Here is a 115,343-nt window from a genome sequence, read left to right as displayed (position 1 = left end):
TCGAGATAGTGCAAAAATATAAAATGCAAGAAAAATAAAAAGTCTTGCATTTTTTTCTTGACAAATGTATGCGCTTGCAGTAAAATATAGCCAACTAAAACGTTTTAGAAAAGGTTTCGAAATGAAGAAATTATTATTTCTACAGCGCATTTTAGCTAGTATGATTGATTTGATGATTGTCTATCTACCATTTGAATTTTTAACTTTGATTTTATTTCAAGGTAAAAATATAAATGGTATTTGGCTCATACATATCCTGTTTGTTCTGTACAACACTTTAGCGTGTGTGTATTTCAACGGTCAGACCTTGGGGAAATATTTTGCGGGGTTAAAAGTTACTCCAGTATCAAATTCAGTAGCTGAAATGGGACAAAGAGAGGTGGCAAAATTGCTCTACTTTGTTCCCCATGGTGGAATAGTCTTTATGCTTATTTCAGTTCTATACTATGTTCGAAAAGGTAAGTTTTTACATGATATGATTGGTAAAAGCGAGGTGGTTGTGATTGGAAAACATTAAAACTCTTCCCTTACTTATTTCTTTTGTAGCAATTATTACGATTGTTTACTTCCTTGCTTGGTATTGCAGAGATGAGTATAGCATCAAGAAACCATTCTTACTCTATTGTGTATTTGGAGGAGCATGGTGTGTTGTAAGTTTGTTTTTCCGAGTTCAGTTTTTCTTGGCTTTGGGATTGTTTTTCTTTGGTTTTATTGTCATGATTTTTAGAAATCAACATTATTTTGATAAGGAGTAAAAAAGTAAATGTCAACGTTAATGCACTACAGTCCAGATAATCTCTGGCAAATCGAGCAACGAGGTTTTAATGAAAATTTCCTTGGTAAGACCGAGAGTATCATGGTACTCGGAAACGGTTATCTCGCAACTAGAAGTAGCGAAGAAGAGTCTTATGTAGGGGAGGTTCGCGACACATTTGTAGCAGGGACATTCAATGCCTTTGATGAAAATGAAGTGACTGAGTTACCAAATGTTCCAGATATGTTGGGAATGAATTTTCAACTGAATGGGCAGAAACTTTCCCTTATTCAAGGAAAAGTCAGCGACTACGTTAAAACTTTGAATTTGCAAACAGGAGAGTTGAAACGTGAATTTATTTGGGAAAAAGAAGATGTAAAAGTGAAATTCACCTTCCGTCGCTTCGTCTCAAAAGCACGTCGGCATTTCTTTGCTAGCCAGGTGACTCTTGACAATCTCACAGATCAGAACTTGGTAGTAAAAGTGCGTTCAGGAATCAATGGACAACTTTCAAACGAAGGAAGTCAACATTTCACAGACGGCGAAAAAGGCTTGATGGATGGGCGTTATATCCAAATGATGCCAGTCACAACACAAAGTAAGATTCAATTTGTGCAAACGACTGAGCATAAATTTGAGGGAGTTTCCTTAACGGAGTCTCGTCCAGAAACGACTCGTCGCGGATTTCTAATGAACTACGCCTTTACTCTAGCTGGAAATGAAAAAACGACTTTTGAAAAGCGTTCGTCTATCTATACTTCTATTGATAATGACTTAGAAAATCATGAAGTAGGAGTTATGCGGAAAGTTGCAGTTGCAGAGTTGATTGGATTGGAAAATCTGACTTTCGACCAACTTTTAGCAGAATCTACCCAAGAATGGAAAGGCGTTTGGGAGAAGCATCCAATTACTATTCAAAGTACAGATTTTAGAGATCAATTGGCAATCCGATTTGCCCAATACCATTTGCATGTGATGACACCAGCCCACGATGAACGGATGAACATCGGTGCTAAGGGGATGTCAGGTGAGGGCTATAAGGGACATACTTTCTGGGATACAGAAATTTTTATGCTGCCTTACTTTAGTTTTACACATCCAGAAATTGCCAAATCTTTGGTAACTTACCGTTATCTCGGATTGGATGGAGCCCATAAAAAGGCGGCCAGCAATGGCTATGTTGGTGCTCAGTATCCATGGGAAGCCGCTTGGCCAACAGACGGGGAAGTAACACCAGTTTGGGGTGCGGCGGATATCGTGACAGGGCAAGCAACAAAAATCTGGTCTGGATTTATTGAACAGCATATCACATCGGACGTTGCCTTCGGTGTCAAGCAATACTTGGATGTTACAGGAAATCAAGCTTTTGCCGATGAAAAAGGTTACGAGCTACTGGTAGATACAGCTAAATTCTGGGCTAGTCGCTTGGAGTACAATGCGGAGAAAGATTACTACGAAATCCGCGATGTCATCGGTCCAGATGAGTACAAGGAGCATGTTAATAATAACAGTTACACCAACTATACTGCACATTGGAACATGGTCTATGCCACAAACTTAATTGAAGAATTAGAGACAAATCGTCCAGAAATCTATGCTCGTTTGGCTGATAAATTTGACTTGCCAGACTTGGTAGCCACATTAAAAGAAAAAGCTGCCAAAATTTTCTTACCTCAGCCTACAGAAGAGGGGATTATTCCTCAGGATGATAGTTACTTGAGTAAGAAAATTTTGGATTTATCTAAGTACAAAGAAGCAGACGGTGTTGACTCGCTCTTCCATGATTACAATTTAGAGCAAGTTAATCAGATGCAAATTACTAAGCAGGCAGACGTTCTCTTGTTACTGCTCTTGTTTGAAGGTCTTTTTGAAAAGGAACTCAAAGAGAAAAACTTTGATTATTATGAGCCCAAAACAACTCACGATAGTTCACTCAGTTTGTCTACTCATGCTATCTTATCCGCTGATTTAGGAAAATTGGATAAGTCCTATAACTTCTTCAAACAAGCTAGTAACATTGATATGGGTGAGTACATGAAGTCTTCTGATCCAGGTATTCATGCAGCCAGTCTGGGAGGTATTTGGCAAATGGTCGTTTTTGGATATGGCGGTGTCCGTATTGTCAATGGTCAGTTGCGCATTGAACCTCATTTACCAAAAGAATGGACTAGCTTGACATTTGGATTTGATTACCAAGGTCAAGAGATTACTGTTGAAGTAGATCAAGAAAAAGCAAAATTGACTAAATCTCAAGGCTCAGCGGTAGAATTCCTATTTAGAGGTCAAGTCTACCAACTTACAAATTCGTTCACAATTAATTTATAAAATCTAGGAGGATTTTTTATGAAAACTTGGAAAAAGGTAATGGCTGCGGGTGCAGTCGTATTGACTGCTTCAACTTTAGTTGCATGTGCAGGTGGATCTTCAAAATCATCTGATTCAAAAACCTTGACAATTGGTTATTGGAAAGGTAGCGATACAGAAAATGCTGCGCTTAACAAATTGATCAAACAATTTGAAAAAGACAATGGAGTGAAAATTGAGTCAAAAGTCTATACTGACATCACAACTCAGTTGCCAACTGACTTAGCAAGCGGAACTGCTCCCGATGTATTTTATATTGACTCAAGCTTCTATCCATACTTACAAAAAGAAGGTGTCTTGAACGACTTGTCTAAAGTTATCGATAAGGACGATTTCTATTCAACCATTGCATCTGCGTTTGAGACAGACGGAAAAATTTATGCAGCCCCTAAAGATGTGTCAACATTGGCGCTTTATGTAAATAAATCTATCTTTGAAAAAGCAGGTTTGAATGTAGCGGATGTACCAAAATCATATGAAGATTTCATTAAATGGGCACCGGCAGCACAAGCTAAAATCGATGCCGCATATGGTGCAGGTAACGTCTACCTCATGAACTTCAATGCGGACTTAGCTCGTAACTGGCAATTCATTGTAGCAGACGGACAAAATCCAATCAAAGAAGATGGTACAGTCAATGTTTCAAATGAAAAAATTGCTAAGAATTTAAAAATAGCCTTGGATCTATTCAATACAGGTGCCGTTGTAACACCACAACAAATTGGTGCGGGTGATGAAGGGGCAGGATTTGGTACAGGTAAATTCGCCCTAGTTCTCTCAGGAAACTGGAATTATAAAGTATTCCAAGAACAATACAAAGATCTAGACTTTGAAATCGTTCCCAATATGAGTTTCCTTGGTGAGCAAAAAACAATGGAATTTACAGTTGGTTGGGGTGAATACAAAGATACAGACTCTAAAAAATTGGCAGACAAATGGATCCAATTTGTATCTGGTAAAGAAGGAATGTCAACTTGGACAGAAGGAGTTGGGACTTTAGCAACTCGTCCAGATGTTGCAGAAGGGTCTAAATTCTTGGCAGACAATCCACGTCTCAAAGTTCACCAAGATGCGATTGAATACGCAATTGCGTGGCAAGATGGTACTAATTTGACAACCTTAGTAAGTTCATATGGTAACTTTATCTCAGATGCCTTCAAGAAGGGTGCGACAGAAGCTGATTTAACAAAAGCATTGAAACAAATTGATGAAGATGCTAACAGTAAAATTAGTAAGTAAGTCAGTTTTAAAGAAGAGGGTGGGAAACTCCCCCTTTCTTTTTAGATAAAGCAATTTTGGAGAAATATGATGGCAACAGCGAAACCAAAGTCCAATAAAAGACACGTAGAGGAAATGATCCAAGGGTATGGATTTCTAGCTCCAGCTTTATTGGTCATCTTTGTCTTTTTCATTCTATCCATTCTTTTTGCGATTTATTTGACATTTCATAATGTTAATTTGATTGCCCACACTTATGAATGGAATAATTTTAAAAACTATCACAATATCCTAGGTGATAAGCAACTGATTCGCGCACTGCAAAACACAGTTTTTTTTGCTTTGATTGTAGTTCCTGCACAGACAGTGATAGCACTGATTATGGCATATGTATTAGCAAATCGTGATGTGAAAGGGAAGAAGCTATTTCGTTTGATTTACTTCCTGCCTACACTGACAAGTTCTGCGGCCTTGACCTTAATTTTCATGTTTATCTTTAATCAAAATGGTCCGATTAACCAAATGTTGCTCAATATGCACTTGATTCATACGCCAATAAACTTTATCAATGATACCAATTGGACATTGAAGGTTATTATGGTCATGAACATTTGGTCAACAGTACCTTACTTTATGACCATTTACCTAGCTTCTTTGGTGGATTTACCCTATTCACTCTATGAAGCAGCAGAGATTGACGGGGCGAATACATTTGAGAAATTACGCTATATCACCGTTCCCTATCTTCGTCCAATTACAACTTATGTACTGTTGGCAGGGATTATTGGGACTTTTCAGATGTTTGACCAATCCTATATCTTTTCAGGAGGTACTGGAGGGCCAGCAAACTCTACCTTGACAGTTTCGCTTTTGATTTACCAATATGCATTTGGGCAAAATAATCAAATGGGCTATGCAGCAGTTCTTGCCTTGCTTCTTGCTGTGATTATCTTTATCGTGACACGAATTGCTGAAAAATTAAATGGAGGTAACGGTCTTGAAAACAACTAATAAATCGAGAGTGCTCAAAGCACTTCTATATATTATCTTGATTGGCTATGCCTTTATTACCTTTTATCCATTTATGTGGGCAGTTTCTGCTTCTTTCAACCCCCTTTCTGAGATTACAAGTGGAAGTCTATCGATCATTTCAAAAAATTTCACTACAGAGCAGTATCAATATCTCTTTAGTCCTGAATCGGGTTCAATGTTTGTGCAGTGGTTTATCAACTCTGTCATTATCTCAACCATTGGTACAGCCATCAATCTGTTTTTAAATACCATGGCGGGCTACAGTCTTGCTCGTCTACACTATCCAGGTCGTTCTAAAATTTATTATGGTATTTTAGCCATGATGATGGTACCAACGCAGGTTCTCTTGATTCCAAACTATTTGATTATCACAAATCTTGGACTTTTAGATAGCTATTGGGCTTTGATATTACCTGTTGCAGTTAATATTGGGAATATCTTCATGATGCGGCAATTCTTCCTCAGTTTTCCAAACGATGTTGAAGAGGCAGCTCGCATTGACGGTCTAAGTCGGACAGGGACATTTTTCCGTATTGTCATGCCACTCGCAAAACCTTCTATCGCGACTCAGGCAGTTTTTGTCTTTATGGCTTTTTGGAATAATTTCATGTCTCCAATGCTTTATTTGAAATCACAAAATAAATTTACATTAACAGTCGGCTTACAAATGTTGCAGAAAGCTGACCAAGGTGGACAGATGTGGAATCGGGTAATGGCAGCCTCAGTCTTAACCATTATTCCCATTGTTATTCTCTACATTATCTTTAACCGTTACTTCCTTCAAGGAGTGCGGATGGATGGTGAAAAATAGGAGTACATATGCACGATTTTATTCTTACTTTAGAAGATTTGTCGACAAAGGCTATAGGAAATGTAGAGGCCTTATTTGCTCAGGCGAATGGTTTTATGGGGGTGCGGGCTAGTTGGCCTGTTCGGACGCCAGAGGCTACGCCGGGGTCATTTGTCAACGGTTTTTATGAGTCACATGAGATTATCTATGGGGAAAATGCCTATGGCTACGCCAAAGAGCATGAGACCATGGTCAAGCTCTTTGATTTTCGGTCTTTGGAATTGGCAGTGTATGGACAAGTTTTTGATAGATTGATTTCTGAAGAGCGCGCGCTCCATATGGATCAGGGGATTTTGCATGAATCGTTTGTCTACGCGACGGCAGTTGGGCACGAGCTTCAGATTGATCTGGAAAGTTTTACCAGCCATGCTAAGCGGGATACCTATGCGCAAAAATGGACAATCAAGGCACTGAATTTCTCTGGCAATCTGTCGGTGAAAACAGCGGCGCATCATTTGGTGGCCGAGTCGGATGATGAATTTGATCCCCGTATTCGAGAGGCTAGTGCGGACTTGATTTTTGAGGGTAATCGTCTTACAACTCGGCACAGTGGATTGAGTCTCTACTCGGAGTTTTCATCTGTTGACCAGCAGTTTGACTTGGCGGAGGGAGAGTCCATTTCCTTTGAAAACTTTTATCGGCTTTCCCGTGAAAATCACTTTGAACCGGTGGATTATGAAGACTTAAAAAAACAGCAAGCGGTTATTTTTGAAGAGTTTTGGAAGGTGTCCGATATCCTGATTGAAGGCGATGTGCAGTTACAAAAAGGGATTCGACTCAATCTTTATCATCTTTTTAACTCTGCCGGTCGAGATGGTGTGACAAATTTTGGTGCAAAAGGTCTGACTGGTGTGGGCTATGAAGGGCATTATTTCTGGGATACGGAAATGTATTTACTTCCCTTTTTCATCTTTACCCAGCCCGATATTGCCAAGAATCTCTTGACTTATCGTTTGCAGAAATTGCCGCTAGCGAAAGAGCGTGCGGCTGAGTTGGATTTCAAGGGGGCACTCTTTCCTTGGCGAGGCATTTCCGGTCGGGAAACATCAGCTTATTATCCAGCTGGAACCGCTCAATTTCATATCAATGGCGATATCGCCTACGCTTTTTCCCTCTATGAAAAGGTGACGGGAGACCATGATTTTATTGAAAAATCAAAAGAAGTCATCTATGAAACAGCTAGATTTTGGCAGAGTTTCGGCTTTTTCTCAGAACGAGGGTTTGAGATTCACGAAGTGACGGGGCCAGATGAATACACAGCGCTGGTCAACAATAACTACTACACCAACAAAATGGCCCAGCACAATCTTGCCTACGCAGCTGAACTTGCCAAGCGGTTCGGAGAACATGTGCAGGAGGCGGCTGACTGGCAAGAGGCGGCTGATAAGATCTATCTTGGATACGACCAAGAATGTCTGTTGACCAAGCAGGATGATAGTGCCCTAGACAAGCAAGTCTGGGATTTTGCAGGCACACCGAAAGAAAATTATCCGCTCTTGCTTCATTACCATCCGATTAAGATTTACAAGCATCAGGTCTTGAAGCAGGCAGATACACTATTGGCGCATATGCTTTACCCAGTTGATTTGGCGCAACAAGCGCGTGATTTTGACTATTATGAGCCCTTGACCACGCATGATAGTAGCCTATCAAAGGCTATTCACGGCATTATTGCTAGTCGTTTGGGACGGGATGAAGCGGCCTATCAATTCTTTGCGGACTCGGCCATTATGGATATGGTTGATGGACAGGGAAATGCCAGTCATGGTATTCATGCCGCTAATATGGGTGGTAGTTGGTTGGGCTTGATTTATGGATTTGCAGGGCTTGAGTTTGAAAATGGTAAGCCTGTTTTCCACAACCATTTGCCAGCCTCTATTCAGAAAATGAGCTTCAAGATAAAAGTGAAGGGACAGGTGGAGACTTATACCTTTACTCAGGAGGAAAGAAATGTTTAAAGCAGTTTTATTTGACTTGGACGGTGTCATCACAGATACTGCCGAGTACCATTATTTGGCCTGGAAGGCTCTTACAGAAGAGTTGGGAATTCAAGGTCTGGACAGAGCTTTTAACGAGCAGTTAAAAGGCGTTTCGCGAGATGATTCGCTTCGCAAGATTTTAGCATTGGGAAATGTCGTCGTGTCTGATGAAGAATTTGCTCGGCTAGCTAATCGTAAAAATGACAACTATGTGGACATGATTCAGAAGGTTACACCGGCGGATGTCTATCCAGGGATTTTACCATTATTAGGAGACTTGAAAGCAGCGGGGATCAAAATTGCTCTAGCTTCTGCTTCGAAAAATGGTTCCTTTCTCTTGCAACAAATGGGCTTGACAGAATACTTCGATGCTATCGCAGATCCAGCCAAGGTTGCGGCTTCTAAGCCAGCGCCCGATATTTTCCTTGTGGCTGCTGAGCAAGTGGGCGTTCCCATCACAGAAGCGATTGGGATTGAGGACGCATTTGCAGGAATCACCGCTATCAAGGCTGCAGGTGCTCTACCAATCGGTGTTGGGCGAGCAGAAGATTTGGGAGAAGACATTGCGCTCGTGCCCGATACCAGCCAGCTCAGTCTAGCTTATCTCAAAGAGGTCTGGTCTTCAAAATAAAATCAGCCTCAAGACCGATGAGAAAAATCTGGATAGAAGGTATACTATTATCAATCCTAAATATTTTTCATAATCTCCTTGAAAGCACCGTTGTGAAACGGTGTTTTCTTTGTTTTTAAGGAGTTGAATCCCATCATTTTATACAAAAAAATGGTATAATTGTATAAATTGTATCACAGTAGAAGGAGTCAAGTTTGCAACATACAGACTATCTATCAGTCAGCAGTTTGACAAAATATTTAAAACTAAAATTTGACCGAGACCCCTATCTGGAAAAGGTCTATCTGACAGGGCAGGTATCCAATTTCAGAAAGCGTCCGAATCACCAATATTTTTCGCTCAAGGATGACAAGGCCGTTATCCAAGCGACGATTTGGGCGGGTATTTATAAAAATTTAGGCTTTGATCTAGAAGAGGGCATGAAGGTCAATGTCATTGGGCGTGTCCAACTTTATGAACCAAGCGGGTCCTACTCGATGATCATTGAAAAGATTGAACCAGACGGGATTGGTGCCTTAGCGCTTCAATTTGAACAGCTCAAGAATGCTTTGCAAAAAGAAGGTCTATTTAATCCCGAATTCAAACAAGCTCTGCCACGATTTGTCAAAAAAATCGGGGTGATTACTAGTCCCAGTGGAGCTGTTATCCAGGACATCATTACGACGGTTAGCCGTCGTTTTCCCGGTGTGGAAATCCTACTTTTCCCCACCAAGGTGCAAGGGGAGGGAGCTGCTCAGGAAGTGGTGGTCAATATCCAAAAAGCCAATGCGCGAGATGACCTAGATGTCTTGATTATTGGTCGCGGTGGTGGTTCCATTGAGGACTTGTGGGCCTTCAATGAAGAAATTGTGGTGAGAGCTATTTTCGAATCACGCCTACCGGTCATTTCAAGTGTGGGGCATGAAACGGATACGACCTTGGCTGATTTTGTGGCGGATAGACGAGCTGCAACGCCGACGGCTGCTGCAGAATTAGCCACGCCTGTGACCAAGCTAGATGTGCTCAATCATCTCAGTCAACAAGAAAATCGTGCCAGCCAAGCTATGACCCATCGCATTCAATATTTGCGCAGTCAGCTGACGCGTGTGGGGCAGTCCGTCATTTTCCGTCAGCCAGAAAGACTTTATGATGGCTACCTGCAAAAGTTGGACCAATTGACAACCAAATTAAGCACGCAGATACAAGGGATTTTCCGTGAAAAAATGCAGGAAACCCAGCTCTTGGCACAAGGCTTGAAGGGGCTAGACATGCAGCAAAAGCTCAGTCGGTACCAAGAAAGAGTGAGCCAGATGGAACGCCTGCTCAAGAGCAATATGGCCAACATCTATGACAATAAAATGGCGCGTGCGGACAAGTTGATGGAAGCCTTGACCATGCTGGATACCACACGAATTGTGGCGCGAGGCTATGCCATTTTGGAGCAAGATGGTCGTGTGCTGGATAGCGTAGAGAAGATTGAAACAGATAAGACACTGACCTTACGCATGCGGGATGGTCGAGTAGATACAGAGGTAAAATATGTCGAAAAAAATGAAAACATTTGAAGAAAATTTAGCGGAATTAGAAGCCATTGTCACTAAGTTAGAGCAAGGTGATGTGGCCTTGGAAGAGGCCCTGGCTGCTTTCCAAGAGGGAATGATTTTGTCAAAAGATCTGCAAAAAACGTTAACCGAGGCAGAAAAGACCCTGGTCAAGGTCATGCAAGCTGATGGCAGCGAAGTGGAATTGGAGTCCTAATGGCTGAATTGAAGAAAATTGATGCAGTCATTGACCGCTATTACCGACAGACTTATGATGTCGTGTCAGAAGATTTAGTGGAAGCTATTTTGTATTCTGTTCATGGTCGTGGCAAGCGAATTCGTCCTATGATTTTGCTGGAATTGCTGGAAGGTTTTGGAATTGCTTTGATGGATGGACATTATCAGGTTGCAGCTGCGGTGGAGATGATTCACACAGGGTCGCTCATTCATGATGATTTGCCAGCTATGGACAATGATGATTACCGTCGTGGTCGACTGACCAACCATAGGCAGTTTGACGAAGCGACGGCTATCTTGGCAGGTGACTCCCTCTTTTTAGACGCTTTTGACATGGTGGTGAAGGCTGGTTTTGATGTGGAGAAGAGCCTTGCCTTGGTAGAATCTTTATCGCTATCTTCAGGAACTTTTGGGATGGTAGGCGGTCAGATGCTGGATATGAAAGGCGAAGAGAAGCAGTTGACGATTGAAGAGTTGGCGGCTATTCATGCCAATAAAACTGGTCGTTTGCTAGCTTTCCCTTTTCGGGCAGCTGGGATTTTGTCGGAGCAGTCGCAAGAAGTGATTAGCCATCTCTACAATGCTGGCTTGCTGGTAGGATTGGCCTTTCAGGTGCGGGATGATATTTTGGATGTGACCGCAAGCTTTGAAGAAATCGGGAAGACTCCTCAGAAGGATTTGGTGGCGGAAAAATCAACCTATCCAAGTCTTCTTGGCTTAGAGAAATCTTACGAAATTCTCAATGATTCCTTGGACCAAGCGCTAGCCATTTTCCAAAAAATAAAAGAAAATCAAGACTTTAATGCAGGTCAAATTACAAGATTGATAGAAAGGTTACGACTCAATGCCTAAGGAAAGAGTAGATGTCTTGGCTTACAAGCAAGGGCTTTTTGATACACGAGAACAGGCCAAACGTGGCGTCATGGCGGGTCTGGTGGTCTCTGTGCTCAATGGAGAACGCTATGATAAGCCTGGTGAGAAGATTGATGAGGCGACCGAACTAAAACTCAAGGGAGAAAAACTCAAATACGTCAGTCGTGGGGGTCTCAAATTAGAAAAAGCCCTGACTGTGTTTGGCATTTCGGTAGAGGGCAAGACGACCATTGACATCGGGGCTTCGACAGGAGGTTTCACAGATGTTATGCTGCAAAATGGGGCCAAGCTCGTTTACGCAGTGGACGTAGGGACCAATCAGCTGGTCTGGAAATTACGCCAAGATGAGCGCGTTCGATCGATGGAACAGTACAATTTCCGCTATGCAGAGCGGAAAGATTTTACAGAAGGCTTGCCATCATTTGCATCAATTGATGTCAGCTTTATTTCTCTCAATCTGATTTTGCTGGCTTTACATGGAATTTTAGCCGAAGGTGGCGAAGTTGTAGCCTTGATTAAGCCGCAATTTGAAGCAGGTCGCGAGCAGATTGGGAAAAATGGCATTGTCAAAGACAAGGCTGTCCACCAAGCAGTTTTGAAAAATGTGACATCATTTGCTGTCGATTTCGGATTTACAGTAAAAGGGCTGGATTTTTCACCTATCCAAGGTGGCCATGGCAACATTGAATTTTTAGCTCATTTGGAGAAATCAGATTCAGCCCAAAATAAGGTGCTGGAGCAGATTTCAGACATTACAAATAAGGCACACGAGGAATTTTAAAAGAATGAAGAAAAGTGATCGTTTACAGTTGATTAAGGAATTAGTCTTGCGCTATCCGATTGATACGCAAGATGAGATTGTCGAGCGCTTAAAAGAGGCTGGAGTTGTGGCCACACAGGCGACCGTCTCGCGTGATATCAAGGAATTGGGCATTATCAAAGTCCCTTCTGAAAGCGGCTATATTTATGGATTTTCAAAGACAAATGCAGCCAAATTACAAATCAGCAATATTCGCCAGTTATCGACTATGAATAACATGGTCAATCTACGCTTGGTACCAGGAAGTGCGACCGTTTTGAAGCGTCAGATTTTGGAGTTTTTTGCAGATGAAATTTTCAGTATTATTGCGGATGACGACTCGATTCTCCTGATTGTTAAGGATGAGGCTGTCATTCCACAAATGGAACAGACAATGAAGGTTTGGTAGGCTATGCTGTTAGAAATTTCGATTAAAAATTTCGCCATTATCGAAGAGGTCAATCTGGCATTTGATAAAGGAATGACTGTTTTGACTGGGGAAACTGGTGCAGGGAAGTCCATCATTATTGATGCCATGAATCTGCTCTTGGGTGCACGCGCGACGACAGATGTGATTCGCCATGGCAAACCCAAAGCGGAGATGGAGGGGCTATTTACTGTTGAGGCAGGCCCCTTAACGGCTTTTTTAGCAGACCAAGGTATCGAAGTAGGAGATGACCTGATTATTCGCCGCGAGGTTTTGGCAAATGGTCGTTCAGTCAGTCGGATCAACGGTCAGCTGGTCAATCTTTCTGTTCTTCGTGAAGTTGGTCAGTATTTGGTGGATATTCACGGGCAACATGACCAGGAAGAACTCATGAAGGCTCAGCACCATATTCAGCTCTTAGATAGCTTTGGTGAAGCAGAATTTTGGTCTTTGAAAGCCGATTATCAGGCGACATTCGACAATTATCGTCGTTTGCGCAAGCAAGTGCTTGAAAAGCAGAAAAATGAGCAAGAGCACAAGGCGCGTATTGAAATGCTGGAATATCAGATGGCTGAAATCGAAGCCGCCAGCCTACAGCCGGGCGAAGATGTCAAATTGGAGCAAGAACGGGAAAAATTGCTGAACCATAAGCAGATTGCCGATACCTTGACCAACGCCTTTAGCATGCTGGACAATGAAGATTTTTCAAGCCTATCCAATCTACGTTCTGCCATGAATGATCTGCAAAGTCTAGAAGAATTCGACGTAGAATATAAGGAAATGTCCACTAGCTTAACGGAAGCCTACTACGTGGTAGAAGAAGTTACCAAGAGCTTGGGAGATGTGTTAGACAATCTAGATTTTGATGGGAATCGCCTGCTTCAGCTGGAAAGTCGCTTGGACATGCTCAACACCATTACGCAGAAATATGGCGGAACGGTTGACGATGTCCTAGGCTACCTGACGAAGATTACAGATGAGTACAACTTGTTGACGGGGAATGACTTGTCGGACGGAGACTTGGAAAGTCAACTCAAGCAGATGGAGAAGCACTTGGTGGATTTATCTGCACAGTTGAGTCAGGCACGACACGATTTGGCCCAGCAATTAGAAGCAGAGATTCGTCAGGAATTGCAAGACCTCTACATGGAAAAAGCCCAGTTCAAGGTGCAATTTAACAAAGGGAAATTTAACCGTGAAGGAAATGAAGTGGTCGAGTTTTACATTTCAGCCAATCCAGGTGAGGATTTTAAACCGCTTGTTAAGGTGGCTTCTGGCGGGGAATTGTCTCGTCTCATGTTGGCCATCAAGTCAGCATTTGCTCGTCGCGAAGACAAGACGTCTATCGTCTTTGATGAGGTGGATACAGGTGTTTCAGGTCGAGTTGCTCAAGCCATTGCCCAAAAGATTTACAAGATTGGTCAGCACGGTCAGGTACTTGCCATCTCTCACCTTCCACAAGTCATCGCCATTGCCGATTACCAATTTTTCATCGAAAAAGTGTCAGATGAAGCTTCTACAGTATCGCGGGTTCGCTTGCTCTCAACGGAAGAGCGCGTCGAAGAAATCGCCAAAATGTTGGCCGGTAGCGATGTAAGCGATGCTGCACGCGTGCAAGCAAGGGAATTACTGAAAAAGTAGTCTAGATTACTTGGAGAGGGAAGATGAAGAGTCAGGAAGAAATTTTACGGAAAACGGAAGCCTTTGTAGAGGAACAACTAGCTGGTGAAGCCAGCGGTCATGACTGGTGGCACATTGTTCGGGTGCGCAATATGGCTCAACGATTGGCTGTGGAAGAAGGCGCAGATACCTTTATTTGTCAGCTGACAGCCCTCTTTCATGATGTAGCAGACCAAAAGATTGCTTGTACAGAGGAAGCGGGTCTTCAGACAGTCAGAGAATGGTTGGAGTTGCAAGAACTTTCGGAAAATGATTGTAGGGATTTTGGACAGTATTCAAAAACTGTCTTTTAAAGGCGGCACGCAACTCGATGCGACCTTGTCTCTGGAAGGCCAGGTGGTGCAGGATGCGGACCGGTTAGATGCCCTGGGTGCGATTGGAATTGCCCGGACCATGGCTTATTCGGGGAATAAAGGTAGATTGATTCACGACCCAACTCTTTCCCCGCGTCAATCCATGACTTTGGAAGAGTACCGCTCTGGCAAGGACACAGCCATTCTGCATTTTTACGAGAAGTTACTTCTCCTTAAAAATTATATGAACACAGAGACGGGAAAACGCATTGCAGCCGAACGTCACGCTTTCATGGAAAATTATTTACAGCAATTTTATAGAGAGTGGGATGGCCTGGATGGGCTTTCATAAAGTGCATGTGTCAGTACCTATTTTTCTAAAATTTTGGTATAATGGTAGTCAAGAAATTCAAAGAATGTGAAGTAGAAGAGAAATGGCAAGTATTAAAATTGTAACGGATTCCAGCAACACAATGGAACCAGAGTTGGTAAAAGAGCTAGGTATTACAGTTGTCCCTCTTTCAGTGATGGTAGATGGCGTGGTCTACTCGGATGCCGACTTGGCAGAAGGTCAGTTCCTGAATTTGATGAAAGGAAGCAAAAATCTTCCTAAAACCAGTCAACCACCGGTTGGTTTGTTTGCAGAAGTATTTGAACATTTGGCTAGCGACGGCAGTCAGATTATCGTCATTACCCTATCACATGCCTTATCAGGTACGGTGGAAGCTGCTCGTCAAGGGGCAACCTTGTCTGGTGCAGATGTGACTGTTATCGACTCGGGCTTTACAGACCAAGCTACTAAGTTCCAAGTAACGACTGCTGCTCGTATGGCAAAAGCTGGCGCAAGCAAGGAAGAGATTCTTGCTGCTATCCAAGAAGTCCACGACAAGACTCGTCTTTACATCGGTGTATCTACTTTAGAAAATCTCGTAAAAGGTGGTCGCATTGGCCGTGTTACTGGTCTCCTTAGCTCTCTTTTAAATATCCGTGTCATCATGGAAATGAAAGACCACGCTCTGAATCCGATTGTCAAAGGTCGTGGTGCTAAGACTTTCAAGAAATGGTTAGATGAATTCATTGCTGGGCTAGGTGATAAAAAAATTGCCGAATTAGGAATTTCCTATGCGGGGACGTCTGAATTTGCTGAAGAAATGAAAGCTCGTTTACAGAGCTATGTTCCAGGAAATATTCCTGTCCTAGAGACAAGTTCCATCATCCAAACTCACACGGGCGAAGATGCATGGGCAATTCTTGTGCGCTATGAATAATCGAAAAATATTGCAAGGACTGGTCTTCTTTTTTACCGGTCTTTTAGGTTTTCTTTTTCTCTTTCATCTATTGATTCCAGCGGCTCCATCTTTGTTGACCAATAAAGACTATCAAAAGACGCAGGCGACACCGCTACACTATGTGGCTTTAGGGGATTCGCTGACTCAAGGAGTAGGAGATTCGACCAATCAGGGCGGCTTCGTTCCACTCTTATCCCAGTCCCTCATCAATGAATACGGCTATGCTGTAGAGGCTGAAAATTATGGCATTTCAGGCAATACTAGCAAGCAAATATTGGCCCGAATGCAGGAAAATTCGGAGTTGGTAGCTAGTTTGAAAAAGGCAGATTTGCTGACACTGACAGTAGGGGGCAATGATCTTCGGCAGGTCATCTTGGACAATCTTCAAAATTTGACCGTTTCAACCTTTAAAAAACCAGCTCGAACGTACAGCAAGCGCCTGGAAAACATTATTGAAACTGCCAGGAAGCAGAATCCAGACCTCCCAATCTATGTTTTAGGCATCTACAATCCCTACTATCTCAACTTCCCTGGGATGACAGAGATGCAGACCATTGTGGATAATTGGAATACGACGACAGAAGAAACAGTGAAGGCCTATGAGAATGTTTATTTCATTCCCATCAATAATCTACTTTACCAAGGCTTGAATGGTCAGTCGAGTTTTGCCAATGATGACCAGACAACTTCTGCTGGTTCGACCAGCTCGACAAAAACCAACAACCTTCTGTACGAGGGGGATCATTTTCATCCAAACAATACAGGATATGAAATCATGAAAGAAGCAGTAATGGAGAAAATTCGTGAGACAAAAGACAAGTGGAAACATTAACGGCTGGAAGTGGGCATTTTTACTTCTCTTATCGGCTCTGTTGGCTGGGGCAATGGTACTTGCTTTTCGGATGACTACTCGTCGTGAAAATACGAGTCAGATTGTGACAACGAGCAATAAGGACCCTAAAATCGGGACCTTTACCACGACGCGAGACCAGTTGAATGACACCATTGCAGCCTATCTGAAAGACTATCAAACCAAGGATTTCACCTATAAAGTTTATGCGACCAATCAGTTGGTCCTATTTGAAGGACAATACGAGCTCTTTGGAACAGAAATTCCTCTTTACATTTATTTTCAACCAAGTAAGCTTAATGATGGAAGTGTGCTACTAACCGTGACTGAAATTTCAGCGGGCAGTTTATCGTTTCCAAAAGATGAGGTCCTGACCTATCTACAAAAAAATTATAAATTGCCAGCATTTATTGGTATCGACCCGGCTACAGCGACTGTGAAAGTGAATCCAGCAGACATCAAAAATAGCTTAGGAATTTATGTAAAAGCCAATACAATTGACCTTTATAATGACCAAATTTTATTTGATTTGTATCGTAAGAAATAGTGAAAAAAGGTTTGAAAAACCGGCTAAAAACTTGACGATAAGCGTTTTTTTAGGTAAGATAATAGGGTGAGTAAAAACTCAGAAAATTATTGGAGGACTTAGCAAAATGGCTAATAAACAAGACTTGATCGCAAAAGTTGCAGAAGCAACTTCATTGACTAAAAAAGATTCAGCAGCAGCAGTTGATGCAGTATTTGCAGCAGTAACTGACTACCTTTCAGCTGGTGAAAAAGTACAATTGATCGGTTTCGGTAACTTTGAAGTTCGCGAACGTGCAGAACGTAAAGGTCGCAACCCACAAACTAAAGAAGAAATCACTATTGCAGCTTCAAAAGTTCCAGCATTCAAAGCTGGTAAAGCATTGAAAGACGCTGTTAAATAATGACACGTTAAAAAGCCTATTGTATCAACGTTTTAGCGTTGTGCAATAGGCTTTTTTCTATGTTTTTGAGTGTTTACTGGTATAGTTTTGAAATTGTCAGTAATACTTATTATGATTTTATTTGAAGTGAGAGAATATCTTTGAAATCTTACTTTTTACTTTAAAGAAAATGATTTGCCATGTTCTTCTATAAAAAAGAGCAAGTATTCTATTTTGAAAAGTTCTTATCACGTTTTGTCGCCAATAATATTTAAGATCTCTATGTCTATTGTGACGCATTTCCACAATACCATAAGAGTCAGGTGTAGGATTGAATGGTATTGTGAGGAATCGTTTTGGAGTCTCTAATTCTAAAAAGCGGTCTTGCATATATGTATATGGTTTATAAAAGGCGAATGTTCCTTTAAATACAGAATATGATGGAACTATAATTGGTAGAGTTGAGGTATATCTGTCGAATTTCGTATATTTGCCTCCCACCTTCATTTCAATTTGGATTACATCATCGAGAAGCTCACCTTGGTCACTACTATATTCTTGCGATTCTTTCTCCGTAATTGTCAAACCTGTAATTATCGATGGGGTTTGAGAATCGTTAATAATAATTATTTCTACAAACATTACTTGCCTGTTTTGCCCATTTGAGTGAGTTTTCTCGCTGAAATAAACTTTTCCAGTTGCAATACCGAGACGATATAGTTGTCGATAGTGGTTTATTATAAAAAGAATAACCGATAAGGATATAGATATTATAGATAGAATTAACGCAAGCACACATTTCTCCAAACATTTATTTTTAATTATATCACATAGAACAGGTAAGTCATACAGAAATGAGACTATATTTAAGATAGACTGCAACGCAAAAATCCAACCGATTGGCTGGATTTCTAAGGAGATTTTCCTCGAGTCTCACGACTGGAGAGGAAATATTTAGGATACGAGATTAGTATAGAATGTTTGCAGTAGAATGGCATCCGTCTCAGGGCTGATTTTACAAAGTGGGTATTTTATGATAGGATAGAAACACTATTAAGGAGGATGGTCATGATTCGAAGAGCAGAACAGGCGGATATTCCAGTCTTGAACCGGTTGTTGCAACAAATTTTACAGGTCCATCATGTAGCGCGACCAGATATTTTTAAGGCTGAAGGGCAGAAGTTTACGACTAGTCAGCTGGAAGAGTTGCTGAAAAATGAGGACAAGCCAGTATTTGTCTATGAGAAAAATGGTGAAATTTTAGGGCATCTTTTTTGTGAAATTGGCCAGGCGGATGGGCACGTTTTAGAGCATGTTAAAACACTGTTTATCGATGATTTGTGTGTGGATCAGGCGGCGCGTGGTCAAGCAATTGGGCAGCAGTTGATGGATTTCGCCCGTGCCTATGCAAAAGAAATTGGCTGTCATAATCTGACCTTGGATGTCTGGAATGACAATGCTGGTGCGACTCGTTTCTATGAGCGTTTGGGGATGACACCTCAGAAAACACGTATGGAAATGATTTTAGAAGATTAAAAAACCTTGGACGAAGTTCCGAGGTTCTTATTTTTTTGTAATTTTAACAGTCAATTGTGCGGTGGTGGGTTAAAAAGGTCCGGGAGATATTTTTAATCTGGAAATGACACTTGCAAGGCAAGTGTCAACAACATCAATTTCTACGAAATCACGATTGAGTCCCACTCTCTTTTAGTCTATTATCTTGTTCGTAATTGTTTGAGAAGATTTTGTGCTGTTTCTAGGTTCATGTGTTTTTCTTGACTCAGTAATTGGGCTAGGAACTCAATTTCCTCCTCGTTGGCACCTGCTAGAAGAGCCAGAGATTTCGCATGGAGTTTCATATGTCCTTGCTGGATTCCAGATGTCACTAGGGCTCGGAGAGCTGCAAAATTTTGGCATAGTCCAGTTGCAACAATAAGGGAAGCCAGCTGACGGGCATCAGGGTGACCCAAGAGTTCGAAAGCAATTTGGACTTTAGGATTGAGGCCAATTGAACCACCTACAGTTGCAATGGGCATGGGAAGTGTCAGACTTCCGACCAATTCATCTTCTTCAATAGTCCAAGTGGAAAGACCACGATACTGACCATCATGGCTGGCGTAGGCATGTGCACCAGCTTCTACAGCCCGCCAATCATTGCCAGTAGCAAGTACTAGTGCATCTATTCCATTGAAAATTCCTTTGTTGTGCGTTGCAGCACGGTAGGTGTCCACTTGGGCCAGTTGACTTGCAAGAGATAGTTTTTCAGCTGTACCTTTGGCGGTTTCAGGGTTCGTGTGGAGGCTACTAATCTTGATACGGCAACTAGCTGTTACAAGAGAATCCGTAGCGTAATTAGAAAGGATAGCCATGAGACTTTTTCCAGCGGTTACTTCTTCCAGATACACCTTGATTCCCTCCAGCATGGTGTTGAGAATATTGGCACCCATGGCTTCTTGGACATCCACGTGTAGGTAAAGGATAAGAAAGTCTTCTTTTATCGCTAGGGAAATGGCTCTAGCCCCGCCCCCGCGTTTGACGATAGAAGGATGAGCTTGATTAGCCAAGGCGAGAATGGTTTGTTCTTGCTCCTTCAAAAGAGCGCTAGCTTTTTCCATATCTTCAATCGCGTACAGTGCCACCTGACCAATCATGAGGCGTTGGTGGACTTGTGTCTGAAAGCCGCCAGATTTTGCGATGATTTTGGCTCCGAAAGAACAAGCAGCGACAACGGAGGGTTCCTCGGTCACCATAGGCAGGCTGTATTCTTGACCGTTTAGGACAAATTCAGGCACAACAGAAAAGGGGAGAGCAAATGTCCCTAGATGATTTTCGGCCATCTTCCCTGCAATGTTTTCTGGTAGATTGAGGTCTTCATCTAATGTTTGTTTTTGCTGGGCTGACAAGCCTTTTTTTTCTGCTAAAATGGCAATCCGCTCAGCGCGTGTTTTTTTGTAAAATCCTGAAAAGTCTGACATAGAGTTCCTTTCAAACTAAAAAACTCCAGCATCGCAGCTGGAGGCAGTGATTTATCCTTTGCGATAAATGCGTTTGTGGTCTTCGATTTTGTGAAGTGCAAATGGTGCAGTATCCGTAAGTTCAGCAGCATTTCCTTGGTCATCCACTTGGAGTTCTTCGAAGAAGATAGACTCGTATTGATCAACGGTCAGACGCGTCCGTGCTTCTAATTTTTCTAGACGTTGACTATCTAACTGATCGCGGAAGCCTTCAACCAAGCGGCCGCTGAAAATTTCACAAACCGCTCCCGAACCATAGCTATAAAAGAGTACTTGGTCGTCTGCTTGGATAGCTTGACTATTTTCTAGGAGAGAGAGCAAGGATAAGAAGATAGAGCCTGTGTAGATGTTTCCGACGATTTGGTTGTAGACGATTGCTTCGTGGAAGCGTTCTGTGAGACGCTCCAAATCTGAACCTTGAGCGATAGCTTGGAGGCCTTTAAGACCTTGTTTTGAGAACGGGATGTGGAGGCACATGGCTGCAAAATCAGCGAGGCTCTTGCCTGTTTTTTCTTGGTAACGTGCAAAAGTGGTTGTCAAGCAGTCAGTGTATTGCTCTGTTGAATATTTACCGTCCACACGAGGGTATTTGTCGTAGTTTGGACGCCAGAAGTCCATAATGTCGCGTGTTTGGCAGATATTGTCATTGTTGAGGACCATGATGCGAGGGTCAGCAGAGACTAGCATGGCAATGGCGCCAGCACCTTGCGTGGACTCGCCACCAGAGGCAATCCCGTATTTGGCGATGTCGCTAGCAATCACCAAGACTTTTGAAGTTGGAAATTGTGCAACATGACTCTTAGCCAAACTCAGACCAGCAGTCGCTCCGTAGCAGGCTTCTTTGATTTCAATCGAACGGACAAAGGGTTGAATTCCCAATAGACCGTGGATGGAAACCGCTGCAGCCTTACTTTGGTCGACGCTGGACTCAGTACCTACGATGACCATATCGATAGCTTGTTTGTCTTGGTCGGTCAAAATAGCTTGCGCTGCTTGAGCACCAAGGGTGACAATGTCTTGACTGACTGGAGCAACAGCCATCTGGCTTTGCAAGAGTCCAATTTTGAATTTATTTGGGTCAATATTGCGGGCAGCTGCCAAGTCTGCTAAGTCTAAGACGTAGCTAGGAGCAACAAAACCAATTTTATCAATACCAATGTTCATGTTTTATCCTTTTGCATTTGAAATAATGAGGGAAATTCCTTGCCCACCACCGATACAGAGGGAGCAGAGCCCCATTTTTTCTTGGCGTTTTTCTAATTCGTGAATGAGACTAACCAAAATCCGCGCACCACTGGCACCGATTGGATGACCGAGCGCAATCGCACCGCCATTTACATTGACTTTTTCTGGTGCAATATCGAGTTGGTCTGCCACGGGAATAGCCTGAGCAGCAAATGCTTCATTGAGCTCGAAAAGATCAATGTCTGAGACAGAAAGTCCAGCCTTGTCCAGTGCTTTTTGACTTGCAGGAATAGGACCCAATCCCATGAGGTCTGGGGATACACCTGCCGTAGCATAGCTTTCGATATAAGCCAAAGGCTCGATAGCTAGTTCTTGAGCCTTTTCCTGAGACATGAGGACCAGCACTGCACAGCCATCGTTGATACCAGAGGCGTTTCCTGCTGTGACCGTACCGTCTTTCTTGAAGGCGGGTCGGAGTTGGCTTAGCTGCTCGAGAGAGGTCGCGCGTGGGTATTCATCTGTGTCAAACAGTACTTCCTTGCGGCCTAGTTTGACAGTTAGGGGGGCAATTTCATTTGTAAATCGTCCAGCTGCAATGGCCTGCGCAGCCTTTTCTTGACTGGCTAGGGCAAAGGCATCTTGTTCCTGGCGTGAAATGCCGTGCAGGCTAGCAACATTTTCAGCTGTGATGCCCATATGTTGACCTGAAAAGGCATCTGTCAAGCCGTCCAGAAGCAGGCTGTCTTCTAATGATAGATGACCAAGTTTGCTACCAAATCGTGCTTGTTTGTTGAGATAGGGAGCTTGGCTCATGATTTCAATCCCACCTGCGACGACGACATCTGCGTCACCGAGCAAGATAGATTGGGCGGCCAAGACAACTGCTTGTAGTCCAGAGCCACAAACTTTATTGACAGTATAGGAAGGAACCTCTTCTGGAATGTCTGCTGTAATGGCAATTTGTCGGGCAATATTTTGTCCGTGACCAGCAGCCAAGACATTTCCGAAGATAACCTCGTCAACAGCAGTGGTTGGAATTTGTTTCTGATTGAGCGCAAAACGGGTCACATCTGCACCGAGTTTTGCAATGTTCACATCTGTGAGACTGCCACCAAATTTGCCGATAGCAGAGCGGTAAGCAGAGACAATAGCGACTTTATTCATGGTATCTCCTGTCTTTGGACACATCATGTGTCTTAATCAGCTTTTCCATTATACCATGTTTGGCTAAAAAAGTTTGGAAAGATTATCCGTCTTGAGGCTGATTTTGGCAAGGAAAAAATATGAAAACGCAACCATCTTGCTATAAGTCTAGCTATTTTTGCTAATTTTGTGTAAAATAGAAAAGTAAAAGAGGATAACCTCAAAATAAAAAGGAGAATCCAATAGAATGGTAAAATTGGTTTTTGCTCGCCACGGTGAGTCAGAATGGAACAAAGCTAACCTTTTCACAGGTTGGGCTGACGTTGATTTGTCAGAAAAAGGTACACAACAAGCAATCGACGCTGGTAAATTGATCAAAGAAGCTGGTATCGAGTTTGACCTTGCTTACACTTCAGTCTTGAAACGTGCTATCAAAACGACTAACCTTGCTCTTGAAGCAGCTGACCAACTTTGGGTACCAGTTGAAAAATCATGGCGCTTGAACGAACGTCACTACGGTGGTTTGACAGGTAAAAACAAAGCAGAAGCAGCTGAGCAATTCGGTGATGAGCAAGTTCACATCTGGCGTCGTTCATACGACACATTGCCACCAAATATGGCACGTGATGATGAGCACTCAGCACACACAGACCGTCGTTACGCTCACCTTGATGATTCAGTTATTCCAGATGCTGAAAACTTGAAAGTGACTTTGGAACGCGCTCTTCCATTCTGGGAAGACAAAATCGCTCCAGCACTTAAAGATGGTAAAAATGTTTTCGTTGGTGCACACGGTAACTCAATCCGTGCCCTTGTAAAACACATCAAACAATTGTCAGACGACGAAATCATGGATGTTGAAATTCCTAACTTCCCACCACTTGTATTTGAATTGGATGAAAAATTGAACATCGTTTCAGAATACTACCTTGGTAAATAATCAGAAGAGAGCAAATTAGCTCTCTTTTTTATGCATTTATGCGAAAAATGCTACAATGAATCATATTAACTCGTAGTTAGGAGAACAGATGATTCAGTCAATGTGGTTAAATTTTGCAACCAAATCAGTTGTAGATACGGGGAAGTTTTTTAAAGAACTTGGTTTTGAAGTGCCTTATCCTCAGGGAGAAAGTGGTTCAATCGTGGATATTCGTCTAGGGAAAAATGGGCAGATTGTCTATTTCGACGAAAACGTTTTTGCCCAAATAGCACCATTTTCAGTGTCGAAGGATGAAGTCTTGGTCAGTATGGATGCAGAGAGCTCGGAGGAAGTAGAGGATTTTCTTGCCAAAGTAGCTGCAGCTGGTGGGCGTATCAGTGCTCCAGCAGGGGACCGAGGAGGAATCTTTGGTGGCGCTTTTGAAGATTTAGACGGCCACTATTTTACGATTATCGTGATGCCAGGCTAACAAATACTATGTCGGCGATGCAATAAAAATCAGAAGAGGTGTGCCTATGCTTTCTCAGCAATTGGTGGCCACAAAGATCGGTCAGATCTATACAGAATTTCGTAAGGGGAAAAACTGTATCGTATTTTTAAGTGGTGTTGGAGATTTTTCTACCAGCGATAATTTTCAACAAGTTTTGAAAAAGATGCCAGAAGATTGGGGTTATTTGACAGTGGATTATCCTTGTTCTGGGAAAAGCCCGGTGCAAGATCAGTCAGAATTTGGTGTAGGAGACTACATTGAGGCTGTCCGTTCACTTCTTCAGCAATTTCAAATAGAAGATTTTATCATGTGTGCGCATAGTATTTCAGGAGTGATTGTACTGAATTTAGCCAACAAAGCTGGTAATCCCTACAAAGGCGCTGTTTTACTAGAACCAACAACGAGTGCAATCCTCTTTGGAGGCTTAGCGGAGCATCTCTATCCTGAGTTTGTAGCTCTTGAACAAGAAATTTCAGAAAAATACGGTAGCACGTTCAACTATTTGAAGGAGATGAGTCAGTCTTATTTTAATGAACACGATTATCAACTTTTGTGGCAACATGCGAGTGATAGTGCTTGTCGAAACGAAGTAGCGAGGTTATCAGGAATTCAAGAGTTACCACAAATTTCTCCTAGAGATTTTGAAAGTCAAATTTCAGAGAAACAGCCAGTTGTCATCTTTGCACAGGCTTTTCGACAGGATGAATACAACCGTTCAGAATATAAAAATCATCATCCATTGAGCCAAGTCATGCTAGGTGGTTCTACTCATTATCTGCAGTGGTCAGAGTCTGAAAAAATCGTAGAAGCATTGGGTGATTTGTTGGATAGGGCGTTGTGATTTTAAAAATTCGGTGCCATTCCCCTTCTCCATCTCAAAGCTATAGACGGTGGTCTACGGCTTTTTCTTTTTGAAAATTCAGTTGTTATCTAATCGGTAAAGATTTTTTAGAAAAGTGTTGACACTTAGATGCTTAACTGGTAAAATATAATCCGATTTTTATTAACCAGTTAATTTTTAGTCAGGAGAGTTTATGAAGAAAAAACAATTATTGTATAGCGGTTTGATACTGGCGGCACTTGCCTCTGGTTCAGCGCTAGCCTATCAATTGGGGGTGAGTAATGGCAAAAGCAGTACCAAACCATCTGTTCAATATGTGAAGAATTCATCAAAAGATGCGGACAAGAGTGAAACAATGGCATCGGATGCATCGAAAAAAGATGCAAAAGAAGAGGGAATTGCTGCAGAACAAATCGTTGTCAAAATAACCGATGAAGGCTATGTAACTTCTCACGGGGATCATTTCCACTATTACTCTGGGAAAGTTCCTTATGATGCCATTATCAGCGAAGAACTGCTCATGAAAGATCCGAACTATGTTTTGGACCAAAGCCATGTTGTTAGTTCCATTAAAAATGGTTACGTGATCAAGGTTGATGGCAAGTACTATGTCTACTTGGAGCCTAACAAACCACATGACCAAGTAAGAAGTAAGGAGCAGATTGCGCAACAACGCAAAGGAAATTATGGTCACCAAGCGGGCGCAAATCAAACAAATACAGAACGAGTAAAAAATGGCGGTAGCTACAAGACGGATGATGGCTATGTCTTTCATCCGAGCGATGTGATGGATGATTTGGGAGATGCTTATATCGTTCGTCACGGTGACCATATGCATTACGTGCCGAAGTCAGATTTGTCTGAGAGCGAAAGAGTGGCTACGAAGCAGTTTTGGACTCAACATAAACCTGCTCTTACAGCGGTTGCACCTGCAAGACATTCGCAAGGAAGCAGCGCAACGGTTACGCCTGTGGACAAGGTGCAGGCGGTACCATCTGCACCAGCCGTTCCTAATGCTGACGAGAGCCTGGCTGCGAAACGTGCCTATATGGCGAAGATGTACAATTTGCCTCTTTCAGTAATTCAAATTGCGGGAGACTATTTCACTTATCCACACGGCAATCATCGCCATGCGATGTTGATTTCAAAAGTAGTTGTGGGACAATTTCCGACAGCAGAAAGTGTCGCAGCGGATTTGAATCATGGTCATGAACCAATGGTTAAGCCAGCAGAGCCTGCTACACCAGTTCAGCCGAGTCAACCATCCACACCAACTCCAGCACCAAGTCAGTCAAAAGAAGAACCGACAGAGACAAAACCAGTTTTAGACAAGGAATTGAAAGCTAAAATCGACTATATCTCTCAACTGTATGGCGTTGATCCGGCAACAGTTCAAGTACAAGGTGATAGCTTGATTTGGCCACATGAAAATCATTCACATAGCATTAAGATTGCAGATGTGGTCATTCCTAAAATGAGTGATGACCCAGAAGCGGACTTTGAAGCTGAGTTGAATACCCTTGCGAAGAGCATGCATGTTGATTCATCTAGCATCATCATTGCGGATGGTACGATGACGATTTCCCACGTGGATCACACTCATACTTACAATATCAAGAGCCCAGGCTGGCGTGATTACATTAAGAACAAGGTACCAATTCCAAGCGGTGCTTATATCCCTGGAACCTTGGACCGAAAAGTAGTAAATGATAAGGTCACTTCTTTGATTCAATTGGCAGAAGAAGTGTATAAAGACAAGCCAAAACAAGTCCGTCGGATCAAATCAGCCTTGAATAGCTTCCAACAAGATTTGGTTTGGGCGACAAACTCAACAGCTGGTTACTTGAAGATTCTCTCAGACTTTGAGAATAAATACATCCAAGCAAGTACTGCACCAACTCCGTCAGAACAACCAATCGCAACACCTTCAGACAAGGAAGTAACCTGGAAAGAATTGGACTTCTTGTCTAATAAGATTTCGGCAGCGTTGACAAAAGATCATCCTGAATTTACGCAAGCAAACTTTAAACTGCGTGATTTGAATGTGACGATTTCATTCCGCCAAGGAGATAAGGCGGCCTTGAAAGCCAAACTCTTGCAGTTTGCGGCTGATTACCACTTGCCGATTGATGCCGAAGCACCAAAACCAGGTACAGCAACTACTCCATCAGACAAGCCTGCAACCTGGCCAGAAGTAGATGCTCTATCTAAGGCTGTTTCAGCGGTTCTGACCAAAGAACATCCACAATTTAGCGATGCAAAACGCAAGTTGCACTCCCTCTCTACAACCATTGCTTACCGTCAAGGGAAGCCGGCAGCTTTGGAAGAACAGTTGAACCAATTTATGGCAACATACAATCTCAAAGTGGCCTCAGCTTCTGCAGACAGCAAACCAGCAGAAAATGCTGAAACAACAAAACCAAATGGCAGACAGCTTGCGAACTTGAAACAATACTTAACGGCTAACCAATTCGATAAACGATTGACAGCTGAAGTGCGTAAAGCCGTCCAAGTAGTTCTTTGGAACGGGGCAAGTAGTGTACAAGAACTTGAAAACCTCAAGCAACAAGTAAAAGATTGCTTCCGCCAATACGAAGAAAAACAAAGTCAGTTATCAGCTCGCATTGCAGATTCATTGGCGAAGTCACAAGACTTGCTCTCAGTGGTAGGAGATGCTGAACGTAAGGCAGCTTTCCAAGCAACTTTGGATGATTTTAAGGCACAATTGCAAGCATCAGATACAGATAAGACAGCTCTTTATGCAAAAGCAAAAGAATTGCAAGCACAATTAGAGCAAGAAAAAGCAATTGCAGAGGCACCAGTTGTTCCAGCAGAGGCAAGCCAATCAGCCCCTTCAGTAAATGAAGACAGTGCTGCGCTTGCTCATCAAGCCGAAGTGAAAAAACAGATTCAGGAAATTGTTGACTTTATCAACCAAAACAAAGATAAGATAGAAACAAAACCTGCTAGTCTGAAACAAGATTTGTTGAATCAATTTGTAGCTTTCCAAGCTCAGTTAGCAAATGGTTCAGCGAATGTGGATGAATTGTTAGGGCAATTCCAAGCGCTAAAAGCACAAATTGAACCACATATCAAGGCCAATACAGGTTATCGTTTTAATCCTAGTGACTGGTCAGGTATGTATTAAGCTAGATTGATAGCTTCTGTTAAACTATTTCTTTACAAAAAATGCAGTCTCCAATTAGGAGGCTGCGCTTTTGTGTCAATTATCCATTAGCTAATCAGTAATGAGAGAAGCCAGATAAGCAAAAAGTGAGCTGGTTAAAAGCTGTAGTTAAACCATTTGGACTGTTTTCCGCGTTGACCATTGTAAAAGAGGAGGGCGAGAAAGGCGAAAATAGAAGACAACTCTTTCAAAAAGATCAGGTAGCCCAATGTTTGACGGAGAAGAGCTGGGAATTTTCCTTTGTGACCAAAGTAGAAAATCAACCCTAACCCGATACCATAAAAGCCGAAGTTTACAGAGAAGACCTCTGACAAGGCGATACCGCTCACAGAAAGCAGAAGGACAATCGGGATAGACCGGTAGCGAAATTTATCAATGGCCCAATCAATGCCCATGAGGATGACAAAGAACAGGACAAATGTTGTGAAAATATTTTGATGTGCCCACTCCACTTGTCCATAAGTGGCAAGGTCAAAAGGCAACTTGGAAATTAGTGCGGATAGGATCAAAAAGCCCAGCATCTTCAGCCGATTGCGCGTATGGAAGAAACTCTCTACTATCAAAAAAACAAAAAATGGGAAAGGCGATAGTTCCTAGAAAAGTACACACATCGCTGATAAAGGCAAGTAGGGGATGATAGGAGCGATTGAGCAGTAGCAAGAGAAAGCCCTTGTTAAAGTGGTCGAGGAACATCGATACGTAGGCAATGTATTTTAAATGAGCAGCGTTAAGACTGATTTTTTGCATTGTCTGTTTTCCTTTTATCAATAAAATTTTTTAATATGTTATCAAACTGTTTAAATGCTTGTCAATCAATTGGCTTAGAGAGCTCTCGTATCATACAGTTTTTACAGTTAGATTGCCCCTTTGGTGCCTGATGTCGGCGGAATTTATGGTATAATAGGGACAACAAACGCAGTAAAGGAGATACAAATGGCAAGTATTAAAATGCTTCACGCTTGTTTGCGTGTAGAAAATTTAGAGGCATCAATGAAGTTTTATGCGGACTGTTTTGGCTTTGTCGAAACACGCCGCAAGGAATATCCTGAGCACAAGTTTAGTTTGGTTTACATGGCTTTGCCGGGCGATGAATTTGAGATTGAATTGACCTACAACTACGACCACGGTCCCTATGTAGTAGGAGATGGATTCTCACACTTGGCCCTTTCTTCAGATGATTTAGAAGGAGATAATGAAAAGCACAAGGCTTTGGGCTACAAGACGACCGACCTTTCTGGCTTGCCAGGTAACCCAGGTCACTACTATTTTGTAACAGACCCAGATGGTTATCGTGTAGAAGTTATTCGCGCAGATTAATAGACAAACGGCAAGAGAATCCCCTTGCCGTTTCTTACAAAATTGTTATGTTCCCCTAGTTGACAGGGGTAAGGGATTCAATTACTATGGAAGGAAAGATTAGAAACGGGTGAAATGATGAAAAAATGGTGGTGGTTGTTGCTTATAAATATCGTGCTAGTTATTGCTGTAGGGTTGGGCTCTGTCTCTGCTTATAAATCTTATATTGAGCGTACATTGGCTCATACGATTGAGCAAAAAAAGGAACAGCTGGCGCCAACTACTGCCTATGACCTGCAAGAAGGCAATAGCGGTAGCAGCAAAGTCATCGCTTATTTTCCAAAAGGAAAAGATGGCAAGCGCATCAGCACTCTGGAGAGTAAGATGTATGCTTCCATTGACAAGCGAGTTGGACGCAAAGCTGCTAAAAAGCGCGTGAGTCAACTCTATCTCTTGTGGACTAAAGAAGAACAAACTAATGTTCCAAAAGTTAGAAAAGAACGATTGCACTCCGTTTCTTATCGGATTAAGGGCAACAAGCTTGAGCAAGAAAAGCAGGAAGAAGAAGGAGCCGTCTTATTGACAGAGGACAATCAGCCCTTCAACTTTACGAATTTATTTAAAGATGCTAGTCATGTCGGCGATGCCTATGCCAAGCAGTTGGAAGATGAATTGACAAAGGCTGGAAAGTCTGATGAAGAGAAAAAAGCCGCTCTTGCAACTTTGAAGCAGATTGACTTGGCTAGTGTTGAATTCAAATATGAAAATAGCCAACTGACGCTTCTTTTACCAACTTCATTAGCAGGTATTAGCCAGCTCAGCTTGCCAGTTTCGCGCTTTTATGACGTTATCAATGTAGACTATCTGGTTGATGCTGATAAGAAAGCTTACGAGGCTTACAAAGCGGAGCAAGAGGCTAAAAAGAACCAAAATCGGATTGCTTTGACTTTCGATGATGGTCCGAATGCGACAACTACTCCGCAAGTACTGGACTTGCTGAAAAAGTATAATGTAAAGGCTACTTTCTTTGTATTAGGAAAAAATGTAGCGGGCAATGAAGCCATTCTGCAACGGATGCATGCAGAAGGTCACGAAATTGCTAACCACAGCTGGAGTCATCCACAGTTGACAGCCCTCTCTGCGGACCAAATCAAGCAAGAAATTGACCAGACACAGGCCGCTATAAAGGCAGTTATTGGCAAGGCGCCCACAGCCTACCGTCCGCCTTATGGTGCGGTCAATCAAGCAGTTCAAGCGGTGACACATTTGCCAGCTATCTACTGGACGGTGGATACTCTGGACTGGAAGAGCAAAAATCCAGCTGCTATTTTAGGGGAAGTAAAAGCTCATACTCAGCCAGGAAGCATCATTTTAATGCATGATATCCACCCAACAACTGTAGCTTCATTGGACAATGTCTTGGCCTATCTGACAAGTTGTGGCTACAGCTTTACGACTGTTGACGACCTTATCGGTCCAAATGTAAATCCACAATATGTTTACTATAGCCAGTCATCTTCTGGTCCTGCACGATAAAAAAAGAGCCCTTGGCTCTTTTTATTTTGTGATAGAAAGAATATAATCCTTGAGCCCTGGGGCCTTTTCAAGATTAAATTTACGGGAGAATAAGTGTCCCAACTCCCGTCCTTTTTCCAACTGTGCAATGTCCTTTTCGCTGTCTGTCCACTCGTAAGGACGACCGTCCCACCAGTTGATATAACGAAGATTGCCTTGAAACTCGTCTGGTACTTCCTCTACAGGATCGTAGTGGTAAATCTTGTCGAGCAGGTTAGCACGTTTTAGCACCATGGCAAAGAAGTATTCGTCTGAGCAGAAGGTGAAGCGGAAATGTTTGCGGATAAAGGCTTCATTTTCAAGTACGGTCAGAAGAACCTCGTGATTGAAGGATTTCCATTCAGAAAATCCTTCGAAGCCCATTTCAGCGCGTTTTCCATGTAGGCGGTCCACTTTGAGCGCAGTCTGGAGCTTGTTTTCAGCGATTTGATAAACGCGCAAGACCTTGCGGGCAATTGGAGACAGATTGCGTGGATTAATCCGACGCGAGAGATGGTAATGCTCGACTAATTTATGAAGTTTTAACTCCTCGGCTTCTTCTTGATTGTAGCGCGTGATAAAGATCTTGTCTTCTTTATCTTTGAAAAAATCGTGGATAACATCTTGAGATTGGAGAGGCAAGTCAGCACCAGAAATCAAGTGATACATGGCGTACGGTCCCTTTTCTGCAACGGCTTTATAGAGAATCAGCTCGCATTCTACCAATGAGAAATGTCCCCAGTAAACCGCAATCCGAGGCGTGAAGTAGACCTTGGAGTACTTAGCAGCAGAGACCAGCCGCTCCTTGTCAGCCTCTGTCAATGTACTGCGTTTATCAATGTGGATGAAAATATCATTTCTAGGATCATCTACTAATGAAATTTGGAAAGCAAGTTGCTCGTATTTATCATAAGCGATGACAAGATAAGCATGTTTGTTCATAGATTATTCCTTAACATTTACTGGTATAGAAGTCCTTACCATTCTAAACTAAATGTTCCCGTTTTACAAGCTAGGAGGAAAAGTTTATAATAAACAGACAAGTAACCAATGAAAGAGAAAATTATGTCTGAAAATATAGAAGCGAAACAGTCTCATGGGAAAGCGACCATGGTACGAGGAATGGCTTGGTTAACGGCAGGTAGTTTTATCAGTCGTTTGCTGGGTGTGGTCTATATCATCATCTGGTATCGTTGGATGGGGGAGCACAAGGCAGAAGCTAATGCTCTCTTCAATATGGGCTATCAAGTCTATGGAAACTTCTTACTCTTATCAACGGTTGGCTTACCGACGGCAGTAGCCAAGCAGATTGCCAAGTATAACATTCAGGGTCGAGAAGATGTTTCCTATTATTTGGTGAGAGAATTCTTCAAACTCATGTTGATTTTTGGTGCTATTTGTGCTGGAATTATGTACCTTTCATCCCCTTTACTAGCGCAAATGTCGGGGGCAAAAGAAGAGTTGACACCAGTTATGTATAGCTTGGTGCCCCCCTTGTTTATCTTCCCGACCATGAGTATCATGCGTGGATTTTTCCAAGGACACCACAATATGAAACCCTATGCCATCAGTCAGATTATCGAGCAGATTGTCCGCGTTATCTGGATTTTGGTAGCGACCTTCATCATTATGAAGCTAGGTTCTGGTGATTACCGAGAAGCAGTTGTGCAGTCAACTTTTGCGGCCTTTATCGGAATGATTGCGAGCGTAGGAACCTTAGGTTATACCATGCACAAGCAAGGCTTCATTAAGAAAATTTTTCGACCAAAACCTGCGTCCATTACGATTGACCTGAAAAGCCTGATCATCGAAACGGTTAAGGAAGCCATTCCGCTGATTATCTTAGGATGTGCTTTCCAGATTTTCCAATTGATTGACCAGATGACATTTGTTAACTTTATGGCCTTGATTACCGACCAAAGTAAGAAGAGCTTGCTCGTATTGTACTCTTATATGACGGCCAATCCAAGCAAGATTACCATGTTGATTATAGGGGTGACAGGTTCATTAGGAAGTGTGGCTATTCCGCTGATTACAGAACGATTTGTTCAAGGAGATAAAAAGGGAACGGGGCAACTCATCGAAGACAATCTTCAAATGCTCTTTATTTTCATGATTCCAGCTATCACTGGAACTGTCCTTCTAGCCCGTCCACTCTACAGTATTTTCTACGGTGTCGCTTCTGACATTGAGATTTACCTCTTTATTGCAAATCTGCTCTTGATTTTTGTGCAAGGCTTGTATGCGATTTTTGGTGTTGTCATTCCAGCCATTTTCCAAAATCGGGCAGCCATCCAGTATTTCTTCATCGGTTTCTTGGTCAAATGTGTTCTCCAATTACCAGCACTCTATCTTTTCCATGCTTACGGCTCACTCGTGGCCTCAGCAATAGGTCTAACGGTGACTGTTTATCTCTTTTACAAGCGGATTAAGCAGGTGGTTCCTGTTGACGAACATCATGTGAAGATAGACATCCGCATCATTAGCGCTATTAGTCTTGTGATGGGAATTGTTGTCTGGCTGGTTGAATGGGCTTTGAATGGCCTGCTTCCGCTGACAGGTCAATTGACGAGTGCAGTGCATGTGGCTGTCAGTGGGTCGGTCGGAGTAGCAGTCTTTGTTTTACTGACCTTGAAGACACGTCAATTGGATAAATTGATTGGTTCACGTGCGGACAGACTTCGTCGTAAATTGAAAATTTCCTAAAAGAAAACCATAAGGTTTTCTTTTTTGGGAGATTTTGTGGTAAAATAGTCTAGATAAATACAGAGGAGTAAGATGATGAAACCCAAATATGAACGTATTCTAATCAAATTGTCAGGAGAGGCTTTGGCTGGTGAACGTGGTGTCGGAATTGACCTACCAACCGTTCAAGCAATGGCAAAAGAAATTGCGGAAGTCCATAGCTCAGGTGTCCAAATCGCTTTGGTAATCGGTGGCGGAAACCTCTGGCGCGGCGAACCTGCGGCAGCAGCTGGCATGGATCGTGTGCAAGCAGACTACACTGGTATGCTTGGTACAGTGATGAATGCGCTCGTGATGGCAGATAGCCTTCAACAATACGGAGTGGATACGCGTGTGCAAACGGCTATTCCAATGCAGAATGTTGCGGAGCCTTACATTCGTGGACGTGCTCTTCGTCACTTGGAAAAAGGACGTATTGTCGTATTTGGTGCAGGTATCGGTTCACCTTATTTTTCAACAGATACAACAGCAGCTCTTCGTGCAGCTGAAATCGAAGCAGATGCTATTCTCATGGCTAAAAATGGCGTTGATGGTGTCTACAATGCAGACCCTCGTAAGGATGCCAATGCTGTCAAATTCGACGAATTGACACACGTTGAAGTCATCAAACGTGGCTTGAAAATCATGGATGCAACAGCATCTACCTTGTCAATGGATAACGATATCGACCTCGTTGTCTTCAATATGAACGAACCAGGAAATATCAAACGAGTTGTCTTCGGTGAACAAATCGGTACAACCGTTTCAAATAAAACAGAACACAAATAAGAAAAGGAATCTTTATGTCGAAAGAAATCGTAACAAAAGCACAAGAACGTATGGCTCAATCACACCAAAGTTTGGCTCGTGAATTTGGTCAAATCCGTGCAGGTCGTGCCAATGCTAGCTTGCTTGACCGCATCACTGTGGAGTATTATGGAGCAGAAACACCGCTCAATCAATTAGCAGGGATTACAGTTCCTGAAGCGCGTGTCCTCTTGATTACCCCATTTGATAAGTCAATCTTGAAAGAAATCGAACGTGCCTTGAACGCATCAGACCTTGGCTTAACACCACAATCTGACGGTACAGTCATTCGCTTGGTTATCCCAGCTTTGACAGAAGAAACACGTAAGAGCTTGGCAAAAGACGTGAAAAAAGTCGGAGAAAACTCAAAAGTTGCCATCCGCAATATCCGTCGCGATGCTATGGATGATGCCAAAAAGGCTGAAAAAGCAAAAGAAATCACTGAAGATGAGTTGAAAACTCTTGAAAAGGACATCCAAAAAGCAACGGATGACGCCATCAAGATAATTGACAATATGACAGCTGAGAAAGAAAAAGAACTCCTGTCTGTATAAGAAAAGGCCTGAGTCAGTTTGAGCTGGCTCTCTTTTTAACATTAAAGGAAAAATATATGAACCATTTATTAGCAACCTTCATCGTCGGTCTTGTGACGGATGAAAATGACCAATTTTATTTTATTCAAAAAGAAGGCTTCACCTTTGCCTTGGCAAAAGAAGAAGGGCAGCACAAGCTAGGCGAGTCTGTTAAAGGCTTTACTTACTTGGATATGAAGCAAAAACCACGTTTGACGACCAAAGATGTGACGGCAACCCAAGAAACCTTTGGTTGGGGAACAGTGACGGATGTCCGTAAAGACTTGGGTGTGTTCTTGGATACTGGATTGCCGGACAAGGAAGTCGTTGTGTCTCTCGACATTCTCCCAGAAATAAAGGAATTATGGCCTAAAAAAGGCGACCAACTCTATGTTCGTTACAGCGTAGATAAGAAAGATCGTATTTGGGCGCTTCCAGCATTTCAAGAAGAATTCCAAAAGATGGCGGGACCTGCCTATGACAATATGCAAAACCAAAATGTTAAAGCCATCGTTTTCCGTCTGAAAATGAACGGCACCTTTGTCTATCTGCCAGACAACAATATGCTAGGCTTCATTCATCCAAATGAACGCTATGCAGAACCGCGTTTGGGACAGGTGCTAGATGCGCGTGTCATTGGCTACCGTGCCGTAGACCGTACCCTCAATCTCTCTCTCAAACCGCGCTCTTTTGAGATGCTGGAAAATGATGCACAGATGATTTTGACCTACTTGGAAAGCAATGGCGGCTTTATGACCTTGAACGATAAGTCTTCTCCAGCAGACATCAAGGCAACCTTTGGCTTGTCAAAAGGTCAATTTAAAAAAGCCCTTGGTGGGCTGATGAAGGCTAAGAAAATTAAGCAAGACCAGTTTGGGACAGAGCTCATCTAGCCGTCTCGACCAATCATGTATTTTCCAATATAGTTGAAAAATTCACGGGATACAGGGAAAAGCCCGTAGTGGAGTTGGCTGGCGTATTGTTTCCACTCGGGATGTTGTCGAGCATAGTCGATTGGACATTCGCGTACGATTGGTAGGTAGTCCATATCCTTTCGGAATGGATGAAAGGATTCGTTCATGTTTACTTGGTAGACGGTATCGTCTGTCAGTTGTCCCAGTGCGGTAAAGGCTTGATAGGCTTCTTTGGTTTGCATGGACAGCTTAGGGCTGTAGTAAATCAAGTAATCGCCCTTTTTCATCCTGCTGAGTGACGCCTTTTTCCCATGACCTACTTGGGAAAATCCGTCTTTGACAGCTAGGTCCACGTGTTCTTTTGAAACAACTCCAATCCAATAATTTATAAACATTCCTTTGCTAGATTTTTATAGTATAGGAGTGTTTCATCAAAAATGCAATCAATTGCTAGAAATGAAGGTGTGTATGCTCGTTTATATTGCAGGAAGCGGAGCCATGGGTTGTCGCTTTGGTTACCAATTGTCTAAAACCAACCATCGTGTGATTTTGCTGGATAACTGGGAAGATCATATCGCAGCTATTTCTGAAAATGGTCTTCAGGTGACGGGAGATGTTGAGGACTGTGTCCGTTTGCCGATTATGAAGCCAACTGAGGCGACAGAGATTGCGGATCTGATTATCCTCTTGCCTAAGGCTGACCAACTCCCTAAAATGTTGCAGGATATTCGGGGAATTATCGGTGAAAATACCAAGGTTCTTAGCCTCTTGAACGGACTGGGACATGCCACCACCATGCGTCGTTATCTGGCGCAGGAAAATATCATGGTCGGTGTGACCATTTGGTTAGCTGGTTTGAAAGGACCAGGACAGGCCTTTTTACAAGGAACCGGCAGCCTTTCTGTCCAAAATATGGTGGGAGATGGGGATGCTGTTGCACCGATTATTGAGATGTTTAACGAAGCGGGGCTGAATGCCTCTTATGACGACAATGTTATTGAAGCCATCTGGCGCAAGGCCTGCGTCAATGGTGTGATGAATCCAACCTGTGCAGTTTTGGATTGTACCATTGGAGAGTTGTTTGGGACAGAAGCAGGTCTCAATCTGGTCCAGCATATCTATGATGAATTTATAGCCGTTGCCCAGTCTGAGGCAGAAGGGATTGACAAGCAAGCAATTTGGGTTTATATCATGGAGACTTCGAAAAAAGCTTCTAGCCACTATCCGTCTATGCACCAAGATTTGATTCAGCACAAGCGGCGCACGGAGATTGATTACCTGAATGGGGCTGTGGTCTTCAAAGGAAAACGGGCAGGCATTCCGACGCCTTATTGCCAAATGATAACCGATATGATTCACGCCAAAGAGGCCATGCTCGGTCTGCGTTAGATTAGAAAGGACACTATGCGCAAATCATTTTATAGCTGGCTCATGACCCAGCGTAATCCCAAGTCCAATGAGCCTCTGGCCATCTTAGCAGACCATGCTTTTGAGGATACCACCTTCCCCAAGCATACAGACGACTTCGATACAGTCAGCCGCTATCTGGAAGACCAAGCCAGTTTTGTCTTTAACTTAGGCCACTTTGACCAGATCTGGGAAGAGTATTTGGGGCATTGAGATGGATATTTCATTTAAAACGGAATCTGTACGTTTCAATCTTCGTGTAGCAGCAGTGAATCACCAACAAGAAAGGTTGCTGGTGATTCGGGAAGAGAATGCTCCCTATGCCTACTTGCCAGGAGGTCGTGTGCACATGGGTGAGGATGCAGAAGCCGCTATTTTACGAGAAATAAAGGAAGAAATGGGGGAACAAGCCAAGATTGTTCGACCTCTTTGGTTGTCCCAAAATTTCTTTCGAGAAGAAGTCAGCGAGGAAGATTTCCATGAATTGTGCTTGTATTTCCTTGTAGATGTACCTAATATCCGAAAATCTGACTTTACTGTTGTGGAAAAGGGACGCGAGAACCACTTTTTCTGGCTGGATTTTGACCAATTACAAGAGGAAAGAGTCTATCCACAATTTATAAAAAAAGAAATAAAGCAATTACCAAGGGAATTGACCCTGAGAATAGCTCGAGACTGATAAGAAATCCCCACACTTGGGGATTTTCTGCTATAATGAAGCTAGAAACAAAAAAGGAAGAAATGAATAGTGCAAGATTTTTCGGTTGAGATTGCCTTGAGTCATCCAGATGATGTGCTGGCTCTGTTTGGGAGTAATGAGCGTCATCTGCGTTTAGTAGAGGAAAATTTAGGAGTTGTCATCCATGCGCGGACAGAACGGGTGCAGATTTTAGGGGATGATGAGGAGGCAGTCGAGCTAGCTCGCATCACGCTACAAGCTCTTTTGGTTCTTGTTGGTCGTGGGATGTTGGTCAATACTTCAGATGTTGTGACAGCTCTCTCCATGGCTCAGGCGGGGACTATTGATAAGTTTGTAGCCCTCTATGAAGAAGAAATCATCAAGGACAACTATGGTAAGCCCATTCGGGTCAAGACCTTGGGTCAAAAGGTCTATGTCGATAGCGTCAAAAAGCACGACGTGGTCTTTGGGATTGGTCCTGCGGGAACGGGGAAAACATTTTTAGCTGTGACCTTGGCAGTGACGGCTTTAAAACGAGGACAGGTCAAGCGCATTGTCCTGACGCGACCAGCTGTTGAGGCAGGTGAGAGTTTGGGCTTCCTACCGGGGGATTTGAAAGAAAAAGTGGATCCTTACTTGCGTCCGGTTTATGGTGCCCTGTATCAGATTTTGGGCAAGGAGCAGACGACGCGGCTCATGGAGCGTGAAATCATTGAGATTGCGCCCCTGGCTTACATGCGTGGGCGTACCTTGGACGATGCCTTTGTCATTCTGGATGAAGCGCAAAATACGACTATCATGCAGATGAAAATGTTTTTGACGCGGCTTGGTTTCAATTCGAAAATGATTGTCAACGGGGATACGAGTCAGATTGACCTACCACGCAATGTAAAATCAGGTTTGATTGATGCTCAGGAAAAATTACAAGCCATTCAGCAGATTGATTTTGTGCATTTTTCAGCTAAGGATGTGGTCCGGCACCCAGTGGTGGCTGAGATTATCAATGCTTATGAGCAGCCAGTTAGCGTAGCTGACCCCGAAGCTGTGACAGCAGAGAAATAAATCTTGTCATTAGGGATGGGATTTGATATAATAGATTTCGTTCGGTTAATACGAACTACAATTTGTATTTTAATTCATAGAATTAAATGGGCCTAGGATAAATTTCTAGGTTCTTTATTATGTTTTTACATTGATATTTAAGGAGGAAGTATGACAGCTAAAAAATGGCATGTTGTACCAGCGATGATTGCAACAGCAATTTTGAGTTTTTGTGGTATTTTATTTGAAACGTCAATGAATGTGACCTTTCCAACTCTCATGAAAGAGTTTGGAGTGGGAGCGACTGTCATTCAATGGGCGACAACGGGCAATCTGCTCGCCGTAGCGGCTACGGTGCCTCTATCGGCTTATCTGATTCGAAATTTTTCTGAGCGTCAGATTTTTATTATGGCGAATTCCCTTTTTCTCATGGGAGTAGTGGTAGATAGTTTTGCCTTTAACTTGTCCTTGCTCTTGATTGGGCGCGTGTTGCAGGGGATTGGCACGGGGCTGGCTCTGCCCTTGATGTACCATATCATTTTGCACTATGTGCCTGTAGAGAGACGGGGCTTTATGATGGGGATTGCGGCCATGACAACCTTGCTGGCGCCAGCTATTGGTCCGACCTATGGTGGCTTTGTTTTGGCGCATTTTGGCTGGCAAATGATTTTCGTGCTCTTGTTCCCAGTTTTGATTGGGTCCAGCATTGTCGGCTTATTGTCTATTCCAAGTGCAAAAGTGGAGATTACGGAGAAACTCAATCTTCCAGCTTTCATTTCCTTGGGGATTGGGCTTGTCTTCCTGCTTTTATCCATTGAAAAATTATCTCTGATTTTCCTAGCGGCGGCTCTTTTAGGGCTTGTCATTTTCTATTATTTCAATCGGAAAAATCGTCTGCTTAACTTGGGTGTGTTTGGCAATCATGTATTTGTGGTCTTATTGTACGGCGTGTTTGCCTATCAGATTGTTCCCTTGGCCTTGTCATTCGTACTTCCCAACCATTTGCAACTGGTTTTGGGACAAAATTCGACGCAGGCAGGCATGTTCATGTTTCCTGGGGCGATTATCGTTGTTGCTATGTCACCAGTTTCAGGCTATTTATTTGATAAAATCGGTTCGTTTAAGCCAATCCTGGCAGGCTTGGTGACAGTACTCGTCGGTTTATCAGCCATGTTCCTCTTTATAATGGGCAATTCTGTTTGGCTGTTATTGCTAGCGGATATCATTGTCAAGTTGGGAATGGGGATCGGAGCCAGCAACATGGTGACTTCTGCTTTGACCAAACTTTCGAAAGAAGAATCTGCGGATGGAAATAGCGTGCTCAACACCTTCCAACAATTCGCAGGAGCCTTCGCAACGGCAGTGGCTTCACAGTTATTTAGCCTAGGAGAAGTAACGGGCCTATCAAATGGTGCCAGTCTCGGTGGCCGAAATGCAGTGGTCTTTGTCATGATTACCGTGATACTGGCTATGCTGGGGCTGATCTTTTTGAGACAGAAGAAAGAATTACGCTAGAAATAAGTCTGGTTTTCCAGTCTTATTTTTTTATTGACAAAAATAGAGTACTTAAGATATAATAGAAAAGCGCTGGTTTAGCTCAGTCGGTAGAGCGCATCCATGGTAAGGATGAGGTCGCCGGTTCAATCCCGGCAACTAGCATATTTAAGCAATTGGCGCATAAAATATTTTGGTAATTTTAAACTTCTTGACCAAGTTTGTCTTGTCTACCAAATATTGTGAATAATACTTTTTATTGTGTGTTTTAATATGAAGACAACATGCAGTTGGGCGCTACACCTCAATAGTGGGACATGAGAAAAACACTGTTATGAAACCAATTTCCTGAATTGAACGGGAGATTGGTTTTTAAAATGTCATTCAATCCTAGTTTCATTATAAAATGTGATGTAGTTCTTGATAATATTTGTTATACTACCGTTGTTGGTGACATGTTCACTTATGTTTCACGTTATGGGGGCAGTGCAGTTGGGATGAAGTTTTGTTATAAATGTAATAAGATAATATACCAAAAATCTATGTTTCTTTAGGAACAAGTGTACCTAAAAAGCATTTGTTATGTTTTAAAATATCTGAACAGATTAGGGAATGCCTTTTGAATTGAAGGAAAGAGTAGTATAGAATTGCGCATAGACTAAGTCATGAGGTTTTCATTTTATTTTATTTATGCTATATTAGATAAGACTAATTTTTTAGGAGAGTTGTAGTGAAACAATTACGATTAACAGGTTTACAATTAAAAATAATTGCTCTAGTCGGTATGATTATTGATCATATAAACACCTATTTTGGTTATCAGTTAGGTTTTCCAGACTGGATAGGTTGGGTTGGTAGATTTGTAGCGCCTGTATTTCTATATTTATTAATGGAAGGATTTATTTACACCTCTAATCGGTCAAAGTATTTTCGACGTTTATATACTGGTGCGTTCGTGATGTTTTTGATAAATTTTGCAAAAAATATTGTAACCAAACATTATTATCATCCAGTAACAAAGGAATTTGATGGTTTTATGCTGATAGAGGGAAATAATATTTTTCTAACATTGATGTGTTTTTTCATTATTTTTTGCCTCGTTGAACGTTTTCAAAAAAATGAACGCAATAAGTGGAAATATCTTGTTTTGCTTTTTCCAATGGTAATGGTCACTTGTTTTACAGAAGGAGGATTATACCTATTGCCTTTAGGACTTGTATTGGCATATTTTGGTAGTTCTAAAAACGCCACAATTTGGACATTGGCTACGACTTCCTTATTATTGGCTATAAAAGCAGTTATTAATTATTATTCTTTTGGAGTTACTTATTCAAATCTATACCATTATTTAGCATTTGATAATCAATTTATGCAGTGGTTAGCTGTTCCGCTTATTCTGGCTTATAATGGCGAGCGAGGAGGCAAAGGGAAACGCTGGGAAAAAGATTTATTCTATGTTATGTATCCAATGCATCTTATAGTTATTTATGTTATTAAAATCATTATTCAATAATTATTGAATAAATTCAGAAAAAGGAGAATATTGTTATGATACTACATCTTTTTTGGGGTGTTCCTTTTCTTATATTTTTACTTCTTTTTATCGTTGATTCTCGTCATTTATTGAACGCTTATCTCTTTTTGATTTCCTTTATTTTATTTGTGATTGTTCTTGCTGGTTATTTTGTTATTCAAGTGGAACGTTGGGATCAGCAATTAGCAATTGCGATTCTTATTTGGGGATTATTGTTGATTCCGTTAAGTATAGTTTTTTCTACTGTTTATCTATTTTTCAATGGAAAACAGATGTTAACATTTGAGGGACGACGATTTGCTAATCTTCTTTCTCTTTTTTATGGTGTTGTGATTGTTTTGGTAATTTTATTGCATTTTTTACCAAGTTATTTTATTACAATGAAGCTCATAAATTTGGTAGATGCCCTATTGTTTTATGGAAGTTTCCTTTACCTATCCTATATGATTTATGGTCTTGTCTATAATCTTTTTCCGATTACTTATCAACCAGATTACATTGTGGTACTGGGATCAGGTTTAATTGGAGATAAAATTCCGCCACTTTTGGAGCAGCGCCTAGAAAAGGGGATCTTTTACTATGAAAAATTTGATAAAAGACCCAATATTATTGTTTCAGGAGGCCAAGGCAGTGATGAGACTATTTCTGAAGCTCAAGCGATGGCTCAATATCTCTTAGCCAAGGGAATAAAACAGGAAAAACTTCTTGTTGAAAATAAATCCACAACAACGCTTGAGAATTTGACTTTTTCCAGAAGATTGGTTGTTGAAAAAATAAAGGGCACCCCTCGATTTTTAGTTGTAACCAATAGCTTTCATTCTTTACGAGCAGGAATTTACATGAGAAAACTAGGACTAAAGGGTCGTAGTGTTGGTTCAAAAACAGCGTTTTACTACTTACCTAGCGCATGGCTACGAGAAACTATTGGGCTTGTTGTGATATATTGGAAATGGCATGTAGTAATTGTCGGCTTTTATTTAGCTTCATGGTTCATTTCATTTTTTGTTTAGATAAGGAGAAAAGGCTTTCCTAGTTAATGTTAGTAGAGATAAAAAATTAAGTATGTGTATAGGAAAGGTAACAGGAACTTATCGAAAATAATTTCGCTTAAATAAAGAGCATACCTGTAGACATCAAGATATGCTCTAAAATAGGGGTTAAGCAAGTATATTTTGATTGTTAATAGAGATTAATAAAATTCTACATTAAGAATACCATTTGGATCAAATAAATTTATTTTTGTTTGTTCTGTAAATGGTGTAATAAGGAGTTTATTATTTTCTATAGCAGATGCAATACCAATAATTTGACCATCTACGATAATAGAAGACCCTGATTGTCCTTTGACTCCACTAATATTTGTTTCCAGCAAGCCGTCAGGGCGAATTTTAGTAATTTTTCCTGTTTCATATACCCATCGACCAGGAAGATTGATTGTATTTGAAACAATGGTAAATTTTTTACCTCTTAACTGTTGAAGGTTACGGTAAACTCGTAATCGTACTTGACTGGTATTTATGTTTGAGGTTTCAGATGATGGATCGGTAATTTTTACCAAAGCTATATCATTTACTCTATTCCAAGCGCCTGAATAAAATGGATAGATAATAAAGGGATTTTCACTGTTTGGAGAACGATAAATATCGGAGCTGTTTGTATAAGTAGCAGGTAGATTGGCGCGAAGAGCACTTGCAGAAGTTGTTTCCTCAGATATATTTCCTGTCTGCTCATCGGCAATTCCATGTGCTACAGTTAATAGTATATTGGGGGCAATTAATGTTGCTGAACTTTTTTTGTAATTATTTTCGCCAACTGTAACCTGTAAGATATAGGATAAATTATATGGCGATTGATTTGCTAGAGAAGTTCCTTCAATGGGTTTTGTAGCAGCTGCTGCATTTTCAAAGAAAGAGACCATTAAGCCTAGTACAAACAAGATACGAAATATTTTTCTTTTCATAGATATTTCCTCCAGAAATGTAATAGAGTACAGTTAATAACTTGCTTAGACCCAATTTTATTATATAATTTTTTATGAAAATACACAAATTAAGATGAAGTGATGTATGACCCAATCTATCCTTTTACTTTGACTAAAAAGGACACTGTTTTTCTTGAGGAATTTTTAGAAGATTATGGAGAAAAGTTGTTAAAACATTATCTAAAGTGGGAATAGTTTATACTTTACCTGCTTTTTGTATGGTTTTGATACGTTGTTGAAGGACTGTTTTAAAAAGCGTTTTTAGAGATGTCAGAAAACTAGGGTTATAGAAAGAAGGCTATTGAAGCAATCTCTTAAGTCTGTGATGGCTTTAAAAGCAGTGTTAGCCCTTTATCAAGTGAATCAGGAAACTTACAATCAATATAGCTCAAGTAGTAAATCTTACTAAAAAGAATAATTCACCGAGCTTTATTACCGTTCACTTATATGGTAAACAAGTTGAAATAATAGCTCAGCGTCTTTCTAAATGCTCATCAATATTGGTCAAGTGTGAGGTTATTCAATGCCCTTATACAAATCAACAGGGACAATGTCGTACTTCCCAGTATATTACCCATGGTAACTGGATAGCATAGAGAATAAGGAAGTGATCACGAAGTGTAAACAGGGGGGATTTTACGGCTTCTCAGCCAGTAAATTTATTTTAATTAATCAGAACGCATACAGGAAGTTTTCTTGTATGCGTTCTTTTAGGATATTACTAAATTATGAATAAGAAGGGGAAGTTGAAAAAAATAGCACTATGTAGTATAATTGGGTTTGTTCAATTAATAAAAAAGGAGTTTGATCGTGATGAAACTTTATTATGCACCAGGGACCTGTGCCCTCGCTTGTTGGATTGCTCTGGAATGGGCAGGAGCTGAATATAGTGTAGAGAAGGTTAATCCGCGTTCGGAAGAGTACAAGAAGATAAACCCATTAGCAATGGTTCCAGCCCTCGAAATTGGCCTATCTCGACCGATGACGCAGGCAGATGCGATTTTGCAGTATATTGCAGAAAAATACCCTGAAAGCCAGCTTGGTAGCGCAGAAGGTCTTGAAAACCAATTTGAATTCAATGAAACCATGGCCTTCTTAACAGGAGATTTCCATCCAGCCTTTTGGCCCATGTTTGTGCCATTTCGCTATACTGTTTCTAAAAAAACAGCTGATTTAGAGAATGTCCGTGAAGCGTCTTATCCGCTCATCGACAAGGTTATGAATCATCTGGATCATCTTATCGGAGACAGAGGACATGTGTATCAAAATAAGCGTAGTGTAGCCGATGCTTATGCATTTGTCATGGCACTCTGGTCTGAAAAGACGCCTAAGACCTGGAAAGATTACCCACATTTGTCAACCTTTATGGAACAAATGATGCAGGACCCTGTTGTCCAATCTGTTCTGGAGCAGGCTAATCAATAGAGGGGGGGATAAATGAAAAATATGGATTGGCTACGGGTTTTCGCCACATTATCTTTTTTTCTTGGAGTTCTGAGTTTTGTGGCAAAGAGTATTGGCCCAGAATACATTGATAAACAAGGTGTACTACATGAATATTTTTTTCTTGTTCCTACAGGATTCTTATTCATATTCCTTGGCTTACTTTTATTTATGCTATGGTTCTATAAAAAATTTGGAAAGAAGAGTTAAATATGTCTGGATCTCGACTAGAAGCATTTAGTGATGGTGTATTGGCAATCATTATTACAATTATGGTTTTAGAATTAAAAATTCCAAATACAGATAGTCTTGCAGGGTTATATTCTTCTCTTCCCACCATACTAGCCTATGTTCTGAGTTTTTTATATGTTGCAATTTACTGGAATAATCATCACCACCTTGCGAAAAGTATTACTAGAGTGACTTCTACAATACTTTGGTCTAATATGTTTTGGTTGTTTTGCATATCGCTTATCCCATGGGCGACAGCATGGCTTAATAGATTCTACAACAGTGTTATACCAGTTATGACATACTGTTTTGTCTTATTTATAACTGGAGTAGCTTACTATATTTTCCAAAATCAGGTTAGAAAAATAAACAATGAACTACATGCCGTTTTAGGATCAGACTATAAAGGCAAAATTTCTATTATTGTCTATCTTATTTCGTTTTTGGTTGCTCCATTATCTCCTTATTTATCTCTAATCGGTGTTATTTTGGTAGCGATTATCTGGTTTATTCCTGATCAACGTATTAGTAAGATGTTTTAAGTTATTTCAAACTTATTCTTATTAAAAAGTATATAGAGCTCTTAGGATTCAGTTTCTAAGAGTTTTTTACAGCTTGAACAAACTAAACTTATGGAGATATGTATTACAAAAGGTAATTTATGATCAATATGAGGCTGTTCGTAAAATTATGAGTTATTCGAGAGAAATAAATGTTTGGAATTTACTAAATTTTAACTTAAAATATGACAGAACTGGCTTTTATTGGCATTTCAACGATTTCGATAACCATCATAATAGTTATAGAGACAACCTTGTTTTGCAGGGTTGTTTTTTGTTTCTACACACTAATGTAAAGAATGTTAAAAAAATCACAATTTTATATTGACAGAAAACGCATTTAGGAGTATAGTAGCTCTTGTAAGTAGCTACTAAAAAGGAGTATATATGCTGGTTCAAAAAATGAAACAGTTTGGCTTTGCTGAATCTGAAACAAATATCTATTTAACTTTGGTTGAAAATGGCTTGATGACCGGATATGAAGTGAGTAAAAAATCTGGTGTGCCAAGATCAAAAGTATACAATAGCTTAGAAAAGTTGGTAAAAAGAGGAGTCGTACTGGTCAATAAAAGTGAACCTAAATTATACTCAGCCTTGTCACCAGAGGAGCTTGTGAGCATGCTAAAGCATTCGACTTTGAGTGATATTGATTATTTAAAGGATCATTTGTCTGGGGTTAAAGAAAAGGAGAAAGACACCTTATTATGGCAATTAGAGCATAGGGAAGCAACTTTGTTGAAGTTGCTATACATGATTGAGCATACGAAAAGCAGTTTATACATTCAAATTTGGGAAGATGAGTTAACCCCAGATATTATCAATGCTTTACGGGATGCGGAGGCTCGTTTAGAGACCTTTGTTTGTATTCTCTTTAGCAATAGCGGCCATTATGACTTGCCATTCAAGCGTTTTTATCCTCATGGATTTGAAGCAGACAAGATTCGAGATATGGATGGCCGTTGGGTAAATTTAGTCTGTGATGATGATATTGTATTATTTGGCACGGTGGATGACCATTGTGACGTTATTTGGAGCCACAATAAAGCTATGCGACTTCTTGCAAAAGAGTACGTGAAACACGATGCCTATACGTTAAAAATCATTCAAGAGCACAGACCAGAATTACAAAACGACTATGGAAAGGATTTCGAAGGAATCCGCAAGATTTATTGATGGAGATTAAAAAATGTCATTCAAAGATATTTTATTGTTATTAGTTGTTGTTGTGAATGCGTATTTTGCCGTTATTTTTGTGAAAGATTTATTGGTTCATAGAAATGAAATTATGTCGGAAAAAGCAAATACGATTGCTCTTCCGTTTACGAGTGCGATTATCTTTTTCTTATCAACAGTTGGTATTTCAGACTTTGCGATTAGTACCAGTTTGTATCCAAAACTAAATTGGACGAGTGTGAAAAAATTGCCAGGTACATTGAATACCCAATGTACAATTCCAGTTGCTGTGATGGCGTTGGCCTACATTACAAAAATTGAAGTTAGTGTGGTAACCTTGATTGTCTGTATTGTTAGCCAAATGGTTGGTTCATATTTTGGAGCAAAATTTGCGGTTAAGTTACCTGCTGATAAGCTGAAAGTGTCAATTGGGATTGGGATGATTATCGCATCCTTGATTATCTTAGGTGGGAAATTTGGATTTTTGCCAGGTGGTGGCGATGCGACTGCATTAACAGGAATTAAATTAGTGATTGCAGCAATTGCTTTGGCGATTTTTGGAGCCTTGAATAATATCGGTATTGGTTCCTACGCTCTCACGATGATTACAGTCTATCTTTTGGGATTAAATCCAGCAGTGGCCTTCCCAATCATGATGGGGGCAGCGACTTTCTCTGTACCAGTTGGTAGTGTGCAGTTTGTCAAATCTGGAGAATACAGTCGTAAAATCACCCTATTTACATCAACTTTTGGTGTCCTAGGTGTGCTCTGTGCAGTCTTTGTGGTTACAAGTTTAAATACAGCTATCCTGCAATGGTTTGTTGCATTTATTCTCTTGTATAGTGCCTACGGTATGTTGAAGAAAAATTAAGAGTCTGGAGGAAAGAATATGCTTATTTTAACGAAATCAGACATCCAAGAATGTTTTTCAATGAAAGATGCGATTGCAGCGGCTAAGGATGCTGTTCGATTGTATTCATCTGGGAATGCGACAGTGCCCTTGCGCACAAATTTGGATGTAGTTGACTACTATGGACAAAGTTTATATATGCCTGCAGTGACGCGGGGCGAACAGAATGCTCTTGGTGTGAAAATTGTGTCTGTCTATCCTGAAAATATTGAAAAAGGATTGCCTTCTGTACCTGCCACCATGGTCACTCTTGACCCAGAGACAGGGATTGTATCGGCTGTGTTAGACGGCACTTATTTGACACAATTGCGTACAGCGGCAATTCAAGGAGCTGGAACAGAAGAATTGGCTAATCCAGATGCAAAAATCGCTGGGCTTATCGGAACAGGTGGACAAGGTTACCAGCAAGCGATTGCCATGATGACAGCTCGTCATTTAGAGGAATTACGCGTGTTTGATATTGATTTTCAGCGGGCACTATCCTTTGCTGAACAATTAAGTAAGGATGTAGCGGATACTTTTGCAACGAAGATTTATGCGGTAGAAACAGCAAAAGAAGCTGTAACAGATGCAGATGTTATCACAACAGTCACTACCTCTAAGGTCAATACTTTTGACGCAGCAGATGTGAAAAAAGGAGCCCATATCAATGGTATCGGAGCCTACACACCTGAAATGTTGGAATTACCGGCAGAATTATTGGTTAAAGCGAATGCAGTTGTCTTTGATACCAATGACGGGGTATTAGCAGAAGCAGGAGATATTTTAGAACCGATTAAAAAAGGACTGTTGACCAAAGAAGATTACACCGGAGAATTGGGTGATTTGCTTCTTGGAAATATTCATGGTCGTCAAAGCAAGGAAGACATCACTGTTTTTAAGAGCGTGGGCTCAGCTGTTCTAGATATTGTGACTGCTCAAATAATTGTTGAAAAAGCCATTAAAAATGGTATTGGAACTCAAATTGATTTTTAAAAAAAAGGATGCGAATAGGTCTACGGATTTATTCTTACCTTACTAACTACCGGTAGAACTCATAGGTGTTTTTCGGATTTGCTAGTTTGCTTCAAGCTGCAAATGCACAGAGAAACACTTATGAGTTTTTACTTTGTCGCTTCCTGGAGAATATAAAAGATTCCTCCGAAATTTTTAGTAAATTTTTAAAATTATTACTAAATATAATTGATAAAACGCTTACAATTTGATATGATGTCATTGTAGAAAATCAAAAAACAATCATTTAGGAGGAAATCTACAATGAAAAAATCAACAGTGAGTATGCTAGTTGCAAGTGTTTTGGTATCTAGTGCAGTGCTAGCTGGATGTGGTTCGTCGTCTGCGAGCAAATCTGATAAAACTGATGTGGATTCACTTACAGTTTGGGCTTGGGATGCTAAGTATAATGTAAAAGCGGTTGAGTTGGCGGACAAGATTTACCAAAAGACAGATGATAAACCTGTAAAAGTAAAAATTGTAGAATCAGCTCAAGACGATATTGTACAAAAATTAAATACGGCTCTTAGTTCAGGTGTTACAAAAGGTCTGCCTAATATTGTATTGATTGAAGATTACCGTGCTCAAAGTTTTCTAGCTGCTTATCCAGATAGCTTTTTCCCTCTAACAGATGTCATCAATAGCAAGGACTTTGTGGATTATAAGATTGCTGCAGGTACTTACAATAAGGAAGTTTATAATGTTCCGTTTGATACAGCTTCAACAGGGATGTATGTGCGTACAGATATTTTAGAAAAAGCAGGCTACAAGCTAGAGGATTTACAAAATATCACTTGGAAACAGTACACAGAGATTGCCAAAGTTGTCAAAGAAAAGACAGGTGTGAAAGCAATTACCAACCAAATGGATGATTTGGGGCAAATTCGTGCCATGATTAACTCAAGTGGTGCTTGGTACACAGGAGAAGATGGAAAAACACCAACTATCAAAGACAATGTTGCGTTAAAAGAAGCATTTGAAGACATGAAGACATTGAACGATGGTGGTTTGATGAATTTGCATAATGACTGGGCTCAGTATGTTAGTGCATTTAACAAAGGAACAGTTTGGTCAGCACCAGCCGGTAATTGGTTGACACCATCTATCACAGCTGAAGCTTCTCAATCAGGAAAATGGGCTGTAGTGCCTTACCCTCGTCAGTCTGTAGAAGGCTCAGTAAATGCTTCAAACATGGGTGGTTCTTCATGGTATGTTATCAATCAAAATGGTAAGGAAGAAGCCGCAGAATTCTTGAAGGAAACATTTGGCTCTTCAGAAGAACTTTACAAACAATTGACGGAACAAATCGGTGCCATCGGTTCCTACAAACCAGCTACTGCCTCAGGCACTTATAATACAAAAGTTGATTACTTTGGCGGACAAGAAATTTACAAAGATTTTGCTGGCTGGGCAGAAAAAATTCCTGCAGTTAACTATGGATCAAATACTTACGAAATCGAAGATATTTTAGCTAAAGCCTTCCAAGATTATTCTAAAGGTGGAGATCTTGATAAGATATTGTCAGATGCTCAAAAAGAAGCAGAAGATCAGCTCAAATAAGATTTTCAATCAAAGTCTTAGGATGGAGAAATGTGCGGATAGAATTCTTTGATATCAGTCGAAGGTTTTATCCGCTTTCGATTTTAGGAAAGGTTGTGAAGAATGAAATCACATCTAAAAAAACAAATTGTCGGGTGGCTCTTTATTGCAGTGCCGGTTGCCCTTGTCTTTCTATTCTACTTTTATCCAATGATTCAATCCTTTATTCTTTCGCTTCAATCAGGCAAAGGGGTAAATATGGAATTTGTAGGATTGAAGAACTATAGTCGATTGTTCAAAGATCCAGATTTTGTTGTTGCAGTGAAAAATACCTTGATATTCTTGGTTTTTCAAGTTCCGATTATGGTTATTTTGGCCATGTATTTTTCAGTGCTTCTCAATAAAAAAACACTCAAATTCAAAGGGATGTTTCGAACAATTGTTTTTTTACCAGCGGTAACGTCTTTAGTAGCTTATTCTATTGTTTTTAAGTATTTGTTTCAAAATGATGGGATTATCAATAAGTTTTTGATGAGTTTACACCTGATTTCTGACCCGATACTGTGGTTGTCAGATCCAGTTTTAGCCAAAGTATTGATTGTCATTGCGATTACTTGGCGGTGGACGGGTTACAATATGATTTTCTTCTTGTCTGCTTTGCAAAATATCGACCCGCAGGTCTATGAAGCGGCAAGGATTGATGGGGCAAATGAACGTCAACAATTTTTCAAGATTACCATGCCTCTATTAAAACCGGTTATTTTATTTACTTCCATTACGTCTACAATCGGAACCTTGCAACTTTTTGATGAGCCGATGAATATTACTAATGGTGGACCAGGTAATGCTACGATGACCATTTCTCAGTATATTTATAATTTATCGTTCAAATATACCCCAGATTTTGGTTATGCAGCAGCGGTGTCTTATGGTATTGTGATTTTAGTGATAATCTTCTCGATTATGCAATTTAAGGTAGGTGGACGTGATGACTAAAAATAAGAATATTGGCTCCTATATCTTTCTAGGTTTGATGTCCATTGTTTTTGCATTCCCATTTTATTTCCTTTTGGTGAGTGCGACAAATAAATCAATTGATGTGACAAATGGTCGTCTTCTTCCTGGAGGTTACTTTTTTGAGAATTTAAAAAATCTTTTTGAAACAGCAGATATTGCTCGTGCTTTGAAAAATTCAGCTGTTATATCTGTTTTGCAGACTGTATTAGCCTTGTTTTTCGCTTCCTTAGCTGGCTATGGCTTTGAAATTTATCGATCCAAATACAAGGATATTGTTTTTAATGTCCTCATGTTGGCCATGATGATTCCATTTGCTTCTCTGATGATTCCGCTTTTCCGCTTATTTGGTAGCTTGTCCAATACAGTTCCAATTATTGGGATTGATACTTATGCCGCAGCGATTTTGCCCTATATTTCTACAGCTTTCTTAATTTTCTATTTCCGTCAAAATACGAAAATGTTTCCTAAGGATTTGTTGGAAGCGGGACGGATTGATGGGTTGTCAGAATTAGGTTGCTTTATTCGTATTTACATGCCATCTATGAAAACAACCTATGCCGCAGCAGGAATCATTACTTTCTTGTCTGCTTGGAATAACTATCTCTGGCCATTGATTGTTTTACAAACACCAGAAAATCAGACGATTCCATTGCTGATTTCAAATCTTGGCTCAAGTTACTCACCGGATTATGGTGTGATTATGACGGCTATTGTCCTAGCGACTTTACCAACCGCCTTGATTTTCTTTATTTTACAAAAACACTTTGTAGCCGGTATGCTTGGTTCCATCAAGTAATAGGAGAAATATATGTTAATCGAAAATTTTTATGAAAATGTAGATGTGCTCCATGTCAATATGATGCCGCGGAGAAATTACTACATTCCTTTTGAGAGTGCCGAGGCTGCCTTGGGTTCCAAACGTCGTTCGGAGTCGGCTCGGTTTGTGGACTTGAACGGTCAGTGGGGATTTCTGTATTATTCCTCCATCTTGGATGTGTTGGACAAAAGTTTAGAGGCTTTGGTGAATGCCCAGACAGAGAGTATTTCGGTGCCATCAACTTGGCAGCATTCAGGATATGACCAGGCAAATTACACCAATGTTCGCTACGCCATTCCTTTTGATCCTCCCTTTGTTCCAAATGATAATCCTGTCGGGCTCTATACGCGTTCATTTTCGGTAGAAGAAAGTGAGCTGGAATTCGACTTTCACTTGAATTTTGAAGGAGTGGACTCAGCTTTTTATGTTTGGGTCAATGGGCAATGGCTGGGCTACAGTCAAGTTTCTCATTCCATTTCAGAATTTGATGTGACTCCTTATTTACAGGTTGGGAACAATCAGCTGGCGGTTCTCGTCTTAAAATGGTCTGATGGGACTTATTTTGAGGATCAAGATAAGCTTCGGACGAGCGGAATTTTTCGAGATGTCTATCTCTTGAAACGTCCAAGAGAGCATTTAGTTCATTACTTGGTGCAACAGGAATTAAGCGATGATTTTTCAACGGCTCGTCTGGATTTGGATTTCTTGGTGATGGACCCAGATTTGGTTGTTTCTGCCTATCAACTCTATGGGCCAGATGGTCAACTCTTGCAGGAAGGCGAGAGCTGGCAGGAAGTGACGATTGAGCAGGTACACCTCTGGACTGCTGAAACACCAGAACTGTATACCTTGATTTTTCAAGTGGGGCAAGAATGGTTCCGTGAGCGCATTGGTTTCCGACATTTTGAATTTATTGACAATGTATTTCACTTGAATGGCCGGCCGATTAAACTCTATGGCGTCAATCAACATGATAGTCGTCCACGTACAGGGGCAACGGTTTCCGTTGCTGAGCAGATAGAAGATTTGCGCCTGATGAAAGAGCACCATATCAATGCGATTCGTACGGCTCATTATCCAAAGTCGCCCGAATTTTATGAGCTTTGTGACCAGTATGGTTTCTATGTCATGAGCGAAGCTGATGTGGAAGAACATGGCGTTGTTGAATTGTACGGTCGCGGTTGGAATGCGAATTACAATCAATTGGCAGATGATCCACGCTATATTGAGGTCATTAAGGACCGTGTGGCAGCATCAATTATTCCAAACCAGAACTTTACAAGCATTTTTATGTGGTCAATGGGCAATGAATCAGGTTTTGGGATTACCTTTGAAGAAGCTCTCAAATATGCCTATGAGTTAGATCCAAGTCGTCCTCGTCATTATGAAGCCTTTCACTATGCGGACCCTGATCGCGTTAATGATACGACCTATCTTTCTTGCTATTCTCGGATGTATCCAAGTGTAGAAGAGACGGAAGAACTCTATCTCAAGCAACCTGAGAAACCATTTGTCCTGTGCGAATATGCGCATGCTATGGGAAATGGACCAGGTGACTTGCGTGCTTATCATGAATTGATGGAGCGTTACCCGACATTTATGGGAGGCTTTGTCTGGGAATGGTGCGACCATGCTATTGTCCTAGGGACTGATGAGCATGGTCACGATTATTTCGGTTATGGTGGGGATGAGGGTTCTCGTTTCCACGATGGAAATTTCTGTGTGGACGGATTGGTTTCTCCTGACCGTGTACCGCACCGTGGTTTGAAGGAATTTCAAGCGATTCATAGACCGATTGTGCTAAAAGCTGTCGATACTGAAAAAGCATGTATCACCTTGCAAAATCAACTCTTCTTTGCCTCAACGGATAGTCGGTTCCGAGCAACTCTTCAGCACCAAGAAAATGGCGTGATTGTAGAGGAATACAAGTTTACTGTGCCAGCTATTCCAGCCAAGGGAGAGGCAGTCCTAGAGGTACCATTTGTCTTTCATCCTGATGTGCTGACCCACTTAAACTTGCATGTAGAATGGGCAGAGGAGCAATTGCTTATCCAAGCAGGAACGGCAGTGTCCAGCGAGCAATATCTGGTCTATGACCAACCGCTCATCTTGCCAGAATCTGAAAACGTATCTCTAGGCCAATCGTGGTTAGTAGAAGACTATGCAGACCGTTTGCAAATCTCAAATGGAGAAAATCAGTGGACGTTTGATAAACGAACAGGTGGTTTCTCTAGTTGGTTAGTAAATGGGCAGTCTGCATTAGAAACTCCGATGGAGTGGACTGTCTGGCGTGCTCCGACGGACAATGACCGCAATGTGAAGCCGGCCTGGCAGGATGTCGGTTTTTATCAGCCAACTACCAAGTTCTACTCTTGTGAATGGGAAATTGTAGGAGAGGACTTGGTCCTTGAAACGCATCTAGGTTTGGTGCCGATTTATAGGGAAAAAATCTTGGATATCAAAGCAAGATGGACCTTGACGAGTGCAGGTCGGATAAGCCTAACCGCTGATTTGACGCGCAATCAACTTCATCCGTTCTTGCCTCGGATTGGTCTCCAGTTGGGCTTGAAGAAGGAGTTGGACCGAGTAGAGTATCTGGGGAATGGACCATGGGAAGCTTACCAGGATAAGCATGAAGCCAGCTATTTCGGTCGGTTTGCAGCTCGGGTGGTGGATTTGTATGAGCACCATATTCGTCCGCAGGAATCTGGCTCTCATCGAGGAACGCATGAGCTAATCGTGCACGGACAGGCAGGTCAGGGCATCTGTATTCAATCGCAAGCAGGTTTTAGTTTCAATGCATCCTATTACTCACTTGAAACGTTGACAGAAGTAAGCCATGACCATGAGTTGACGGAGGCGGATCATCTGGTCTTACTCCTAGATGTGGAGCAAGCGGGAATTGGTTCCAATTCATGTGGGCCAGCACTCAGCACAGATTATCACCTCTTAGACGAAACCTATCGTTTAGAATTGACCATGCACTTGTTGTAGAAAGAGGGTAAGACTTGTTCTTACCCTTTATTTTAGATAAAATAGACAGAAAAGGAGGGAAGAAGTTGGCAACCTTAAAAGATATTGCGGACCAGGCTGGGGTGTCTCAGGCAACTGTTTCGCGCGTGCTCAATTATGACCAAGGACTTTCTGTGACGGATGAAACCAAGCGTAAAATTTTTGAAATCGCTGAATTGCTCCATTATGAGCAAAAAAGCAAAAAGAAAAAGAAGAAAACGATGGGCGCTCTAGGAATTTGTTACTGGTATTCTTACGAGGAAGAATTGGAAGACGTATTTTACCTATCGCTTCGCAAGTATATCGAGCTATGCGTCAAGGCCGAAGGATACGAAGCGAAGTTCTTCCAGTTGACCAATCTGCCCACGGCTGAAGATAATTTGTCTGGAATTGTGACCATTGGAAAGTTCACAGAGGAACAAATTTCCTACCTCAAAACGGTCACTCCTCATATCTGTACGATTGACAATGATGCGATAGATTATGATGTTGATGCGGTCAATGCCAATTTGTACCAAGGAACCTTACTAGCGATTGAACAGCTCTTGCGGCTGGGACACACGCGTCTAGGAATGCTCGGAGGAGCTCGCAAAACAGAGCTTGAAAATGTATCTGAGCCACGATACGACGGACGTCAGCGTTATTTTGAGCGGATTTTACGGAGAATAGGGATGGACACAAGCGAGTTTCCAATTCTGATGACCAGTTTTACGGTTGATTCGGCTTACACAGCCATGAAGTCCTACCTTGAAGCAACTCCTGCATCGGATTTGCCAACAGCTTTTGTGGCAGCAAATGATCCAATTGCGATTGGAGCTATGAAGGCGATAAAGGAGGCCGGCTATCGTATACCAGAGGATATAGCGATTATCGGTATGAACGATGTGCATATCGCTGAATACGTATCGCCCTCTTTGACAACGGTACAAATACCGATTGAGCAGATGTGCAATGAAGCCCTTCGTTTACTGAAAAGTCGCATTGATGGAGAGACGGAAGTTGGCCGACAAATCCTATTATCCACCAAATTAATTGTCCGAGAAAGTTGTTAATCATTAAAAAATTAGAAAATAGGCTTGACAAGCGTTTCCCTTGTGCTATAATAAGACACAAACAATACCTAAGAAAGGAGAAACATCATGAACAAAGAAATGATGCGTGCAAAATTGAATAAGCAACCCCTCCTTTCTGAGATGCTGTCTTAGTCCTTTTTACTGTGATTAGGATACATATTACCTGTTAAGGTCTCAAATGGAGGAATCTGTTTGAGGCCTTTTTGCGTACATTTTTGAGGTGAAGTGATGTAGTGTTTAGTAGAATTCTTTGGAAAGAATGGAAATAGGAGATGAAAAATGTTTGGTTTAATTTTTAACTATGTCAAGAAACATAAGTGGATGTACCTCTTGATTGCTCTATTATTGATTGTTTACGACATGACCATGTTGGTACCGACCAAGGTCATTCAGGGATTGGTGGACAACTTGTCCAATCAACAGTTGACTGCTCAGGTTCTCTGGTCAAATGTGAGTATATTGGTGGCAGCGACCCTGGTCAACTATCTGTCAGCCTATATTTGGCATTACAAGCTCTTTCAAGCATCGGTCAATTTCAAATTTGACATGCAGTGGCAGGCTTTTCGAAAATTAGTATCCATGCGGACGCCTTTCTATGAGAAATTTCGTTCAGGTGACATGATGACCCGTTTTTCAACGGATGTGGAAGGTCTGATGGAAATGGTGGGCTACGGTCTCATGATTGTCGTCTACGCAGGCGGGATGATTGCCTTTATCATTCCAACTATGTTTTTGATGTCTTGGCAGATTACCCTGGTAGCCATGATTCCGATGGCGGTACTGATGACAGGTTCCTACTTTATCAGCCGCAAACAGGATGACCTGATAGAAGCAAGACGTGAGGCGATTTCTAACCTCAACAATGAGGTGCTTGAGGCGGTAGAAGGCATTCGTGTCATGCGGGCTTATTCGAAAAAGGCCAGACAGGAAAATCGGTTCGCCAAGCGTACCAGTGCCTTGGTAACATCGGGTGACCAGATTACAGCCTTGCAGTCGCTTTATCAGCCTATGGGGAGTCTCTTGATTGGCATGTCCACTGTACTTGTTCTGCTTCTGGGGGCTCATTTTTTGAAAATGGGTCAAGTTAGCTTGGGGCAGGTTATTGCCCTTCAGCTCTATATGGTTTCCTTGATTGAGCCGTTCTGGATGTTGTCAGACTTTATCTTGGTCTACCAGACAGGAAAGACGTCATTTGCCAAAGTCAATGAGCTGATTACAACAGGGGACGATATGGAAGTTGACGGGGAAGTGAGTTTGGCTCCTGGTCAGGATTACCAATTTAGAAATTACGACTTTTCTTATCCCAAGGCTGAACGGCCTAGCTTGCGCGGTATCAATTGGACTTTGAAAGCTGGTCAGACGGTTGGAATTGTCGGGAAAACGGGCTCTGGGAAGACAAGTTTGGTTCGTCAATTTTTGCGGCAATATCCACAGGGACAGGGAGAATTTTTGGTTAATGGCCTGCCGATTACATCCTATAAGCGTCGTTCGGTGGAGCAGTTGATTGGCTATGTTCCTCAAGAGCACATCCTTTTCTCCAAATCTGTAGGTGAAAATATTGCTCTTGGGAAGTCGGATGCAAGTCAAGAAGAGATTTTGAAAGCTGTTGAGACGGCAGTCTTTGAAGAGGATTTGAAGCGGATGTCAGCTGGTCTTGAGACCATGATTGGTGAGCGTGGGGTGTCCATTTCCGGCGGGCAAAAGCAGAGGATTTCCATTGCACGTGCCTTCTTGTGTGACCCTGATTTGCTGATATTGGACGACTCCTTGTCGGCGGTCGATGCACGGACAGAACGTCAGATTATCCACAATATCCAAAAAGAGCGGGCAGGGAAGACCAATATCATCGTGACCCACCGTCTGTCTGCGGTCAACCATGCAGATTGGATTTTGGTGCTGGACGACGGTGCTATCGTCGAGGAAGGAACTCCTGCCGACTTGTTAGCGCAAGGTGGTTGGTATTATGAACAGTATCAGCGCCAACAAAGTGAAGAGAAAGGGGAGGAATAATGAAAATTATCGTTCCATTAGTAAAAGAAATTAAACATGTGGCCGTCCTCTTTTTCTGGGGAGTTCTGCTATTTTTACTGGCTACATTGGCTAGTCAGGTTGCTCCCTTGCTCTTGCAGGCGGTCATTGATGGACCTTTGACAGATTTGAGTAAGCACATGGCCTTTGATGAGGCGGATTTTTTAGAGCGTTTGGCAGGCTATGTGGGCTTGATAGCACTGGGTGGGGGTCTTTCCTATCTAGCAATGCGTATCTTGATTCATTCTGCCAATAAAATCGCAGAAAATCTGCGGAATCGTGCCTATGATGTCATGCAAAATCTACCAATTTCCTACTTTGACGATAAACCAGCGGGTAAGATTGCAACGCGGATTGTTAATGATACGGAGACCCTGCGCAATCAATTTTACAGCATGCTGGTCTATATCGGTTCCAACGTCGTCCGTGTTGTGATTACCTACGGCATCATCTTTTATATGAATGTCAGCCTTGGTTTGGTTTTGCTGCTGTTGATACCTGTTTTTTATCTGATACAGCTCATCTATGCCAAGATGACCAATGCTCCTATGAAGGATTTCTATGATGCCAGAAGTGAAGTCAATACACAAGTCAATGAAACCATGAACGGTGCCAGTCTGATTCAATTATTTGGACAAGAAGAGCATATCTTAGACGAATTTGAAGCGACAGCTACCAAAATGAAGAATGCAGATAATCGGATTATCTGGGCCCAGTCCATTGCCTCTTGGCCCTTGACTGAATTCATTAAAAATATGGTGGTAGCAGCTATTTTGACTCTGATCGGGATGCAGTTCTTATCAGGACATGCAGCTATCACAGCAGGCCGTCTCTTTGTCTATCTTAATTATGTCATCGAGTTATTTGACCTCATGGGTATGCTGGTTCGCCAACTTCCAAATATCCAACGTTCTATGGAGACGGGGCAACGTGTCTTGAACCTGCTAGATGCCGAAACAGAAATAGATGCGGCAGAAGAGTTAGTTGTAAAAGATGGGCGCGTGCGGTTCGAAGCGGTCCAATTTGCCTACGAGGAAGGTAAGCCTGTCTTACAGGACATTAACCTTGAAGTGGAAAAGGGGCAAACCATTGCCTTGGTGGGACACACTGGTTCGGGGAAATCATCCATTATGAACCTCCTCTATCGCTTTTATGACCCGCAATCTGGTCGTATTTTGATTGATGATCAGGATATCAGCCAGTTTTCACGCGAAAGTCTCCGGTCTTACATGGGGATTGTCCTCCAAGACCCCTATTTGTTCACAGGGACGATTGCGACAAATGTAGCTATGGACAAAACGGATGCCAAGGATGAGGACATTCTTGCAGCCTTGGAACAAGTGGGAGCGGGAGATTTGCTTAGCCGCTTGAGCAAGGGCATTCATGAACCTGTCGTAGAAAAAGGTGCTTCCTTTTCAAGTGGGGAGCGTCAGTTAATTGCCTTTGCGCGGACCCTCTTTTCTAATCCCAAGATTTTGATTTTGGATGAGGCAACCTCGCATATTGATACCGAGACAGAGGACATTATCCAGCGGGCTATGGAAGTGGTCAAGGCTGGACGGACGACCTTTATCATCGCCCACCGCTTGTCGACTATTCAAAATGCGAATCAGATTTTGGTACTGGACGCAGGACAGATTGTCGAGAGAGGCAATCATGAAGAACTGCTGGCTCTTGGCGGTATTTACGCTCACATGCACAAGATTCAGCAGAAAGTATAAGAAAAAATGACAGATTATCAGAAAATCAACCAAGAAACTATTGATCGTTGGGTTGAGGAGGGCTGGGAATGGGGCATTCCTATTTCACATGAAGATTATGTCCGAGCTCAAGAAGGCAAGTGGGAGATGCTCTTGACGCCAACCGTTCCTGTTCCCCACGATTGGTTTGGAGACTTGGCAGGCAAAAAAGTGCTGGGACTAGCTTCTGGCGGTGGTCAGCAAATGTCCATTTTTGCAGCACTGGGAGCAGATTGTGTAGTTTTGGATTATTCAGGCCAGCAAATCGCGTCCGAAATCATGGTGGCAGAACGTGAAGGCTACACCATTGAGACCATTCAAGGCGATATGACCAAGCGACTTCCTATTGAGGATGAGACTTTTGACTTGATTTTTCATCCGGTTTCCAACTGCTATATTAAGGATGTGGAATTTGTCTTTGCCGAGGCCTATCGTGTCTTGAAAAAAGGCGGTATTTTCCTAGCGGGACTTGGAAATGAAATCAACTATATCGTGGACGAGGCGGAGGAGAAAATCGTTTGGAAGATGCCATTTGATCCAACGACAGATGAAAAAGCGCGTGCTTTTATGGAAGCAGAAGATTGCGGTATGCAGTTTTCCCACACGATTGAAGAGCAAATCGGTGGTCAATTAAAAGCAGGCTTTACCCTCAAGGACCTCTACGAAGACACCAATGGAACAGGTCGGCTCCACGATCTCAATATCAAGACCTTCTTAGCAACAAAAGCGGTTAAATAAGGAGTTTTATGCCAGAATATTATTTTGCTCTGAAGGGAGACAATCCCCAGCAAGCACGAATTATTTCAGAAAATAGGATGAACTATATCTTAGGCTTTGCGGATGGTCATGTGGAAGATGTTTCAAAAAAACAAGGCCAGAAAAACTTGTTTGTGGGGGATATTGTTGCCTTATCAATATTGACCAGCTGTTCATTCTGATATCGCTGGACCAAAATTTTTCTATTTCAAAGTTAGAACGTTACGTGCTGGTCTTTTCTCAGCAGGAAGTCAACTTGACCATTGTCTTGAGTAAGAAGGATCTGTGTCCTGACTATGCGACTGTCATGGAGGAAATCCAGCAACTCTACTCCAATATTACTCTAGTGGCCATTAGCAGTGAGGATCAAGACTCTATTGATACGCTAAAAGGAAATTTAGTAGCGGGTGGGATTGGTCTTTTCATCGGGACGTCTGGAGCAGGCAAGTCCACCTTGGTCAATCTCTTACAGGAAGAATTCTCTGCCAAAGTCAATGCCGTGAAGCGACAGGATGGGAAAGGCAAGCACACGACGACTAGCAGCACCTTTGTCTACTGTCCAGACTTAGATTACTATGTGGTGGACACACCGGGATTCAAGGGAATTGACAGCCATTATGCTATGGATACCAAGTCCTTGTTTGCAGTCATTGATGACTTGGCTGCAGCTTGTAAATTTAGCAATTGCCAGCACAGGACAGAGCGCAATTGTGCGGTCAAAGCGGCTCTTGAAAATGGGACTCTCAATCCAACTATTTTAGAACGCTATCACTATAACTTGGACAAGATGGAACTCTTATCCAAACGAAGAGAAAGCTGGCGCTTGTGAGTTAGTGTGTGTTCAAGTGAAAATAGCCTCAAAATTTTTAAAATGGCTTTATTTCCTCGTGGAAGATTCGGTAAAAAATTTTTTTGATCTAATTACCGAGTGTGAGTAGCGTCAAAAATATTTTGTGACTTCATTCTATCGCAGAACGTTCGTAAAAAAGTTTTTTTAAGCCAATTTCCAAGTGGAAAAACGCTCTTGCTGTTCATGTGGAGTTATTGTTTCGTGAATATTCGGTAAAAATAATTTTGTAACTTGATTGTAAGGTTGCGATTATATCACATATTGCTTTTTTATAGTCTAATTTTCGATAAGTAGGGCTTAGGAGAATGAAATTATTCCTCTTTTCGCTGAACCCAAAACCAAAAGACCTTGTTCATTCGAGGTCTTTTGGTTTATTCGATATAAAAATTAAAACCTTACTTTCTATGCTTGTAAAAGGTTAGAAATAATACAAACAGAAAAATAATAATTAAGAGAAACTCTTTGCTATCATTTTTAATAAAATAACTCATTATAAAAGAAGTTGCGATTAAAATTAAAATGATATTATCAATAATTCTTTTTTTCATATAATATCTTTTTATTCAAAGCATTCTGAATAAACACTACCTAGTGAAAACAATTCTAATAGTATTTCGCGTCCACCAACATTAGCAGCAGCCGCTGAAACCGCAGCTTGAGCAGCTGCCAACTTTGCTCTAGTTGCTTTAAATTTGTTATAGAGACCAACCGTTTTATATACAAAATTAGCAGCACCGCCTAAGGCTTTTAATGCACTTTTTGCCTTAGCAATTTTTGCTGGTGTGAGATTTACAACCAATGCAATACCTACGGCAGAAATACACCCTACAGTTCCTCTTTTTTGTCTTATTTTATCACTTACTCTTATTCGAGTAATCCCTTTCTCATGAAAATATTGATTTATTCTTTCTGAGCCACTTGCTATTACTTCATCTGGTATATTTTCAATTGCACTTAAAACTTCAAATTCCTCGTTTCCTAAAATTAACGTACCATCGTCGAATAATTTTTCATCCTCATATGAGTAATTATTTTCTACTGAAGAGACAGTAACACCATCAGCATTCGTATTTTCATTTGCATAAATCGTACTTGCTTGAATAAATGGAGTAACTACACCACTGAGGGCAGTAAATAATAATATTGTTTTGAAAAAACGCTTCATAACTGTAATCCTTTCTAAAAAATAATCTTATAGGGGAGTCAGCTTGATTTCTTCTTAAAAAACTCCTTTCTAACAAGCTAATCCAACAAATTTTACACCTTGATTATATGTCCGTATTAAATTAAAATCAAGTCTATTTTTTTCATGATACAATAAAAGGGTTGTGAGATATTTTCCAACTCTTAATTAAAATAGGTTTAGTTGTATATTTGTGAGACTGTTTCTGTCCTATTCTTAATCTTTTCGATAATGTTTAGACAACTCCAAAACAAATTTTGAAGACTATTGTCTAGCCAATTCACTGACTTCTATTGGTAATATAACGATGAATGATGAGACTTACTAGTGGTGATGGTCAAGCAGTGTTGGCTTGTACTGGTGTAGGGGTAATCAAGGGTGGAAATCTTTTTAGTGTAGAAACGGTATTATAGAAGATGCTTTTGATAATAGCGCTAATCCAGCTTCTATAATGACAACTATGCAGTGATTCATTGGTACTAAAGTTTGTGCAAGGGAAATTCTAGGTTGGCAAATGGTAACAGAATTTCTCTAAATCATCGCGTATCGAAAATCAGATTATATAAAAGTAAGAGGTTAGGTACTCTTGTACCAGCCCCTTTTTTCTTTCGGCATTTGTTGGCTTTGTGGTATAATGGAAAAAAGACAGAAAAGAGAAAAACATGTATATTGAAATGGTGGATGAGACGGGGCAAGTATCGTCTCAAATGCAGGAACAAATTACGGAGTTGCTGAATTTTGCAGCTAGCAATATTGGTAAGGAAAATAAGGAAATGGCTGTCACTTTTGTGAATAATGCACGGGTGCACGAAGTCAATTTGGAATACCGTGGGATTGACCGCCCAACAGATGTGGTGAGTTTGGAGTATAAGCCAGAGCAGGAAATCCTCTTTGATGAGGAAGATTTGGCTGAAAATCCTGAACTGGCTGAGATGATGGACGAGTTCGATAGCTATATCGGTGAGCTCTACATTTCCATTGATAAGGCGCGTGAGCAAGCGGAAGACTACGGTCATTCTTATGAACGGGAAATGGGATTTTTAGCGGTACACGGTTTCTTGCATATCAACGGGTATGATCATTACACACCAGAAGAAGAAGCAGAAATGTTTGGACTACAGGAAGAGATTTTGACTGCTTATGGACTTACACGAGAATAACTCACAAAAAAAGTGGAAAAACCGTGATTTAGTAGCCAGTATGGAATTTGCCATCACTGGTCTGTTTACGGCTTTTAAGGAAGAGCGCAACATGCGCAAGCATACGGTGTCAGCCATCTTGGTCTTGATAGCAGGATTGATTTTTCGTGTGTCGGTGACCGAGTGGCTCTTCTTGCTCTTGAGCATTAGTCTGGTTATCGCTTTTGAGATTGTCAATTCGGCTATTGAAAATGTGGTGGACCTGGCTAGCGGTTATCACTTTTCCATGCTTGCAAAAAATGCCAAGGATATGGCAGCTGGGGCGGTTTTATTCGTCTCGGGCTTTGCCTTGCTGACAGGGCTAATTATTTTTGTTCCAAAAATTTGGAATTTACTATTTTAAGGAGAAACTATGACATTTAAATCAGGATTTGTGGCGATTTTAGGTCGTCCAAATGTTGGAAAATCAACCTTTTTGAATCATGTAATGGGTCAAAAAATTGCCATCATGAGCGATAAGGCGCAGACAACTCGTAATAAAATCATGGGGATTTACACAACGGATACCGAGCAGATTGTCTTTATCGATACGCCGGGGATTCATAAGCCTAAGACAGCGCTTGGGGATTTCATGGTGGAATCCGCTTATTCGACCTTGCGCGAGGTGGAGACCGTTCTCTTCATGGTACCGGCTGATGAAAAACGTGGCAAAGGGGACGATATGATTATCGAGCGTCTCAAAGCTGCAAATATCCCAGTTATCTTGGTGATCAATAAAATTGACAAGGTGCATCCAGACCAGCTCTTGGAGCAGATTGACGACTTCCGTAGCCAGATGGATTTCAAAGAAGTGGTGCCTATTTCAGCCCTTCAAGGCAATAATGTCGAAACCCTTCTTTCGCTTTTGAAGGAAAATTTGGAAGAAGGCTTTCAGTACTTCCCGGAAGACCAAATCACCGACCATCCAGAACGCTTCCTTGTATCGGAGATGATTCGTGAGAAAGTTTTGCACCTGACGCAGCAAGAAGTGCCTCACTCTGTAGCTGTAGTGATTGAGTCCATGAAACGCGATCCAGAGACGGATAAGGTGCATATTCGTGCGACCATCATGGTAGAACGTGATAGCCAAAAAGGCATTATTATCGGGAAACAAGGCGCGATGCTCAAGAAGATCGGTAAAATGGCCCGTCGCGATATTGAACTCATGCTGGGGGACAAGGTTTACCTCGAAACTTGGGTCAAGGTCAAGAAAAACTGGCGTGATAAAAAGTTGGACCTAGCTGACTTTGGCTATAATGAGAAAGAGTATTAGAGAACAAGGTAAAACAAATGAACCAAGACTATATTTCCTACATCCGATCAAAAGTTGGTCATGATAAGATTATGCTCAACTTTGTGGGAGGTATTCTGACGGATGAGGCTGGGCGCGTGCTCTTGCAACTTCGTGGTGATATGCATACTTGGGGGCTACCAGGTGGCGCCATGGAGCTTGGAGAAAGTTCGGTTGATACCTGTAAGCGGGAATTTTTGGAAGAAACGGGGATTACCGTAGAGCCAGTCCGCTTGCTGAATATTTATAGCAATACGGAAACCCACTATCCAAATGGAGACAAAACGCAGTCTATCGTCATCCTCTATGAGGTCAAGGCTTTGTCGGATGCGACAAAATTGGACTTTACGGACTCGGAAACCTTGGCACTCCGCTTTTTCTCAAGAGAAGAGATTGCTGGGATGACGGATTTGTTTGAAAAACACCGTGTCATGCTGGAAGAATTCTTTTCTGGTCATTTTGAAATGGGTCGATAAGTTGAGCTTTGCTCAGCTTATTTATTTTTCTTGACAGGTAGAAATTATTGTTTTATAATAATTTAAAACAAACAATTATTGTAAAACAATAAAGTAGGATTGTCATGAACAGTCAAAATAGTAAATTTATCGTAACTTTCTTGTTCAGAATGCTGCAGTTTATCTTGTTGATGTGGTTTCTAGTTAGAGGAGGTATCGGCATAGTTATGTTGATTTTAGACTGGAAGCAGTCTTATGAGCCTATTCAAGTCTTATTTACCCTACTTTTTCAACTATTTTGGGTGGGGTTGTTGCCAATTCTTTTGTTGAATGCTGTCCGTAAATTTGTACTAAATTTAATAGAAAATCGTCTGTTCACAGAAGAGACTTATCAGCTGAGTAAAAAGATTTTTGTGCTAAATCTTGTCCTTATCTTTTGCAGTGTAGTAGATGATGCTTTTATCAGCCTGAAATCATTTAGCGGTTTTGAGCAAGTCTTTTTGAACTATATTTTTCCATACTTTGACAATGGCATATTATTATTGGTGTTTGTCAGTCTGATGATCATTGTGAAAAATGGACTTCAATTAAAAGAAGAGATGGATGGATTTATCTGATGGGGGAGATTAGAGTACATCTGGATAAAGTGTTGGCCGAGCGGGGTATTAGTTCCAAAGAACTAGCTCAGCTAATCGGGATTACACAGGCAAATTTATCCATATTAAAAACCGGCAAGGCAAGAGGGATTCGATTTGTAACCTTATTAGCCATTTGTGAGGCTTTGGATTGTCAGCCGGGAGATATTTTAAGCTATTCGAAAGAGGATTAGAAAGGAATACTATGCCAGAATTGCCAGAAGTGGAGACGGTGCGTCGAGGTTTGGAGCGCTTGGTTCTTGGAAAAGAGTTGAAAACTGTCGAAGTACGAGTTCCAAAAATGATTCGCAGTGGTGTTGAAGATTTCGTCACCTATCTCCCTGGTCAAAAATTCGTGTCAGTTGGTCGTCGAGGGAAATACTTGCTCATCTACCTGACAGATTTTGTACTGATTTCCCACTTGCGGATGGAAGGCAAGTACCTGCTCTTTCCAGATCAAGTACCTGAAAACAAGCACTTTCATGTCTTTTTCAAGCTAACTGATGGTTCAACTTTGGTCTACCAAGATGTGCGTAAGTTTGGTACCATGGAATTGGTAGACAGTGAGGTTGTGGAAGCCTATTTCCAGTCTAGAAAGATTGGCCCAGAGCCGATAGAGGCGGATTTTCAGCTCTGCCATTTCCAAGAAAAGTTATCCAAGTCTGCAAAACCCATCAAAAATCATCTTTTGGATCAGACTTTGGTCGCAGGTCTGGGCAATATCTATGTGGATGAGGTGTTGTGGGCTGCGCAAATCCATCCTAGTCGGTCATCTTCTAGTCTAACCGATGAAGAAAGCGCGCGGCTTCGTGAGGAGATTATCCGCATTCTGCAGCTGGCGGTGGAAAAAGGTGGCTCGACTATTCGGACCTACCGCAATGCCTTGGGCGAAGACGGTACCATGCAGGAATATTTGCAGGTTTATGGGAAAACTGGCCAGAAGTGCCCACGCTGCCAGACGACCATTGAAAAAATACAACTAGGTGGACGGGGGACACATTTTTGTTCGAAGTGTCAGGTGAAAAAATGACAAAGATTATCGGAATTACAGGGGGGATTGCCTCTGGGAAGTCGACTGTGACAGCTTATTTGCGACAATTAGGCTACCAAGTAATTGATGCAGACCAAGTGGTGCACGACCTCCAAGCAAAAGGTGGAAAATTGTATCAGGCCTTGGTGGAGTGGCTGGGGCAGGATATTTTGGATCAAGAAGGCCATCTCAATCGTCCTGCCTTGGCACAAATTATCTTTTCATCCAAGGAAAATTTGGACCGGTCAGCAGACTTGCAAAATGGCATCATCCGCGCAGAGTTAGGGAAGAGAAGAGACCAGTTGGTGCAGACAGAGTCTGTGTTTTTCATGGATATTCCCCTGCTCATCGAGGCTGATTATGTGGACTGGTTTGATGAAATTTGGCTAGTGGCTCTAGATGAAGAAACCCAGTTGCAGCGCTTGAAAGAGCGCAATGGTTACTCGGATCAGGAGGCGAAAAAACGTTTGGACAGTCAGATGTCTCTGGCGCAGAAGCGTCTATTTGCTCATTGTGTGATTGACAATAGTGGCAGTAAAGAGGAAACTTTTGCCCAAATTAGGCACGCCTTGGAAGGAATTTCCTAAAAAATCAGTCTTTCTTCTGGCTTTGTGTTATAATAGTCAAAGACTTTACAGAGAAAGAAGATGATGACTTATTTCGACGAATGCAGTAAATTGGCGTCAAAATTTAAAAGTAGCTTGGCTCGGGAACTTCTTTACTGGGGCAAGCTTTTCGCTTGTTATGCCCTTCATGGTGCTTTATGTAGAAGAGCTAGGTGCGCCTAAAAGCAAGGTGGAGCTGTATGCTGGCCTGGCCGTATCGCTTTCAGCCCTAGCCTCAGCTCTGGTTTCCCCGATTTGGGGTCGCTTGGCGGACCGGTTTGGTCGCAAGCCCATGATGGTCCGAGCAGCGTTAGTCATGACCTTCACCATGGGTGGGCTAGCTTTTGTGCCCAATGTTTACTGGCTGTTGGTATTGCGGATATTGAATGGTGTCTTTGCGGGCTATGTGCCTAATTCGACGGCCCTGATTGCCAGTCAGGCTCCAAAGGAACATTCGGGATATGCCTTAGGGACCTTGGCAACAGGTGTTACGGGCGGCAGTCTGATTGGTCCCTTGCTTGGAGGGCTCTTGGCAGAGTGGCTCGGTATTCGACAAGTCTTTCTCTTGGTTGGCTTCATTCTCTTAATCTGTACCTTGATGACGATTTTCTTGGTTAAGGAAGATTTTGAGCCCATTACGCGGGAAGATGTGTTGCCGACTCGAGAAGTTTTCAGACAGGTTAGCAGCTTGCAAATCATGATTGGCTTGTTTGTAACCAGCATGATTATTCAAATTTCGGCCCAGTCTATTGCACCGATTTTAACGCTCTACATTCGTCATCTGGGGCAAACGACAAATCTCATGTTTGTGTCTGGTTTGATTGTGTCAGCACTTGGTTTTTCAAGCATGCTGAGCTCGTCTTTTCTGGGAAAAATTGGCGACAGAATTGGCAATCATAGACTTTTATTGCTCGCCTTGTTTTATAGCTTTGCCATGTATTTTCTCTGCGCTTTAGCTCAGACGCCGCTGCAATTAGGGATTCTTCGTTTCCTTTACGGTTTTGGCGTAGGAGCCCTCATGCCAAGTATCAATTCACTTCTGAGCAAGATTACACCTAGAGAAGGGATTTCACGGATTTTTAGCTACAATCAGATGTTTAGCTATATGGGGCAAGTGGCAGGGCCTTTTGTCGGGTCAATGGTGGCTACTCACCTAGGTTACCGAATGGTCTTTTACGTGACGGCGATGATTGTCTTTGTCAATTTTAGCTGGAGTTTAATCAATTTTAGAAAGTATCTTAAAGTAAAGGAAATTGTGTGAGAGTAAAAATTAATTTACAATGTTCAGAGTGTGGCAGCAAAAACTATCTGACCAGCAAGAATAGTAAAACTCATCCGCAGAAAATAGAGGTTCTAAAGTATTGTCCCAAGGAAAGAAAAGTGACCCTTCACCTTGAAACAAAATAGAATATGTGTTATACTGTAGGGAGTTATTGAAGGAAGTGAACAAAAAATGTACCAAATTTTACTAACCGTTCTTTTAGTTTTATCAGTGATTACAGTTGTTGTAATCTTTTTACAGCCTGCTAAAAACCAATCTAGCAATGTTTTTGATGCCAGTTCAGGTGCCCTATTCGAGCGAACAAAAGCACGTGGATTTGAGGCAGTGATGCAACGTTTGACAGCTATCCTTGTATTGTTATGGATGCTTGTAGCTGTTGGTTTGGTTATCATTTCAAGTAAATAAATGGTACAGGGGCTTATCAGTCCCTTTTTTTGTAGAGGAATCATGAAAAAAGATATTAAAGAATATATAGCAGAGGTCGGTCTTGTGACCATGGATCAGCTTGCAGATCAGCTAGGAGCGACGTCTTCCAAGGAATTTGTCGAGTTGATCAAACTGGTTTCCAAGATGGAAAGTCAAAGACAACTGCAATTTGACAAGAAGGGACGAATCTCCCTTCCTAAGAAGAAAGAAAAGCAGGCCATCACCATTAAGGGAATTTTTCGTGCCCATAAAAATGGATTTGGCTTTGTGACGGTGGATGAGGAAGAGGACGACCTCTTTGTCGGTCGAAATGATGTCAATCATGCCATAGAAGGCGATACAGTTGAGGTTGCCATTACCAAGGTAGCAGACCGTTTAAAAGGAACTGCGGCCGAAGCACGCGTGGTTGATATTTTAGACCATGCCTTGAAGACAGCTGTTGGCCTCTTGATTTTGGATGAAGAAAAGCCCAAGTATGCCGGCTATATCAAGTCAAAAAATCAAAAAATTCAGCAACGCATTTACGTTAAGAAATCACCACTAGTCCTAACTGGGACGGAGATTATCAAGGTTGATATTGAAAAATATCCAAGTAAGAAGCATGATTTCTTTGTGGCAACCTTGCGTGATGTGGTCGGTCATCAAGACGATGTCGGCATTGATGTGCTGGAAGTTTTGGAGTCAATGGATATCGTTTCCGAGTTTCCAGAAGAGGTTTTGGCAGAGGCCAATCGTGTACCCGAGGCACCGTCCGAAAAGGATATGGAAGGCCGTTTGGATTTACGGGATGAAATTACCTTTACCATTGACGGCGCAGATGCCAAGGACTTGGACGATGCTGTCCATATCAAGCAGCTGAAAAATGGCAATCTAGAGCTTGGTGTCCATATCGCTGATGTGTCTTATTATGTGATGGAAGGCTCAGCTCTGGACAAAGAGGCGCTCAATCGTGGGACCTCAGTCTATGTGACAGACCGTGTGGTACCCATGTTGCCAGAGCGGCTGTCAAATGGCATTTGCTCGCTCAATCCAAATGTCGACCGCTTGACCCAGTCAGCTATTATGGAGATTGACCGCAAAGGTCGAGTTGTCAAGCATTGGATTGGACAGACGGTCATCAAGACTGCCTTCCGTATGACCTACTCAGATGTCAATGAGATCATTGCAGGGAATGCGGAAAAAGCTGCGCAATTTAAAAAAATTGTGCCAAGTATTGAGCTGATGGTCAAACTGCACAAGACGCTTGAAAATATGCGACTCGGTCGTGGTGCCCTTAATTTTGATACCAGCGAAGCAAAAATCATTGTCAATAAAGATGGTTTACCTGTGGACATCGTCTTGCGTCAACGTGGACTGGCAGAGCGAATGATTGAGTCCTTTATGTTAGCAGCCAATGAAACAGTTGCAGAGCATTTTGCCCAGTTAGAACTGCCTTTCATTTATCGGATTCACGAAGAACCCAAGTCTGAAAAACTGCAAAAATTTATTGATTATGCTAGCACCTTCGGTCTGCCGATTTACGGGACAGCCAGTTCAATTAGCCAAGAAGCCTTGCAAGACTTGATGGCTAGAGTAGAGGGCGAATCTTATGCTGATGTGCTCAGCATGATGCTCTTGCGTTCCATGCAGCAAGCTCGCTACTCTGAGCACAATGCGGGCCACTATGGTTTGGGAGCAGAGTTTTATACTCATTTTACCAGTCCAATCCGTCGTTATCCCGACCTTTTGGTTCACCGGATGGTGCGTGAATATGGCCAGTTAACAGAAGAAAAAGTGGCGCATTTTGAGGCAGAAATTTCTGAAATTGCGAAATTAACTTCTAGCCGTGAGCGCCGTGCCATTGATGCGGAGCGTGAAGTAGAAGCCATGAAAAAAGCAGAATACATGCAAGAATTCGTGGGACAAGAATTTGACGGTGTGGTCTCAAGTGTTGTCAAATTTGGGGTCTTCGTCGAATTACCAAATACGGTTGAGGGCTTGATTCATGTGACCAATTTGCCAGAGTACTACAGCTACAATGAGCGGACCATGACACTACAGGGAGAAAAATCTGGTGTGGTCTTCCGTGTTGGTCAAGCCATTAAAATCAAGCTTACCAAAGCTGATAAGATGACAGGCGAGATTGACTTTGAGTACCTTCCATCCGAAGTGGATGTGGTTGAAAAAGTTGCCAAGTCTAGTCGGAAGAAGGCCAATCGTGGGGGGCGTGACCGAGATGACAAGTCTGTGAAAAATCGTGGCAAGTCTCACCGTAAATCGGATCAAGAGTCGCATTCTCCTAAAAAAGATAAGAAGAAAAAGAAACCATTTTACAAGGAAGTAGCAAAGAAAGGAGGCAAGAATGGCCAAGGGTCAAGGAAACGTCGTCGCACAAAATAAGAAAGCCAGCCACGACTACACCATTGTAGACACCATTGAGGCGGGTATCGTACTGACAGGTACCGAGATTAAGTCGGTTCGCGCAGCCCGTATCAACCTCAAGGACGGCTTTGCTCAGATTAAAAAAGGCGAAGCTTGGTTGGTCAATGTTCATATTGCACCTTACGATGAGGGAAATATCTGGAATCAAGACCCGACTCGTACCCGCAAGCTTTTGCTTAGAAAGAAGCAAATCCAGCAGCTGGAAAATGAAGTCAAGGGAACAGGTATGACCTTGGTACCGCTCAAAGTCTATATCAAAGACGGATTTGCCAAAGTCCTAATCGGCCTTGCTAAAGGGAAGCACGATTACGATAAACGTGAGTCTATCAAGCGTCGCGAACAGGAACGTGATTTAAAACGAACCATAAAAGCGATTAATAGTCGATGAGAACTAGAGAAATCTAGTTCTTTTTTGTATAATAGAAAGAAAAGTATAAAAGTTGAGGAAGAAGCATGCCAGAATTAGTCGCTTATAAACGAATGCCTGTCTGGAACAAGGAAACTGTTCCAACTGAAATTACCCACAAACACAACACCAAGGTCGGCACTTGGGGAAAAATCAAGGTCTTAAAAGGTCAAATCAAGTTTGAAGCCATCTCAGATGACAATGAAATCACGGATACCTTTATCTTTGACCGTCGTCTGGATATTCCTATGGTGGAGCCTCAAGCTTGGCACCGCGTGACCCTCTTGACAGATGATACCGAATTTTTCGTGGAGTTTTTCTGTCAGCCTGAAGATTATTTTGCTAAAAAATACAATTATGGACGGACGCATTCGGAAATCATCGAGGCCATGGAAGTGGTCAAGGCACCTGGCAAGGTATTGGACTTGGGGTGTGGACAAGGTCGCAACGCCCTCTATCTTGCTAAAAAAGGCTTTGATGTGACAGCTGTCGATCGCAATGAGGTCAGCTTGGAGATGTTGGCAACTGTCTTGGATGCTGAGGATATGGATATGAACTTCGGTCTCTATGATATCAATGCAGCCAATCTCAGCCAGACTTACGACTTTATCTTGTCAACGGTTGTCTTTATGTTCTTGAACCCAGATGCTGTTCCAGCTATTATCAAAAACATGCAAGAGTCAACAGCAGTCGGTGGTTACAATCTGATTGTCTGCGCTATGGATACAGAGGATGCGCCATGTACCATGAATTTCCCATTCACCTTCAAGGCGGGAGAGTTGCGCGACTACTACCAAGATTGGGAGTTCATCAAGTATAACGAAGATTTTGGTCATCTTCATAAAGTGGATGAAAATGGCAATCCTATCAAGCTCCGCTTTGCAACCATGCTAGCTAAGAAAATCAACTAATTCATTTTGAAAATCATGTAGTTATTTTCTGGATTTTAGATGAAGAAATATCCGTTAAAACAGGGTGAAACCCGTTTTTTTATTTTTTCAGAAAATAGATTAAAAAAATTAGTTTCTATGAGAACTTTTTGTTGACAATATCCCCACATAGTGTATAATAGTTTCCATGGTAACTAATTGAAAGGAGATAAGTCATGGAAACCCCACTTCAACAACTTCGTAGACTAGTAAATCAGATTGAAAAGTTTTTGGATAAGGCTGCGACAGACTGTGGCGCAGAGCATTTGTCAGGACCGCAAGGTTTTATCGTTATGCATCTTTACCGCAACCCAGAAGCCCACTATTCTATCAAAGATGTTGAAGAAAAATTGAAAATCTCCAAGTCAGTTGCTTCGAACTTGGTCAAACGGATGGAAAAAAATGGATTTATCCAGATTCAACCATCTCAAACCGACAAGCGCGTCAAAAACCTTGCCTTGACGAACTTGGGCCGAGAGAAGGCTGCCAATTTTGAGAATTTTATAGCCTATGTTCATGAAACCCTGCTTGATGGTATCAGCCGTGAAGAAATTGATTCGGCACGTCAAGTCATGACAAGGTTAGCTCAAAACATTCAATTAGATGACAGCGAATCCTAAAGAAATTTAGGATTCTTCACTTTTTACAAAGGAGTAAATGCATGTTTAAGATTTTTAAACGCTTGAACGCTAGAGAGTGGGGCATGATTGTCCTTAGTATTGTCTTGATTTGTTTGGCGGTATGGATGGACCTGAAGAGTCCAGAGTACATGTCCGATATTACGACTCTCTTGCAGACAAAAGGGACAGAGATAAAAGACATTCTAGAGCCGGGCTCAAAAATGTTGGGCTTCTCACTCGGTAGTTTTTTGATTGCCGTTGCGGTTGGTTTTCTGGCTTCGCGTACAGCGGCTGGTTTTACAACACGTTTGCGCGGGGACATCTTTAACCAAGTGATGGATTATTCAGATGCGGAAATTAAGAAATTTTCCATTCCCTCTCTCTTGACTCGGACGACCAATGACTTGACGCAGCTGCAAATTCTCATCACCATGGGGATGCAGGTAGTCACTCGTGGACCGATTATGGCCATTTGGGCTTTGACAAAGATTTGGGGCAAGAGTAATGAATGGACCAGTGCCGTTGCGGTTGCTGTTGTGATGGTCTTGATTTTGCTCATAACCTTGTTAGTCTTTGCCTTTCCAAAACAGCGCATGGTACAGGATTTGACAGATGCGCTCAATGCAACCACGCGTGAGTCCTTATCAGGTGTTCGTGTCGTTCGTGCCTACAATGCCGAAGAATACCAATCAGATAAATTTAGACAAGAAAATGCTGGCTTGACCAAGCTGAATCTCTTTGTCTTCCGATTGATGTCCTTGATGAATCCAGTGATGACGGTTGTCTCATCTGGTTTGACTTTGGCCATTTACTGGATTGGGGCGCATTTGGTCAATGATATCAAGCTTGCAGCCATGGATCAATCAAGTGCGGAAGCGATGAAAACATCAGCTTTGGCCATGAAAGATGCGATTGGAGACCGCGTTTCTCTCTTCTCAGATATGGTTGTCTTCTCGTCTTATGCTATGCAGGTTGTCATTGGCTTTATGATGATGGTGGCTATTTTCATCATCATGCCACGTGCCTTGGTATCTGCTCGCCGGATCAATGAAGTGCTTGCTTTGGAGCCATCTGTTCAATTTAAGGATGCCTCCGCAGCAGACAATGGACAAAAAGGACAAGTGGAATTCCACGATGTTTCTTTCCGTTACACCAAACATTCTCGTGCTGTGATTGAGCATGTTTCCTTTACAGCAAAAGCAGGTCAGACCGTTGCCTTTATCGGCTCAACGGGTTCTGGTAAGTCTACTTTGGTAAACCTTTTGCCACGTTTCTACGATGCGACAGAAGGTTGGATTAAGGTAGATGGTGTTAATGTCAATGATTATTCACACGATGACTTGAATAATAAAGTGGGCTATATTCCTCAAAAAGCGGTCCTCTTCAGTGGAACAATTCGTTCCAATATGGAATTCGGGCTTTCAGAACAATCTCCTCTCACAGACCAAGAAATTTGGGAAGCTTTAGAATTAGCTCAAGCCAAGGATTTTGTTGCTTCAAAAGAAAAAGGTTTGGATGAAGAAGTGGCCCAAGGTGGGACAAACTTCTCTGGCGGACAAAAACAACGATTGGCCATTGCTCGTGCCTTGGCTCGCAAACCTGAGATTCTGATTTTTGATGATTCATTCTCCGCCTTGGACTACAAGACAGACCGTATTTTGCGGAATGAATTGAAAGAAAAAACGGCTGAGATGACCAAATTGATTGTGGCTCAGCGTATTTCAACCATTATGGATGCAGACTTGATTTTGGTACTGGACCAAGGTAAGGTTGTCGGTCAAGGTACCCACAAGGAACTCTTGGCTCAAAATGAGGTCTACCAAGAAATTGCTTATTCACAATTATCGAAGGAGGAGTTGGAAAATGGAAAATAAAAAACAAGAAAAAAGCTTATTTGCCAATCTGGCTCCCTACGTCAAGGGCTATAAGGCCTTCTTTGGAGTCGCGGTTGTCCTAGCTATTATTTCAAGTATTATCACCGTTATCGGGCCTGACCGTCTAAAAGAGGTAACAGACCTCATGGTCAAGGGCTTGACAGGAGATATCAATTTGACAAAAATCGGTAAAATTGCTGGTCAATTGGCCATCTTGTATGTGGGAGGTGCCTTGGTATCCTACGCAGCAAGCTTTATCGTGACAACGATTATTCAACGTTTCGCTCAACGGATGCGTGATGCTATCGCAGATAAAATCAACCGTATTCCGCTTCGTTATTTTGATGGGCATTCACAGGGAGATACCTTGTCTCGTATCACCAACGATGTGGACTTGATGACCCAATCCTTTAACCAATCCTTGGTTACAATGGTTGTATCGATTGTGCTGTTGATTGGTTCTATCTTTATGATGTTTAAGACGGACTGGCATTTGGCAACGACAGCTATTGTCTCTGTATTTGCAGGTTTTGCTTTGTCATCCATTATCATGTTTAAGAGTCAGCCGTTGTTTAAAAAACAACAGACAAATCTCGCCAATATTTCAGGCTATGTAGAGGAAATCTACACTGGTCACAATGTCGTAACTAGTTATAACGCCCGTCAGCAAGCCAAGTCTGAATTTAAAGACTTGAATGATAAGCTCTATAGTTCTATGTGGAAATCACAATTCTTCTCTGGCATTATGATGCCGCTGATGCAATTTATCGGGAACTTTGGCTATGTCATGGTCTGTGTTGTCGGTGCGGCACTGGCTTTAGACGGTACCATCACGATGGGGACCATCGTAGCCTTTATGACCTACGTGCGGATCTTCACCCAGCCCATCGGTCAAATTGCCCAAGGGATTACCCAGTTGCAATCAGCTAGCGCAGCGATGGGACGTGTCTTTGAATTCCTCAATGAAGATGAGATGGAAGTTGAAGAAAGTAAGATACGTCAGTTGGAAACGGTCAAAGGTCATGTTACATTTGACCATGTTAACTTTGGCTACACTCCAGAGAAAACGATTATCCATGACTTTACTTCAGAAGCAAAACCAGGTCAGAAGGTTGCGATTGTCGGACCGACTGGTGCTGGTAAGACGACCATTGTCAACTTGCTGATGCGTTTCTACGAAATCAATTCAGGAACGATTGCCATAGACGGCGTGAATGTTCATGATATGAAACGTAGTGAAGTGCATGATGCCTTTTCGATGGTTCTGCAAGATACCTGGCTCTTTGAAGGGACTATTAAGGAAAATCTGATTTTCAATCAAGACCATATCACGGATGAGCAAGTGGAAGCAGCAGCTAAGGCCGTGGGTGTGCATCACTTTATCAAGACCTTGCCAAATGGTTATGATACAGTCTTAGATGATTCAGTAACCTTGTCTGTCGGTCAGAAGCAGCTTTTGACCATTGCACGGGCCTTGCTCAAGGATTCTCCACTTTTGATTTTGGATGAGGCGACGTCATCAGTGGATACTCGGACAGAGGAGCTGATCCAAAAAGCAATGGATAAATTGATGGAAGGTCGTACTTCCTTTGTCATTGCTCACCGCTTATCAACGATTCGCAATGCAGACTTGATTCTTGTCATGAAAGATGGCAATATTATCGAGCAGGGCAACCACGATGAATTGATGGATCAAGATGGCTTCTACGCAGACTTGTACAATAGTCAATTTACAGAAGATAGCGAAGAAGTAGCTTAAAGAAGAGACTGGACTGAGTTCCAGTCTTTTTCTGTCTTTGAAACTGAAAATCCTATTTTGATATGGTAAAATAGAACAAAGAACACATGAAAAAAGGAGACCTTATGTCTGATACAATTCAATTTGGTTATGGGAAAGCTGCCGCTCAACTTGTGCTGAAACGCTTGAACCGCCACGGTATTATTGCCGGAGCAACTGGTACAGGGAAAACGGTGACTTTAAAGGTATTGGCTGAGCAGTTGAGCGATGCTGGAATCCCCGTTTTTCTCTCAGATATCAAGGGAGATTTGACGAGTCTAGCTCAGGAAAATGCAGGTGATATTTCGCCGGAGCGTTTAGCGGCTACTCACTATGAGGATTATCATCCTGCCAGTTATCCTGTCGAGTTGTGGGATGTCATGGGCGAGCAAGGATTGCCAGTTCGGATGACCATTTCTGAGATGGGACCGGTCTTGTTAACACGATTATTGGGGCTCAATGAAACCCAGGAAAGTATTTTGAATATCGTGTTTAGTGTGGCAGATGAAAAAGGCCTTCTACTCATTGATATGATGGATTTGCGAGCCATGCTGAATTATGTTGCAGAAAATGCAACGGAGTTGAGCCAATATTATGGCAATATTCCTGCCCGGTCGGTCGGGGCTATTTTGCGCAGTCTGGTGGTTTTGGAGCAGCAAGGTGGCAAGATTTTCTTTGGTGAGCCAAGTTTGGAAATTGCGGACTTGATGCGCACGGCAAATGATGGACGCGGTGTGGTCACTATCTTGAATGCCAAGCAGTTGTTTAACCAGCCAACTCTCTACTCAACGGTGCTCTTGTCCTTGCTAGCCGAGCTCTATGAGACTCTTCCTGAAGTCGGGGATTTGGATAAGCCTAAGATGGTCTTCTTCTTTGATGAAGCCCACGTTCTCTTCAAGGATGCACCAAAAGTTTTATTGGAAAAAATCGAGTTGATTGTACGCCTGATTCGCTCGAAAGGTGTCGGAGTTTTCTTTGTGACCCAGAATCCGACGGATATTCCAGACAGTGTAGCTAGTCAGCTGGGCAATCGTATCCAGCACGGTTTACGTGCCTTTACACCTAAGGAATTAAAAACTGTTGCAACGGTTGCGGAGACTTTCCGTCAAGCCGATGGAGAGGACTTGAGCAAGGTCATTCAAGAATTACAAGTGGGTGAAGCAGTGGTTTCTACACTGGGTGAGGATGGAGCACCGGGATTTGCAGACCGAGTAATGATTTATCCACCGAAAAGTCTTTTGGGAACAGCGAACCCAACACTCGTTCTGTCATTGGCTAATCATTCAAGTCTCTTAGACAAGTATGCAAATGCCATCAATCGCGAATCGGCCCATGAACAAATCATGGCCATGACGCAGGAAAAAGAAGCTCAATTGATAAAAGAAGCTGCGGATGCAGAAGCTAAAAAGGCAGAAGAAAAAGCAGCCAAGGAAGCACAAAAAGAAGCCGAAAAACGAGCAAAGGCTGAGGAAAAAGCAAGTGAAAAACGCGCGACCACTAGCAGCCGTCGTTCAGATAGCGCAATGGATCGATTTACAAAAAATATCATGAGTGCTGTTGGACGAGAAGCCGGTCGCATCTTGGTCCGTGGTATCACAGGTATGTTGAAAGGAAAATAAAAAGAAGGGAAACCTTCTTTTTATATAACTTATTTGTTTACAAATGTAAACAAATTTGATATACTAAAGACAGAAAAGTAAAAAAGGAAAAAACCATGGCTTTAGAGACTTATAAAGTAGAAGGAATGACCTGCGCAGCTTGTTCCATGACTGTGGAAAAAGTAGTGGGAAAAGTGGACGGAGTAGACCAAGCAGCTGTCAATCTCGCGACAGAAAAATTAACCGTGCGTTTTGAACCAGAACAAGTTTCTCCAGAAACATTGGTTCAAGCGGTGGAAAAAGCAGGCTATCACCTGGTTCTCACCTCAGAAGAAGCGGCGGTAGCAAGCGCCAAACCCTCACGTGAATCTATCTTGTGGAAGAGATTTATAGGCTCCCTACTCTTCTGCCTCCCCTTGCTCTATGTAGCTATGGGTAGCATGGTCGGTCTTCCCCTGCCAGCATTTTTAGAACCGATGGCTCATCCTCTGGCATTTGCCTTAGTGCAGATTGGTTTGGTCTTGCCAATTGTTTACCTAGGTCGAGCGTTTTATACCAATGGATTGCCCAGTTTATTTCGAGGGCATCCCAATATGGATAGCCTGATTGCGGTAGGTACAATTGCGGCCTTGGGACAAGGTTTTGTTATGACAGCTCTCTTAGCTATGCACAAAGTGACGTTCTCCCATCATCCCGAACTGTATTTCGAGTCTGCGGGAGTTATTTTGACCTTGATTACCCTGGGAAAATATCTCGAAGCCGTCTCCAAAGGGAAAACCTCCAGTGCTATTCAGCATCTCGTGGCTTTGGCACCAAAGACAGCTCATCTGGTGAAAGATGGAGTGGAAATGGAAATCCCAGTTTCCGATCTCATGGTTGGGGATATCTTGCAGGTGCGTCCTGGGGAAAAAATCCCTGTGGACGGTCGCTTGCTAGAAGGACAATCAACTGTTGATGAGTCTATGTTAACAGGCGAGAGTTTGCCAGTCAAAAAAGTCAGCGGTGACCAAGTTTTTGGTGCAACCATCAATAAAAACGGCAGCTTCACCTTGGAAGTGACCAAGGTTGGAGAGGATACGGCTTTGGCGCAGATTATTCGTCTGGTCGAAGAAGCGCAAGGTTCAAAGGCGCCCATTGCTCGATTAGCAGACCAAGTAGCCGCGGTTTTCATACCAGTCGTCATGACTCTGGCTTTGCTTTCTGGCTTTGCTTGGTTTGTTTTTGGAGGAGAGTCTTGGACTTTTGCCTTGAATATTGCAGTTTCCGTCTTGGTCATTGCCTGCCCCTGTGCCCTAGGTCTTGCCACTCCGACGGCTATTATGGTCGGAACTGGGCTAGGTGCAGAGCACGGTATTCTCATTAAGTCGGGTTCAGCCTTGGAATTGGCTCAGTCTGTGGATACCATCGTCCTCGATAAGACAGGAACGATTACAGCTGGTCTAGCTAGTGTGACAGATATCTTACCTGCAAATAATACAACTGAAGATGAGTTAGTCAGTTTGGCGGCAGCTGCTGAGCAAGGTTCGGAGCACCCATTGGGACAAGCAATCGTCGATTTGAGTAAGGAAAAAGGTTTGGTACTGCCGACTGTTTCTGAATTTGAGGCCTTGTCTGGCCGAGGCATTTTAGCTAAGGTAGCAGGCAAGATGATGTATCTTGGCAATCAAGCTCTCATGGCAGAAAAAGGAATGGATACATCGCTTAGTCACGGTCGAGAATTGGAATTGGCACAAGCTGGAAAGACCCCCATTTTTCTGGCCTATGATGGTCAATTTTTAGGGTTGCTAGCCATCGCAGACCAGATAAAAGAAACCAGTCCAGCGGCCATTGCCCAGTTGAAAGATATGGGCTTAGAGGTTGTCATGTTAACAGGGGACAATGATGCTACAGCGCAAGCCATTGCCCAAGAAATCGGTATCGAAAGAGTGGTCAGTCAAGTGCTGCCGGAGCAGAAATCTTCAGTCCTTGCGGATTTACAGGCTAAAGGTGCCCGAGTAGCCATGGTCGGAGATGGTATCAATGATGCGCCAGCCTTGGCTCAAGCAGACATCGGAATGGCAATTGGTACAGGTACGGACGTAGCCATTGAATCGGCAGACTTGGTGCTGATGCAGGGAGACTTGACAGGTGTTGCGCGTGCCTTGCACCTGAGTCGCTTGACCATGAAAGCCATCAAGCAAAACCTATTCTGGGCTTTTGCCTACAATGTCATCGGTATTCCAGTTGCCATGGGCCTGCTGTATCTCTTTGGTGGACCCTTGCTCAATCCCATGCTAGCAGGTGCAGCTATGAGCTTTAGCTCTGTGTCTGTCTTGCTTAATGCCCTTAGACTGAAAAGAGTAAAGATCTAAACGAAAATACCGGTCAAATGACTGGTATTTTTTTGAGAGAATGCTTACAATAAAATCAGAAAGTGAGGAGATGACATGACGACCTTTATCGGAAAAGAAGTAACATTGATTGGAAAACAGCCACAGGTTGGAGAACTAGCTCCTAATTTTAGCTTGATGGCCAATGATTTGACACAAAAGCAGTTGACAGACTTTAGCGGTATCAAGGTCTTGAGCGTAGTGCCTTCGATTGATACAGGCATTTGCTCTGCCCAGACTCGCAGATTTAATCAGGAACTATCGGATAGGGATGGAGTGACTGTGATTACGGTATCTGCTGACCTACCTTTTGCGCAAGCTCGTTTTTGTGGAACAGAAGGCTTGGACAATGCCATCACTCTATCAGACTATTATGACCACACTTTTGGGAAAGCCTATGGTCTGCTCATGGAAGAATGGAATTTATTGGCACGTGCAGTGTTGGTATTGGATGCGGACAACAAGATTATCTATACCGAATACCTTGAAAATGTCAACGAACACCCAAACTATGAAGCAGCTTTGGCAGTGGTAAAATAAAAAGAGAACCTGTAAGAAGAAACTTACAGGCTTTTTTGGGGGTTAGTCCGCAAGAGCGAGGCCAGAAATCATCTGAGCCAGTTCCTGTGGAGATTGCTGAAAATCCGTAGCTATCCAGTGACTGATGACACTTTCAATGCTAGCAATGTAGACTTCACGAGCAAATTCAGCTGGCAAGTCATACCGAAGATAAGCCTGCTTTTCCCAAAAAGGATAGAGGCAAATAATGCGGTAGAGAGTGTCCTTGATGGCTTGGGCAAATAAAAAATTCTTACTTTGAGATAGGGCGGAAATGAAGACTTGGTCTTCTTCTACAAATTCTAAAATGGACAAAATGACGGTTTCTGGCTGGTCGCGGTGCTCCTGAATCCGTATATCCATTGCAGCTAGCCATTCTTCCTTGTACTGCTCCATCATATCAGCCTTATCAGAGAAATGCAGATAGAAGGTGCCCCGATTGATACCAGCTTTTTTACAAATCTGACTAATGGAAATCTGCTCCAAAGGTTCTTCCCGCAAGAGTTGACCAAGTGCTTGACGGATGTAGGTTTTTGTTTCGGTTTGTCGTTTTTGCATGTCACCACCTTAAATCAACAAAGTGTTGAGATTTGTTCTTGTAGGATCATTACTGACATGATACCATAGTAAACAAGTATAAATCAACAAGTTGTCTATTTAATCCTAAAAAATAATTGCCGACTTATGCTATACTAAAATCAATGAAAGAAGAAAAGAATGGCTTATATTGAAGTAAAACACAGTTCCAAGTACTACCAAGTCGGGGACAACCAGATTATTGCCAATCACGATGTGAATTTTGAGATTGAAAAAGGGGAGTTGGTCATCATTTTAGGCTCCTCTGGTGCAGGAAAATCAACGATTCTTAATATCTTGGGCGGCATGGATACCAATGATGAAGGTCAAGTGATTATTGACGGCGTGGACATTGCTACCTACAATTCTCATCAGAGAACCAATTACCGTCGGGATGATGTAGGCTTTGTCTTCCAGTTTTACAATCTGGTGGCTAACTTAACCGCCAAGGAAAATGTAGAACTTGCTTCGGAAATTGTAAAAGATGCCTTGGACCCAGTCGAGATTCTAACTGAAGTTGGTTTGTCCCACCGGATCAATAATTTCCCAGCTCAGTTATCAGGTGGAGAGCAGCAACGTGTGTCCATTGCGCGTGCCGTAGCTAAAAATCCTAAAATCCTCCTCTGTGATGAACCGACTGGAGCCTTGGATTACCAGACGGGTAAGCAAGTCTTGCAGATTTTGCAGGACATGTCTCGTCAGCAAGGAGCGACTGTTATTATTGTCACCCACAATTCAGCGCTAGCACCTATTGCAGACCGGGTCATTTATATGCGGGACGCAACGGTTAAGTCCATCAAGGTCAATCCACAGCCGCAAGATATTGCGACCTTGGAATACTAGGAGACGTCTATGAAAAAAGTCTATTGGAAAAATCTTTTCAAGTCAGCGTCTTCATCCAAGGGACGATTCTTCTCCATTTTTAGTCTCATGTTCATCGGAGCAGTGACCTTGGTGGGGCTCAAAGCTACATCACCAAATATGGAACGCCTAGCTCAAGCTACCATTGGAAAAACACAAATGATGGATTTGGCGGTCATTGCAGATATGGGATTGGACAAGGAGGACCAAGCGGAGCTCAGCTCAATCCCCCATGCGACGGTCGAATACAGCTACACGACAGATGTGACTCGTAAGGGAACGACGGACGCTGTTCGTATTTATTCTCAGACGGAGAAAATCTCCCTATTTCAACTCATATCGGGTCAACTTCCCAGTCAGCCAGACCAGATTGCCCTAGACACGAGTCTCAAGGGAGATTATCAACTTGGAGGTAAGATTGAATTTTCCCAATCAGATAAGGGGAGTTTGAAAAAAACGACTTTTACAGTGACTGGATTTGTCCATTCGCCGGAGATTTGGAGTACAAAAAACCTTGGAAATTCGAGCGCTGGATCAGGCAGTTTGACAGCCTATGCCGTGGTTAGCAAGGAAGCATTTGACTCGGATGTTTACATGATTGCCCGCCTTCGTTATGATGATTTGAAAGATTTGGTTTATACCTCTTCAACTTATGACAAGCGTTTGGCAAAGCATGCAGAGGAACTGGAAAAGTTGGTGGCTGACAATGGCAGTCTACGGCTCGCTCGCGTTAAGTCAGATGGGCAAAAGGATATTCAGCAAGGGCAAGAAAAAGTTGCTGACGCGGAAAATCAACTCAGCCAGTCTGCACAGAAAATTGCCGATGGAGAACAGCAGATTGCCGACGGCGACCAACAAATCACAGCAGCAAAAGAACAGATTGCCAAGGGTGAAAATCAATTAGCAAAAACGGAGCAGCAACTAAAGGAAGCAGCTGCAACCTTAACTAGCAAGAAAGCTGAACTCGATAAGGCAAGAAGCGATTTGGATGCTAGTAAGGCCCAGTTAGATGCCAGTCGCAGTCAGTTAGACAGTGCCAAGAGTCAACTCGACCAGGCTCAGGAAACGATTGCACAAAAACAAGCAGAACTAGATGCAGCAGCTGGTCAAATACAGTCTGGACAATTGGCTCTTCAAACAGCAAAAAATACTTTACAAGAGCAAATAGAATCCCTGACAGCTGCTGGAGAAGATCCAAGTCAAAATCCAGCGATCCAAGCGGCGCAAGCAAAAATTGCCCAAGATGAAGAAACGCTGGAAGCTTCTTTGACCAATTACAATCAAGGATTTGCAGCATTAGAAAATGCCAAAGCGGCCTACCAAGTCCAAGAGACTACTTACCAATCTGGTGAGCAAGAGTATGCTAATGGCTTAGCCCAGTATCAAGCAGGTGAGTCTAGTTATCAAACTGGCTTGACCCAATACCAAGCAGCTCAAGCGACCTATCAATATGGGGTGGCTCAGTATGAGACAGGAAAGGCTGATTTACAATCTTCCCAAGCAACCATAGCTGAAAAAGAAGCCCAGCTAGGCAAATCCAAGACCGAGATAGCTACTGCAAAAGACACCTATACCGATAAGAAATCTGAGGCAGACAAGAAAATATCTGACTCGAAGGAGAAATTGACCGACGCGGAAACTAAATTGTCTAAGTTAGAGGAGCCAAATTACCTGGTCTACAATCGCAAAACCATTCCTGGTGGGACTGGCTATGAGAATTATCGCGTAGCAACGGGAAGCATCTCAGCTGTCGGAACCATTTTTCCAATTGTTCTCTATCTAGTAGCAGCCATGGTGACTTTTACAACTATGACACGTTTTGTAGATGAGGAGCGGACCAATGCCGGAATTTTCAAAGCTCTAGGCTACACGAATCACGACATCATCCGAAAATTTATCCTTTATGGCTTGGTAGCTAGCATACTAGGGAGTGTTGTGGGGGTTATTGTAGGAAGTTACTGGCTATCTCCGATTATTAGTAACATTGTTACGGAGCATATGGTAGTGGGGGCAGCGCCGACCTTCTTTTATCCGCGCTGGCTCCTGACGGCAATTGTACTAGGATTGATTTCAGCAGTACTACCAGCTTATCTAGTCGCTCATCGGGATTTAAAAGAAAATGCCGCCCAACTCTTACTTCCCAAACCGCCTGTATCAGGTTCTACCATCTTACTTGAAAAGATTTCTTTTATCTGGAAACGATTGACCTTTACCCAAAAAGTCACTGTCCGCAATATTTTCCGCTACAAGCAGCGGATGCTCATGACCATATTTGGGGTCGCAGGGTCTGTCGCCCTCCTCTTTGCAGGCTTGGGGATACGCTCTTCAATTTCTGGCTTGGTCAATCGTCAGTTTTCAGATTTGCTGCAATATGATATGATTGTGGTGAAAAATTCAGCTGCCAGTAAGGCTGAAGCAAATACTGTAGAAAAGGAATTCTCAGAGAAATCCGTAGATTCCCACCTCTCTATTTCCTATCAAAGTTTGGAGCAATCCATTCCCCATCAAGATGAAAAACAGGCCACTAGCCTTCTTGTGACTGAGCAAGCAGATCAATTATCAGATTATATTCGTCTCTCCAATCGCAAAAACGGTGAACCACTTACCTTGTCATCTTCAGGAGTTATCATCACTGAAAAACTAGCGCAGCTATATGATGCAAAAGTAGGAGATAAGATAACTTTGACAATTGATAATCAAGAAGTGTCTGTAGAAGTGACTGGCATTGCCGAAATGTATGCGGGACACTCAGTTTACATGACAGCAGACTACTACAAAAAAGCAACCGGACAGGCACCGACAGATAATGCATGGTTGGTCAAGTTGACCAACCACCAGTCGAACAGCGTGAAGTCAGTATCGGCCAAGTTCCTACAACTGGCAGGCGTATCAGCAGTTGTACAAAACACAACTATGGTAGCAACAATTGACAATCTTGCTCAATCTCTCCAATCCATTATGTTGATACTGATTGTTCTGTCTTTATTGTTGGGGATTGTTATTCTCTATAACTTGACCAATATCAATGTTGCCGAGCGTATTCGTGAGTTATCAACGATTAAGGTTCTCGGTTTCCATAATAAGGAAGTCACTCTCTACATCTATCGAGAGACCATCCTCCTTTCTCTAGTTGGAATCGTACTTGGTCTTCTAGGGGGAAGAGCCCTACATCTCTTGATACTGGATATGATTGGAACGGACTCAATTATGTTCAATCCGACGGTGACTTGGGATGTCTACCTAACACCTGTTCTAGCTATTTTAGGCATTCTAGCTGTCTTGGGCTGGTTTGTTAATTATCACCTAAGAAAAGTAGATATGCTTGAAGCCTTAAAATCCGTTGAATAAAACGAAACCAGTCTCGAAAGAGACTGGTTTTATGCTATAATTAAGCCATGAAAAATTATGAAGAAGTCTATCATAGCTGGGCTGACTATTTAGCGAAATACCCACCCTATCAGAAAGCAACTATCTGGCTCAACCGTTATATCACTTACATCATGTATCTGATTTATCCACTCTTTCTTTTAGACAGAGTCATTCAAGACAGCTGGGACTGGAAATATCTGCTCATACCAGCTCTTGGTTTTGTCCTCCTGAGTCTAGTCCGAAAGGTCATTAACACTCCTCGCCCCTATGAAGTTTATGCCATTCACCCTCTAATCTCCAAAGCCAGTAAAGGAAATTCCATGCCTAGCCGTCATGTCTTTTCAGCCACTATCATCTCCATGTGTCTCTTGACGAGCAATCTTGGTTTGGGGTTATTAGGACTGTTTCTTTCAGCTACCTTGGCATTTTGTCGTGTCTTGGTCGGAGTTCATTTTCCAAAAGATGTCCTAGTTGGTCTATTTCTTGGAATAGGGATAGGAAGTTTGCTATTTGTTTTTTAGGGGAAGGATATGAAATATAGTAAAGAGAAACAGGTTATCAAAGATTTGGTAGAATGGATGAATGCAAAGATTGCCTACTTGTAGGCGATTTTTTTATTGACCACGGATTGAACATAGAACCGTTGACCCAAGTAAACAATCCAAATTACCGTTCAAACTCATTCGTCACACGATGTAGTCGTCATAACTTATTTTCCGAATAGTTCGATGCACCAAGTGGTTAATGTATTTAGTCTTCCAAATAGCATGACACACCATGTAGTTGTAGTATTTTGCCTTTCCGGATAGCGTGACACACCATGTAGTTGTAGTATTTTGCCTTTCCGGATAGCATGACACACCATGTAGTTGTAGTATTTTGCCTTTCGAATAGCACGATGCAACGTGTAGTTGTTGCATTTCGCTTTCCGGATAACGTGATACATCGTGTAGTTGTTGTATTTCTTCCTTTGAATAGGACGATACACCGTGCAATCAACTTGTTTTTAGCTCTAGAGAGAATTACTTTATAGAAAATGAGCTTATTTTTTACTTAATATCGATTTTTTCAAAACTATTTTCGAATAACTAAGATGAGAAATAAAAAAGCGTGTTAGCTAAAAAGGAGAAATACATGAAGAAACAATATGCTACCTACCCCTTAAATCTTCGGACTCTTGACCAAGAGCAAACTTATCAGCTTATCAAAGACTCGCAAATTACCATCGGTGCCTTTGCCAAGACCCATAAGTCAGAATTGATTTACACAACTTATTCTATTTGACTGCAAGACTATATGGCAGAATTTGAAAAAGGACTCCATAAAAGCCGCGCTAGCCTTTATACTCAACAGTTACGAGAGACCGATAAAGAACGGTCAGACGCTGCTGTAACCTTGGTAAATCTCATTCGCGCCTATGGCAAGAGTCGGGACAAGAATAGCCAAGCTGCTTATCAGTTGTTGGCACCCTTGATGAAGAACTATCAACAGCTAACAGAGAACACCTATGAGAAAAAGACGGAAGCTATCAATCACTTGGTCAATCAATTAAGAGAGGAAGTCTATCAAAATGCTTTGGCTCAGCTTTATTTGTCTGTTCAGTTCGAACATTTAGTGCAGGCGCAGAGTCATTTTGATGGCGTTTATAGCCAACGTATCCAAGAGCAGGCTAGTAAAACTCCGGGAAAAATCAGAGAGACCCGTGGAAATCTAGTAGAATCCTATAACTTTATCATCGACTACACAGCCATCATGGCCTATGGTTTTCCAGAAAAGACAGAATTTGCCCAATTACGTAAGCAACTCAATACCATTCGTAGTCGGTATAAGGTGAGAAAACCGGATACGAAAGATAAGAATGTAGCAATTGTGAAAGAGGAAGTTCTAGCAGAAAAGGAGTGAAAGAAAAGACCCAGTTGGGTCTTTTCGTGCTATAATAAGACTATGACAAACAAGAATAGATTACTTTTAATTGACGGTTCTTCCGTTGCTTTTCGTGCCTTCTTCGCACTATATAATCAAATTGATCGTTTTAAAAATGCTGACGGTCTTCACACCAACGCAGTTTATGGTTTCCACCTTATGCTCAATCATTTGCTGGAGCGGGTTCAACCAACGCATATCCTTGTTGCTTTCGATGCTGGAAAGACAACCTTCCGTACAGAGATGTATGCGGACTATAAGGGTGGTCGTGCCAAGACACCAGATGAGTTTCGGGAACAGTTTCCATTTTTGCGCCAACAATTAGATGTCCTTGGAATCAAGCATTACCAGTTGGACCGCTATGAGGCGGATGACATCATCGGAACCTTGGTCAAGCAAGCAGAAGCAACAGACGAGCACTTCGATATTACCGTTGTTTCTGGAGACAAGGACTTGATTCAGCTGACTGATGAGCATACGGTTGTTGAGATTTCTAAAAAAGGTGTGGCGGAGTTCGAAGAGTTTACACCTACCTATCTCATGGAGAAAATGGGGATTACCCCTGCTCAATTTATCGACCTGAAAGCCCTCATGGGAGACAAGTCAGATAATATCCCAGGAGTGACCAAAATCGGAGAAAAAACAGGACTCAAACTCTTGATAGAACATGGATCCTTAGAAGGAATTTATGAGCAAATTGATGGGATGAAGGCTTCCAAGATGAAGGAAAATCTCATCAATGATAGAGAGCAGGCTTTCTTGTCTAAGACCTTAGCAACCATCGATACAGATTCTCCGCTTGAAATTGGTCTAGCAGATATTCACTATGCGGGTCCGCAGGACTTAGATGCTCTGGCGACCTTTTATGAAGAAATGGACTTCAAGCAATTTCGTGCTCAGTTGGGAGCCACTCCGTCTGTTGAACAGGAAGAAATTGACTTTGAATTTGTGACAGAAGTGACAGCAGAGATGCTAAGGGAAAACCAATTTTTCTATTTTGAAATGTTTGGGGAAAACTACCACAAGGAAGATATGATTGGTCTTGCTTGGGGAGATAGCCAGCAGATTTATGTTGGGAAGCCTGAACTTTTGCAGAATCAACTATTGAGCGACTTTTTGTCAACAACTGCCTTGAAAACCTATGACTTCAAGCGGACAAAGGTGCTCTTGCATCGTGCAGGTATTGAGGCCGAGAACCTGAAGTTTGATAGTCGACTTGCCAAGTATCTCTTATCCACAGTTGAAGACAATGAATTGACTACGATAGCACACCTATACGGACAAACTCAGTTAGTGGCAGATGAAGTAGTCTATGGCAAAGGCGCTAAACGAGCGATTCCAGACGACCAAGCGCTCTTTGACCATTTGGCTAAGAAAGTTCAAGTCTTGGTTGAAACCGAAGAACCTATGTTGGAGCAACTCAGCAACCACAATCAGCTAGAGCTTCTCTTTGATATGGAGCAACCATTGGCTAAAGTACTTGCCAAGATGGAAATCGCAGGAATCAAGGTAGAAAAAGAAACCTTGCAAGCCATGCAAGCTGAAAATGAAATTCTCATCCAAAATCTGACGCAGGAAATCTATGAACTGGCTGGTGAAGAATTCAATATCAATTCTCCAAAACAGTTAGGAGTTATTCTCTTTGAAAAAATGGGTCTGCCTTTGGAATTTACCAAGAAAACCAAGACAGGTTACTCAACAGCAGTCGATGTACTAGAACGTTTAGCACCTATTGTTCCAGTAGTTTCTAAGATTTTGGAATTCCGCCAAATCACCAAACTCCAATCGACCTATGTCATTGGTTTGCAAGATGCTATCATGGCAGATGGGAAAATCCATACCCGTTATGTGCAAGACTTGACGCAGACAGGGCGTCTGTCCTCTACAGATCCAAATCTGCAAAATATACCCGTTCGTTTGGAACAAGGTCGCTTGATCCGCAAGGCTTTCGTGCCTGAGTGGGAAGATGCAAGTTTTCTTTCTTCGGATTACTCGCAGATTGAATTGCGTGTCTTGGCCCACATTTCACAGGACGAGCACCTAATCCAAGCCTTCAAGGATGGCATGGACATTCACACTTCAACTGCTATGCGGGTCTTTGGTATTGAAAAGCCTGAAGATGTGACAGCAAATGACCGCCGTAATGCAAAGGCTGTTAACTTTGGTGTGGTTTATGGTATCTCTGACTTTGGCTTGTCCAATAACCTGGGTATCAGCCGTAAAGAAGCCAAGGATTATATTGACCGTTATTTTGACCGTTTCCCAGGGATTAAAAACTACATGGAAAGTATCGTTCGAGAAGCGAGAGATAAAGGTTTTGTAGAAACGATTTACCATCGTCGTCGAGAGTTGCCAGATATCAATTCACGTAATTTTAATGTCCGGAATTTTGCAGAGCGGACAGCTATCAACTCGCCAATCCAAGGATCGGCAGCTGACATCCTAAAAGTCGCTATGATCAATCTTGATCAAGCTCTGACAGACGGAAACTTCAAGACCCGTATGCTTCTGCAAGTGCACGATGAAATTGTCCTTGAAGTGCCAAATGATGAACTGGATGCTGTGAGAGCTCTTGTCAAGGAAACAATGGAATCTGCTATTGAGCTAGCAGTGCCTCTTCTGGCAGATGAAAATGCAGGACAGACTTGGTACGAGGCCAAGTAATTAGAACTTGTCATCAACTATATACCTATAGAGAAGAGCTTGTAAGCCTCCCTGTTTTGTGGTATGATGTGAGACAAAGATGCTTCCAAAAGTTGATCATGAAGAAAAAGCTCTAAATCTGCTATATGATTTGATTTTAAATCCAGAAGTAAGTCAGGCAGAACGGGATTTACTGGTTGAGGCCAAGAACTTGATTGAAAAAGGGGATGATATTTTACCCGTTTTTAATCGATTACTTGGGCAACTACGTCCCTTTGTCATTAACCGAAGCATGACCAAGCCGGTTTCGGACTTTTATCTGAAAGCCATGACGCGACCAGCATCTGACCAAAAATTCTGGGGATTGATCTATGCTGCTTGGATTTTTAGTATGAAATAAGGAGTGCTTATGACCTATCATTTTCAAAATCCAAATCAAAATATTATTTTTGATTATCTGAGAAATAGCCAAACTATTGCGGTTGTTGGTCTGTCAGACCGTCAAGAAACCGCCGCTTATGGTGTGTCAAAACTCATGCAAGATGCAGGGTATCGGATTATCCCGGTCAATCCTAAACTTGTTGGTCAAGAAATTCTTGGCGAGCAGGTTTACGGACGATTGCAGGATATTCCTGAAAAGATTGACATAGTTGATGTTTTTCGCCGGAGTGAGTTTTTAGCAGATGTCGCGCGGGACTTTATAGAGACAGATGCGACCATTTTCTGGGCTCAGTTAGGTCTTGAAAGCCAAGAAGCAGAAGAAATCTTACGCGCTGCCAATCGGCATGCCATTGTCATGAATCGTTGTATTAAGATTGAATACCTAGCCATGCAAGGCTAAACAAAAAAAGAAGCGATTGCTTCTTTTTTTGTTTAGTTGAGATTTCCTGTTAAGAGGTCTTCTTTCCATTTCCGGTCTTTTAGGAGTGCATCGTAGAAATGAATCTTAGCAGCACCATAGTATGGATAGACATAGATTCCCACGAGTCCAAAGCTTAGTCCTTGAAGGATAAACCATCCGATGAAGGAAAGATTGAGTACGAAGAATTTTGCTTTGTAGCCTTTCATGAGGCGACGGCTTTCTTTGATAAGTGCCATCGGACCAGAATAAGTACCCGCTTCCAAGTGTTCCAACAATAAGATTTCGACTTGTGAATAAGCTAATTCTTGAGGAATATAAATGGCAAGTCCAATGATGAAAACAATAAAGCCGACAATAAATAATGTTCCAAATACAGCCAGTGTTGGTTCTATAGAAGCATGGCTTGTATTGGACATGGATGCGATGATAGCTAGTACGGCACTTCCAATCGCTCCGATAACTAAGAGAACTAATCCAATATAATAGACCAATCCCCATAGGAAGAGCAAGAGCCCTTTAACAAAAACAGTTAGAAAAATCTTTCCAAAATGCGGATGCTGGAAGATACTAAAGCCGTCTTTCCAGCCAGTCATTTCTTGACGATGACGGAGGATATTCAAAATAGTAAAGGTCAAGGATAAAAGAATGAAACTCAATAAAATTCCGATTAAAAAAGGAAAAAGACTAGCTGAGATGCTGTAGAAAAATGGAGATGAGTTAGCTGTGATTTGGTTAATATCCCCTGAGGACAAAGAGTTAACAATTTCTTGATTCATAGTAGAAGCAGATGAATTGCGGAAAAAACTCACGAGACTTGAAAATAAGGATACAAGGGCTGGGACCAATCCAAGCAGGTAAATCCCTGGGGTTTGGTCAATGGTTTGTCGTGCCTGTGCACGAATTTGACTAATAGAAAACATAAGATACCTCCTTTCTTTATTTTAGCACAATATCAGATGACAATCTAGCTGAATTTTGTTACACTAGAAAGGCTGAAAAGCGCACAAGACTGTATTTCTTGAAAGCGAGGAACTTATGACGGATTATCCAATCAAATACCGTTTAATCAAAAAAGAAAAGCACACAGGTGCTCGTTTGGGTGAGATTATCACGCCACATGGAACGTTTCCGACACCCATGTTTATGCCAGTAGGAACGCAGGCTACGGTTAAAACGCAGTCCCCTGAAGAACTCAAAGAGATGGGTTCGGGCATCATCTTGTCAAATACCTATCATCTCTGGCTTCGTCCAGGTGATGAACTCATTGCTAAGGCTGGTGGCTTGCACAAATTCATGAACTGGGACCAGGCAATCCTGACAGATTCAGGTGGTTTCCAGGTTTATTCATTGGCAGATAGTCGCAATATCACTGAAGAAGGGGTGACCTTTAAAAATCACCTCAATGGGTCCAAGATGTTCTTGTCACCTGAGAAGGCTATCTCCATTCAAAATAATCTCGGTTCGGACATCATGATGAGCTTTGATGAATGTCCGCAATTTTACCAACCATATGACTACGTCAAAAAATCAATCGAACGTACCAGCCGTTGGGCTGAGCGTGGTCTCAAAGCTCACCGCCGTCCACATGACCAAGGATTATTTGGGATTGTGCAGGGTGCTGGTTTTGAAGACCTGCGTCGCCAGTCAGCGCAAGATTTAGTTGGTATGGATTTTCCGGGTTATTCTATTGGTGGCTTGGCAGTGGGAGAAACGCATGATGAGATGAATGCTGTGCTTGATTTCACAACGCCACTCTTGCCAGAGAATAAACCGCGTTACCTCATGGGGGTTGGAGCACCAGATAGCTTGATTGATGGCGTTATCCGTGGTGTTGATATGTTTGACTGCGTGCTTCCGACACGAATTGCTCGCAACGGGACTTGTATGACGTCACATGGCCGTTTGGTGGTCAAAAATGCTCAGTTTGCAGAAGATTTTACACCGCTCGACCACAACTGTGATTGCTACACATGTAAAAATTACACGCGTGCCTACCTCCGTCACTTGCTTAAGGCCGACGAAACCTTTGGTATCCGTTTGACTTCTTACCACAATCTTTATTTCCTTGTGAATCTCATGAAAAATGTTCGTCAGGCTATCATGGATGACAATCTCTTGGAATTCCGCCAAGACTTTATGGAACGGTATGGTTATGGTAAAAATGGCCGTAATTTCTAAATAGAAAGCTAGAGAGAGTGGGATAAAAATCGTGATTTCGTAGAAATCGATTTTGTCGTCCCACCTCCGCACAGTTGACTAGCTTCAAAGGTTCGGGGAACTTTTGAAGGTTGGAGATAGGGCTAACAAAGTTAGCCTCAAATATTCGAAATTGCTGCGTAGCAAGGAATGAGAGCATTCAGTCAACCCCTGCGTCAAACTGCTAAAATTATAAAAAATCAAGAGCCCAGGATTGAGTCCTAGGTTCTTTTCTTTCACCTTCTATCTATCTTAAACATGCAATCTGACGGGATTTTTGTTATAATGTTTTAATTAAATAAAGGAAGCAAAAACATGAAGAAAATTCTAATTGTAGATGATGAGAAGCCCATCTCAGATATTATCAAATTTAATATGACGCGTGAAGGCTACGAAGTGGTGACGGCTTTTGATGGCCGTGAGGCCTTGGAAATGTTTGAAGCAGAAATTCCTGATATTGTCATTCTGGATCTCATGTTGCCAGAAATCGACGGTCTGGAAGTGGCGCGAAACATTCGTAAGACCAGTAATGTGCCCATTATCATGCTCTCTGCAAAAGACAGCGAGTTTGATAAGGTTATCGGCTTAGAAATTGGTGCAGATGACTACGTGACCAAGCCATTCTCAAATCGTGAATTACAAGCGCGTGTCAAGGCGCTTTTGCGTCGTAGTGAGTTGACGGAAACGCAAGTCATTGAGACAGAAGCTGGTGGTCAGACGGAGTTGGTGATTGGCGATTTGACAATTTTACCAGATGCTTTTGTGGCTAAAAAGCATGGTAAGGAGTTGGAATTGACTCACCGCGAGTTTGAGCTTTTGCACCATTTGGCCAATCATCTCGGTCAAGTCATGACACGGGAGCATTTATTGGAAACCGTGTGGGGCTATGACTATTTTGGGGATGTGCGTACGGTTGACGTGACCGTTCGTCGTTTGCGTGAAAAAATTGAGGACACGCCAAGTCGTCCCGAATACATCTTGACCCGTCGTGGTGTCGGATATTATATTAAAGCTAATGATCAATAAATTACGTTATCTAATGACGACTCCAGAATTTTGGTTTATCGTCATTTTAGTTGGTTTCGTGGTGGCTCTTGTTTTCATGATTATCGAAAATCACCGCGACAACAAACACATTAAAATCTTGAACCAAAAGGTCAAGGAATTGATTGCGGGGGATTATTCGGATATTTTAGATATGCGTGGAAGCCCAGAAATCACTGACATGACCAACTCTCTCAATGACTTGTCCGAAGTGATTCGCCTGACGCATGATAATCTGGAGCAGGAAAAAACACGTCTGTCCTCCATCTTGTCCTACATGAGTGACGGTGTGATGGCGACCGACCGGATGGGGCGGATTATTATGATCAATGATATGGCTCAAAAACAGTTAGGGCTAACTAAGAAATCAGCCTATCAGACAGATTTGCTGGATATTTTGGATTTGGAAGAGCAGTACAGCTTTCGAGACTTGTTAGCGCAGACACCAGAGGTCTTGGTCAATCATGCCAATGAACATGGAGAATATTTGGCGCTTCGGGCTAATTTTGCGACCATCCGGAGTGAAAGTGGCTTAATTTCAGGTTTGGTGGTTGTCTTGCACGATATGACAGAGCAAGCCAAGGAAGAACGCGAACGCAGGCTTTTTGTATCCAATGTCAGTCACGAATTGCGAACCCCCTTGACTTCGGTTAAGTCCTACTTGGAAGCACTGGATGAGGGCGCGCTCAATGATACGGTGGCACCGAGCTTTGTCAAGGTTTCGCTGGATGAAACCAACCGAATGATGCGGATGATTTCGGACTTGCTCAGTCTCTCTCGGATTGACAATGCCGTGACCCACATGGACTTTGAGTTGACCAATTTCACAGCCTTTGCGACCTTTATCCTCAATCGATTTGACCAGATGAAAAGTCAAGATACCAAAAAGGAATACAACATTGTTCGCGATTACCAAATTACCCCTATCTGGATTGAAATTGATACAGACAAGATGACTCAAGTTTTGGATAATATCTTAAACAATGCCATCAAGTATTCACCAGATGGTGGGAAGATTACCTTCAGTATGAAGACGACTGATAGCCAGTTGATTGTTTCGATTTCTGATGAAGGATTAGGGATTCCAAAAGCCGATTTGCCTAAGATTTTTGACCGATTTTATCGTGTGGACAAGGCACGCTCCCGTACGCAAGGTGGTACTGGTCTGGGACTTGCCATCGCTAAGGAAATTGTCAAACAGCATAAGGGCTTTATTTGGGCTAAGAGCGAGTATGGATACGGTTCAACATTTACCATCGTTTTGCCATACAATAAGGACGTAACCTTTGATGAATGGGACGATGGGACAGATACAGAGGAAGAATAGGAGACTATGAGCGAAGTAGGTTTTCAATACAGTATTTTAGCCTCAGGATCAAGTGGAAATTCCTTCTACTTAGAAACTGAGAAGAAGAAAATTTTAGTGGACGCAGGCTTGTCTGGTAAGAAGATTACCAGTCTCTTGGCAGAAATTGACCGCAAACCCGATGACTTAGATGCCATTTTAGTAACCCACGAACACAGTGACCACATCCATGGAATCGGTGTTTTAGCGCGGAAATACGGTATGGACATTTATGCCAATCAAGAAACCTGGGACGCTATGGATAGCAAACTGGGTAAGATTGACACAGCCCAGAAACATATTTTTGAGCTGGGTGTGACCAAGACCTTCGGTGACTTGGATATTGAGTCGTTCGGTGTTAGCCACGATGCGGCTTGCCCACAATTCTATCGATTTATGAAAGACGACAAGAGTTTTGTTATGTTGACCGATACAGGCTATGTGTCGGACCGTATGGCGGGGATTGTTGCCAATGCCGATGGCTACTTGATTGAGTCCAATCATGATATCGAAATTCTGCGGGCGGGTTCTTATTCCTGGAATCTCAAGCAACGGATTTTATCAGATAAGGGTCACCTTTGCAATGAAGATGGTGCAGATGCCATGATTCGTACCTTGGGCAATCGAACCAAGAAAATCTATCTCGGCCACCTTTCCAAGGAAAACAACATCAAAGAATTGGCCCACATGACCATGGTCAATCAGCTAGCTCAGGCGGATTTGGGGGTCGGAGTTGACTTTCAAGTCTACGATACCTCGCCAGATACAGCAACCAAGCTGACACGGATTTAGGAGACTATATGCGCATTGTGTATCTTGTAGTAGGAAGTTTGGCGCTGCTTTTAGGAGTTATCGGAGTGCTGCTTCCAGTTCTACCGACGACGCCCTTTCTGTTGCTAGCGGTATTTTGCTATGCCCGCTCGTCGGAGGCCTTTGAAAAATGGCTGCGCTCTTCAAAATTGTATCAGCTCTATGTGGCAGACTATGCCGAGACAAGGACTATTCCCAAAGCTAGAAAGAAACGAATTGCTTGTCAAATCCTTCTCTTGATGGGAATTTCTATCTTTTTCGCACCAATTATCTGGGTCAAGGTTGGACTAGTTGGGTTACTAATTTTCATTCTTTATTACTTGTTTTACGTGATTCCAGACCGGGAGGAATAAATGAAGTTAATCTTGTGGGGGGACAGTCTCTTTGCCCGTCATGAAGGACAAGACATTCCTCATATCAATCATAGCCTATTGGTGCTTAGAACGGATTTGCAGATAGAGAATCGAGCCGTTTCAGGTGACAATAGCTACGACCTTCTGAAATGGCTAGAGGAAGCAGAAGACTGGTCGGCAGCTAGAGTTTTTGTCTTGATTGGTGCCAATGACTTGGCCATGCATAAGCAGATCTTTCTGGGAGAATACCTTGAAAATTTGAGAAAAATCGCTGGGCTCTTAAAAGACAGGGTCGAGGCAGATAAGATTTGTTTTCTCTCACCGCCACCTGTTGATGAAGAATTACAAGCCTATCGGACCAATCGATTGGTGGACTATTACACGGAAATCGTGGAACAAGTTGCCAAGGAAGAGGGAATTGATTTCCTTTCAACTAGAGCTGTTTTTGAGAAAAGTGGCCTGCCTGTGAAGCAAATTTTACGTGGGCAGATGAATGACGGATTGCATTTTGGCTCAAGCGGTTATGCTTTGCTAGCACAGGCCATGCTTGAATGCATAGAAAAATGAGAGTGGGACAGAAGTTCCGCTCTCATTTCTTTTGTTTGTGTTCTTTAATTTCTCGAAAGGATGCCAAGATTTGGTAGACTAGGATGAAGAAGGTCAGTCCTAGTAGAAGTTGATTTGGTAAGCCTGTGAGGAAGTGCAGCCGACTATTAGCAAGGCAAATGAGTACGATAGCCAGACTAGTGAGCGTTAGGATAGACTTTTTCATGCAGGTCTCCTAGCGCATGGTGACAAATTCTTCTGAACCAGTCGGGTGGATGGCAACTGTTGCATCAAAATCAGCCTTAGTCGCTCCCATTTTAATGGCCACAGCAAAGCCTTGGATCATTTCATCGACGCCGTAGCCGATACCATGAAGGCCGACAACTTTTTCTTCAGGGCCAACTGTTACTAGTTTCAAGCGTGTGACTTGGCGGTGCTCGTCCATGGCAGTGTACATAGAAGTAAAGTTCGAGGTGTAGCAGGTAACAGCCTCCGAACCATAAGTATTTTTGGCTTCTTCTTCGCTTAAGCCAACTGTTCCAATAGCAGGGTGTGAAAAGACAACAGTTGGAACAGTTTCATAATCCATCTTAGCCGTCTCTTGGCCGTTGAAGAGGCGCTCAGCAAGAATGCGGCCGGCCTTGATAGCAATAGGGGTTAATTCTTTTTCTCCGGTTACATCACCGAGGGCGTAGATGCCTGGTGTTACTGTATTTTGATAGCTATCGACAGCAATGTAACCACGTTCTGTCAAGGTCACACCGGCAGCTTCAAGATTGAGATTTTCTACATTTGGTCTGCGGCCGATGGCCCAAAGGACTTGGTCAGCAATATGATGAGTTCCATCTTCAAAATGAAGCGCAAGCTGGCCATTTTCTAACTTTTCAATCTTACTTGGTGTTTTGTGGGTGTGCAGTTGTAGACCAGTCTTGTCCATTTCATCAACCAGCGCATCGATAATATAGGCATCGAAATTACGCAGTGGTCGGTCCTTACGGACAAATAAATCCGTTTTGACACCCAGATGATGTAGAACACCTGCCATCTCAACAGCGATGTAACCAGCCCCAACAACGGCTACAGACTGGGGTAATTCTTCCCAAGCAAAGACGTTATCAGATACGATTCCCAACTCTTTACCAGGGATGTCTGGAATACTTGGACGAGCTCCTGTTGCGATGACGATATGCTTGGCCGTCAGTTTTTCCCCATTGACCTCAATGGTATGCGGATCGATAAAATGCGCATAGCCTGAGATATGTTCGACTCCGTTACGAGCCCAGTTGTTGGCATAGCCATTGCGGGAGCGGCTGACGTAGCCTTCGCGATTTTGACGTAATTTTCCAAAGTCGAATTGGATATTTTCTGTTGAAAATCCATATTCGCTAGCGTAGGTGTGGAGGGTTTCAGCCACTTGTGCACCGTACCACATAATTTTCTTCGGAACACATCCTAGGTTGACGCAGGTGCCACCGACTTGTCCGCCTTCAACAACAGCGACTTTTGCACCATGCATGGCAGCACGATTGACAAAACCAGAACCACCAGAACCGCCACCAATGGCAATAACATCAAATTCTCTCATAGGTTTCTCTCCTCAATTCATATGTATATGTTCATTCTAGCTTTTTTAAACCATTTTTGCAAAAATCCGCTACGAGGGCTTACAAAAGTGTAAGAAACTGTAAGTTAAGGCACTGGCAAGTATGAAAGGAGAGGTGTAGTATAAAATCATGTAAAAGCCTTGCATTATTTTTTGTTTAGGTGTATCATAACAGTAACACAAAAACATCATCATAAAAAATGATGAATTCGTTTATTAAAGGAGAGATTTTATGTTAAAGTCTAAAAAAGCAAAGATTGCTTTGTTTTCTGGATTGGGAGTTGTAGCAGTGGCACTAGTTGGGGGAGCCCTGTTATTTGGTGGTAAGTCTTCAACGACGGATGCCAAAGAAGGAGCAGATGCCTTGCATTACCGAGTAGCAAAAGAAGGGTCGATCGCCTCATCTACCTTGCTCGCAGGTACAGTATCAGCAGCAGAAGAGCAATATGTCTACTATGATGCGACAAAAGGCGACATTACTTCTGTCAATGTAAAACAAGGGGATCAAGTGACCGCAGGTCAATCCTTGGTACAATACGATACGACAGAATTACAAGCAAATTATGATACAGCTGTCCGAGCTCGTGACAAGGTTGGCCGTCAAATTTATGACCTACGTACCAATGGGCAAACGGTTCAAACAACAGGTGATGACGCGACAGACAATGCAGCAGTTCATTCAGCACAGCGTTCAGTTGATATGCAGTTGCAAGACCTAAACGACAGCTATGCAGATGCTCAGGCGGCCCTAGATAAGGCCTCAGCTGCTTTAAATGAAGCAACAGTGAAAAGTACCGTTTCAGGTACAGTTGTCGAAGTTAATCACTCTGTTTCAAAATCAAATACCAGCACGAACCAAACAATTGTCCATATTGTTAACCAAGGTAGCCTCCAAGTAGCAGGGAGCTTGTCTGAGTATGACTTAGCCAATATCAAAGTGGACCAAGAGGTGAAAATTTCATCTAAAGTTTACCCAGACCAATCATGGACTGGAAAAATCAACTATATTTCCAACTACCCAAGCCAAGAGACAGCTGGACAAACAGGTGGTACATCAGGTAGCGGCTCTAAGTATCCATTCAAAGCGACTATCACCAGTGAAGTTGGTCCATTGAAACAAGGTTTTTCAGTCAATGTTGAGGTGGTCAACAGTGCCAAACGTATCTTGATTCCTGTGGCTGCGATTGTCAACGAGAATGGGAAAAACTTTGCTTGGACACTTGTAGATGGAAAAGCGAAAAAAGTAGAAGTTCAAGTTGGAAATTCAGATGCGACAAACCAAGAAGTTATTTCTGGTTTGAAGGCAGGCGATAAGGTCATCTCTAATCCAAATGGCAGTCTAAAAGAGGGTGAAAAGGTGGATGCAGATGAAGAAAAAGCTAATTAAATTAAGTCATATCAATAAAGGATATAAGAACGGCGACCAAGAGTTGCAAGTGTTAAAGGACATCAGTTTAGAAGTCGAAGAAGGTGAATTTGTTGCTATTATGGGGCCATCTGGTTCTGGTAAATCGACTCTGATGAACATCATTGGTCTTTTGGACCGTTCGAGTTCAGGAGAGTACTATCTTGAAGAAACGGAAGTCAGCCAATTATCTGAGAAGAAATTAGCTCAGGTCCGCAACGACCAGATTGGTTTTGTTTTCCAACAATTCTTCCTTCTATCTAAGCTTAACGCCTTGCAAAATGTCGAGCTTCCGCTCATTTATGCAGGTGTTCCAGCTGGAAAGCGCAAGGAACTATCCAAACAATTTCTTGAAAAAGTGGAGCTCGGAGAGCGCATGCATCATTTGCCATCAGAATTGTCTGGTGGACAAAAACAGCGTGTTGCGATTGCGCGTGCCCTTGTCAACAGTCCTGCGATTATACTAGCTGATGAACCAACAGGAGCCTTGGATACCAAGACTGGGGATCAGATTATGTCGCTGTTGACGGAGCTAAATCGTGAAGGCAAGACTATTATCATGGTAACCCATGAGCCTGAAATTGCTGAGTACGCTACCCGTAAAATCGTCCTTCGAGATGGTGTCATTACAGAAGATAGTCGTAAGGAGGTGTTCTAATGGAAAATTGGAAATTTGCCTTAAAATCCATTTTAGCCCACAAGATGCGCTCTCTTCTGACCATGTTGGGGATTATTATCGGGGTGACGGCTGTTGTGGTGATTGTTGCATTGGGAAATGGAATGAGCAGCAGTATCGCTAAGGCCTTGTCGGGTGACCAGCAAAACGTCAATATTTATTTTTCGAATAGTAAAACAGACAAGACCACAGACGGCTTAATGACTTCTTGGACAGAGGAACAAACGACCGAGGAAGCAGAGCCGGTACTGCAAGATTCGACATTAAAAGGTCTGTTGACCGTTGATGGTGTGGAAAATTATTACACGCAAAATGGAACTCAGGCAGAAGTCGCTTTTGGAAGTAAGAAGGTCGATAGTGTCAATATCACCGGTGTTAGCCAACAGTACTTTACTGTTAAAAAATATGATGTACTAGCAGGCCGAAAATTCACGCCGAATGACTATACTAAATTTGCCCGCATTATCATGCTGGATAAGAATTTGGCCAAGGACTTATTTGGCAGTTCAGGAGCAGCCTTGAACCAAACGGTTAGTGTGAAGGGACATGCCTATCTTGTTGTCGGTGTTTACAAAGATCCAAATGCTGGTACGGCTATGTACGGCATGGCCTCTGGTGGGAATGCTGTGATGGCCAATACTCAGTTAGCAGCCGAAGAAGGAATTCCAGAAAATCAACAAATTTATGTCCATGTTAAGAACGTTTCTCGGGCATCAGAGGTCGGTACAGCAGCAGCTGCTTATCTGACCAAGGCAACTGGATTACGTGAAGCCAAGTATGACATTTTTGATATGTCAGCTATGTTGAGCGAATTTAATCAACAAATGGCTGGAGTCACACTCTTCATCGGAGCTGTCGCAGGGATTTCCCTCCTTGTAGGTGGTATCGGTGTCATGAACATCATGTTGGTATCTGTTACAGAGCGGACGCGTGAAATCGGTCTTCGGAAGGCACTTGGAGCAACGCGGAACAATATCTTGGTTCAATTTTTGATTGAAGCTATGGTGCTGACTAGCTTGGGTGGTCTTATCGGACTTGGATTGGCGCAAGTGATTGTATTTGCTGTAAATGCCAGTCATGTCATGGGAAGCAATATCACGGCTGTTGTTTCAGCTCCAGTTATGCTTGGAAGTATTCTCTTTTCAGCCGCTGTCGGTGTGGTCTTTGGCGTATTGCCAGCCAATAAAGCATCGAAATTGGACCCAATCGAAGCCCTTCGCTATGAATAATTTCTAGGGAGGTTTTGATATGAAAAAGAAATTCATCCTTCTAGGAGCGCTCTTGACTTGTTTTCTCGTCACAGCATGTAGTATTTCTAAAACAAAATCTCCCAAAGTGCAGCCTGTCGAATCTATCACGGTTTTTGATGCAGATGGCAATAAGTTATTTAAACGGACTGAAAAAGAGATTCTGGATCGATTTTCAGACTATGCCAGTGATACAGAAGTAGACGGCAGTGATTTGTTGGAAAAAATGCCAGCAGATGCGGTCGTAGCCTATCGTTATGTCTATAAAACAGACCCTGGTCGCGAATTAGTGATGCGCTCGTATGTCAATAAGGATATTTTGTTTGTCGAAGGCTTGCCTATAGTTGGAGACGTCCGGATTAAATTAGAAAAAGAAAGTGCCGATTGGTTTAGAAATCCGCAAAATTGGTAAATAACAAGAAGTTAGGAGAATCATCCTAGCTTCTTTTTTGTGATAGGAAAAGACTAATGGCCGCATAAAAAACAAGTATTAGTCGGCATTCTCTTCTTTTGATACAATAAAAGGAAAAGGAGAAAGATATGGCAGATTTACTAGAGATTTATCATTCACTACAAGACAAGAAATGGATTGATTTGACCCATTCCCTTAACGCGGATATTCCACGCTTTCCAGCGCTCCCTGCCTTGGAAAAGAAGGATATTTTCACTCTGGCAGATGGTTTTCATGTGCAGCAATTTTCAGTTGTGACGCAATTAGGAACCCACATTGATGCGCCCATTCACTTTGTAGAGGGTGGTCGTTGGTTGGACGAGTTTGCTCTTAAAGATTTCCTTCTGCCAATTTTTGTGATTGACAAGAGCCAGGCAGTCGCAGACAATCCAGATTATCGTTTGACAAAAGAGGATGTGTTGGAGTTTGAAGACCAATATGGGCAAATTCCAGCTGGGAGTTTTGTGGCTTTCCGCAGTGATTGGCATAAACGCTGGCCGAGTCAAGATGCCATGCGCAATTTGGATGAGGCTGGTGTCCAACATAGTTCGGGTTGGTCTCATGAGGCGCTGGAGTTTTTGATTGAGGAGCGACAAGTAAAAGCTATCGGGCATGAAACTTTAGACACGGATGCAGGTGTCGAAGCGGCGGAAAATGGCGGTGCACTGCACCAAGAGTACTATGTTTTGTCTAAAGATATTTTTCAATTGGAAGTTTTGGCAAATCTGGACCAACTGCCAGCAACCGGAGCCTTGATTTCCATCGCATTTCCACATTGGGAACAAGCAACGGGTTCGCCAGTCCGAGCAGTGGCAATCTTGCCAGAATAACGTTTGGAGTTACGAAATCAGAATAGGCTGTCTTTGCAGTCTTGTTTTTTATGAGCAGATTTCTTTACATTGTCACTAATTAAAGATAAAATAAAGTCACAAACCTAAAGGAGCAGGATATGAAGATTGAACTTGGCATTTCAACATTTGGTGAAACGACGCAGCTGGAAGGGACAGACCAGACCTTTTCACACGCAGAACGCATTCGGCAGTTAGTGGCAGAGATTGAGCTGGCAGATAAAGTTGGTTTGGACCTGTATGCGATTGGAGAGCATCATCGCGAGGATTTTGCGGTCTCAGCGCCCGAGATTGTTTTGGCGGCTGGTGCGGTCAATACCAAGCATATTCGCCTGTCTAGCGCGGTAACCATCCTGTCATCCATTGACCCGGTTCGAGTTTACCAGCAGTATGCGACTATTGATGCCTTGTCAAATGGCAGAGCAGAAATCATGGCAGGTCGTGGTTCCTTTATCGAGTCCTTCCCTTTGTTCGGCTATGATTTGGCGGATTATGAAGAACTCTTCAATGAAAAACTAGACATGTTACTGGCTATTCGTCAAGATACCAATCTTACATGGCATGGGAAATTGGCCCAATCCGTTGATAATCGTCCAGTTTACCCACGTGCAGTCCAAGAAGATTTCCCGATTTGGGTCGCGACAGGTGGCAATCCCGAATCAACCATTCGCATCGCTGAAAAAGGCTTGCCCATTGCCTATGCGACGATTGGTGGCAATCCCAAGCATTTTGCCCGCCTAGTTCGTATGTACAAGGAAATTGGCGCTTTAAATGGGTATTCACCCGAACAGCTCAAGGTTGCTGCCCACTCATGGGGCTGGATTGAAGCTGATAACCAGGCTGCCATTGACCATTATTTCTACCCAACCAAGCAGACGGTGGACAATATCGCTAGAGGACGTGCCCATTGGTCTGAAATGACCAAGGACCAGTATCTAGCCTCTGTAGGTCCAGACGGAGCTATGATGGTCGGTGATCCTAAAGCTGTCGCTGCAAAAATTATCCAACACATAGAGACTCTCCAACTCGACCGCTTCATGCTCCACCTCCCACTCGGCTCAATGCCACACAAAGCAATCCTAGAAGCCATCCGACTTTACGGAGAAGAAGTCGCCCCAATCGTGAAAGCTCACTTTGAAGGAAAGTAAATTAGAATAGAAAAGTAAAAAACAAGCCATTTCGGCTTGTTTTTTTTGAGGTTTGGGGAAGAATAGCAGGATAGATTCGTATTTTATAAAGAGTACAAAAAAGCACCGAATCGGTGCCCACTTTTATAAAGTTGAATACGGACTGGATTAAAAAATCACTGCCTTATTTTAACTCGCTGTGTTGTTTCGAATAGTTCCAACAAATGTATTATAACTCATTCGTTTATTAGAATCAAGTTTTATTTTAACTAAATTAAAAAGAAAAACTATAAATTAAATTTATAAAAAGAATGATTTTATTAGTACTTTTTTATAAAAAAGTAGCAAAAACCTATTTCAAAACGCTTCTATATGAGGTATACTAATGTTGTCTATATTTTAGAGTTAAATTTTACATAAAAGGAGAAAAATATGAAGAAACCATATTCTATCGGCCTTGATATTGGCACTAATAGTGTTGGATACTGCGCGATTGATGATGATTACCAAGTCATCACTAAAAAAATGCGCGTAATGGGAAATACAAGTCGTCAGTATGCGAAAAAGTCAATTCTAGGAGCCTTACTATTTTCAGAAGGAAATACTGCAGAAGATAGAAGATTGAATCGTACGACAAGACGTCGATATAACCGGCGTCGCCAGCGTTTACTTTACTTGCAAGAAATTTTTCAAGAGGAAATGAGTCAAGTAGATGAGAACTTTTTTCACCGTTTAGATGAAAGTTTTCTTCAACAGGAGGATAAGTCGTTTTCTAGATATACGATTTTTGGAACGTTGGAGGAAGAAAAGGAATATTATGATAAATATCCAACCATTTATCATCTTCGTCGTGATTTGGCTGATAAAGGTGAGAAGGGTGACTTGCGTCTGATTTATTTGGCGTTAGCTCATATCTTAAAATCCAGAGGTCATTTTTTACAAGACGGAGATATTGACCTTGATAATATTGGTGTTCAAGAGAAATTTCAAGAGTTTTTAGGAGCATATAATTCCGTTTTTGGTCAGGAAATCAAAGTAAATAGTCATGAAGTCGAAGATATATTAACAGGTCTTACAAGTAAATCATGTAAAATAGAGGCGATTCTTGATTTAATTCCAACAGAAAGTTCAACAGGAATATTGGCACAATTTTTGAAACTTATTGTAGGAAATCAAGGAGACTTTAAAAAAGTCTATGATTTAGAAGATAAAGTACCACTGAGTTTTTCAAAAGAAACTTACGAAGAAGACTTAGATAAATTACTTTTACTTATCAATGATGAGGCACAACGAGTTCTTTTTGATCTTGCCAAATCCGTTTATGATGCCGTGCTACTGTCGGGTATTTTAACTGTTAAAGACAAGTCAACTAAGGCTCCGTTATCATCATCAATGGTACAAAGGTATGACGACCACCAACAAGATCTCAAAAATTTGAAACTATTTTTCAAGAATTATTTATCAAATGAGTATTATTCTATGTTCAAAGACAAATCTGTTAAGGGGTATGCTGGTTACATAGAGGGACTTTATAAAAAAGATAAAAGCGGAAAATTTATTGCAACCTCAAAACCTGTCTCACAAGAAGAATTTTATAAATATACTCGAAGTGTTATTGGGAATATTCCGGAAGCTAAAGTATTTTTAGATAAAATAGACAAGGAAGTCTTTTTGTTAAAACAACGTAGTTTTGAAAATGGTACTATTCCCCATCAAGTTCATTTGAAAGAATTACGCGCGATTATTAAGCGACAAGGGCAGTTCTATCCGTTCTTATTGGATAATTTGGCCAAAATCGAAAGTATTTTAACATTCCGTATCCCTTATTATGTAGGTCCTTTGGCGCGTGGAAATAGTGATTTTGCTTGGATTGAGCGTAAATCAGACGACAAAATCAGACCTTGGAATTTTGGACAATTAGTTGATTTAAGTGCATCGGCTACGGCCTTCATTGAGCGTATGACCATTAATGATACTTATCTTCCTGAAAAGAAAGTGTTACCAAAACGTAGTTTGATTTATCAAGAATTTACGATTTTTAATGAACTGACGAAAGTACGTTATACAGCCGAGGGGATGTCCAGTTATGAGTTTCTAACAGGAAGTCAAAAAGGGAATATTTTTAACTCTCTTTTTAAAGAAAAACGTTCAGTATCAGCCAAGGATATAAAAAATTATTTAATTAAAGAAAATGGTTATGTAGGGGTAGAATTAGAAGGAATTGAGGAAAAATTTAATGCCAATTATTCTACCTACCATGATTTGAAGAAAGTTCTAGAAGAATTTTTGGATGATGAAACTAATCGAGAGATTATCGAAGATATTATCCACACGTTAACTATTTTTGAAGATCGGAAAATGATTGAGCAAAAATTGGTCGGATACAGTAATCTATTAACTGAAAAGCAGATTTCAGAATTAGCTCGTAAGAAATATACTGGCTGGGGACGTTTTTCACGTGATTTGATTGATGGAATTAAAGATAGGCAGTCAGGGAAAACTATTTTAGATTTTCTAAAGGATGATGGTTTTAGCAACAGAAATTTTATGCAGCTGATCAATGATGATAGTCTAGATTTTAAAGATATTATCAAAAAATCTCAGGTCATTAAAGATAGTTCAACTAATCGAGCTATCGTAAAGGATATTCCAGGAAGTCCGAAGATAAAAAAAGGTATTTTACAAAGTTTGGATATCGTAGATGAGATTGTCAAAGTAATGGGATATAAACCAAAACAGATTGTTGTTGAAATGGCTCGTGAAAATCAAGATTCTCAATACGGACGTGATCAATCACGTCAACGTTTGAAGAAGATTGGCGATGGTCTAGAACAGTTATCAAGTGATTTGTTAATAGAAAAACCTATCAAAGATAATAAGCTTCTTCAAAAGGAAAAACTTTTCCTCTACTACCTCCAAGATGGAAAAGATATGTATACTGGGAAACCATTAGATAGCAATCCAGAGAGTCTCGCTACTTATGACATTGATCATATTGTCCCACAAAGTTTTTTGAAAGACAATTCAATTGATAATAAGGTTCTGACTAGAGCAAAAGAAAACAGGAAAAAACTAGACGATGTCCCATCGCAAGAAGTTGTCGATAAACAGTATGCTTGGTGGCTTCAGCTAAAAAAAGCTGGTCTTATTAGTGAGCGAAAATTTTCTTATCTAACTAAGGGGGAATTAACAGAGCAAGATAAGGCAGGATTTATCAATCGTCAATTGGTAGAGACGCGTCAGATTACAAAGCATGTTGCTCATATTTTGGATGAAAAATTCAATGTAACTAAACAAGGTGAGCATACTCGAGATGTGGAAATTGTCACATTGAAGTCTGTTTTTGCTAATCGTTTTAGAAATGAGTTTAAATTACGAAAAATTCGTGGTCTGAATGATTTTCATCATGCCCACGATGCCTATTTGAATGCTGTTGTGGCTAAGGCGGTTCTAACTGTCTATCCTAAGCTGAAAAAAGAGCTTGTTTATGGCGATTATTATCATGAGAGTATTTTTGATAAAAAGCGTTTGTCAGCAACAGAACGTCTTTATATGTACAATAATATTTTGAAGTTTTTCACGAAGGACTATAAAGTTTCTGATGAAACTGGTGAAATTCTTTGGAAGAAAGAAGATGTTGTCAAAGTTGTAGAAGATGTCCTTTACCATAAACCCGTGACTATTGTTCGGAAAACGGAAACGAATCACGGTGCTTTATTTAAGTCGTCTAATAAGGCGGTTGGCTATAATAATAATTTGATTCCTCGAAAAACAAAAGAAATATACCTAGATGTCACCAAGTACGGCGGATTCATTGAACCAAGTGAAGCTTATACAGTAGCTATATTGACTTGTGGAACAAAGGGTAAGTTGAAGAATAAACCGCAATGGTTATTACGAGGCATTTCGCAACTTGAACAAAAAGATTTTGAAAAAAATCAAAAGGCTTTCCTTGAGGAAAATGGCTATTCCAATTTCAAAAAAGTACTCAAATTACCGAAATACAGCTTGTTTGAGTTTGAAAATGGTCGTAGACGATATTTGGCTTCTTCGGGAGAACTACAAAAAGGCAATCAAGTAACACTTCCAAAGCATTTAGTAGAATTCCTTTATCAATTACAAGATTATGGAGATGTGGTGAATGATCGGGCGAAAGACTATGCTATTGAAGAACATATGGGTGATTTTGAAGAATTGCTAAGTATTTTTGATAAATATAACACAGAGTATATCAAAGCAGACAGTAATTTTTCAAAAATTAAATCGCTATTTGAAGAAAGTGAAGAACGAGACCCCGCTAAACTTTCGGAATCGTTTATCAATTTGTTGAATTTCACGCAAATGCGAGCTTCTAGTGATTTTACATTTTTGGGAACAAATATTGGTAGAAAACGTTATAGTTCTCCTAATGAAATTTTATCCGCTACGCTCATCCACCAATCTATCACCGGTCTCTACGAAACACGTATTGATTTAAGTAAATTAGGAGAGGAATTATGGGATGGCGAACAGTAGTTGTTAATACACATTCAAAATTGTCCTATAAGAATAATCACTTGATATTTAAAGATGCCTTTCAGACAGAGATGATTCATCTGTCTGAAGTGGACATCTTGTTGTTGGAAACTACAGATATTGTATTGTCAACCATGTTGATTAAAAGACTTGTTGACGAGAATATTCTGGTTATTTTTTGTGATGATAAACGTTTGCCGACGGCAATGTTGAGTCCATTTTATGGGCGTCATGACTCTAGTTTGCAGTTATCTCGTCAAATTTCCTGGGAGGATGATTTAAAAGCAACAGTTTGGACAGAAATTATTGCGCAAAAAATTTTGAATCAGAGTTTCTTTTTAGCTGAACATCATTTTTATGAAAAATCGCAATCAATAATGGATCTGTATCATGGCTTAGAGACATTTGATCCAAGTAATCGCGAAGGTCATTCAGCGCGGATTTACTTTAATACTTTGTTTGGCAATGATTTTTCCAGAGAGCAGGACAATATCATCAATGCAGGATTGGACTATGGTTATACGTTGTTGTTAAGCATGTTTGCGCGTGAATTGGTGGTTTGTGGTTGTATGACGCAATTTGGTTTGAAACATTCAAATCAATTCAATCAATTTAATTTTGCTAGTGATATTATGGAGCCGTTTCGTCCGATTATTGATAAGATTGTGTATGCTAATCGCAAAGCAAATTTTATTAAAATCAAGCGGGAATTATTATCTATATTTTCTGAAACGTATCTTTACAACGATAAAGAAATGTATCTTTCTAATATTGTCAGTGATTATACAAAGAAGGTAGTCAAGGCACTTAATAATGAAGGGAAGGGAGTTCCTGAGTTTAGGATATGAGCTATCGATATATGCGAATGATTTTAATGTTTGATATGCCAACTGATACGGCAGATGAACGTAAAGCTTATCGTAAATTCCGTAAATTTTTGCTGAGTGAAGGTTTTATTATGCATCAATTTTCAATTTACAGTAAATTATTATTGAACAACTCAGCCAATAAAGCCATGGTGGACCGTCTGCAGGAAAACAATCCTAAAAAAGGAAGTATTACCCTACTGACGGTTACTGAAAAGCAATTTGCCAGAATGGTGTACTTGCATGGGGATCACAACACTAGTATTGCAAATTCAGATAGTCGTTTGGTATTTTTGGGAGAGGCTTACGATGAAGATTAATTTTTCTATTTTGGATGAGCCTATAGAGCTAAATTCTGGGACGATTCTTGCTATAGAAGATGTAACAGTATTTTCATATTTAGTAAGACAGTTATACAATTATTCTGAGGATGGTGAACTTAAGCTATTTGATAAGAAGCTACATTCACTTAAAGAATCAGAATTAATGATTGTTACGGATATTCTAGGTTATGACGTTAATGCACCAACGATATTGAAATTGATTCATGCTGATTTAGAAGATCAATTAAATGAGAAGCCAGAAGTGAAATCAATGGTTGAGAAATTAGCCGCAACTATCACTGAATTGATTGCATTTGAGTGTTTGGAAAATGAGCTGGATTTAGAATATGATGAAATTACGATCTTAGAGTTAATCAAAGCTCTGGGTGTCAAGATTGAAACGCAGAGCGACACTATTTTTGAGAAGTGTTTAGAAATTATTCAAGTCTATTATTATTTGAGCAAAAAGCGACTGTTAATTTTTGTAAATGCGGGTGCATATTTGACCGAAGATGAAATGGAGAAATTATTGGAATATAGTTGCTTAACGAGTCAAACTGTTTTGTTTTTAGAGCCAAGAAAACTCTATGATTTTCCACAATATATTTTGGACGAAGATTTCTTTTTAAACACCGAAAATATGGTATAATAGAGTTAGAAAACACAGCAATATCAAGGAACATTCGATACTGAAGTCTGGCTGAGACGAGTAGCGCGATTACGAAATCTTGTGAGAAAAAATGGTCCACGAGGTTTTAGAGCTGTGTTGTTTCGAATGGTTCCAAAACTTGTCAAAGAAGCTGTTAAATTAGTTGTTGGTTTTAGAGCTGTGTTGTTTCGAATGGTTCCAAAACGACGTTAAAATGCCGAGAACACTTTTCTATGTTTTAGAGCTGTGTTGTTTCGAATGGTTCCAAAACTTACTCTTGGGATTATGCTCTACATTCGGAGTTTTAGAGCTGTGTTGTTTCGAATGGTTCCAAAACTCGATATTTTTATCTTTTAATACAAAGTCATAGGAGTTTGTATTATTCAAACCAAAAAAGCTTTGTAACTTCTTAGAGAATTTCTCTATTAGAAGCTATAAAGCTTTTTAATTTTTTAGCATAACTATTTTATTTTTGTGCATTCTGCAATGCAGCTTGTAATTCAGGATCAACAGCAACAGCAACCACAACACGTGCATTGGCCAATAAATCTTTTGACATATAGATGAAGTTCATATTGTCTCTCAAGATAAGGGTGCATGACAGCTCATTTTATTATGTGAATTCTTAATAGATTATACCGTTAGGCTAGTTTCAACTACTACTAAGCCCAGAATCTTCTTTCTGATAACAAAACATATAAGCTCGAAACAAAAAATGAACTTGTTCCCTCCTTTCAAAAGAAGAAGCGATCAAGTTCGTTTTCATTTTTTTAGTCTGATACCTTATCAAACGCTACTCGCAAACCGTTTAAAGTGATATTTACTTCATCGTTGGGAACAACAAGACATCACGAATGGTTGTTGTGTCTGTGAGGAGCATGCAGAGGCGGTCGATACCGATACCGAGTCCGCCTGTTGGTGGCATACCGTATTCGAGGGCTTCTACGTAGTCGTAATCGATGCCAGTTGCTTCGTCGTCACCCAGTTCTTTTGCGGCTGCTTGCGCTTCGAAACGAGACAATTGGTCGATTGGGTCGTTCAACTCAGTAAAGGCGTTGGCGTACTCTTTGGTCATGATAAAGAGTTCGAAACGGTCTGTAAAGCGAGCGTCGTCATCGTTTTTCTTAGCTAGTGGTGACACTTCAACAGGGTGTCCAAAGACAAATGTTGGTTGAATCAATGTTTCTTCGACGAATTCTTCAAAGAAGGCATTGATGATGTGGCCGACAGTTGTGAAGTGTTTTTCAAGTGGGACATGTTTTTCTTGCGCCAAGGCTTGCGCTTCTTCGACGGTCATTTCTTTCCAGAAGTCAACACCAGTTGTTTCCTTGATAGCGTCTACCATGTGCACGCGTTTGAATGGTTCGTTGATCCGAATTTCAGTGCCTTGGTAGTTGACAGGTTCGTCACCAATGACAGATTTGGCTGCGTGTTGGATAATTCCCTCAGTCAAGTCCATGATGTCTTGGTAGTCAGCGTAGGCTTGGTAGGCTTCGATAGAAGTAAATTCAGGGTTGTGAGTCGCATCCATACCTTCGTTACGGAAGATTCGTCCGATTTCGTAGACGCGTTCCATACCACCTACGATGAGGCGTTTCAAGTGCAATTCAGTCGCGATACGAAGGACCATGTCAATGTTTTGTGCATTGTGGTGAGTGATAAATGGACGGGCAGAAGCACCACCAGCTTCATTGTGGAGCACAGGTGTTTCCACTTCCAAGAAACCATTGCTGTCCATGTAACGACGGATTTCAGAGATGATTTTTGAACGTGTCACAAAACGGTTAAAGCTTTCACGGTTTGAAATCAAGTCCAAATGG

At 41.8% G+C, this 115,343-nt stretch carries 113 protein-coding genes, 1 tRNA gene and 1 pseudogene (2 of these 115 running past the window's edge); 100 read left to right on the top strand and 15 right to left on the bottom strand.

Annotation, left to right across the window (positions count from 1 at the left end; translation table 11 throughout):
• The 20 genes and pseudogenes from ABID27_RS03970 to ABID27_RS03875 all read left to right on the top strand — a co-directional run.
• Positions 1 to 22 carry the end of a LacI family DNA-binding transcriptional regulator gene (locus ABID27_RS03970; RefSeq protein WP_354280403.1) on the top strand. It extends 1,016 nt beyond the left edge of the window, so the window shows 22 of its 1,038 coding nt (coding positions 1,017-1,038); the start codon falls outside the window, past its left edge; it ends in the stop codon at positions 20 to 22.
• Positions 23 to 121: 99 nt separating this feature from the next.
• Positions 122 to 517, top strand: a complete 396-nt coding sequence (locus ABID27_RS03965; RefSeq protein ID WP_354280401.1) for an RDD family protein — start codon at positions 122 to 124, stop codon at positions 515 to 517.
• The gene (locus ABID27_RS03960) at positions 504 to 755 is read left to right on the top strand and encodes a hypothetical protein (protein WP_354280399.1); all 252 of its coding nucleotides are present in this window, start codon (positions 504 to 506) and stop codon (positions 753 to 755) included. Before ABID27_RS03965 ends, ABID27_RS03960 begins: the two co-directional genes overlap by 14 nt.
• An 8-nt stretch (positions 756 to 763) precedes the next feature.
• Complete coding sequence (locus ABID27_RS03955; protein ID WP_354280397.1) at positions 764 to 3,079, top strand: glycoside hydrolase family 65 protein; 2,316 nt, start codon at positions 764 to 766, stop codon at positions 3,077 to 3,079.
• An 18-nt stretch (positions 3,080 to 3,097) separates the two neighbouring features.
• On the top strand, positions 3,098 to 4,357 hold the full coding sequence (locus tag ABID27_RS03950; RefSeq protein ID WP_253363444.1) for an ABC transporter substrate-binding protein: 1,260 nt from the start codon (positions 3,098 to 3,100) through the stop codon (positions 4,355 to 4,357).
• Between the two features lie 69 nt (positions 4,358 to 4,426).
• The gene (locus tag ABID27_RS03945; RefSeq protein WP_253363445.1) at positions 4,427 to 5,347 is read left to right on the top strand and encodes a carbohydrate ABC transporter permease; all 921 of its coding nucleotides are present in this window, start codon (positions 4,427 to 4,429) and stop codon (positions 5,345 to 5,347) included.
• On the top strand, positions 5,319 to 6,179 hold the full coding sequence (locus ABID27_RS03940; RefSeq protein ID WP_354280395.1) for a carbohydrate ABC transporter permease: 861 nt from the start codon (positions 5,319 to 5,321) through the stop codon (positions 6,177 to 6,179). Before ABID27_RS03945 ends, ABID27_RS03940 begins: the two co-directional genes overlap by 29 nt.
• 8 nt (positions 6,180 to 6,187) lie before the next feature.
• Positions 6,188 to 8,176 carry a glycoside hydrolase family 65 protein gene (locus ABID27_RS03935; protein ID WP_354280393.1) on the top strand — a complete coding sequence of 663 codons (1,989 nt, stop codon included), beginning with the start codon at positions 6,188 to 6,190 and terminating at the stop codon, positions 8,174 to 8,176.
• Positions 8,169 to 8,828, top strand: a complete 660-nt coding sequence (pgmB, locus tag ABID27_RS03930) for a beta-phosphoglucomutase (RefSeq protein ID WP_354280391.1) — start codon at positions 8,169 to 8,171, stop codon at positions 8,826 to 8,828. The genes ABID27_RS03935 and pgmB overlap by 8 nt, the downstream gene beginning before the upstream one ends.
• 194 nt (positions 8,829 to 9,022) lie before the next feature.
• Entirely contained in the window at positions 9,023 to 10,372 is a 1,350-nt protein-coding gene (gene xseA / locus ABID27_RS03925) for an exodeoxyribonuclease VII large subunit (protein ID WP_354280389.1), read from the top strand.
• On the top strand, positions 10,347 to 10,565 hold the full coding sequence (locus tag ABID27_RS03920; RefSeq protein WP_354280387.1) for an exodeoxyribonuclease VII small subunit: 219 nt from the start codon (positions 10,347 to 10,349) through the stop codon (positions 10,563 to 10,565). The genes xseA and ABID27_RS03920 overlap by 26 nt, the downstream gene beginning before the upstream one ends.
• Complete coding sequence (locus ABID27_RS03915) at positions 10,565 to 11,437, top strand: polyprenyl synthetase family protein (RefSeq protein ID WP_354280385.1); 873 nt, start codon at positions 10,565 to 10,567, stop codon at positions 11,435 to 11,437. The genes ABID27_RS03920 and ABID27_RS03915 overlap by 1 nt, the downstream gene beginning before the upstream one ends.
• Positions 11,430 to 12,239 carry a TlyA family RNA methyltransferase gene (locus ABID27_RS03910; RefSeq protein ID WP_253363455.1) on the top strand — a complete coding sequence of 270 codons (810 nt, stop codon included), beginning with the start codon at positions 11,430 to 11,432 and terminating at the stop codon, positions 12,237 to 12,239. The genes ABID27_RS03915 and ABID27_RS03910 overlap by 8 nt, the downstream gene beginning before the upstream one ends.
• 4 nt (positions 12,240 to 12,243) lie before the next feature.
• On the top strand, positions 12,244 to 12,666 hold the full coding sequence (locus ABID27_RS03905) for an arginine repressor (RefSeq protein ID WP_253363457.1): 423 nt from the start codon (positions 12,244 to 12,246) through the stop codon (positions 12,664 to 12,666).
• 3 nt (positions 12,667 to 12,669) lie between these two features.
• Entirely contained in the window at positions 12,670 to 14,325 is a 1,656-nt protein-coding gene (recN, locus tag ABID27_RS03900; RefSeq protein WP_253363459.1) for a DNA repair protein RecN, read from the top strand.
• A gap of 23 nt (positions 14,326 to 14,348) precedes the next feature.
• Positions 14,349 to 15,009, top strand: a pseudogene (locus tag ABID27_RS03895) (HD domain-containing protein).
• 82 nt (positions 15,010 to 15,091) lie between these two features.
• Positions 15,092 to 15,925 (top strand): DegV family protein, encoded by an 834-nt coding sequence (locus ABID27_RS03890; RefSeq protein WP_253363461.1) that lies wholly within the window; start codon positions 15,092 to 15,094, stop codon positions 15,923 to 15,925.
• On the top strand, positions 15,918 to 16,778 hold the full coding sequence (locus ABID27_RS03885) for an SGNH/GDSL hydrolase family protein (protein WP_354280382.1): 861 nt from the start codon (positions 15,918 to 15,920) through the stop codon (positions 16,776 to 16,778). The genes ABID27_RS03890 and ABID27_RS03885 overlap by 8 nt, the downstream gene beginning before the upstream one ends.
• On the top strand, positions 16,750 to 17,343 hold the full coding sequence (locus ABID27_RS03880; protein WP_253363465.1) for a YpmS family protein: 594 nt from the start codon (positions 16,750 to 16,752) through the stop codon (positions 17,341 to 17,343). The genes ABID27_RS03885 and ABID27_RS03880 overlap by 29 nt, the downstream gene beginning before the upstream one ends.
• Before the next feature lie 106 nt (positions 17,344 to 17,449).
• Complete coding sequence (locus ABID27_RS03875) at positions 17,450 to 17,725, top strand: HU family DNA-binding protein (RefSeq protein ID WP_253363467.1); 276 nt, start codon at positions 17,450 to 17,452, stop codon at positions 17,723 to 17,725.
• A 117-nt stretch (positions 17,726 to 17,842) separates the two neighbouring features.
• Here ABID27_RS03875 and ABID27_RS03870 read toward each other — a convergent pair whose 3' ends face one another.
• Positions 17,843 to 18,499, bottom strand: a complete 657-nt coding sequence (locus ABID27_RS03870) for a hypothetical protein (RefSeq protein WP_354280379.1) — start codon at positions 18,497 to 18,499, stop codon at positions 17,843 to 17,845.
• A gap of 273 nt (positions 18,500 to 18,772) precedes the next feature.
• Here ABID27_RS03870 and ABID27_RS03865 point away from each other — a divergent pair, with 273 nt between their 5' ends.
• The gene (locus ABID27_RS03865) at positions 18,773 to 19,240 is read left to right on the top strand and encodes a GNAT family N-acetyltransferase (RefSeq protein WP_435533065.1); all 468 of its coding nucleotides are present in this window, start codon (positions 18,773 to 18,775) and stop codon (positions 19,238 to 19,240) included.
• Between the two features lie 179 nt (positions 19,241 to 19,419).
• On the opposite strand, the gene ABID27_RS03860 is transcribed toward ABID27_RS03865, so the two are convergent.
• Genes ABID27_RS03860 through ABID27_RS03850 form a run of 3 tightly spaced genes read right to left on the bottom strand, consistent with a single transcriptional unit; the run spans position 19,420 to position 23,067 of the window.
• Positions 19,420 to 20,679 (bottom strand): hydroxymethylglutaryl-CoA reductase, degradative, encoded by a 1,260-nt coding sequence (locus ABID27_RS03860; protein ID WP_354280375.1) that lies wholly within the window; start codon positions 20,677 to 20,679, stop codon positions 19,420 to 19,422.
• A 51-nt stretch (positions 20,680 to 20,730) separates the two neighbouring features.
• A complete protein-coding gene (locus ABID27_RS03855) occupies positions 20,731 to 21,882 on the bottom strand; it encodes a hydroxymethylglutaryl-CoA synthase (protein WP_354280373.1) in 1,152 nt (383 codons plus the stop codon).
• A gap of 3 nt (positions 21,883 to 21,885) precedes the next feature.
• On the bottom strand, positions 21,886 to 23,067 hold the full coding sequence (locus tag ABID27_RS03850; protein WP_354280371.1) for a thiolase family protein: 1,182 nt from the start codon (positions 23,065 to 23,067) through the stop codon (positions 21,886 to 21,888).
• A 226-nt stretch (positions 23,068 to 23,293) separates the two neighbouring features.
• Between ABID27_RS03850 and ABID27_RS03845 the strand changes: the two genes are divergently transcribed.
• The 4 genes from ABID27_RS03845 to ABID27_RS03830 all read left to right on the top strand — a co-directional run bounded on the left by ABID27_RS03845 (position 23,294) and on the right by ABID27_RS03830 (position 28,465).
• Positions 23,294 to 23,986: a phosphoglycerate mutase gene (locus tag ABID27_RS03845; protein ID WP_253363480.1), complete on the top strand. Its 693-nt coding sequence runs from the start codon at positions 23,294 to 23,296 to the stop codon at positions 23,984 to 23,986.
• Positions 23,987 to 24,074: 88 nt separating this feature from the next.
• Positions 24,075 to 24,455 (top strand): VOC family protein, encoded by a 381-nt coding sequence (locus tag ABID27_RS03840; RefSeq protein WP_253363482.1) that lies wholly within the window; start codon positions 24,075 to 24,077, stop codon positions 24,453 to 24,455.
• 46 nt (positions 24,456 to 24,501) lie between these two features.
• Positions 24,502 to 25,317: an alpha/beta fold hydrolase gene (locus ABID27_RS03835; RefSeq protein WP_253363484.1), complete on the top strand. Its 816-nt coding sequence runs from the start codon at positions 24,502 to 24,504 to the stop codon at positions 25,315 to 25,317.
• 193 nt (positions 25,318 to 25,510) lie between these two features.
• Positions 25,511 to 28,465: a pneumococcal-type histidine triad protein gene (locus ABID27_RS03830; RefSeq protein ID WP_354280369.1), complete on the top strand. Its 2,955-nt coding sequence runs from the start codon at positions 25,511 to 25,513 to the stop codon at positions 28,463 to 28,465.
• Positions 28,466 to 28,599: 134 nt separating this feature from the next.
• Here ABID27_RS03830 and ABID27_RS03825 read toward each other — a convergent pair whose 3' ends face one another.
• Positions 28,600 to 29,025 carry a TraX family protein gene (locus ABID27_RS03825; RefSeq protein ID WP_354280367.1) on the bottom strand — a complete coding sequence of 142 codons (426 nt, stop codon included), beginning with the start codon at positions 29,023 to 29,025 and terminating at the stop codon, positions 28,600 to 28,602.
• The gene (locus ABID27_RS03820; RefSeq protein ID WP_354280365.1) at positions 28,976 to 29,251 is read right to left on the bottom strand and encodes a TraX family protein; all 276 of its coding nucleotides are present in this window, start codon (positions 29,249 to 29,251) and stop codon (positions 28,976 to 28,978) included. The genes ABID27_RS03825 and ABID27_RS03820 overlap by 50 nt, the downstream gene beginning before the upstream one ends.
• Before the next feature lie 186 nt (positions 29,252 to 29,437).
• Between ABID27_RS03820 and gloA the strand changes: the two genes are divergently transcribed.
• Both gloA and ABID27_RS03810 read left to right on the top strand, forming a co-directional pair.
• Positions 29,438 to 29,821, top strand: a complete 384-nt coding sequence (gene gloA / locus ABID27_RS03815) for a lactoylglutathione lyase (RefSeq protein ID WP_354280363.1) — start codon at positions 29,438 to 29,440, stop codon at positions 29,819 to 29,821.
• A gap of 117 nt (positions 29,822 to 29,938) precedes the next feature.
• A complete protein-coding gene (locus ABID27_RS03810) occupies positions 29,939 to 31,336 on the top strand; it encodes a polysaccharide deacetylase family protein (RefSeq protein WP_354280361.1) in 1,398 nt (465 codons plus the stop codon).
• 21 nt (positions 31,337 to 31,357) lie between these two features.
• On the opposite strand, the gene ABID27_RS03805 is transcribed toward ABID27_RS03810, so the two are convergent.
• Entirely contained in the window at positions 31,358 to 32,296 is a 939-nt protein-coding gene (locus ABID27_RS03805; RefSeq protein ID WP_354280359.1) for a beta-1,6-N-acetylglucosaminyltransferase, read from the bottom strand.
• A gap of 123 nt (positions 32,297 to 32,419) precedes the next feature.
• Between ABID27_RS03805 and ABID27_RS03800 the strand changes: the two genes are divergently transcribed.
• From ABID27_RS03800 to cvfB, 4 genes are all read left to right on the top strand, one after another.
• Complete coding sequence (locus ABID27_RS03800; protein WP_354280357.1) at positions 32,420 to 34,060, top strand: putative polysaccharide biosynthesis protein; 1,641 nt, start codon at positions 32,420 to 32,422, stop codon at positions 34,058 to 34,060.
• 75 nt (positions 34,061 to 34,135) lie between these two features.
• Positions 34,136 to 34,867 carry a UMP kinase gene (gene pyrH / locus ABID27_RS03795; protein WP_253364045.1) on the top strand — a complete coding sequence of 244 codons (732 nt, stop codon included), beginning with the start codon at positions 34,136 to 34,138 and terminating at the stop codon, positions 34,865 to 34,867.
• A gap of 14 nt (positions 34,868 to 34,881) precedes the next feature.
• Positions 34,882 to 35,439 (top strand): ribosome recycling factor, encoded by a 558-nt coding sequence (gene frr / locus ABID27_RS03790; protein ID WP_354280355.1) that lies wholly within the window; start codon positions 34,882 to 34,884, stop codon positions 35,437 to 35,439.
• A gap of 56 nt (positions 35,440 to 35,495) precedes the next feature.
• Positions 35,496 to 36,350 carry an RNA-binding virulence regulatory protein CvfB gene (gene cvfB, locus ABID27_RS03785; protein ID WP_354280353.1) on the top strand — a complete coding sequence of 285 codons (855 nt, stop codon included), beginning with the start codon at positions 35,496 to 35,498 and terminating at the stop codon, positions 36,348 to 36,350.
• Here cvfB and ABID27_RS03780 read toward each other — a convergent pair.
• Positions 36,347 to 36,766 (bottom strand): EVE domain-containing protein, encoded by a 420-nt coding sequence (locus ABID27_RS03780; protein WP_354280351.1) that lies wholly within the window; start codon positions 36,764 to 36,766, stop codon positions 36,347 to 36,349. The two genes, cvfB and ABID27_RS03780, sit on opposite strands and share 4 nt — an antisense overlap.
• A 73-nt stretch (positions 36,767 to 36,839) precedes the next feature.
• Between ABID27_RS03780 and ABID27_RS03775 the strand changes: the two genes are divergently transcribed.
• The 8 genes from ABID27_RS03775 to ABID27_RS03740 all read left to right on the top strand — a co-directional run bounded on the left by ABID27_RS03775 (position 36,840) and on the right by ABID27_RS03740 (position 43,536).
• Positions 36,840 to 37,760: a 2-dehydropantoate 2-reductase gene (locus ABID27_RS03775; protein WP_354280349.1), complete on the top strand. Its 921-nt coding sequence runs from the start codon at positions 36,840 to 36,842 to the stop codon at positions 37,758 to 37,760.
• 15 nt (positions 37,761 to 37,775) lie between these two features.
• Positions 37,776 to 37,991, top strand: a complete 216-nt coding sequence (locus ABID27_RS03770) for a YozE family protein (RefSeq protein ID WP_253363515.1) — start codon at positions 37,776 to 37,778, stop codon at positions 37,989 to 37,991.
• 1 nt (position 37,992) lies between these two features.
• Positions 37,993 to 38,457 (top strand): NUDIX hydrolase, encoded by a 465-nt coding sequence (locus ABID27_RS03765; RefSeq protein WP_354280347.1) that lies wholly within the window; start codon positions 37,993 to 37,995, stop codon positions 38,455 to 38,457.
• Positions 38,458 to 38,526: 69 nt separating this feature from the next.
• Positions 38,527 to 39,519, top strand: coding sequence for a PhoH family protein (locus ABID27_RS03760; protein WP_354280345.1), 993 nt, complete (start codon positions 38,527 to 38,529; stop codon positions 39,517 to 39,519).
• 150 nt (positions 39,520 to 39,669) lie between these two features.
• Positions 39,670 to 41,013: an MFS transporter gene (locus ABID27_RS03755; protein WP_354280343.1), complete on the top strand. Its 1,344-nt coding sequence runs from the start codon at positions 39,670 to 39,672 to the stop codon at positions 41,011 to 41,013.
• Between the two features lie 71 nt (positions 41,014 to 41,084).
• Positions 41,085 to 41,157, top strand: a tRNA-Thr gene (locus ABID27_RS03750).
• Positions 41,158 to 41,722: 565 nt separating this feature from the next.
• Positions 41,723 to 42,505, top strand: coding sequence for a TraX family protein (locus ABID27_RS03745; RefSeq protein ID WP_253363523.1), 783 nt, complete (start codon positions 41,723 to 41,725; stop codon positions 42,503 to 42,505).
• Between the two features lie 35 nt (positions 42,506 to 42,540).
• Positions 42,541 to 43,536, top strand: a complete 996-nt coding sequence (locus ABID27_RS03740) for a YdcF family protein (RefSeq protein WP_354280341.1) — start codon at positions 42,541 to 42,543, stop codon at positions 43,534 to 43,536.
• Positions 43,537 to 43,715: 179 nt separating this feature from the next.
• Here ABID27_RS03740 and ABID27_RS03735 read toward each other — a convergent pair whose 3' ends face one another.
• Entirely contained in the window at positions 43,716 to 44,486 is a 771-nt protein-coding gene (locus ABID27_RS03735; RefSeq protein WP_354280339.1) for a trypsin-like serine peptidase, read from the bottom strand.
• A 383-nt stretch (positions 44,487 to 44,869) separates the two neighbouring features.
• On the opposite strand from ABID27_RS03735, the gene ABID27_RS03730 reads away from it, so the two are divergent.
• The 17 genes from ABID27_RS03730 (at position 44,870) to rsgA (ending at position 62,627) form a co-directional block, all read left to right on the top strand.
• Positions 44,870 to 45,103: a single-stranded DNA-binding protein gene (locus ABID27_RS03730; protein ID WP_354280472.1), complete on the top strand. Its 234-nt coding sequence runs from the start codon at positions 44,870 to 44,872 to the stop codon at positions 45,101 to 45,103.
• Positions 45,104 to 45,320: 217 nt separating this feature from the next.
• Positions 45,321 to 45,932, top strand: coding sequence for a glutathione S-transferase family protein (locus ABID27_RS03725; protein ID WP_354280337.1), 612 nt, complete (start codon positions 45,321 to 45,323; stop codon positions 45,930 to 45,932).
• A 12-nt stretch (positions 45,933 to 45,944) separates the two neighbouring features.
• Positions 45,945 to 46,160, top strand: a complete 216-nt coding sequence (locus ABID27_RS03720; protein ID WP_354280335.1) for a DUF3955 domain-containing protein — start codon at positions 45,945 to 45,947, stop codon at positions 46,158 to 46,160.
• Positions 46,161 to 46,162: 2 nt separating this feature from the next.
• Positions 46,163 to 46,723 (top strand): TMEM175 family protein, encoded by a 561-nt coding sequence (locus ABID27_RS03715; protein ID WP_354280333.1) that lies wholly within the window; start codon positions 46,163 to 46,165, stop codon positions 46,721 to 46,723.
• Between the two features lie 405 nt (positions 46,724 to 47,128).
• A complete protein-coding gene (locus tag ABID27_RS03710) occupies positions 47,129 to 47,914 on the top strand; it encodes a TrmB family transcriptional regulator (RefSeq protein WP_253363541.1) in 786 nt (261 codons plus the stop codon).
• A 13-nt stretch (positions 47,915 to 47,927) separates the two neighbouring features.
• Positions 47,928 to 48,785 carry a sulfite exporter TauE/SafE family protein gene (locus tag ABID27_RS03705; protein ID WP_253363543.1) on the top strand — a complete coding sequence of 286 codons (858 nt, stop codon included), beginning with the start codon at positions 47,928 to 47,930 and terminating at the stop codon, positions 48,783 to 48,785.
• An 18-nt stretch (positions 48,786 to 48,803) separates the two neighbouring features.
• The gene (locus ABID27_RS03700; protein WP_354280331.1) at positions 48,804 to 49,799 is read left to right on the top strand and encodes an ornithine cyclodeaminase family protein; all 996 of its coding nucleotides are present in this window, start codon (positions 48,804 to 48,806) and stop codon (positions 49,797 to 49,799) included.
• Between the two features lie 282 nt (positions 49,800 to 50,081).
• The gene (locus ABID27_RS03695) at positions 50,082 to 51,377 is read left to right on the top strand and encodes an ABC transporter substrate-binding protein (protein WP_354280329.1); all 1,296 of its coding nucleotides are present in this window, start codon (positions 50,082 to 50,084) and stop codon (positions 51,375 to 51,377) included.
• Between the two features lie 102 nt (positions 51,378 to 51,479).
• Positions 51,480 to 52,352: a carbohydrate ABC transporter permease gene (locus ABID27_RS03690; RefSeq protein ID WP_253363549.1), complete on the top strand. Its 873-nt coding sequence runs from the start codon at positions 51,480 to 51,482 to the stop codon at positions 52,350 to 52,352.
• Complete coding sequence (locus ABID27_RS03685) at positions 52,345 to 53,169, top strand: carbohydrate ABC transporter permease (RefSeq protein WP_253363551.1); 825 nt, start codon at positions 52,345 to 52,347, stop codon at positions 53,167 to 53,169. The genes ABID27_RS03690 and ABID27_RS03685 overlap by 8 nt, the downstream gene beginning before the upstream one ends.
• Positions 53,170 to 53,181: 12 nt before the next feature.
• Positions 53,182 to 56,184 carry a glycoside hydrolase family 2 TIM barrel-domain containing protein gene (locus ABID27_RS03680; RefSeq protein ID WP_354280326.1) on the top strand — a complete coding sequence of 1,001 codons (3,003 nt, stop codon included), beginning with the start codon at positions 53,182 to 53,184 and terminating at the stop codon, positions 56,182 to 56,184.
• Between the two features lie 65 nt (positions 56,185 to 56,249).
• Positions 56,250 to 57,254 carry a LacI family DNA-binding transcriptional regulator gene (locus ABID27_RS03675; protein ID WP_354280324.1) on the top strand — a complete coding sequence of 335 codons (1,005 nt, stop codon included), beginning with the start codon at positions 56,250 to 56,252 and terminating at the stop codon, positions 57,252 to 57,254.
• Positions 57,255 to 57,554: 300 nt separating this feature from the next.
• Positions 57,555 to 59,285 carry an ABC transporter ATP-binding protein gene (locus ABID27_RS03670; RefSeq protein WP_354280322.1) on the top strand — a complete coding sequence of 577 codons (1,731 nt, stop codon included), beginning with the start codon at positions 57,555 to 57,557 and terminating at the stop codon, positions 59,283 to 59,285.
• The gene (locus ABID27_RS03665; RefSeq protein WP_354280320.1) at positions 59,285 to 61,024 is read left to right on the top strand and encodes an ABC transporter ATP-binding protein; all 1,740 of its coding nucleotides are present in this window, start codon (positions 59,285 to 59,287) and stop codon (positions 61,022 to 61,024) included. The genes ABID27_RS03670 and ABID27_RS03665 overlap by 1 nt, the downstream gene beginning before the upstream one ends.
• Before the next feature lie 6 nt (positions 61,025 to 61,030).
• Positions 61,031 to 61,780, top strand: coding sequence for a class I SAM-dependent methyltransferase (locus tag ABID27_RS03660; protein ID WP_354280318.1), 750 nt, complete (start codon positions 61,031 to 61,033; stop codon positions 61,778 to 61,780).
• Between the two features lie 8 nt (positions 61,781 to 61,788).
• Positions 61,789 to 61,980: a hypothetical protein gene (locus ABID27_RS03655; RefSeq protein WP_354280316.1), complete on the top strand. Its 192-nt coding sequence runs from the start codon at positions 61,789 to 61,791 to the stop codon at positions 61,978 to 61,980.
• Positions 61,953 to 62,627 carry a ribosome small subunit-dependent GTPase A gene (rsgA, locus tag ABID27_RS03650; RefSeq protein ID WP_354280470.1) on the top strand — a complete coding sequence of 225 codons (675 nt, stop codon included), beginning with the start codon at positions 61,953 to 61,955 and terminating at the stop codon, positions 62,625 to 62,627. Before ABID27_RS03655 ends, rsgA begins: the two co-directional genes overlap by 28 nt.
• A 580-nt stretch (positions 62,628 to 63,207) precedes the next feature.
• Here the strand turns inward: rsgA and ABID27_RS03645 are convergent.
• Positions 63,208 to 63,813 (bottom strand): hypothetical protein, encoded by a 606-nt coding sequence (locus ABID27_RS03645; RefSeq protein WP_222346813.1) that lies wholly within the window; start codon positions 63,811 to 63,813, stop codon positions 63,208 to 63,210.
• Positions 63,814 to 64,493: 680 nt separating this feature from the next.
• Here ABID27_RS03645 and ybeY point away from each other — a divergent pair.
• The 20 genes from ybeY to tpx all read left to right on the top strand — a co-directional run bounded on the left by ybeY (position 64,494) and on the right by tpx (position 83,267).
• A complete protein-coding gene (gene ybeY, locus ABID27_RS03640; protein ID WP_222346811.1) occupies positions 64,494 to 64,991 on the top strand; it encodes an rRNA maturation RNase YbeY in 498 nt (165 codons plus the stop codon).
• Positions 64,972 to 65,373, top strand: a complete 402-nt coding sequence (dagK, locus tag ABID27_RS03635) for a diacylglycerol kinase (RefSeq protein ID WP_253363566.1) — start codon at positions 64,972 to 64,974, stop codon at positions 65,371 to 65,373. Before ybeY ends, dagK begins: the two co-directional genes overlap by 20 nt.
• A gap of 9 nt (positions 65,374 to 65,382) precedes the next feature.
• Complete coding sequence (gene era, locus ABID27_RS03630; protein ID WP_253363568.1) at positions 65,383 to 66,282, top strand: GTPase Era; 900 nt, start codon at positions 65,383 to 65,385, stop codon at positions 66,280 to 66,282.
• A gap of 17 nt (positions 66,283 to 66,299) precedes the next feature.
• On the top strand, positions 66,300 to 66,776 hold the full coding sequence (locus ABID27_RS03625) for an NUDIX hydrolase (protein WP_253363570.1): 477 nt from the start codon (positions 66,300 to 66,302) through the stop codon (positions 66,774 to 66,776).
• 104 nt (positions 66,777 to 66,880) lie between these two features.
• Positions 66,881 to 67,372, top strand: a complete 492-nt coding sequence (locus ABID27_RS03620) for a hypothetical protein (RefSeq protein WP_354280312.1) — start codon at positions 66,881 to 66,883, stop codon at positions 67,370 to 67,372.
• Positions 67,372 to 67,584, top strand: a complete 213-nt coding sequence (locus ABID27_RS03615) for a helix-turn-helix domain-containing protein (RefSeq protein WP_354280310.1) — start codon at positions 67,372 to 67,374, stop codon at positions 67,582 to 67,584. The genes ABID27_RS03620 and ABID27_RS03615 overlap by 1 nt, the downstream gene beginning before the upstream one ends.
• A gap of 11 nt (positions 67,585 to 67,595) precedes the next feature.
• A complete protein-coding gene (gene mutM / locus ABID27_RS03610; RefSeq protein WP_354280308.1) occupies positions 67,596 to 68,420 on the top strand; it encodes a DNA-formamidopyrimidine glycosylase in 825 nt (274 codons plus the stop codon).
• Positions 68,417 to 69,007, top strand: coding sequence for a dephospho-CoA kinase (gene coaE, locus ABID27_RS03605; RefSeq protein ID WP_354280306.1), 591 nt, complete (start codon positions 68,417 to 68,419; stop codon positions 69,005 to 69,007). The genes mutM and coaE overlap by 4 nt, the downstream gene beginning before the upstream one ends.
• 70 nt (positions 69,008 to 69,077) lie before the next feature.
• Positions 69,078 to 70,286 carry a multidrug efflux MFS transporter gene (locus ABID27_RS03600; RefSeq protein ID WP_354280468.1) on the top strand — a complete coding sequence of 403 codons (1,209 nt, stop codon included), beginning with the start codon at positions 69,078 to 69,080 and terminating at the stop codon, positions 70,284 to 70,286.
• A complete protein-coding gene (rpmG, locus tag ABID27_RS03595) occupies positions 70,283 to 70,432 on the top strand; it encodes a 50S ribosomal protein L33 (protein ID WP_075099873.1) in 150 nt (49 codons plus the stop codon). Before ABID27_RS03600 ends, rpmG begins: the two co-directional genes overlap by 4 nt.
• Before the next feature lie 46 nt (positions 70,433 to 70,478).
• Complete coding sequence (gene secG, locus ABID27_RS03590) at positions 70,479 to 70,712, top strand: preprotein translocase subunit SecG (protein WP_253363582.1); 234 nt, start codon at positions 70,479 to 70,481, stop codon at positions 70,710 to 70,712.
• 42 nt (positions 70,713 to 70,754) lie between these two features.
• A complete protein-coding gene (gene rnr, locus ABID27_RS03585) occupies positions 70,755 to 73,112 on the top strand; it encodes a ribonuclease R (protein ID WP_253363584.1) in 2,358 nt (785 codons plus the stop codon).
• Entirely contained in the window at positions 73,075 to 73,542 is a 468-nt protein-coding gene (smpB, locus tag ABID27_RS03580; RefSeq protein ID WP_253363586.1) for an SsrA-binding protein SmpB, read from the top strand. The genes rnr and smpB overlap by 38 nt, the downstream gene beginning before the upstream one ends.
• Before the next feature lie 65 nt (positions 73,543 to 73,607).
• Positions 73,608 to 74,471 (top strand): SAM-dependent methyltransferase TehB, encoded by an 864-nt coding sequence (gene tehB / locus ABID27_RS03575; RefSeq protein WP_253363588.1) that lies wholly within the window; start codon positions 73,608 to 73,610, stop codon positions 74,469 to 74,471.
• Between the two features lie 194 nt (positions 74,472 to 74,665).
• The gene (locus tag ABID27_RS03570) at positions 74,666 to 75,109 is read left to right on the top strand and encodes a MarR family winged helix-turn-helix transcriptional regulator (protein WP_253363590.1); all 444 of its coding nucleotides are present in this window, start codon (positions 74,666 to 74,668) and stop codon (positions 75,107 to 75,109) included.
• A gap of 41 nt (positions 75,110 to 75,150) precedes the next feature.
• On the top strand, positions 75,151 to 76,983 hold the full coding sequence (locus ABID27_RS03565) for an ABC transporter ATP-binding protein (RefSeq protein ID WP_354280302.1): 1,833 nt from the start codon (positions 75,151 to 75,153) through the stop codon (positions 76,981 to 76,983).
• The gene (locus ABID27_RS03560) at positions 76,973 to 78,742 is read left to right on the top strand and encodes an ABC transporter ATP-binding protein (protein WP_354280300.1); all 1,770 of its coding nucleotides are present in this window, start codon (positions 76,973 to 76,975) and stop codon (positions 78,740 to 78,742) included. Before ABID27_RS03565 ends, ABID27_RS03560 begins: the two co-directional genes overlap by 11 nt.
• 104 nt (positions 78,743 to 78,846) lie before the next feature.
• Positions 78,847 to 80,379, top strand: a complete 1,533-nt coding sequence (locus ABID27_RS03555) for a helicase HerA-like domain-containing protein (RefSeq protein WP_354280298.1) — start codon at positions 78,847 to 78,849, stop codon at positions 80,377 to 80,379.
• Between the two features lie 95 nt (positions 80,380 to 80,474).
• Positions 80,475 to 82,709 carry a heavy metal translocating P-type ATPase gene (locus ABID27_RS03550; RefSeq protein ID WP_354280296.1) on the top strand — a complete coding sequence of 745 codons (2,235 nt, stop codon included), beginning with the start codon at positions 80,475 to 80,477 and terminating at the stop codon, positions 82,707 to 82,709.
• Positions 82,710 to 82,784: 75 nt separating this feature from the next.
• Positions 82,785 to 83,267 carry a thiol peroxidase gene (gene tpx, locus ABID27_RS03545; RefSeq protein ID WP_253636082.1) on the top strand — a complete coding sequence of 161 codons (483 nt, stop codon included), beginning with the start codon at positions 82,785 to 82,787 and terminating at the stop codon, positions 83,265 to 83,267.
• 42 nt (positions 83,268 to 83,309) lie between these two features.
• On the opposite strand, the gene ABID27_RS03540 is transcribed toward tpx, so the two are convergent.
• Entirely contained in the window at positions 83,310 to 83,843 is a 534-nt protein-coding gene (locus tag ABID27_RS03540) for a TetR/AcrR family transcriptional regulator (RefSeq protein WP_253363602.1), read from the bottom strand.
• Between the two features lie 159 nt (positions 83,844 to 84,002).
• Here ABID27_RS03540 and ABID27_RS03535 point away from each other — a divergent pair, with 159 nt between their 5' ends.
• The 8 genes from ABID27_RS03535 (at position 84,003) to ABID27_RS03500 (ending at position 93,498) form a co-directional block, all read left to right on the top strand.
• Positions 84,003 to 84,704 (top strand): ABC transporter ATP-binding protein, encoded by a 702-nt coding sequence (locus tag ABID27_RS03535; RefSeq protein WP_354280293.1) that lies wholly within the window; start codon positions 84,003 to 84,005, stop codon positions 84,702 to 84,704.
• 9 nt (positions 84,705 to 84,713) lie between these two features.
• Positions 84,714 to 88,070, top strand: coding sequence for an FtsX-like permease family protein (locus tag ABID27_RS03530; RefSeq protein WP_354280291.1), 3,357 nt, complete (start codon positions 84,714 to 84,716; stop codon positions 88,068 to 88,070).
• Positions 88,071 to 88,117: 47 nt separating this feature from the next.
• On the top strand, positions 88,118 to 88,612 hold the full coding sequence (locus ABID27_RS03525) for a phosphatase PAP2 family protein (RefSeq protein ID WP_253363608.1): 495 nt from the start codon (positions 88,118 to 88,120) through the stop codon (positions 88,610 to 88,612).
• A gap of 613 nt (positions 88,613 to 89,225) precedes the next feature.
• Positions 89,226 to 89,375, top strand: a complete 150-nt coding sequence (locus ABID27_RS03520) for a hypothetical protein (protein WP_354280289.1) — start codon at positions 89,226 to 89,228, stop codon at positions 89,373 to 89,375.
• Positions 89,376 to 89,387: 12 nt separating this feature from the next.
• Positions 89,388 to 89,993, top strand: coding sequence for a DUF6261 family protein (locus ABID27_RS03515; RefSeq protein WP_354280287.1), 606 nt, complete (start codon positions 89,388 to 89,390; stop codon positions 89,991 to 89,993).
• A gap of 42 nt (positions 89,994 to 90,035) precedes the next feature.
• Positions 90,036 to 92,678 carry a DNA polymerase I gene (gene polA / locus ABID27_RS03510; RefSeq protein ID WP_354280285.1) on the top strand — a complete coding sequence of 881 codons (2,643 nt, stop codon included), beginning with the start codon at positions 90,036 to 90,038 and terminating at the stop codon, positions 92,676 to 92,678.
• 79 nt (positions 92,679 to 92,757) lie between these two features.
• On the top strand, positions 92,758 to 93,057 hold the full coding sequence (locus ABID27_RS03505; protein ID WP_354280283.1) for a bacteriocin immunity family protein: 300 nt from the start codon (positions 92,758 to 92,760) through the stop codon (positions 93,055 to 93,057).
• A 9-nt stretch (positions 93,058 to 93,066) separates the two neighbouring features.
• The gene (locus tag ABID27_RS03500; protein ID WP_354280281.1) at positions 93,067 to 93,498 is read left to right on the top strand and encodes a CoA-binding protein; all 432 of its coding nucleotides are present in this window, start codon (positions 93,067 to 93,069) and stop codon (positions 93,496 to 93,498) included.
• A gap of 32 nt (positions 93,499 to 93,530) precedes the next feature.
• Here ABID27_RS03500 and ABID27_RS03495 read toward each other — a convergent pair whose 3' ends face one another.
• Complete coding sequence (locus tag ABID27_RS03495) at positions 93,531 to 94,439, bottom strand: DUF975 family protein (RefSeq protein WP_354280279.1); 909 nt, start codon at positions 94,437 to 94,439, stop codon at positions 93,531 to 93,533.
• Between the two features lie 115 nt (positions 94,440 to 94,554).
• Between ABID27_RS03495 and tgt the strand changes: the two genes are divergently transcribed.
• The 6 genes from tgt to ABID27_RS03465 all read left to right on the top strand — a co-directional run bounded on the left by tgt (position 94,555) and on the right by ABID27_RS03465 (position 99,834).
• Complete coding sequence (gene tgt / locus ABID27_RS03490) at positions 94,555 to 95,697, top strand: tRNA guanosine(34) transglycosylase Tgt (RefSeq protein WP_354280277.1); 1,143 nt, start codon at positions 94,555 to 94,557, stop codon at positions 95,695 to 95,697.
• Between the two features lie 333 nt (positions 95,698 to 96,030).
• Positions 96,031 to 96,741: a response regulator YycF gene (yycF, locus tag ABID27_RS03485; RefSeq protein WP_354280275.1), complete on the top strand. Its 711-nt coding sequence runs from the start codon at positions 96,031 to 96,033 to the stop codon at positions 96,739 to 96,741.
• Positions 96,731 to 98,086, top strand: coding sequence for a cell wall metabolism sensor histidine kinase VicK (gene vicK, locus ABID27_RS03480; RefSeq protein WP_253363626.1), 1,356 nt, complete (start codon positions 96,731 to 96,733; stop codon positions 98,084 to 98,086). Before yycF ends, vicK begins: the two co-directional genes overlap by 11 nt.
• A 6-nt stretch (positions 98,087 to 98,092) precedes the next feature.
• On the top strand, positions 98,093 to 98,896 hold the full coding sequence (locus tag ABID27_RS03475) for an MBL fold metallo-hydrolase (protein WP_253363628.1): 804 nt from the start codon (positions 98,093 to 98,095) through the stop codon (positions 98,894 to 98,896).
• 8 nt (positions 98,897 to 98,904) lie between these two features.
• On the top strand, positions 98,905 to 99,267 hold the full coding sequence (locus ABID27_RS03470) for a YbaN family protein (protein WP_253363630.1): 363 nt from the start codon (positions 98,905 to 98,907) through the stop codon (positions 99,265 to 99,267).
• Positions 99,268 to 99,834 carry a GDSL-type esterase/lipase family protein gene (locus ABID27_RS03465; protein WP_354280272.1) on the top strand — a complete coding sequence of 189 codons (567 nt, stop codon included), beginning with the start codon at positions 99,268 to 99,270 and terminating at the stop codon, positions 99,832 to 99,834. It abuts the gene before it with no gap.
• A gap of 22 nt (positions 99,835 to 99,856) precedes the next feature.
• On the opposite strand, the gene ABID27_RS03460 is transcribed toward ABID27_RS03465, so the two are convergent.
• The gene (locus tag ABID27_RS03460; RefSeq protein WP_354280270.1) at positions 99,857 to 100,039 is read right to left on the bottom strand and encodes a hypothetical protein; all 183 of its coding nucleotides are present in this window, start codon (positions 100,037 to 100,039) and stop codon (positions 99,857 to 99,859) included.
• 9 nt (positions 100,040 to 100,048) lie between these two features.
• Positions 100,049 to 101,398, bottom strand: coding sequence for a glutathione-disulfide reductase (gene gorA, locus ABID27_RS03455; RefSeq protein WP_354280268.1), 1,350 nt, complete (start codon positions 101,396 to 101,398; stop codon positions 100,049 to 100,051).
• A 250-nt stretch (positions 101,399 to 101,648) separates the two neighbouring features.
• Between gorA and ABID27_RS03450 the strand changes: the two genes are divergently transcribed.
• From ABID27_RS03450 to csn2, 10 genes are all read left to right on the top strand, one after another.
• On the top strand, positions 101,649 to 102,803 hold the full coding sequence (locus ABID27_RS03450) for an efflux RND transporter periplasmic adaptor subunit (protein ID WP_354280266.1): 1,155 nt from the start codon (positions 101,649 to 101,651) through the stop codon (positions 102,801 to 102,803).
• Complete coding sequence (locus ABID27_RS03445; RefSeq protein WP_354280264.1) at positions 102,784 to 103,479, top strand: ABC transporter ATP-binding protein; 696 nt, start codon at positions 102,784 to 102,786, stop codon at positions 103,477 to 103,479. The genes ABID27_RS03450 and ABID27_RS03445 overlap by 20 nt, the downstream gene beginning before the upstream one ends.
• Positions 103,479 to 104,726: an ABC transporter permease gene (locus tag ABID27_RS03440; RefSeq protein WP_354280262.1), complete on the top strand. Its 1,248-nt coding sequence runs from the start codon at positions 103,479 to 103,481 to the stop codon at positions 104,724 to 104,726. The genes ABID27_RS03445 and ABID27_RS03440 overlap by 1 nt, the downstream gene beginning before the upstream one ends.
• Positions 104,727 to 104,745: 19 nt before the next feature.
• Positions 104,746 to 105,156 carry a hypothetical protein gene (locus tag ABID27_RS03435; protein ID WP_354280260.1) on the top strand — a complete coding sequence of 137 codons (411 nt, stop codon included), beginning with the start codon at positions 104,746 to 104,748 and terminating at the stop codon, positions 105,154 to 105,156.
• A gap of 128 nt (positions 105,157 to 105,284) precedes the next feature.
• On the top strand, positions 105,285 to 106,025 hold the full coding sequence (locus ABID27_RS03430; RefSeq protein ID WP_354280258.1) for a cyclase family protein: 741 nt from the start codon (positions 105,285 to 105,287) through the stop codon (positions 106,023 to 106,025).
• Between the two features lie 119 nt (positions 106,026 to 106,144).
• Positions 106,145 to 107,191: an LLM class flavin-dependent oxidoreductase gene (locus ABID27_RS03425; protein ID WP_354280256.1), complete on the top strand. Its 1,047-nt coding sequence runs from the start codon at positions 106,145 to 106,147 to the stop codon at positions 107,189 to 107,191.
• Positions 107,192 to 107,602: 411 nt separating this feature from the next.
• On the top strand, positions 107,603 to 111,685 hold the full coding sequence (cas9, locus tag ABID27_RS03420; protein ID WP_354280254.1) for a type II CRISPR RNA-guided endonuclease Cas9: 4,083 nt from the start codon (positions 107,603 to 107,605) through the stop codon (positions 111,683 to 111,685).
• Positions 111,667 to 112,533, top strand: coding sequence for a type II CRISPR-associated endonuclease Cas1 (gene cas1 / locus ABID27_RS03415; RefSeq protein WP_253363671.1), 867 nt, complete (start codon positions 111,667 to 111,669; stop codon positions 112,531 to 112,533). Before cas9 ends, cas1 begins: the two co-directional genes overlap by 19 nt.
• Positions 112,530 to 112,871: a CRISPR-associated endonuclease Cas2 gene (gene cas2 / locus ABID27_RS03410; protein WP_253363674.1), complete on the top strand. Its 342-nt coding sequence runs from the start codon at positions 112,530 to 112,532 to the stop codon at positions 112,869 to 112,871. Before cas1 ends, cas2 begins: the two co-directional genes overlap by 4 nt.
• Entirely contained in the window at positions 112,861 to 113,523 is a 663-nt protein-coding gene (csn2, locus tag ABID27_RS03405; RefSeq protein WP_253363676.1) for a type II-A CRISPR-associated protein Csn2, read from the top strand. Before cas2 ends, csn2 begins: the two co-directional genes overlap by 11 nt.
• An 820-nt stretch (positions 113,524 to 114,343) precedes the next feature.
• On the opposite strand, the gene lysS is transcribed toward csn2, so the two are convergent.
• On the bottom strand, positions 114,344 to 115,343 hold the 3' portion of the coding sequence (gene lysS, locus ABID27_RS03400) for a lysine--tRNA ligase (protein ID WP_354280250.1). Its footprint extends 491 nt past the window's final position; the window shows 1,000 of its 1,491 coding nt (coding positions 492-1,491); the start codon falls outside the window, past its right edge; its stop codon occupies positions 114,344 to 114,346.

The sequence above is a fragment of the Streptococcus gallinaceus genome (assembly GCF_040545695.1).
GTDB lineage: Bacteria > Bacillota > Bacilli > Lactobacillales > Streptococcaceae > Streptococcus > Streptococcus gallinaceus.
Note: the sequence above shows the minus strand (reverse complement) of the source record. Positions and strands in the feature narration are given on the sequence as shown.

Bases quoted from the DNA above. Each gene is read 5' to 3' on its own strand.
- ABID27_RS03965 (WP_354280401.1), top strand. From the start codon at position 122: ATGAAGAAATTATTATTTCTACAGCGCATTTTAGCTAGTATGATTGAT.
- ABID27_RS03955 (WP_354280397.1), top strand. From the start codon at position 764: ATGTCAACGTTAATGCACTACAGTCCAGATAATCTCTGGCAAATCGAG.
- ABID27_RS03950 (WP_253363444.1), top strand. From the start codon at position 3,098: ATGAAAACTTGGAAAAAGGTAATGGCTGCGGGTGCAGTCGTATTGACT.
- ABID27_RS03945 (WP_253363445.1), top strand. From the start codon at position 4,427: ATGGCAACAGCGAAACCAAAGTCCAATAAAAGACACGTAGAGGAAATG.
- ABID27_RS03940 (WP_354280395.1), top strand. From the start codon at position 5,319: ATGGAGGTAACGGTCTTGAAAACAACTAATAAATCGAGAGTGCTCAAA.
- ABID27_RS03935 (WP_354280393.1), top strand. From the start codon at position 6,188: ATGCACGATTTTATTCTTACTTTAGAAGATTTGTCGACAAAGGCTATA.
- pgmB (WP_354280391.1), top strand. From the start codon at position 8,169: ATGTTTAAAGCAGTTTTATTTGACTTGGACGGTGTCATCACAGATACT.
- ABID27_RS03920 (WP_354280387.1), top strand. From the start codon at position 10,347: ATGTCGAAAAAAATGAAAACATTTGAAGAAAATTTAGCGGAATTAGAA.
- ABID27_RS03915 (WP_354280385.1), top strand. From the start codon at position 10,565: ATGGCTGAATTGAAGAAAATTGATGCAGTCATTGACCGCTATTACCGA.
- ABID27_RS03910 (WP_253363455.1), top strand. From the start codon at position 11,430: ATGCCTAAGGAAAGAGTAGATGTCTTGGCTTACAAGCAAGGGCTTTTT.
- ABID27_RS03905 (WP_253363457.1), top strand. From the start codon at position 12,244: ATGAAGAAAAGTGATCGTTTACAGTTGATTAAGGAATTAGTCTTGCGC.
- recN (WP_253363459.1), top strand. From the start codon at position 12,670: ATGCTGTTAGAAATTTCGATTAAAAATTTCGCCATTATCGAAGAGGTC.
- ABID27_RS03890 (WP_253363461.1), top strand. From the start codon at position 15,092: ATGGCAAGTATTAAAATTGTAACGGATTCCAGCAACACAATGGAACCA.
- ABID27_RS03885 (WP_354280382.1), top strand. From the start codon at position 15,918: ATGAATAATCGAAAAATATTGCAAGGACTGGTCTTCTTTTTTACCGGT.
- ABID27_RS03875 (WP_253363467.1), top strand. From the start codon at position 17,450: ATGGCTAATAAACAAGACTTGATCGCAAAAGTTGCAGAAGCAACTTCA.
- ABID27_RS03865 (WP_435533065.1), top strand. From the start codon at position 18,773: ATGATTCGAAGAGCAGAACAGGCGGATATTCCAGTCTTGAACCGGTTG.
- ABID27_RS03860 (WP_354280375.1), bottom strand. From the start codon at position 20,679: ATGTCAGACTTTTCAGGATTTTACAAAAAAACACGCGCTGAGCGGATT.
- ABID27_RS03855 (WP_354280373.1), bottom strand. From the start codon at position 21,882: ATGAACATTGGTATTGATAAAATTGGTTTTGTTGCTCCTAGCTACGTC.
- ABID27_RS03850 (WP_354280371.1), bottom strand. From the start codon at position 23,067: ATGAATAAAGTCGCTATTGTCTCTGCTTACCGCTCTGCTATCGGCAAA.
- ABID27_RS03845 (WP_253363480.1), top strand. From the start codon at position 23,294: ATGGTAAAATTGGTTTTTGCTCGCCACGGTGAGTCAGAATGGAACAAA.
- ABID27_RS03840 (WP_253363482.1), top strand. From the start codon at position 24,075: ATGATTCAGTCAATGTGGTTAAATTTTGCAACCAAATCAGTTGTAGAT.
- ABID27_RS03835 (WP_253363484.1), top strand. From the start codon at position 24,502: ATGCTTTCTCAGCAATTGGTGGCCACAAAGATCGGTCAGATCTATACA.
- ABID27_RS03830 (WP_354280369.1), top strand. From the start codon at position 25,511: ATGAAGAAAAAACAATTATTGTATAGCGGTTTGATACTGGCGGCACTT.
- ABID27_RS03825 (WP_354280367.1), bottom strand. From the start codon at position 29,025: ATGCTGGGCTTTTTGATCCTATCCGCACTAATTTCCAAGTTGCCTTTT.
- ABID27_RS03820 (WP_354280365.1), bottom strand. From the start codon at position 29,251: ATGCAAAAAATCAGTCTTAACGCTGCTCATTTAAAATACATTGCCTAC.
- gloA (WP_354280363.1), top strand. From the start codon at position 29,438: ATGGCAAGTATTAAAATGCTTCACGCTTGTTTGCGTGTAGAAAATTTA.
- ABID27_RS03810 (WP_354280361.1), top strand. From the start codon at position 29,939: ATGAAAAAATGGTGGTGGTTGTTGCTTATAAATATCGTGCTAGTTATT.
- ABID27_RS03805 (WP_354280359.1), bottom strand. From the start codon at position 32,296: ATGAACAAACATGCTTATCTTGTCATCGCTTATGATAAATACGAGCAA.
- ABID27_RS03800 (WP_354280357.1), top strand. From the start codon at position 32,420: ATGTCTGAAAATATAGAAGCGAAACAGTCTCATGGGAAAGCGACCATG.
- pyrH (WP_253364045.1), top strand. From the start codon at position 34,136: ATGAAACCCAAATATGAACGTATTCTAATCAAATTGTCAGGAGAGGCT.
- frr (WP_354280355.1), top strand. From the start codon at position 34,882: ATGTCGAAAGAAATCGTAACAAAAGCACAAGAACGTATGGCTCAATCA.
- cvfB (WP_354280353.1), top strand. From the start codon at position 35,496: ATGAACCATTTATTAGCAACCTTCATCGTCGGTCTTGTGACGGATGAA.
- ABID27_RS03780 (WP_354280351.1), bottom strand. From the start codon at position 36,766: ATGTTTATAAATTATTGGATTGGAGTTGTTTCAAAAGAACACGTGGAC.
- ABID27_RS03775 (WP_354280349.1), top strand. From the start codon at position 36,840: ATGCTCGTTTATATTGCAGGAAGCGGAGCCATGGGTTGTCGCTTTGGT.
- ABID27_RS03770 (WP_253363515.1), top strand. From the start codon at position 37,776: ATGCGCAAATCATTTTATAGCTGGCTCATGACCCAGCGTAATCCCAAG.
- ABID27_RS03765 (WP_354280347.1), top strand. From the start codon at position 37,993: ATGGATATTTCATTTAAAACGGAATCTGTACGTTTCAATCTTCGTGTA.
- ABID27_RS03755 (WP_354280343.1), top strand. From the start codon at position 39,670: ATGACAGCTAAAAAATGGCATGTTGTACCAGCGATGATTGCAACAGCA.
- ABID27_RS03740 (WP_354280341.1), top strand. From the start codon at position 42,541: ATGATACTACATCTTTTTTGGGGTGTTCCTTTTCTTATATTTTTACTT.
- ABID27_RS03735 (WP_354280339.1), bottom strand. From the start codon at position 44,486: ATGAAAAGAAAAATATTTCGTATCTTGTTTGTACTAGGCTTAATGGTC.
- ABID27_RS03725 (WP_354280337.1), top strand. From the start codon at position 45,321: ATGAAACTTTATTATGCACCAGGGACCTGTGCCCTCGCTTGTTGGATT.
- ABID27_RS03720 (WP_354280335.1), top strand. From the start codon at position 45,945: ATGAAAAATATGGATTGGCTACGGGTTTTCGCCACATTATCTTTTTTT.
- ABID27_RS03715 (WP_354280333.1), top strand. From the start codon at position 46,163: ATGTCTGGATCTCGACTAGAAGCATTTAGTGATGGTGTATTGGCAATC.
- ABID27_RS03710 (WP_253363541.1), top strand. From the start codon at position 47,129: ATGCTGGTTCAAAAAATGAAACAGTTTGGCTTTGCTGAATCTGAAACA.
- ABID27_RS03705 (WP_253363543.1), top strand. From the start codon at position 47,928: ATGTCATTCAAAGATATTTTATTGTTATTAGTTGTTGTTGTGAATGCG.
- ABID27_RS03700 (WP_354280331.1), top strand. From the start codon at position 48,804: ATGCTTATTTTAACGAAATCAGACATCCAAGAATGTTTTTCAATGAAA.
- ABID27_RS03695 (WP_354280329.1), top strand. From the start codon at position 50,082: ATGAAAAAATCAACAGTGAGTATGCTAGTTGCAAGTGTTTTGGTATCT.
- ABID27_RS03690 (WP_253363549.1), top strand. From the start codon at position 51,480: ATGAAATCACATCTAAAAAAACAAATTGTCGGGTGGCTCTTTATTGCA.
- ABID27_RS03685 (WP_253363551.1), top strand. From the start codon at position 52,345: ATGACTAAAAATAAGAATATTGGCTCCTATATCTTTCTAGGTTTGATG.
- ABID27_RS03680 (WP_354280326.1), top strand. From the start codon at position 53,182: ATGTTAATCGAAAATTTTTATGAAAATGTAGATGTGCTCCATGTCAAT.
- ABID27_RS03670 (WP_354280322.1), top strand. From the start codon at position 57,555: ATGTTTGGTTTAATTTTTAACTATGTCAAGAAACATAAGTGGATGTAC.
- ABID27_RS03665 (WP_354280320.1), top strand. From the start codon at position 59,285: ATGAAAATTATCGTTCCATTAGTAAAAGAAATTAAACATGTGGCCGTC.
- ABID27_RS03660 (WP_354280318.1), top strand. From the start codon at position 61,031: ATGACAGATTATCAGAAAATCAACCAAGAAACTATTGATCGTTGGGTT.
- ABID27_RS03655 (WP_354280316.1), top strand. From the start codon at position 61,789: ATGCCAGAATATTATTTTGCTCTGAAGGGAGACAATCCCCAGCAAGCA.
- ABID27_RS03645 (WP_222346813.1), bottom strand. From the start codon at position 63,813: ATGAAGCGTTTTTTCAAAACAATATTATTATTTACTGCCCTCAGTGGT.
- ybeY (WP_222346811.1), top strand. From the start codon at position 64,494: ATGTATATTGAAATGGTGGATGAGACGGGGCAAGTATCGTCTCAAATG.
- dagK (WP_253363566.1), top strand. From the start codon at position 64,972: ATGGACTTACACGAGAATAACTCACAAAAAAAGTGGAAAAACCGTGAT.
- era (WP_253363568.1), top strand. From the start codon at position 65,383: ATGACATTTAAATCAGGATTTGTGGCGATTTTAGGTCGTCCAAATGTT.
- ABID27_RS03625 (WP_253363570.1), top strand. From the start codon at position 66,300: ATGAACCAAGACTATATTTCCTACATCCGATCAAAAGTTGGTCATGAT.
- ABID27_RS03620 (WP_354280312.1), top strand. From the start codon at position 66,881: ATGAACAGTCAAAATAGTAAATTTATCGTAACTTTCTTGTTCAGAATG.
- ABID27_RS03615 (WP_354280310.1), top strand. From the start codon at position 67,372: ATGGGGGAGATTAGAGTACATCTGGATAAAGTGTTGGCCGAGCGGGGT.
- mutM (WP_354280308.1), top strand. From the start codon at position 67,596: ATGCCAGAATTGCCAGAAGTGGAGACGGTGCGTCGAGGTTTGGAGCGC.
- coaE (WP_354280306.1), top strand. From the start codon at position 68,417: ATGACAAAGATTATCGGAATTACAGGGGGGATTGCCTCTGGGAAGTCG.
- secG (WP_253363582.1), top strand. From the start codon at position 70,479: ATGTACCAAATTTTACTAACCGTTCTTTTAGTTTTATCAGTGATTACA.
- rnr (WP_253363584.1), top strand. From the start codon at position 70,755: ATGAAAAAAGATATTAAAGAATATATAGCAGAGGTCGGTCTTGTGACC.
- smpB (WP_253363586.1), top strand. From the start codon at position 73,075: ATGGCCAAGGGTCAAGGAAACGTCGTCGCACAAAATAAGAAAGCCAGC.
- tehB (WP_253363588.1), top strand. From the start codon at position 73,608: ATGCCAGAATTAGTCGCTTATAAACGAATGCCTGTCTGGAACAAGGAA.
- ABID27_RS03570 (WP_253363590.1), top strand. From the start codon at position 74,666: ATGGAAACCCCACTTCAACAACTTCGTAGACTAGTAAATCAGATTGAA.
- ABID27_RS03565 (WP_354280302.1), top strand. From the start codon at position 75,151: ATGTTTAAGATTTTTAAACGCTTGAACGCTAGAGAGTGGGGCATGATT.
- ABID27_RS03560 (WP_354280300.1), top strand. From the start codon at position 76,973: ATGGAAAATAAAAAACAAGAAAAAAGCTTATTTGCCAATCTGGCTCCC.
- ABID27_RS03555 (WP_354280298.1), top strand. From the start codon at position 78,847: ATGTCTGATACAATTCAATTTGGTTATGGGAAAGCTGCCGCTCAACTT.
- ABID27_RS03550 (WP_354280296.1), top strand. From the start codon at position 80,475: ATGGCTTTAGAGACTTATAAAGTAGAAGGAATGACCTGCGCAGCTTGT.
- tpx (WP_253636082.1), top strand. From the start codon at position 82,785: ATGACGACCTTTATCGGAAAAGAAGTAACATTGATTGGAAAACAGCCA.
- ABID27_RS03540 (WP_253363602.1), bottom strand. From the start codon at position 83,843: ATGCAAAAACGACAAACCGAAACAAAAACCTACATCCGTCAAGCACTT.
- ABID27_RS03535 (WP_354280293.1), top strand. From the start codon at position 84,003: ATGGCTTATATTGAAGTAAAACACAGTTCCAAGTACTACCAAGTCGGG.
- ABID27_RS03530 (WP_354280291.1), top strand. From the start codon at position 84,714: ATGAAAAAAGTCTATTGGAAAAATCTTTTCAAGTCAGCGTCTTCATCC.
- ABID27_RS03525 (WP_253363608.1), top strand. From the start codon at position 88,118: ATGAAAAATTATGAAGAAGTCTATCATAGCTGGGCTGACTATTTAGCG.
- ABID27_RS03520 (WP_354280289.1), top strand. From the start codon at position 89,226: ATGAAGAAACAATATGCTACCTACCCCTTAAATCTTCGGACTCTTGAC.
- ABID27_RS03515 (WP_354280287.1), top strand. From the start codon at position 89,388: ATGGCAGAATTTGAAAAAGGACTCCATAAAAGCCGCGCTAGCCTTTAT.
- polA (WP_354280285.1), top strand. From the start codon at position 90,036: ATGACAAACAAGAATAGATTACTTTTAATTGACGGTTCTTCCGTTGCT.
- ABID27_RS03505 (WP_354280283.1), top strand. From the start codon at position 92,758: ATGCTTCCAAAAGTTGATCATGAAGAAAAAGCTCTAAATCTGCTATAT.
- ABID27_RS03500 (WP_354280281.1), top strand. From the start codon at position 93,067: ATGACCTATCATTTTCAAAATCCAAATCAAAATATTATTTTTGATTAT.
- ABID27_RS03495 (WP_354280279.1), bottom strand. From the start codon at position 94,439: ATGTTTTCTATTAGTCAAATTCGTGCACAGGCACGACAAACCATTGAC.
- tgt (WP_354280277.1), top strand. From the start codon at position 94,555: ATGACGGATTATCCAATCAAATACCGTTTAATCAAAAAAGAAAAGCAC.
- yycF (WP_354280275.1), top strand. From the start codon at position 96,031: ATGAAGAAAATTCTAATTGTAGATGATGAGAAGCCCATCTCAGATATT.
- vicK (WP_253363626.1), top strand. From the start codon at position 96,731: ATGATCAATAAATTACGTTATCTAATGACGACTCCAGAATTTTGGTTT.
- ABID27_RS03475 (WP_253363628.1), top strand. From the start codon at position 98,093: ATGAGCGAAGTAGGTTTTCAATACAGTATTTTAGCCTCAGGATCAAGT.
- ABID27_RS03470 (WP_253363630.1), top strand. From the start codon at position 98,905: ATGCGCATTGTGTATCTTGTAGTAGGAAGTTTGGCGCTGCTTTTAGGA.
- ABID27_RS03465 (WP_354280272.1), top strand. From the start codon at position 99,268: ATGAAGTTAATCTTGTGGGGGGACAGTCTCTTTGCCCGTCATGAAGGA.
- ABID27_RS03460 (WP_354280270.1), bottom strand. From the start codon at position 100,039: ATGAAAAAGTCTATCCTAACGCTCACTAGTCTGGCTATCGTACTCATT.
- gorA (WP_354280268.1), bottom strand. From the start codon at position 101,398: ATGAGAGAATTTGATGTTATTGCCATTGGTGGCGGTTCTGGTGGTTCT.
- ABID27_RS03450 (WP_354280266.1), top strand. From the start codon at position 101,649: ATGTTAAAGTCTAAAAAAGCAAAGATTGCTTTGTTTTCTGGATTGGGA.
- ABID27_RS03445 (WP_354280264.1), top strand. From the start codon at position 102,784: ATGAAGAAAAAGCTAATTAAATTAAGTCATATCAATAAAGGATATAAG.
- ABID27_RS03440 (WP_354280262.1), top strand. From the start codon at position 103,479: ATGGAAAATTGGAAATTTGCCTTAAAATCCATTTTAGCCCACAAGATG.
- ABID27_RS03435 (WP_354280260.1), top strand. From the start codon at position 104,746: ATGAAAAAGAAATTCATCCTTCTAGGAGCGCTCTTGACTTGTTTTCTC.
- ABID27_RS03430 (WP_354280258.1), top strand. From the start codon at position 105,285: ATGGCAGATTTACTAGAGATTTATCATTCACTACAAGACAAGAAATGG.
- ABID27_RS03425 (WP_354280256.1), top strand. From the start codon at position 106,145: ATGAAGATTGAACTTGGCATTTCAACATTTGGTGAAACGACGCAGCTG.
- cas9 (WP_354280254.1), top strand. From the start codon at position 107,603: ATGAAGAAACCATATTCTATCGGCCTTGATATTGGCACTAATAGTGTT.
- cas1 (WP_253363671.1), top strand. From the start codon at position 111,667: ATGGGATGGCGAACAGTAGTTGTTAATACACATTCAAAATTGTCCTAT.
- cas2 (WP_253363674.1), top strand. From the start codon at position 112,530: ATGAGCTATCGATATATGCGAATGATTTTAATGTTTGATATGCCAACT.
- csn2 (WP_253363676.1), top strand. From the start codon at position 112,861: ATGAAGATTAATTTTTCTATTTTGGATGAGCCTATAGAGCTAAATTCT.